General features: G+C 59.2%; 109 protein-coding genes and 2 tRNA genes (2 of these 111 cut by a window edge). 49 read left to right on the plus strand and 62 right to left on the minus strand.

Annotation, left to right across the window (positions count from 1 at the left end; genetic code table 11):
• The 3 genes from AB8B29_RS13590 to AB8B29_RS13600 all read left to right on the plus strand — a co-directional run.
• Positions 1-511: the 3' portion of an ABC transporter permease gene (locus AB8B29_RS13590; RefSeq protein WP_037196281.1), read on the plus strand. It extends 305 nt beyond the left edge of the window; the window shows 511 of its 816 coding nt (coding positions 306-816); its start codon lies off the left edge, out of view; it ends in the stop codon at positions 509-511.
• 13 nt (positions 512-524) lie between these two features.
• The gene (locus tag AB8B29_RS13595) at positions 525-1,952 is read left to right on the plus strand and encodes a gamma-aminobutyraldehyde dehydrogenase (protein WP_113118561.1); all 1,428 of its coding nucleotides are present in this window, start codon (positions 525-527) and stop codon (positions 1,950-1,952) included.
• Positions 1,953-2,303: 351 nt separating this feature from the next.
• Entirely contained in the window at positions 2,304-2,477 is a 174-nt protein-coding gene (locus AB8B29_RS13600; protein WP_037196276.1) for a DUF1328 domain-containing protein, read from the plus strand.
• A 31-nt stretch (positions 2,478-2,508) separates the two neighbouring features.
• Here the strand turns inward: AB8B29_RS13600 and AB8B29_RS13605 are convergent, their stop codons facing one another.
• The 11 genes from AB8B29_RS13605 to AB8B29_RS13655 all read right to left on the minus strand — a co-directional run bounded on the left by AB8B29_RS13605 (position 2,509) and on the right by AB8B29_RS13655 (position 12,799).
• Complete coding sequence (locus tag AB8B29_RS13605; RefSeq protein WP_047555276.1) at positions 2,509-3,183, minus strand: DUF1345 domain-containing protein; 675 nt, start codon at positions 3,181-3,183, stop codon at positions 2,509-2,511.
• A 109-nt stretch (positions 3,184-3,292) separates the two neighbouring features.
• The gene (locus AB8B29_RS13610) at positions 3,293-4,024 is read right to left on the minus strand and encodes an SDR family oxidoreductase (RefSeq protein WP_037196272.1); all 732 of its coding nucleotides are present in this window, start codon (positions 4,022-4,024) and stop codon (positions 3,293-3,295) included.
• Positions 4,025-4,138: 114 nt separating this feature from the next.
• Positions 4,139-5,269 carry an extracellular solute-binding protein gene (locus AB8B29_RS13615; protein ID WP_047639007.1) on the minus strand — a complete coding sequence of 377 codons (1,131 nt, stop codon included), beginning with the start codon at positions 5,267-5,269 and terminating at the stop codon, positions 4,139-4,141.
• A gap of 13 nt (positions 5,270-5,282) precedes the next feature.
• Positions 5,283-5,744 (minus strand): MaoC/PaaZ C-terminal domain-containing protein, encoded by a 462-nt coding sequence (locus AB8B29_RS13620; RefSeq protein ID WP_037196268.1) that lies wholly within the window; start codon positions 5,742-5,744, stop codon positions 5,283-5,285.
• A gap of 3 nt (positions 5,745-5,747) precedes the next feature.
• Entirely contained in the window at positions 5,748-6,821 is a 1,074-nt protein-coding gene (locus tag AB8B29_RS13625; protein ID WP_037196267.1) for a Gfo/Idh/MocA family protein, read from the minus strand.
• 174 nt (positions 6,822-6,995) lie between these two features.
• Complete coding sequence (locus AB8B29_RS13630) at positions 6,996-7,325, minus strand: L-rhamnose mutarotase (protein WP_037196264.1); 330 nt, start codon at positions 7,323-7,325, stop codon at positions 6,996-6,998.
• A 13-nt stretch (positions 7,326-7,338) separates the two neighbouring features.
• On the minus strand, positions 7,339-8,451 hold the full coding sequence (locus AB8B29_RS13635; protein WP_037196262.1) for a mandelate racemase/muconate lactonizing enzyme family protein: 1,113 nt from the start codon (positions 8,449-8,451) through the stop codon (positions 7,339-7,341).
• A gap of 11 nt (positions 8,452-8,462) precedes the next feature.
• Positions 8,463-9,560, minus strand: a complete 1,098-nt coding sequence (locus tag AB8B29_RS13640) for an ABC transporter ATP-binding protein (protein WP_037196577.1) — start codon at positions 9,558-9,560, stop codon at positions 8,463-8,465.
• 5 nt (positions 9,561-9,565) lie between these two features.
• Complete coding sequence (locus AB8B29_RS13645; RefSeq protein WP_037196260.1) at positions 9,566-10,432, minus strand: carbohydrate ABC transporter permease; 867 nt, start codon at positions 10,430-10,432, stop codon at positions 9,566-9,568.
• A 2-nt stretch (positions 10,433-10,434) separates the two neighbouring features.
• The gene (locus AB8B29_RS13650; RefSeq protein WP_037196258.1) at positions 10,435-11,328 is read right to left on the minus strand and encodes a carbohydrate ABC transporter permease; all 894 of its coding nucleotides are present in this window, start codon (positions 11,326-11,328) and stop codon (positions 10,435-10,437) included.
• A gap of 187 nt (positions 11,329-11,515) precedes the next feature.
• Entirely contained in the window at positions 11,516-12,799 is a 1,284-nt protein-coding gene (locus tag AB8B29_RS13655) for a sugar ABC transporter substrate-binding protein (RefSeq protein WP_439006686.1), read from the minus strand.
• A gap of 213 nt (positions 12,800-13,012) precedes the next feature.
• Between AB8B29_RS13655 and AB8B29_RS13660 the strand changes: the two genes are divergently transcribed.
• The 4 genes from AB8B29_RS13660 to AB8B29_RS13675 all read left to right on the plus strand — a co-directional run bounded on the left by AB8B29_RS13660 (position 13,013) and on the right by AB8B29_RS13675 (position 16,449).
• Positions 13,013-13,804 (plus strand): IclR family transcriptional regulator, encoded by a 792-nt coding sequence (locus AB8B29_RS13660; protein ID WP_037196575.1) that lies wholly within the window; start codon positions 13,013-13,015, stop codon positions 13,802-13,804.
• Between the two features lie 65 nt (positions 13,805-13,869).
• Positions 13,870-14,706, plus strand: coding sequence for an amidohydrolase family protein (locus tag AB8B29_RS13665; RefSeq protein WP_113118563.1), 837 nt, complete (start codon positions 13,870-13,872; stop codon positions 14,704-14,706).
• Positions 14,707-14,738: 32 nt separating this feature from the next.
• The gene (locus tag AB8B29_RS13670) at positions 14,739-15,284 is read left to right on the plus strand and encodes a MaoC family dehydratase (protein WP_047555267.1); all 546 of its coding nucleotides are present in this window, start codon (positions 14,739-14,741) and stop codon (positions 15,282-15,284) included.
• 1 nt (position 15,285) lies between these two features.
• Positions 15,286-16,449 (plus strand): CaiB/BaiF CoA transferase family protein, encoded by a 1,164-nt coding sequence (locus tag AB8B29_RS13675; protein WP_113118564.1) that lies wholly within the window; start codon positions 15,286-15,288, stop codon positions 16,447-16,449.
• Positions 16,450-16,557: 108 nt separating this feature from the next.
• Here the strand turns inward: AB8B29_RS13675 and tal are convergent, their stop codons facing one another.
• Entirely contained in the window at positions 16,558-17,523 is a 966-nt protein-coding gene (gene tal, locus AB8B29_RS13680; RefSeq protein ID WP_047555265.1) for a transaldolase, read from the minus strand.
• A 503-nt stretch (positions 17,524-18,026) separates the two neighbouring features.
• Between tal and AB8B29_RS13685 the strand changes: the two genes are divergently transcribed.
• The gene (locus AB8B29_RS13685) at positions 18,027-19,016 is read left to right on the plus strand and encodes a sugar-binding transcriptional regulator (protein ID WP_113118565.1); all 990 of its coding nucleotides are present in this window, start codon (positions 18,027-18,029) and stop codon (positions 19,014-19,016) included.
• A gap of 71 nt (positions 19,017-19,087) precedes the next feature.
• On the opposite strand, the gene AB8B29_RS13690 is transcribed toward AB8B29_RS13685, so the two are convergent.
• Positions 19,088-19,960, minus strand: a complete 873-nt coding sequence (locus AB8B29_RS13690) for a bifunctional helix-turn-helix domain-containing protein/methylated-DNA--[protein]-cysteine S-methyltransferase (RefSeq protein WP_113118566.1) — start codon at positions 19,958-19,960, stop codon at positions 19,088-19,090.
• A 112-nt stretch (positions 19,961-20,072) separates the two neighbouring features.
• On the minus strand, positions 20,073-20,576 hold the full coding sequence (locus AB8B29_RS13695; RefSeq protein ID WP_047639009.1) for a DUF2244 domain-containing protein: 504 nt from the start codon (positions 20,574-20,576) through the stop codon (positions 20,073-20,075).
• A 22-nt stretch (positions 20,577-20,598) separates the two neighbouring features.
• Here AB8B29_RS13695 and nth point away from each other — a divergent pair, with 22 nt between their 5' ends.
• Positions 20,599-21,378: an endonuclease III gene (gene nth / locus AB8B29_RS13700; protein WP_439006557.1), complete on the plus strand. Its 780-nt coding sequence runs from the start codon at positions 20,599-20,601 to the stop codon at positions 21,376-21,378.
• 6 nt (positions 21,379-21,384) lie between these two features.
• Here the strand turns inward: nth and AB8B29_RS13705 are convergent, their stop codons facing one another.
• The gene (locus AB8B29_RS13705) at positions 21,385-22,098 is read right to left on the minus strand and encodes a sulfate transporter family protein (protein ID WP_113118567.1); all 714 of its coding nucleotides are present in this window, start codon (positions 22,096-22,098) and stop codon (positions 21,385-21,387) included.
• Between the two features lie 254 nt (positions 22,099-22,352).
• Here AB8B29_RS13705 and AB8B29_RS13710 point away from each other — a divergent pair, with 254 nt between their 5' ends.
• Positions 22,353-23,204, plus strand: a complete 852-nt coding sequence (locus AB8B29_RS13710; protein ID WP_113118572.1) for a MurR/RpiR family transcriptional regulator — start codon at positions 22,353-22,355, stop codon at positions 23,202-23,204.
• 28 nt (positions 23,205-23,232) lie between these two features.
• Here AB8B29_RS13710 and AB8B29_RS13715 read toward each other — a convergent pair whose 3' ends face one another.
• The 9 genes from AB8B29_RS13715 to AB8B29_RS13755 form a co-directional block, all read right to left on the minus strand.
• Complete coding sequence (locus AB8B29_RS13715; protein ID WP_092573496.1) at positions 23,233-24,816, minus strand: FGGY-family carbohydrate kinase; 1,584 nt, start codon at positions 24,814-24,816, stop codon at positions 23,233-23,235.
• A gap of 20 nt (positions 24,817-24,836) precedes the next feature.
• A complete protein-coding gene (locus AB8B29_RS13720) occupies positions 24,837-25,511 on the minus strand; it encodes an HAD family hydrolase (RefSeq protein ID WP_037200077.1) in 675 nt (224 codons plus the stop codon).
• Between the two features lie 98 nt (positions 25,512-25,609).
• Complete coding sequence (locus AB8B29_RS13725; protein WP_047555260.1) at positions 25,610-27,091, minus strand: mannitol dehydrogenase family protein; 1,482 nt, start codon at positions 27,089-27,091, stop codon at positions 25,610-25,612.
• Positions 27,092-27,245: 154 nt separating this feature from the next.
• On the minus strand, positions 27,246-28,244 hold the full coding sequence (locus AB8B29_RS13730; protein WP_037200074.1) for an ABC transporter ATP-binding protein: 999 nt from the start codon (positions 28,242-28,244) through the stop codon (positions 27,246-27,248).
• Positions 28,245-28,255: 11 nt separating this feature from the next.
• Positions 28,256-29,098 carry a carbohydrate ABC transporter permease gene (locus AB8B29_RS13735; protein ID WP_037200073.1) on the minus strand — a complete coding sequence of 281 codons (843 nt, stop codon included), beginning with the start codon at positions 29,096-29,098 and terminating at the stop codon, positions 28,256-28,258.
• A 1-nt stretch (position 29,099) separates the two neighbouring features.
• Positions 29,100-29,972, minus strand: coding sequence for a carbohydrate ABC transporter permease (locus AB8B29_RS13740; protein WP_037200071.1), 873 nt, complete (start codon positions 29,970-29,972; stop codon positions 29,100-29,102).
• Positions 29,973-30,120: 148 nt separating this feature from the next.
• Positions 30,121-31,437 carry an ABC transporter substrate-binding protein gene (locus AB8B29_RS13745; protein ID WP_047555259.1) on the minus strand — a complete coding sequence of 439 codons (1,317 nt, stop codon included), beginning with the start codon at positions 31,435-31,437 and terminating at the stop codon, positions 30,121-30,123.
• A 146-nt stretch (positions 31,438-31,583) separates the two neighbouring features.
• The gene (locus tag AB8B29_RS13750; RefSeq protein ID WP_037200068.1) at positions 31,584-32,537 is read right to left on the minus strand and encodes a sugar-binding transcriptional regulator; all 954 of its coding nucleotides are present in this window, start codon (positions 32,535-32,537) and stop codon (positions 31,584-31,586) included.
• Between the two features lie 42 nt (positions 32,538-32,579).
• A complete protein-coding gene (locus AB8B29_RS13755; RefSeq protein ID WP_037200067.1) occupies positions 32,580-33,035 on the minus strand; it encodes an RbsD/FucU family protein in 456 nt (151 codons plus the stop codon).
• Between the two features lie 226 nt (positions 33,036-33,261).
• Here AB8B29_RS13755 and AB8B29_RS13760 point away from each other — a divergent pair, with 226 nt between their 5' ends.
• The 5 genes from AB8B29_RS13760 (at position 33,262) to AB8B29_RS13780 (ending at position 38,023) form a co-directional block, all read left to right on the plus strand.
• Complete coding sequence (locus AB8B29_RS13760; RefSeq protein ID WP_037200066.1) at positions 33,262-33,921, plus strand: response regulator; 660 nt, start codon at positions 33,262-33,264, stop codon at positions 33,919-33,921.
• Positions 33,918-35,270, plus strand: a complete 1,353-nt coding sequence (locus tag AB8B29_RS13765) for an ATP-binding protein (RefSeq protein WP_092573500.1) — start codon at positions 33,918-33,920, stop codon at positions 35,268-35,270. The genes AB8B29_RS13760 and AB8B29_RS13765 overlap by 4 nt, the downstream gene beginning before the upstream one ends.
• Positions 35,271-35,357: 87 nt before the next feature.
• Positions 35,358-36,284, plus strand: coding sequence for an ROK family protein (locus AB8B29_RS13770; protein ID WP_047639016.1), 927 nt, complete (start codon positions 35,358-35,360; stop codon positions 36,282-36,284).
• A complete protein-coding gene (locus AB8B29_RS13775; RefSeq protein ID WP_047639037.1) occupies positions 36,274-36,984 on the plus strand; it encodes a copper homeostasis protein CutC in 711 nt (236 codons plus the stop codon). The genes AB8B29_RS13770 and AB8B29_RS13775 overlap by 11 nt, the downstream gene beginning before the upstream one ends.
• A gap of 169 nt (positions 36,985-37,153) precedes the next feature.
• Positions 37,154-38,023, plus strand: coding sequence for a DUF6030 family protein (locus AB8B29_RS13780; protein ID WP_244655184.1), 870 nt, complete (start codon positions 37,154-37,156; stop codon positions 38,021-38,023).
• 84 nt (positions 38,024-38,107) lie between these two features.
• On the opposite strand, the gene AB8B29_RS13785 is transcribed toward AB8B29_RS13780, so the two are convergent.
• A protein-coding gene (locus tag AB8B29_RS13785) for an IS630 family transposase (protein WP_210250242.1) occupies positions 38,108-39,051 on the minus strand; the annotation gives its coding sequence in 2 pieces (ribosomal slippage) (positions 38,108-38,715 and positions 38,715-39,051; 945 coding nt in all).
• Between the two features lie 338 nt (positions 39,052-39,389).
• Here AB8B29_RS13785 and AB8B29_RS13790 point away from each other — a divergent pair.
• Complete coding sequence (locus AB8B29_RS13790) at positions 39,390-40,841, plus strand: DHA2 family efflux MFS transporter permease subunit (protein WP_113119063.1); 1,452 nt, start codon at positions 39,390-39,392, stop codon at positions 40,839-40,841.
• A 14-nt stretch (positions 40,842-40,855) separates the two neighbouring features.
• On the opposite strand, the gene AB8B29_RS13795 is transcribed toward AB8B29_RS13790, so the two are convergent.
• From AB8B29_RS13795 to AB8B29_RS13855, 13 genes are all read right to left on the minus strand, one after another.
• On the minus strand, positions 40,856-42,406 hold the full coding sequence (locus AB8B29_RS13795) for a SpoVR family protein (RefSeq protein WP_047555256.1): 1,551 nt from the start codon (positions 42,404-42,406) through the stop codon (positions 40,856-40,858).
• Positions 42,403-43,674, minus strand: a complete 1,272-nt coding sequence (locus AB8B29_RS13800) for a YeaH/YhbH family protein (RefSeq protein ID WP_037200055.1) — start codon at positions 43,672-43,674, stop codon at positions 42,403-42,405. The genes AB8B29_RS13795 and AB8B29_RS13800 overlap by 4 nt, the downstream gene beginning before the upstream one ends.
• Before the next feature lie 18 nt (positions 43,675-43,692).
• Positions 43,693-45,639 (minus strand): PrkA family serine protein kinase, encoded by a 1,947-nt coding sequence (locus tag AB8B29_RS13805; RefSeq protein WP_037200054.1) that lies wholly within the window; start codon positions 45,637-45,639, stop codon positions 43,693-43,695.
• Positions 45,640-45,976: 337 nt separating this feature from the next.
• A tRNA-Phe gene (locus AB8B29_RS13810) sits at positions 45,977-46,052 on the minus strand.
• Positions 46,053-46,248: 196 nt separating this feature from the next.
• The gene (gene yacG / locus AB8B29_RS13815) at positions 46,249-46,464 is read right to left on the minus strand and encodes a DNA gyrase inhibitor YacG (RefSeq protein ID WP_037200052.1); all 216 of its coding nucleotides are present in this window, start codon (positions 46,462-46,464) and stop codon (positions 46,249-46,251) included.
• A 5-nt stretch (positions 46,465-46,469) separates the two neighbouring features.
• Positions 46,470-47,090 (minus strand): Maf-like protein, encoded by a 621-nt coding sequence (locus AB8B29_RS13820; RefSeq protein ID WP_047555254.1) that lies wholly within the window; start codon positions 47,088-47,090, stop codon positions 46,470-46,472.
• Between the two features lie 114 nt (positions 47,091-47,204).
• Positions 47,205-47,423, minus strand: coding sequence for a translation initiation factor IF-1 (infA, locus tag AB8B29_RS13825; protein ID WP_004117876.1), 219 nt, complete (start codon positions 47,421-47,423; stop codon positions 47,205-47,207).
• Between the two features lie 142 nt (positions 47,424-47,565).
• Positions 47,566-48,045 carry an arsenate-mycothiol transferase ArsC gene (locus AB8B29_RS13830; protein WP_113119064.1) on the minus strand — a complete coding sequence of 160 codons (480 nt, stop codon included), beginning with the start codon at positions 48,043-48,045 and terminating at the stop codon, positions 47,566-47,568.
• Between the two features lie 5 nt (positions 48,046-48,050).
• Positions 48,051-48,524, minus strand: coding sequence for a UPF0262 family protein (locus AB8B29_RS13835; RefSeq protein WP_037200050.1), 474 nt, complete (start codon positions 48,522-48,524; stop codon positions 48,051-48,053).
• A gap of 3 nt (positions 48,525-48,527) precedes the next feature.
• A complete protein-coding gene (hisD, locus tag AB8B29_RS13840) occupies positions 48,528-49,826 on the minus strand; it encodes a histidinol dehydrogenase (RefSeq protein WP_439006688.1) in 1,299 nt (432 codons plus the stop codon).
• A 60-nt stretch (positions 49,827-49,886) separates the two neighbouring features.
• Positions 49,887-50,330 (minus strand): DUF2948 family protein, encoded by a 444-nt coding sequence (locus AB8B29_RS13845; protein WP_037200049.1) that lies wholly within the window; start codon positions 50,328-50,330, stop codon positions 49,887-49,889.
• A 133-nt stretch (positions 50,331-50,463) separates the two neighbouring features.
• Positions 50,464-51,756: a UDP-N-acetylglucosamine 1-carboxyvinyltransferase gene (gene murA, locus AB8B29_RS13850; RefSeq protein ID WP_047555253.1), complete on the minus strand. Its 1,293-nt coding sequence runs from the start codon at positions 51,754-51,756 to the stop codon at positions 50,464-50,466.
• 113 nt (positions 51,757-51,869) lie between these two features.
• On the minus strand, positions 51,870-52,142 hold the full coding sequence (locus tag AB8B29_RS13855; protein ID WP_234903754.1) for a hypothetical protein: 273 nt from the start codon (positions 52,140-52,142) through the stop codon (positions 51,870-51,872).
• A 155-nt stretch (positions 52,143-52,297) separates the two neighbouring features.
• Here AB8B29_RS13855 and AB8B29_RS13860 point away from each other — a divergent pair.
• From AB8B29_RS13860 to AB8B29_RS13880, 5 genes are all read left to right on the plus strand, one after another.
• Positions 52,298-52,372: transfer RNA gene (locus AB8B29_RS13860), tRNA-Thr, on the plus strand.
• A 239-nt stretch (positions 52,373-52,611) separates the two neighbouring features.
• Positions 52,612-53,082, plus strand: coding sequence for a hypothetical protein (locus AB8B29_RS13865; RefSeq protein ID WP_439006558.1), 471 nt, complete (start codon positions 52,612-52,614; stop codon positions 53,080-53,082).
• Positions 53,083-53,381: 299 nt separating this feature from the next.
• Positions 53,382-54,299 (plus strand): hypothetical protein, encoded by a 918-nt coding sequence (locus tag AB8B29_RS13870; RefSeq protein WP_439006559.1) that lies wholly within the window; start codon positions 53,382-53,384, stop codon positions 54,297-54,299.
• Positions 54,299-54,793 carry a hypothetical protein gene (locus AB8B29_RS13875; protein WP_439006560.1) on the plus strand — a complete coding sequence of 165 codons (495 nt, stop codon included), beginning with the start codon at positions 54,299-54,301 and terminating at the stop codon, positions 54,791-54,793. The genes AB8B29_RS13870 and AB8B29_RS13875 overlap by 1 nt, the downstream gene beginning before the upstream one ends.
• Positions 54,774-56,831, plus strand: a complete 2,058-nt coding sequence (locus AB8B29_RS13880; protein ID WP_439006561.1) for a hypothetical protein — start codon at positions 54,774-54,776, stop codon at positions 56,829-56,831. The genes AB8B29_RS13875 and AB8B29_RS13880 overlap by 20 nt, the downstream gene beginning before the upstream one ends.
• Positions 56,832-57,058: 227 nt before the next feature.
• Here AB8B29_RS13880 and AB8B29_RS13885 read toward each other — a convergent pair whose 3' ends face one another.
• Positions 57,059-57,283: a hypothetical protein gene (locus tag AB8B29_RS13885; protein ID WP_439006562.1), complete on the minus strand. Its 225-nt coding sequence runs from the start codon at positions 57,281-57,283 to the stop codon at positions 57,059-57,061.
• A 115-nt stretch (positions 57,284-57,398) separates the two neighbouring features.
• On the opposite strand from AB8B29_RS13885, the gene AB8B29_RS13890 reads away from it, so the two are divergent.
• Complete coding sequence (locus tag AB8B29_RS13890) at positions 57,399-57,923, plus strand: PIN domain-containing protein (protein ID WP_439006563.1); 525 nt, start codon at positions 57,399-57,401, stop codon at positions 57,921-57,923.
• A gap of 6 nt (positions 57,924-57,929) precedes the next feature.
• Here the strand turns inward: AB8B29_RS13890 and AB8B29_RS13895 are convergent, their stop codons facing one another.
• The 4 genes from AB8B29_RS13895 to AB8B29_RS13910 form a co-directional block, all read right to left on the minus strand.
• A complete protein-coding gene (locus AB8B29_RS13895; protein WP_439006564.1) occupies positions 57,930-58,796 on the minus strand; it encodes a hypothetical protein in 867 nt (288 codons plus the stop codon).
• Between the two features lie 40 nt (positions 58,797-58,836).
• Positions 58,837-59,643, minus strand: a complete 807-nt coding sequence (locus AB8B29_RS13900) for a metallophosphoesterase (protein WP_439006565.1) — start codon at positions 59,641-59,643, stop codon at positions 58,837-58,839.
• A gap of 80 nt (positions 59,644-59,723) precedes the next feature.
• Positions 59,724-61,520 (minus strand): AAA family ATPase, encoded by a 1,797-nt coding sequence (locus AB8B29_RS13905; protein ID WP_439006566.1) that lies wholly within the window; start codon positions 61,518-61,520, stop codon positions 59,724-59,726.
• Positions 61,521-61,687: 167 nt separating this feature from the next.
• Positions 61,688-62,284 carry a hypothetical protein gene (locus AB8B29_RS13910; RefSeq protein ID WP_439006567.1) on the minus strand — a complete coding sequence of 199 codons (597 nt, stop codon included), beginning with the start codon at positions 62,282-62,284 and terminating at the stop codon, positions 61,688-61,690.
• A gap of 317 nt (positions 62,285-62,601) precedes the next feature.
• Between AB8B29_RS13910 and AB8B29_RS13915 the strand changes: the two genes are divergently transcribed.
• From AB8B29_RS13915 to AB8B29_RS13935, 5 genes are read left to right on the plus strand one after another with little or no spacing between them, the layout of a single operon-like run.
• Entirely contained in the window at positions 62,602-62,790 is a 189-nt protein-coding gene (locus AB8B29_RS13915) for a helix-turn-helix domain-containing protein (RefSeq protein ID WP_439006568.1), read from the plus strand.
• The gene (locus tag AB8B29_RS13920) at positions 62,787-65,753 is read left to right on the plus strand and encodes a type I restriction endonuclease subunit R (protein WP_439006569.1); all 2,967 of its coding nucleotides are present in this window, start codon (positions 62,787-62,789) and stop codon (positions 65,751-65,753) included. The genes AB8B29_RS13915 and AB8B29_RS13920 overlap by 4 nt, the downstream gene beginning before the upstream one ends.
• On the plus strand, positions 65,743-66,957 hold the full coding sequence (locus tag AB8B29_RS13925; RefSeq protein WP_439006570.1) for a restriction endonuclease subunit S: 1,215 nt from the start codon (positions 65,743-65,745) through the stop codon (positions 66,955-66,957). The genes AB8B29_RS13920 and AB8B29_RS13925 overlap by 11 nt, the downstream gene beginning before the upstream one ends.
• Positions 66,950-68,038 carry an AAA family ATPase gene (locus AB8B29_RS13930; protein ID WP_439006571.1) on the plus strand — a complete coding sequence of 363 codons (1,089 nt, stop codon included), beginning with the start codon at positions 66,950-66,952 and terminating at the stop codon, positions 68,036-68,038. The genes AB8B29_RS13925 and AB8B29_RS13930 overlap by 8 nt, the downstream gene beginning before the upstream one ends.
• Positions 68,035-69,684, plus strand: a complete 1,650-nt coding sequence (locus tag AB8B29_RS13935) for a type I restriction-modification system subunit M (RefSeq protein WP_439006572.1) — start codon at positions 68,035-68,037, stop codon at positions 69,682-69,684. The genes AB8B29_RS13930 and AB8B29_RS13935 overlap by 4 nt, the downstream gene beginning before the upstream one ends.
• Positions 69,685-69,824: 140 nt before the next feature.
• Here the strand turns inward: AB8B29_RS13935 and AB8B29_RS13940 are convergent, their stop codons facing one another.
• Positions 69,825-70,304 (minus strand): DUF2442 domain-containing protein, encoded by a 480-nt coding sequence (locus tag AB8B29_RS13940; RefSeq protein WP_439006573.1) that lies wholly within the window; start codon positions 70,302-70,304, stop codon positions 69,825-69,827.
• A complete protein-coding gene (locus tag AB8B29_RS13945; RefSeq protein ID WP_439006574.1) occupies positions 70,294-70,530 on the minus strand; it encodes a DUF4160 domain-containing protein in 237 nt (78 codons plus the stop codon). The genes AB8B29_RS13940 and AB8B29_RS13945 overlap by 11 nt, the downstream gene beginning before the upstream one ends.
• 502 nt (positions 70,531-71,032) lie before the next feature.
• Here AB8B29_RS13945 and AB8B29_RS13950 point away from each other — a divergent pair.
• The 6 genes from AB8B29_RS13950 to AB8B29_RS13975 all read left to right on the plus strand — a co-directional run bounded on the left by AB8B29_RS13950 (position 71,033) and on the right by AB8B29_RS13975 (position 79,123).
• Positions 71,033-71,203 carry a hypothetical protein gene (locus AB8B29_RS13950; protein ID WP_157835782.1) on the plus strand — a complete coding sequence of 57 codons (171 nt, stop codon included), beginning with the start codon at positions 71,033-71,035 and terminating at the stop codon, positions 71,201-71,203.
• Complete coding sequence (locus AB8B29_RS13955; protein WP_439006575.1) at positions 71,197-71,883, plus strand: hypothetical protein; 687 nt, start codon at positions 71,197-71,199, stop codon at positions 71,881-71,883. The genes AB8B29_RS13950 and AB8B29_RS13955 overlap by 7 nt, the downstream gene beginning before the upstream one ends.
• Before the next feature lie 73 nt (positions 71,884-71,956).
• Positions 71,957-74,149, plus strand: a complete 2,193-nt coding sequence (locus AB8B29_RS13960; RefSeq protein ID WP_439006576.1) for an integrase — start codon at positions 71,957-71,959, stop codon at positions 74,147-74,149.
• Positions 74,146-75,147 (plus strand): ATP-binding protein, encoded by a 1,002-nt coding sequence (locus AB8B29_RS13965; RefSeq protein WP_439006577.1) that lies wholly within the window; start codon positions 74,146-74,148, stop codon positions 75,145-75,147. Before AB8B29_RS13960 ends, AB8B29_RS13965 begins: the two co-directional genes overlap by 4 nt.
• On the plus strand, positions 75,147-76,964 hold the full coding sequence (locus AB8B29_RS13970; RefSeq protein WP_439006578.1) for a TniQ family protein: 1,818 nt from the start codon (positions 75,147-75,149) through the stop codon (positions 76,962-76,964). The genes AB8B29_RS13965 and AB8B29_RS13970 overlap by 1 nt, the downstream gene beginning before the upstream one ends.
• Before the next feature lie 1,094 nt (positions 76,965-78,058).
• Positions 78,059-79,123, plus strand: a complete 1,065-nt coding sequence (locus AB8B29_RS13975; protein WP_113119066.1) for a D-alanine--D-alanine ligase family protein — start codon at positions 78,059-78,061, stop codon at positions 79,121-79,123.
• Positions 79,124-79,223: 100 nt separating this feature from the next.
• Here AB8B29_RS13975 and AB8B29_RS13980 read toward each other — a convergent pair whose 3' ends face one another.
• Positions 79,224-79,571, minus strand: coding sequence for a hypothetical protein (locus AB8B29_RS13980; protein ID WP_034483120.1), 348 nt, complete (start codon positions 79,569-79,571; stop codon positions 79,224-79,226).
• A 241-nt stretch (positions 79,572-79,812) separates the two neighbouring features.
• Here AB8B29_RS13980 and AB8B29_RS13985 point away from each other — a divergent pair, with 241 nt between their 5' ends.
• The 4 genes from AB8B29_RS13985 (at position 79,813) to AB8B29_RS14000 (ending at position 83,902) form a co-directional block, all read left to right on the plus strand.
• The gene (locus tag AB8B29_RS13985; RefSeq protein ID WP_113119067.1) at positions 79,813-80,973 is read left to right on the plus strand and encodes a four-carbon acid sugar kinase family protein; all 1,161 of its coding nucleotides are present in this window, start codon (positions 79,813-79,815) and stop codon (positions 80,971-80,973) included.
• Positions 80,970-81,986, plus strand: coding sequence for a 4-hydroxythreonine-4-phosphate dehydrogenase PdxA (pdxA, locus tag AB8B29_RS13990; RefSeq protein ID WP_113119068.1), 1,017 nt, complete (start codon positions 80,970-80,972; stop codon positions 81,984-81,986). Before AB8B29_RS13985 ends, pdxA begins: the two co-directional genes overlap by 4 nt.
• Positions 81,987-82,298: 312 nt before the next feature.
• Positions 82,299-82,772 (plus strand): VOC family protein, encoded by a 474-nt coding sequence (locus AB8B29_RS13995; protein ID WP_113119069.1) that lies wholly within the window; start codon positions 82,299-82,301, stop codon positions 82,770-82,772.
• 380 nt (positions 82,773-83,152) lie between these two features.
• Entirely contained in the window at positions 83,153-83,902 is a 750-nt protein-coding gene (locus tag AB8B29_RS14000; protein ID WP_439006579.1) for a metallophosphoesterase family protein, read from the plus strand.
• Between the two features lie 69 nt (positions 83,903-83,971).
• Here AB8B29_RS14000 and AB8B29_RS14005 read toward each other — a convergent pair whose 3' ends face one another.
• The 5 genes from AB8B29_RS14005 to AB8B29_RS14025 form a co-directional block, all read right to left on the minus strand.
• Positions 83,972-87,124 carry an efflux RND transporter permease subunit gene (locus tag AB8B29_RS14005; RefSeq protein WP_162740636.1) on the minus strand — a complete coding sequence of 1,051 codons (3,153 nt, stop codon included), beginning with the start codon at positions 87,122-87,124 and terminating at the stop codon, positions 83,972-83,974.
• 20 nt (positions 87,125-87,144) lie between these two features.
• Positions 87,145-88,299, minus strand: a complete 1,155-nt coding sequence (locus AB8B29_RS14010; protein WP_047555121.1) for an efflux RND transporter periplasmic adaptor subunit — start codon at positions 88,297-88,299, stop codon at positions 87,145-87,147.
• A gap of 61 nt (positions 88,300-88,360) precedes the next feature.
• The gene (locus AB8B29_RS14015) at positions 88,361-88,969 is read right to left on the minus strand and encodes a TetR family transcriptional regulator (protein ID WP_113119155.1); all 609 of its coding nucleotides are present in this window, start codon (positions 88,967-88,969) and stop codon (positions 88,361-88,363) included.
• A gap of 231 nt (positions 88,970-89,200) precedes the next feature.
• Positions 89,201-89,680, minus strand: a complete 480-nt coding sequence (locus AB8B29_RS14020) for a hypothetical protein (protein WP_113119071.1) — start codon at positions 89,678-89,680, stop codon at positions 89,201-89,203.
• A gap of 115 nt (positions 89,681-89,795) precedes the next feature.
• Entirely contained in the window at positions 89,796-90,227 is a 432-nt protein-coding gene (locus AB8B29_RS14025; protein WP_034483104.1) for an OsmC family protein, read from the minus strand.
• Positions 90,228-90,602: 375 nt separating this feature from the next.
• On the opposite strand from AB8B29_RS14025, the gene AB8B29_RS14030 reads away from it, so the two are divergent.
• Entirely contained in the window at positions 90,603-91,397 is a 795-nt protein-coding gene (locus AB8B29_RS14030; RefSeq protein WP_037200034.1) for a FadR/GntR family transcriptional regulator, read from the plus strand.
• Between the two features lie 31 nt (positions 91,398-91,428).
• Positions 91,429-92,577, plus strand: coding sequence for a galactonate dehydratase (gene dgoD / locus AB8B29_RS14035; RefSeq protein WP_037200032.1), 1,149 nt, complete (start codon positions 91,429-91,431; stop codon positions 92,575-92,577).
• A gap of 324 nt (positions 92,578-92,901) precedes the next feature.
• Here dgoD and AB8B29_RS14040 read toward each other — a convergent pair whose 3' ends face one another.
• The 6 genes from AB8B29_RS14040 to AB8B29_RS14065 all read right to left on the minus strand — a co-directional run bounded on the left by AB8B29_RS14040 (position 92,902) and on the right by AB8B29_RS14065 (position 97,141).
• Positions 92,902-93,618 (minus strand): Bax inhibitor-1/YccA family protein, encoded by a 717-nt coding sequence (locus tag AB8B29_RS14040; RefSeq protein ID WP_037200031.1) that lies wholly within the window; start codon positions 93,616-93,618, stop codon positions 92,902-92,904.
• A gap of 22 nt (positions 93,619-93,640) precedes the next feature.
• A complete protein-coding gene (locus tag AB8B29_RS14045) occupies positions 93,641-94,411 on the minus strand; it encodes an anti-sigma factor family protein (protein ID WP_037200028.1) in 771 nt (256 codons plus the stop codon).
• The gene (locus AB8B29_RS14050) at positions 94,398-94,937 is read right to left on the minus strand and encodes a sigma-70 family RNA polymerase sigma factor (RefSeq protein ID WP_037200026.1); all 540 of its coding nucleotides are present in this window, start codon (positions 94,935-94,937) and stop codon (positions 94,398-94,400) included. The genes AB8B29_RS14045 and AB8B29_RS14050 overlap by 14 nt, the downstream gene beginning before the upstream one ends.
• Before the next feature lie 64 nt (positions 94,938-95,001).
• A complete protein-coding gene (locus AB8B29_RS14055) occupies positions 95,002-95,925 on the minus strand; it encodes a bestrophin family protein (protein ID WP_113119072.1) in 924 nt (307 codons plus the stop codon).
• Positions 95,926-96,057: 132 nt separating this feature from the next.
• Positions 96,058-96,810, minus strand: coding sequence for a peptide-methionine (S)-S-oxide reductase MsrA (gene msrA, locus AB8B29_RS14060; protein ID WP_113119073.1), 753 nt, complete (start codon positions 96,808-96,810; stop codon positions 96,058-96,060).
• 121 nt (positions 96,811-96,931) lie between these two features.
• A complete protein-coding gene (locus AB8B29_RS14065; RefSeq protein ID WP_037200023.1) occupies positions 96,932-97,141 on the minus strand; it encodes a SlyX family protein in 210 nt (69 codons plus the stop codon).
• 235 nt (positions 97,142-97,376) lie between these two features.
• Here AB8B29_RS14065 and AB8B29_RS14070 point away from each other — a divergent pair, with 235 nt between their 5' ends.
• The 5 genes from AB8B29_RS14070 to AB8B29_RS14090 are packed head-to-tail and all read left to right on the plus strand — an operon-like array spanning position 97,377 to position 102,413.
• The gene (locus tag AB8B29_RS14070) at positions 97,377-98,213 is read left to right on the plus strand and encodes a metallophosphoesterase family protein (protein ID WP_113119074.1); all 837 of its coding nucleotides are present in this window, start codon (positions 97,377-97,379) and stop codon (positions 98,211-98,213) included.
• Positions 98,210-99,373, plus strand: coding sequence for an ABC transporter ATP-binding protein (locus AB8B29_RS14075; RefSeq protein ID WP_047640772.1), 1,164 nt, complete (start codon positions 98,210-98,212; stop codon positions 99,371-99,373). Before AB8B29_RS14070 ends, AB8B29_RS14075 begins: the two co-directional genes overlap by 4 nt.
• The gene (locus AB8B29_RS14080) at positions 99,366-100,289 is read left to right on the plus strand and encodes a carbohydrate ABC transporter permease (RefSeq protein ID WP_113119075.1); all 924 of its coding nucleotides are present in this window, start codon (positions 99,366-99,368) and stop codon (positions 100,287-100,289) included. Before AB8B29_RS14075 ends, AB8B29_RS14080 begins: the two co-directional genes overlap by 8 nt.
• Positions 100,286-101,122, plus strand: a complete 837-nt coding sequence (locus tag AB8B29_RS14085) for a carbohydrate ABC transporter permease (protein WP_439006580.1) — start codon at positions 100,286-100,288, stop codon at positions 101,120-101,122. Before AB8B29_RS14080 ends, AB8B29_RS14085 begins: the two co-directional genes overlap by 4 nt.
• A 25-nt stretch (positions 101,123-101,147) precedes the next feature.
• On the plus strand, positions 101,148-102,413 hold the full coding sequence (locus tag AB8B29_RS14090; RefSeq protein WP_113119077.1) for an ABC transporter substrate-binding protein: 1,266 nt from the start codon (positions 101,148-101,150) through the stop codon (positions 102,411-102,413).
• Positions 102,414-102,482: 69 nt separating this feature from the next.
• On the opposite strand, the gene AB8B29_RS14095 is transcribed toward AB8B29_RS14090, so the two are convergent.
• Complete coding sequence (locus AB8B29_RS14095) at positions 102,483-103,466, minus strand: LacI family DNA-binding transcriptional regulator (protein WP_047555413.1); 984 nt, start codon at positions 103,464-103,466, stop codon at positions 102,483-102,485.
• 250 nt (positions 103,467-103,716) lie between these two features.
• Here AB8B29_RS14095 and AB8B29_RS14100 point away from each other — a divergent pair, with 250 nt between their 5' ends.
• Positions 103,717-104,637, plus strand: a complete 921-nt coding sequence (locus tag AB8B29_RS14100) for a 3-hydroxyacyl-CoA dehydrogenase (protein ID WP_113119078.1) — start codon at positions 103,717-103,719, stop codon at positions 104,635-104,637.
• 184 nt (positions 104,638-104,821) lie between these two features.
• On the opposite strand, the gene AB8B29_RS14105 is transcribed toward AB8B29_RS14100, so the two are convergent.
• On the minus strand, positions 104,822-106,408 hold the full coding sequence (locus AB8B29_RS14105; RefSeq protein ID WP_037200010.1) for an aldehyde dehydrogenase (NADP(+)): 1,587 nt from the start codon (positions 106,406-106,408) through the stop codon (positions 104,822-104,824).
• 257 nt (positions 106,409-106,665) lie between these two features.
• Here AB8B29_RS14105 and AB8B29_RS14110 point away from each other — a divergent pair, with 257 nt between their 5' ends.
• Positions 106,666-108,180 (plus strand): mechanosensitive ion channel family protein, encoded by a 1,515-nt coding sequence (locus AB8B29_RS14110; protein ID WP_037200009.1) that lies wholly within the window; start codon positions 106,666-106,668, stop codon positions 108,178-108,180.
• A gap of 96 nt (positions 108,181-108,276) precedes the next feature.
• On the opposite strand, the gene AB8B29_RS14115 is transcribed toward AB8B29_RS14110, so the two are convergent.
• A complete protein-coding gene (locus AB8B29_RS14115) occupies positions 108,277-109,806 on the minus strand; it encodes a S10 family serine carboxypeptidase-like protein (protein WP_113119079.1) in 1,530 nt (509 codons plus the stop codon).
• A gap of 216 nt (positions 109,807-110,022) precedes the next feature.
• Here AB8B29_RS14115 and AB8B29_RS14120 point away from each other — a divergent pair, with 216 nt between their 5' ends.
• Entirely contained in the window at positions 110,023-110,760 is a 738-nt protein-coding gene (locus AB8B29_RS14120) for a dienelactone hydrolase family protein (protein WP_113119080.1), read from the plus strand.
• 62 nt (positions 110,761-110,822) lie between these two features.
• Here AB8B29_RS14120 and AB8B29_RS14125 read toward each other — a convergent pair whose 3' ends face one another.
• On the minus strand, positions 110,823-111,509 hold the full coding sequence (locus tag AB8B29_RS14125; RefSeq protein ID WP_037200002.1) for an isochorismatase family protein: 687 nt from the start codon (positions 111,507-111,509) through the stop codon (positions 110,823-110,825).
• A gap of 127 nt (positions 111,510-111,636) precedes the next feature.
• On the minus strand, positions 111,637-112,119 hold the full coding sequence (locus tag AB8B29_RS14130) for a MarR family winged helix-turn-helix transcriptional regulator (protein ID WP_037200001.1): 483 nt from the start codon (positions 112,117-112,119) through the stop codon (positions 111,637-111,639).
• Positions 112,120-112,196: 77 nt separating this feature from the next.
• Between AB8B29_RS14130 and AB8B29_RS14135 the strand changes: the two genes are divergently transcribed.
• Both AB8B29_RS14135 and AB8B29_RS14140 read left to right on the plus strand, forming a co-directional pair.
• The gene (locus AB8B29_RS14135; RefSeq protein ID WP_037200000.1) at positions 112,197-113,060 is read left to right on the plus strand and encodes a haloalkane dehalogenase; all 864 of its coding nucleotides are present in this window, start codon (positions 112,197-112,199) and stop codon (positions 113,058-113,060) included.
• 147 nt (positions 113,061-113,207) lie between these two features.
• Positions 113,208-114,010, plus strand: partial view of an amino acid ABC transporter substrate-binding protein gene (locus AB8B29_RS14140; RefSeq protein ID WP_037199998.1) — the 5' portion only. The gene runs 88 nt beyond the window's last position; 803 of the gene's 891 nt are visible here — the first part of the coding sequence; the start codon lies at positions 113,208-113,210; its stop codon lies off the right edge, out of view.

Below are 114,010 nucleotides of genomic sequence, written 5' to 3' on the forward strand. Positions count from 1 at the left end.
GGCGATCTCGCTGCTGGTCATCCTGCCGATCGCGCTTCCGGGCATCATCACCGGCATTGCGCTGCGTTCCGCCTTCAGCCTGTTCGACATCCCGTTTTCAGTCTGGACCATCGTTCTCGGCCATGCGACCTTCTGCGTCGTCGTTGTCTATAACAACGCAGTCGCCCGCTTCCGCCGCACCTCCGGTTCGCTGATCGAGGCGTCCATGGATCTCGGCGCCGATGGCTTCCAGACCTTCCGCCATATCATCCTGCCGAATATCGGCACGGCGCTGCTCGCCGGCGGCATGCTCGCCTTCGCGCTGTCCTTCGATGAAGTCATCGTCACCACCTTCACCGGCGGCCAGCAGATGACCCTGCCGATCTGGATGCTGGAGGAGCTTATCCGCCCGCGCCAGCGACCCGTGACCAACGTCGTCGCCATGGTCGTCGTGCTTGTCACTTTCCTGCCGATCCTGGCAGCCTACTATCTTACCCGCGACGGCGACCAGATCGCCGGCGGCGGCAAATGAAAGGGAGATAAATATGGATACCCAGATGCTGATCGGCTCCCGCTTCGAAGCCGGCACGGAAACGGAAGAGCATGTCCTCAACCCGAAGACGGGCGAGACCGTGCTCGACCTGCCGGAGGCCTCGCTCGGCCAGATCGATGCCGCCGTCGATGCTGCCGAAAAGGCCTTCACGAGCTGGTCACAGACGACGCCGAGCCAGCGTTCGGCCTATCTCCTCAAGATCGCCGACGCCATCGAGAGGGATGCCGAAGGCTTCGCTGCCCTCGAAGCTCTCAACTGCGGCAAGCCCATCAATGCCGTCCTTAATGACGAGATCCCCGCCATCGTCGATTGCTACCGCTTCTTTGCCGGCGCGGTGCGCAACCTGCATGGCCCGGTCGCCGGCGAGTATCTGCCCGGCCACACCTCGATGATCCGCCGCGACCCGATCGGCATCGTCGGCTCGATCGCGCCGTGGAACTATCCGCTGATGATGATGGCCTGGAAGCTGGCGCCGGCGATTGCCGGCGGCAACACCGTGGTCTTCAAGCCCTCCGAACAAACGCCGCTGACGGCGCTGAAGATGGCGAAGCTGCTCTCAGAGATCCTGCCCGAGGGCGTCGTCAACGTCATCCTCGGTCGCGGCGAGAGCGTCGGCAATGCGCTGATCAACCATCCGAAGATCGGCATGGTCTCGATAACGGGCGATGTCGCCACCGGCAAGAAGGTGCTTGCCGCTGCCGCCAAGACCGTCAAGCGCACCCACCTCGAACTCGGTGGCAAGGCGCCCGTCGTCATCTTCGACGACGCCGACATCGACGCCGTTGTCGCCGGCATCCGGACCTTCGGCTATTATAATGCTGGGCAGGACTGTACGGCCGCCTGCCGCATCTATGCCGACGCCAAGGTCTACGACAATTTCGTCGCCGACCTGACTTCCGCCGTCTCCAGCATCAAGTTCAACCAGGCCGACGACACGGAGAACGAGATCGGCCCGCTGATCTCCAAGCGCCAGCGGGATCGCGTCGAAAGCTTCGTCACCCGCGCCGCCGAACACAAGCACATGGAAATCACCACCGGCGGCAAGACCTCCGGCGAGCGCGGCTTCTTCTACGCCCCGACCGTGGTTGCCGGCGCAACGCAGGACGACGAGATCGTCCGCCGCGAAGTCTTCGGCCCTGTGGTCTCGGTCACGCGCTTCACCAATCCCGACGACGCCGTTGCCTGCGCCAATGACAGCGACTACGGCCTTGCCTCCTCCGTCTGGACCAGGGACATCAGCCGCGGAATGCGGACGGCCGCCCGACTGCAATATGGCTGCACCTGGATCAACACCCACTTCATGCTGGTCAACGAAATGCCGCATGGCGGCCTGAAACAATCCGGCTATGGCAAGGATATGTCAGTCTACGCTATCGAAGATTATACGGCCGTCCGACATGTGATGATCAATCATGGGTGAGGCATAGATCTCGATCAGGTCGGTTTTCCGAATTTGGGACAGCATTGTGCCCCCTCCCTCTCTGTCGGGACATCTCTCCCACAAGGAGGGAGATCGTTGGGCGTTTGACGCCCGCCTTCACCAAAATCGGGACATCCGTGCCAGCAGATGCAATGTCGGCGTGAGATGAGAGGATGCCACAAGTTACCAATCTCCCCCCTCGTGGGGGAGATGTCACGAAGTGACAGAGGGGGTGCCCCACTCGCCACAAATTCAGCAGCACCTGCGATAACACTCCTTAATCGAAACGGCTTCGGAACAATTTACCGTCCTTCCGCGTCTTTAAGGAGTGCAACGCAGAGGAGATTCACCATGCTGAAGTGGGCACTTATATTCTTTGTTATTTCGCTGATTAGCGGCTTTTTCGGCTTTTCCGGCGTGTCGGCGGCAACCGCAACCATCGCGCGCGTCCTCTTCGCCATCTTCCTGATCATCTTCCTGGTGTTCCTGGTTCTGGCTGTTATGGCCGGCAACGCCGTGGTCTGAGGATATAAGCCGCTATTTTTGAAGGGCGGGCCTAGATCAGGCTCGCCCCTACATTTATGGCGAGCGCCAGGATGGTCGTGTTGAACAGGAACGACAGGATGGCGTGCAGAAGCACCAGCTTACGCATCCCGACGGTGGAAACGCCGATGTCGGCGGTTTGCGCGGCGACGCCGATGGTGAAGGAGAAATAGAGAAAATCCCAATAGATCGGCTCTTCCACCGGCTCGGCGAATTTAAGCCCCTGCCCCTTGCCCAGGCTGCCATAGAAGCGATGCGCATAGTGGGTGGTAAACAACGTGTGCAGAAACGCCCATGAAATCAGGATCGTCACGATCGCCATCATCACGCGGAAGAATGCGACCTCCGGCGACGCATCCTTCACACCAATCAGATCCAACACGATACCGCCGATGCTGGCAATCGCGGCCGCGATCGACAGGAACAGCAGCAACCCGTCCGAAAAATCGAGATCGGCGGAGCGTTTGCGGATCCGTTGCACATTGGCCGTCAGCATCCGGTAGAGACTATAGAGGATATAGACGACGGCAGTCGTATCCCAGGCGATGAGCAGATTGCTCGTGTCGAGATCCCTGGAGGTCAGCAGCAGAAACACGGCGATACCGGCGAGTACGGCAATCAGGATCACTTGATGCTTGCGCAACAGCACGAGACCCCTGGAACGCTGCAACAGTCCGTTGGTGCTCATGCGCCGTTCTCCCGATCGAAAATCGCCTTGCAGAACCGATTCGCAAACGAGAGTGGCAAATAAAAGGAGGCCCCGCAATACGGAGCCTCTTATCGGTCAAGCGAGGGATTCAGCCGGTCCAGCCGCCGTCGACGACGTGGATCTGGCCCGTCGTGAAGCCTGCCTCGTCGCCAGCCAGGTAGGTCACCAGCGCAGCGATCTCTTCGGCGTTTGCAATCCGGCCCATCGGCTGGCGTGCAATGAAATCCTTCATCGCCTTGTCGTAGTCGCCCGTTGCCCGCAGCCGCTCGTGCAGTGAGGGGCTGTCGACCGTGCCCGGGCAGATAGCATTGGCGCGGATGCCCTTGGAGACGAAATCGGCGGCGATCGACTTGGTAAGCCCGATAACGGCGGCCTTCGAGGCGCAATAGGCGAAGCGGTTGGGCACGCCCTTCACGCTGGAGGCAACCGAAGCCATGTTGACGATCGAGCCCTTGCCCTTGTCAAGCATGCCCGGCAGGAAGGTGCGGCATGTCGTGTACATCGCCTTGGCGTTGAGGTTGAAGGAGAAATCCCAATCCTTCTCTTCGCAGTCTAGGATCGTGCCCGCATGCACGAAGCCGGCACAATTGAAGAGCACGTCGATGGGGCCGATTTCGCTGGCGTAAGCCTTGACCGCGGCACTGTTCAGCACATCAAGCACATGCTTGCTGGCGCCTTCCAGCGTCGAAAGCGTCTGCTCGTTGATATCGGTCGCGTATACATGCGCACCGAGCGAAATGAAGCGCTCCGCCGTCGCCCGGCCGATGCCCTGCCCCGCCGCCGTGATGACGACCTTCTTGCCTTCCAACCCGTGACCCATAATCCTGATCCTTTCCTCGGGAATATGATCTCATCCATTCCGGCCGCCGGAAAAGTCACCGGCGGTATGTCAGATAAGATCATGCAATAACAAACAGATGGCGCAGCCTTTGCCTTAACCTTCGAACGATCGCGCGAAGCGCCGGTTGAGCTTTTCGACGAGGACTGTATGCCGCTCGCCCGTTCGCAGTCCATCGCTAATCATCTCAGACGCCTCGCTCTGGAACGCCATGTAACCGTCGTGCCGCGGCCGCACATAGGCGCCTTCCAGCGTGGCGCGCGTGTTGCGGTAGAAATCGAGCGCCGCGCCGTTGACGGCATCGCTGACCCAGGCGTCGGAATGACCAGGCTGACCGTTGCTGGCGGCATAAATGCCTGCTTGCACCGGGCCGCCGGCGATCCAGCGCGCAAAGGCCTTCGCCTCTTCCAGCGCTTGCGTTCGGGCCGAGACGGCAATGCCTGTGCCGCCAAGCGCCGAACCGTTCGGCATTCGGCTATCGATGACGGGCATGTCGGCGAAGGCGATCCGCGCCGGCCTGAACCCGGCGAAGGAATAGTTGACGTAACCGTAGACGAACGGAGACACATCGTATGGGCTGTCGGGTTGGCTCATCAGATCGAGCACCGCTATCGGATCCATCTCATAGCAGCGGACATCCATCGCGGCGACGATCCTTGCCATCCAGTCGAGCACCGCCTCGCCAGCCGCCTTCCCGATGAAATCCGGTCCCTCGATGCTGCAGGGCGTGCCGAGATGAGCTGCAAGCGTGATGAAGGTCATTAGCGAATGCGGCGGCCGCATCGGCAGGATTGCCTTGCCCTTTGCAGCGAGCGTCACGAACTCGGCAAGGTCCGCCACCGGGGCGCTCAGGCGATCCGGACGGTAAGCCTGCACCTGCGTCGCCGCGTCGATCGGAAAGGCCCATTGCCGACCCTGCCAGTTGTAGCTCGGATAGGAGCGGCCGACCGTGCCGGCGGCAATCGCGGCGATCTCGTCCGTATAAGCGGCATCGTCGAGCGGCAGCAGGCAGTTCTCGCGCATGATCTGCCCGACATGCGGATGATCGATGACGATAAGATCGTAGGCGGCCGCAAGCTCCTCGACCGGGAAGGTCTCGAAATCCTGCAGCGAGCGCTTTTCCCAGGTGATCGCGACGCCGGTCTTGTCCTGCCAGATCTTCGAACATGCCAGCATCGGATCGTAGCCGCGCGGATGCGACCAGGTCATTCCCCTGAGCTTAATCATGTGAGCTTCACCATCATGCCTTCTCCGTAGCCGATTTGCGCTCGACGATCAGGATATGATCGGCGGCGAGCACGACTTCGTCCCGCTGGTTCAGCACCTCACAGCGCTCGACGACGCGGCCGGCCGCCGGCCGCTTCGGATCGTCCTCCTTCGCCGATATGGTGACGCGGGTGCGGATCGTATCGCCGATATGCACGGGACGGACGAAGCGGAGCCGGTCATAGCCATAGGAAAAGGCGACAGGATTGATGAGCGACGCCGTGAGCCCGACGCCAATCGAAAAGATCATCGTGCCATGAGCGATACGCTGCCCACCTGGCAAGGTCTTGGCGAATTCCGCATCCATATGATGCGGAAAGAAATCGCCGGTATGGCCGGCATGAACGACGAAATCGGTCTCTGTGATCGTCCGTCCGGTGGTCACCCTGACATGACCGAGTTCGTAGTCTTCGAAATGGATTGTTTGTTCAGACATTCCTCAAGCCTTCGGAAGTTCGGCAATCGGCGTCGCCGGAGCGGCGCTCGACTGATAGGCGGCTTCGACCAGCGCCATGGTCTGCCAGGCATCCTCGACGGAACCGACCAGCACCTTGTCCTCGCCCGAGGCGAAGCGCTGCAGATTGGCCATGCGATTGACGAAAGCATCCGGAAACCAGGCCCCTTCGAGCTTCACCTCCACCCATTCGCTGCCACCGTCGGGGCGGATCCACAGCTCGTCCGGCTCGCCGCGCGGATAGTCGAGATTGACGCCGAGCTTGATATAGGCAGCCCCCTTGGTGCCGGAGATGCGGAACTCGCACGCCTGGTACTTACGCCCGAAATCATGGTCGTGATTGACCGACAGCACGCAGCGCACCTTGTCGCCATAGTCGAGGATCGCCGCCGTCCGCGTCTGGGCGACATCGTGGTTGGGATGGCCGATGGTCTTGGCATGGACCCCCTGCGGATTGCCGAGCAACCCGCGAATGAAATCGAGGTAGTGGATTGAGTGCATGGCGATCTCGATCCGCGGCAGGCCCTTCAGGAAGGGCCAGAGCCCCCATGGCGTGGCAAGCGCCAGCCAGGCGTCGAAGTCGACGACCTCGCCGAGATAGCCCTTCTCCACCGCGTCATAGAGCGCCAGCATCATCGGCGCGAAACGCAGCTGGAAATTGACCGCCGCCTTGATGTCGCGCTCGCGGCAGACCCGCAGGATTTCCGTGGCGCCAGTGAGATCGCTGCCCATCGGCTTCTGGATCAAAGCAAAAGCGCCGCGCGGCAATTTCGCAAGGATCGCCGCATGGGCGGCCGGCGGCGTCGCGAGATCGAAGATCGCGCCTTCGACGGCTAGCGCCTCGGCCTCATTGGCGAATGCGCGGATGTTCCATTGAGCGGCCAACGCCGCCGCTTTTTCGGCGTTCGGGTCATAAAGGCCCGCCACCGGGAAACCGCCCTTCTTGTAGGCCGGAAGATGCGCGTCGCCGACAATGCTGCCGGCACCGAAGATCACGATCGGGCGGGGATTCGAAGGCTTAGGCCACCATTGGCGGAGGGATTTGGGATCGAAGGTCATTACACCCTCCCCTTGAGGGGGAGGGTCGGACCAAAGGTCCGGGGTGGGGTGATCCCTCCCCGTGTAAGAAAGACAGACATGTGCATCCCGAGCGTCACCCCCACCCGCGCGTACTGCGCGACCTCCCCCCTCAAGGGGGAGGTGACCGCTTCATGGCGCCTTCCATTCCTATCCCTAATCAAGGTGAAACACCTCCTCCATCATGGCCCACCACTCGCCCTCCTTGCGGGTTTCGAATGGCTTCTGGCAGGGAATACAAACCGACCACCATTCCTGGTTCTTCGGGCTCGCGGCCATCTTGCGCATATCGGCCTCGAAATCCGTGCCGACATATTCCCAATAGCCGAAGAGCAGGTTTTCCGGCTCCTTCAGGAAGATCGAATAGTTGGTGATGTTGCAGTCTGAGATCAGCGCCAGGATCTCGGGCCAGACGGCCGCATGCAGCGCCTTGTATTCCGCGATCTTGGCCGGCTCCAGGCCGATCACCATACCCATCCGTTGCATGGCCAGTTCCTCCTCAGCCGTGAATTTCCAGGGTGAATTCGCCGATCGATCGAGCCTTCACCGCCTCCCAATCCCAGGCAATGCCGATACCAGGCTCGGAGGGTGCAAGCGCCTTGCCGTCAACGATCTCCATGCCCTTGGTGGTGAGATCGTCGAGCTGCGGGATGTATTCGACATATTTACCGTTCGGCACCGCGCAGGCGAGGCTGACATGCAGCTCCATCAGGAAATGCGGGCAAACCGGGATGTCGAAGGCTTCGGCCGCATGTGCGACCTTCAGCCAGGGCGTGATACCGCCGATGCGGGCAACGTCGACCTGCACGATCGAGCAGGCGCCCTTCTGCATATATTCACGGAAATGCCGGATCGAATACATGGATTCGCCGACCGCGATCGGCGTCGGTGTCGATCGCGTCAGCCGGATATGGCCGTCAAGATCGTCGGCTGGCAGCGGTTCCTCGATCCAGGCGAGATCAAGCTCCTTGAGGCGCGCGGCCCGGCGGATCGCCTCATCGACGGTAAAGCCCTGATTGCAATCGGTCATGATCTCGAAACCGGAGCCGAGCGCCAGGCGCATCGCCGCAAGCCGATCATAATCCTCCGAGCCATGCGGCTTGCCGATCTTTACCTTGGAGCCGGAAAAGCCCTTGGCCTTCGCCTGCAGGGCATCTTCGACCAACGCTTCCTTCTCGATATGCAGCCATCCGCCCTCGGTCGTATAGAGCGGGCAACGATCCCTAGCGCCGCCGGCGAGCTTCCAGAGCGGCAAGCCCTGCTTCTTGGCCCGCAGGTCCCACAATGCCGTGTCGACGGCGGCAAGCGCCAGCGCGGTTATTGGACCGATGGTCGTCGCGTGGGTGGCGAATTCCAGTCTGTGCCAGATCGCCTCGATGCGATCGGCATCCTCGCCGATCAGCAGCGGCACCAGATGATCCGATAGCAGCCGCATGACGGACGAACCGCCCGTGCCGATCGTATAGCTGTAGCCGGTGCCGACGGCGCCGTCGGAATCCGTGATGGTGACGATCGGCGTCTCCTGGCTGACGAAACTCTGGATCGCATCCGTCCGCTTCACCTTCGGCGGCAGGTCAACCATGCGCAGTTCTATCTTCTCGATACGTGCCATGGGGCGGCTCCTCAGATTGCCAGGCTCTTGCCGGTTTCGACGGAAAAGAGATGCGCCTGGCTGAAATCGAAGCTCATCTTCAATTGCTCGCCGCTCTTCAGAGCATGCGGATTGAGCATGCGCGACACCCAGTCGCGTCCGGCGAACTCAACGAAAACAAGCGTTTCATTGCCGAGCGGCTCGGTGATGGCGACAGGCAGCGTCAGCTCGTGTACCGCCGATTCAGCACCGGAATGCAGGCCATGGCCGGTCGGGAAGATATCGTCGGGCCGCAGGCCGAAGGCGACCTTTTCGCCTTCCTTGACCTTGCCGAAAAATTGGCCCGGCAGTGGCAGCCGGTCGCCGTTCTTGAACACCAGCTCGCCAGCTTTCACCGTCGCCTCCTCGATATTCATCGGCGGCGAGCCGATAAAGCCGGCGACGAAGCGGGTGGCGGGCTTCTTGAACACCTCATCCGGCGTGCCGACCTGCTCGATATAGCCGTCGCGCATGATGACGATGCGGTCAGCCAGCGTCATGGCCTCGACCTGGTCGTGCGTGACGTAGACGACCGTCGACTGCACCTTGGCGTGCAGCTTCTTGATCTCGGTGCGCATCTGCGTGCGCAGTTTGGCATCGAGGTTCGACAGAGGCTCGTCAAAGAGGAAGACTTCCGGCTGGCGAACGATGGCACGGCCCATGGCGACGCGCTGGCGCTGGCCGCCGGAAAGCTGCGCCGGACGGCGGTCCATCAGCGCCTCGAGGCTTAGAATGGCCGCCGCCTCGTTGACGCGGCGATCGATCTCGGCCTGCGGTTGCTTGGCGATCTTCAGCGAGAAGCCCATGTTCTCGCGCACCGTCATATGCGGATAGAGCGCGTAGGACTGGAACACCATGGAGATGTTGCGATCGCGTGGCGGCAGCTCGTTGACGACCGTATTGCCGATCTCGATCGTGCCGCCGGAAACCTCTTCGAGGCCGGCGATCATGCGTAGCGTCGTCGACTTGCCGCAGCCGGAGGGACCGACGAGCGCGATGAACTCCTTGTCGGCGATATCGAGATCGATGCCGTGGACGATTTCCAACGCGCCGTAGCGCTTGACGAGTTTTTTGAGAGAAACCTGAGCCATGAGGATCAACCTTTGACCGCACCGAATGTCAGACCCGACACCAGATGCTTCTGAATGATGAAAGTGAGAGCGAGCGCCGGAATGATCATCACGACCGCGAGCGCGCACATGCCGCGCCAGTCGATGGTGAATTCGGACGTATAGTCGAGCAAGCCGACCGGCAGCGTCTTCGAATCGACCGACCGGGTGAGCTGCGAGGCCAGTGCATATTCGTTCCAGCAGGTGAGGAAGGCGAAGATGCCGGCCGAAGCGATACCGGGGCCGGCGAGCGGGAACTCCACCTGCCAGAAGGCCTGCCAGCGCGTGCAGCCGTCGATCTGCGCCGCCTCGGCGAGATCCTTCGGCACCTGCCGGAAGAAGCCGTCGATCAGCCAGATGGTGAAGGGCACGTTCAGCGCGACATAGGTGAGGATCAGGCCGAAATGCGTGTCGATGATGCCGAGCCGCGCATAGACCATGAACAGCGGCAACGACAGGGCGACGCCCGGCACCGAGCGCGTCAGCATAAGCCCCAGGAACACCGTCGACTTGCCGCGGAACCGGAAGCGGGCGAAGGCATAGCCGCCGGACATGCCGATAATGAGCGCGATGGCCGTTGACGTGATGGAGATGATCAACGAATTGCGGAAGTAATCCCAGACGGGAATGCCGCCCTGCCCGACGCCGCTGAACATCGAGCGGTAGGCTTCCAGCGAAAGCTCCCTCGGGATCCAGACCGGCGGCTTCGCCATGATCTCCACCGTCGGGCGCAGCGAACTGATGATAATCCAGAGCCCCGGCAGGCAGATGATGAGCATCGCGATGAAGAGGCCGATGAGATAGGCGACTTTGCGCAGACGGCGCTGCAGACGTTGTTGAGCGTTGCGATCCATGATTACCACTCCGCTCCTATCTGGGTGCGGGCAAGCGCCAGCTTACGGAAGAAATAGACTGTGAAGGCGATCGACAGGATAATCGAGACATAGGCCATGGCGTTGGCGAGACCCATCTGCGCGTCGGCATAGGCGGTGCGCCCGACCAGCGTCCAGATCAGCTCCGTGCGCCGCGCCGGGCCGCCATCGGTCATGATCTTGACGATGTCGTAGGCGCGGGCGACGTCGAGCGAACGGATCGTCATGGCAATGAAGGCAAAGGGCATCAGGAACGGCCAGGTCACGTAACGGAAGGTCTGCCAGCCGGTACAGCCATCGACCTTGGCGGCCTCGACCGGCTCCTGCGGCATGGCGAACAGGCCGGCTAGAATGAGGATGGCGAAGACTGACGTCGACGACCAGACTTCCGCGACGATGATTGAAAACAGCGCCAGATTGCCGTCGATCAGCCAGGGGATGGCATCGTTTGTGATGCCTAGCGACTGCAGGGCATTGTTGATGATGCCGACATTGTCGTTGAACATGAATTTGAACTGGAAGCCGACGAGCACGGGCGAAAACATCATCGGGAACATCATCAGCGTGCGCAGGATGCGCTTGCCGTGCGTCGCCTTGTTGACCAACAAGGCCAATCCCAGGCCGAGCAGCATTTCCAGATTGAGCGCGATCGTCAGCAGCACGACGGTGCGCACGAAAGCGGCCAGAAACACCGGATCGGTGAGGATGCGGATGTAATTGCGCAGGCCGATGAAGGTGAAGAGCGTTGCCGGCCGTGTCAGGCGAAACGGCGTGAAGCTCGAATAGAAGGACAGAAGCAGCGGAAACAGCACCACGGCGACAAGAACGATGATCGCCGGAAGAAGTAGCAGGACCGGTGGAGATATCTTTTTGAACATGGTTTGCACCTGTCGGCATTCCTCGGCAGCGTGGCCCGGACTGCTTGGAATGGATTGCGTGAGGACGAGAGGCCGGCACGAAACCGGCTGGATAGACCGGCTCCTTGCGGCGCTGGTCGAAAGCCATTCTCGAAGTCAGATTGCAGAAGTCCCGCGCACTTGCCGCGCGGGACTTCGATTGCATCGCTTACAGCGCGCCGGCGTCCTTCAGGACATCGGTTGCCTTCTGGGCCGCGATGTCGAGTGCCTGCTTGGAGGTTTTGTCACCGAGAATGGCCGCCTGCAGTTCCGGATAGACGACGTTGGAAATTTCGATCCATTGCGGCGTGCGCGGAACCGGGAAGGCGTACTTCATCGATTCCTGGAAGGTGCTCAGCACTTCCTTCTTGTAGGGGTCGGAAGCAGCCTGCTGGATGTCCCACTCCCAGACCGCCTTGCGGGTCGGCAGCGTGCCGTTGGCAGCTTCAAGCTTCTGCGAGTCGTCGTTGGTCAGGAACCAGACGAGCGAAGCAGCCGCATCCTTGTGGGCGCAAGCCTCGGTTACCGAGAAGCCGTGGTGACCGGACCAGCCTGTGTGCTTGCCGGAGGAGCCGACGGGCTGCACGACGACGCCGACATTGCCGGCGACCTTCGAGGACTTCGGATCGTTGAAGTAAGTCGCCCAGCCCGGCCAATCGAGATCGAGCGCGATGGACCCGGAAGCAAAGCCAGCGCCCAGATCGTCCCAGAGATAATTGGTCGTACCGGCAGGAACAGCCTTTGCCTTGTACATGTTCACGAACCAGTCGAGCGCACGCACGCCGGCTTCGGAGTTGAAGGCCGGCTTGCCGTCCTTATCGAGATATTCGCCACCCTCGGCGACCAGCATTTCAAAGAAGCGGCCGTTGATGGCCTCTTCCTTGCCGGGGAACTGCGTGCCGAAGAAGTTCGGTGGATTGGAGAAGAAGATTGCCTGATCGGAGACTTCCTTCCAGGTCTTCGGCGGCGCCAGATCGTAGCCGTACTTCGCCTTGAACGCCGTCTTCTTGGCTTCGTCTTTGTAGAGGCTCTTCTGGTAGTAGAGCGCCGAAACGTCGAACTGGGCGCGCGGCAGCATGATCAGGCGGCCATCGATGGTCGAGGCCTGAATGGTGGAATCGACGAACTGGCCGATTTCTTCCTTGGGCAGCAGCTTACCGAGGTCGGTATAGAGGTCGGGGTACTGAGGCGCGAAGGACGAGTGGTTCGAGCCGACACACCAGGAGATGCTGCCCGAGGCCATGTCGGACTTGATTTCCTTGTCGAGCTCGAAATGGTTCTTCTTGGACAGGATGTTGACCTTGGCGCCCGTTTCCTTCTCCCACTCGGAAATGCGTGCATAAAGCGGCTCATATTGCTGGCCGCCGATGAGCTTGGCGTCGATCGTCACACCCGGAAACTTGCCGGGCAGATCGGCGGCGAAGACCGAAGTACTCGCAAGCAATGCCATCATGCCGGCAGCAATACCGGCCCTCCAATTCCTCATCGAAATTCCTCCCAAAAAACCGGACCCCTTGTCCGATAGTCCTCTCGACCCAAATATGGATCAATGATTTATAAGTAAACATCTTATTCATATGCCGTCAAGCCGTGATCGCACGCTTGTAAAATGCAGTCATTCATATATGAATGATGATTCATGTTTCTTCGTTCAGGGGGCCTGTTGATGAATGTAGAAGACGACAGTGATCGCTATCGCGCGCCGGCATTGGACAAGGGGCTGGATATCCTTGAGCTGCTCGCGACGATCGATGGCGGCCTGACGCAGGCGGAAATCGCCAAGGCGCTCAACAAAAGCCCGAACGAATTCTACCGTATGCTCGACCGCCTGGTGCGGCGCGGCTACGTGCAGAGGCAGGATGGCGATCGCTTCTATCTGACGCTGAAGCTCTTCGGCCTGGCGCATTATCATGCGCCGGTGCGCCGGCTCGTGTCCTTCGCTACGCCGCTGATGCGTGAATTTTCTAACCGGGCCGAGCAGGCCTGTCACCTGGCGATCTACGACCGCGGCTCGGTCGTCGTCATCGCCCAGCAGGATTCGCCGACCTATTGGGGCATCTCGATCCGTGTCGGCGCCCAGATCAATCTCTACAATACCGGATCGGGTCACATCCTCCTCGCATTCCGGGATGACAAGCAGCGGCAGATGATGATCAACGAGCAGAGGCGTCAGGAGCAGGACGCCGAGGAGCCGCCTGCCGATCTCGAGGAGAAGCTGCGGGCCATCCGCGAAAAGGGCTATGAGACCATGGACAGCCTGCAGACCAGTGGCGTGCGCAACATTTCCGCGCCGGTTCTGGCCATGGACGGCAATGGGCTTGCCGCTCTTACCTGTCCTTATATCGAGCCCGTCAACCCCAAGGCGCCCACCTACGATCAAGTCATCGAATATGTGCGGGACGCCGCAAAACAGATCTCCGAAACCGTGGCCGGCACGGTCGACAAGGCTGAGCTATAATTTTTATTTGAATAAACTATTCTTCTATGAGTATATGTTGAGCAAGCAGGTATGGGAGGAACGCCATGCTTTTCGACAGCCACTTGCACATCGTCGACCGGAAACGTCTCGCCTATCCCTGGCTGGCCGACGCCGGCGCGCTCAATCGCGACAGCCTCTACGAGGACTATGCCCGCGAGGCGAAGCGGCTCGGAATCACCGACACGCTTCACATGGAAGTCGATGTCGCGGAGACCGATATCGAGCGGGAGACGGACTATGTCAAAAGCCTGAGCCGCGAGCCGGGTAGCCTCCTGCGCGGCGTCATCGCCGCCTGCCGTCCTGAGAGTACAGATTTTCCCGCCTACCTCGAACGCGTGCTTGCCGATCCCTTCGTCAAGGGCTTCCGTCGCGTGCTGCATGTGGTGCCGGATGATGTTTCCGAAGGAGCGTTGTTCCGCGAGAACCTGAAACGGCTCGCCGGCACTCGCCTCACCTTCGACCTCTGCGTTCTGCCGCACCAGATATCCAAGGCGATCGCGCTCGTCGACCTCAACCCCGACGTCAGCTTCATTCTCGATCACTGCGGCGTGCCGGCTGTCAAGGATGGGCTCAGTGAGAGCTGGTCGTCAGGGATCACAGAAATTGCCAGACGTCCGAATGTCGTCGTCAAGATTTCCGGTGTCGTGGCCTATGCCGATCCCGACAACTGGACGCCCGAAACGCTGCGTCCTTTTGTCGAACACTGCATCGCAAGCTTCGGCTGGGACCGCGTCATCTGGGGCAGTGACTGGCCGGTCTGCACCCTCGGAGGCAATCTCTCCACCTGGGTCGCCGCCACCCATGCGCTGATGCAAGGCGTCAGCGCCGACGAACGCAACAGGCTTTATCATCTCAACGCCAAGCGCCTCTGGTCTCTCTGAGGCCGGACGAATTTCCATCGAAAGACGATGCCATGACCGCAACTGTCGGCGTATCCAGCACATACCCGAAAACCATGCCGGCCGATCACGCGGAGATTCCCGTCTGGAATGCGGAAAACTGGTTCTATGAGGATTTCGAAGTCGGCCACAAGATCCGCTCGCTGCGCCGCACGATCTCCGAGGGCGAGTCCCAGCAGTTCAACGCGCTGGTGCTCGACATGCACCCCTATGTCAGCGACCAGATCTTTGCCGAAACCGAAGGCCTGTTCGGCAAGCGGCTCGTCGCCGGCGCCTTCGTCTTTTCCGCCGGCCTCGGGCTTGTGGCTACCAACTGCGTCAACGCCTTTTCCTATGGTTATGACAAGCTGCGCTTCATCAAACCCACCTTCATCGGCGACACCATCTACACCATCCGCACCAATCTGGATAAGCAGCCGAAATATGCCGAACTCGGCCTGATCCGCTCTTCTTACGAGGTCTTCAAGGGCGAAGGCGAATTGGTGCTTTATTGCGAGCATATCCAGACCGTGCGCTACAAGAACGGCCGTCCGGCGGACGCGCCGCCGCTGAAAGCCTGACATGACTACGAAAAACGAAGAGGGCCTGCTTTCCGGCATTATCGTGCTGGATATGAGCCAGTTTCTTGCGGGACCGATGGCCGCCCTGCGGCTCGGCGATCTCGGCGCGCGCGTCATCAAGATCGAGCGGCCCGACGGCGGCGATCTCTGCCGCCGGCTCTATCTCAGCGACACCGAGATCGGCGGCGATTCCACGCTGTTTCATGCCATTAACCGCGGCAAGGAGAGCTTTGCCGTCAACATGAAGGATGAAAGCGATCTACAGGAACTGCGCACGCTGATCGCCAAGGCCGATGTCGTGATCCAGAATTTCCGCCCCGGCGTCATCGAGAGGATCGGCCTCGATTATGCCTCCGTCGCCGCCATCAATCCACGCATCGTCTATGGCAGCATAACCGGCTATGGCCCCGATAACGAGTGGCGGCATTTTCCGGGACAGGACCTGCTCGCCCAGGCCCGCTCCGGCGCCATGTGGCTGAATGGCGAAGCCGATGACGGACCGGTGCCATTCGGGCTTGCCGTCGCCGACATGCTGGCCGGCAACCTCCTCGTCCACGCGATCCTTGCCGGCCTGGTGCGGCGTGGCGTGACCGGGCGCGGCGTTCATGTCGAAACGAGCCTGCTGGAAGCAATGGTCGATTTCCAGTTCGAGGTACTGACCACGCACCTGAACGATGGCGGGCGCCTTCCCAAGAAATCCGCCGTGCGAAATGCCCACGCCTATCTCGCAGCCCCGTATGGTGTCTATCGCTGTGCCGATGGCTGGCTGGCGCTGGCGATGATGGCGCTGGCGAAGCTTGCCCCGCTGCTGAACCTCCCTGCCCTTGCCGACTACACGCCGGACGATGCCTTTCAGCGCCGCGACGAGATCAAGAGCCTGATCGCTAGCCGCCTTGAGCAAAAGACGATCAGGGAATGGCTTGATATAATGGAACCCGCCGATATCTGGGCGGCGGAAGTACTCGACTGGCCGAAGCTGCTACAGACATCAGCCTTCCGCCAACTCGACATGCTGCAGACCGTCACGCGCGGCGATGGCGTCTCCGTGCAGACGACGGCAAGCCCGATCCGCGTGAACGGCGAACGAGCCAAGAACGGATTGGCTGCGCCGGCGATCGGTAGTCAGTCGGATAAGATCAGGGCGGAGTTTATTGAGGGTCGGTAGTCTTCTCAGACTTCTCATCCGCCGCACCCGCGAAAACATAAAGGGGTGCCGCATCGCTGCGGCACCCCCTCAAAATGACAGCTCCCCTTAAAGGAGAGCCAAACCGCCTCAGGCAGCAGCGAGCTGCAGTTCCTTGCTGACCATGGCCCGCAGCGTGCCGAGATCCTTGGCGAAGGCGCGGATGCCTTCGGAGAGCTTTTCGGTGGCCATTGCGTCTTCGTTCATCATCCAGCGGAAGGTCTTCTCGTCGACGGTGATCTTGGCGACGGCGGTCTTGTTTTCCGGCGAGAGCTTGCGCTCCAGCTTGCCTTCGTCCTTGGCGAGTTCGTCGAGCAGGTTCGGGCTGATCGTCAGGCGATCGCAACCGGCCAGAGCTTCGACTTCGGCAGCGCTGCGGAAAGAGGCGCCCATGACGATCGTCTTGATGTCGTTGGCCTTGTAGTAGTTGTAGATCTCGCGAACGGACAGAACGCCCGGATCTTCTTCCGGCGTGTAATCCTTGCCGGTCGACTTCTTGTACCAGTCGAGGATGCGGCCGACGAAGGGCGAGATCAGGAAGACCTTCGCATCGGCGCAGGCAACGGCCTGAGCCTTGCTGAACAGCAGCGTCAGGTTGCAGTCGATGCCTTCCTTCTGCAGCACTTCGGCGGCGCGGATGCCTTCCCAGGTGGAAGCAAGCTTGATCAGGATGCGGTCGCGCTCGATGCCGCGCTCCTTGTAGGAAGCGATGATGGAGCGAGCCTTGGCGAGCGAGGCTTCGGTATTGAAGGACAGGTCGGCGTCGACTTCGGTCGAAACACGGCCGGGGACGAGGCCGGACAGCGCAGCGCCGACGGAGATGGCCAGACGGTCTGCCACGGCGTGAATCACGGCTTCCGACGCACCGCCCTGCTTCTTGCCCCAGGCGACGGCTTCCTTGATCGCATCGGCGAACATCGGCGTGCCGAGCGCCTTGAGTACGATGGTCGGGTTGGTGGTGCAATCCACCGGCTTCAGGCGTGCGACAGCCTCGATATCGCCGGTGTCGGCCACGACCGTGGTCATGGCGCGGAGTTGGTCAAGCTTGGAAGTCATAACAGGTATCCTTGTTGAATGAGGCCCATTTGAATGGGGAGATGCCGGGCTGCAAATTCCGTCCGGTCGATGGACGGCTTGAAGGCGTCAGGCGGAGCGCGCCCTTCCTTCTCCTATGTGTTGATAACGGGATAAAAAGCGCGAAAGTTCCATTTCCGGTGAACGGCCGAGCGGTGAACAAACAACCTTCCGACGACAAGCTTTTCACCGGCACCGGGCGCCCTATATGGTCCCCTGTCCGGTCTGGCACTTGCTCGGAGCAACACTCGCACATTGTCCTCCTCGATTGGACAAGACCGAATTCCTCAGCACCGACTATCAGCAATCTGGCAACGAAAAGTCAAGGACATTTGTGCAATTCAATTGACATAAGTTTCATGTCATAGAATATCGGCAGCAGAAGAGCCGATCTCGCCTGCCCCTGTCATCCGCCATCGCCACAATTCCTGTTCGGGGCGATCATGACGCTAAAAGGCGCATGCGACAATCATGCCGGAGGACCTGTGGCCAAACTGAGACGCGGGACGCATACCGCCTATTCGGAGACCTCGTCCCTGAGGCTTCGCGCCGCATGGCTCTACTACAACCAGGGCCTGACGCAGAAGGATGTCGCCGAACAGCTGGGTATCAGCCGCACCACGGTCATCCGCCTGCTCGACGAGGCGATGCGCCGCGCCGAGGTGCAGATCTGGATCACCGAAGGCATCGACGATTGCGTCGAGCTGGCAATCAAGCTGGAGCGCACCTATGGGCTTGACGAGGCGATCGTGGTTCCCGAGCCAGCCGGTGGCGACGTCAACGCGCAGGCAAAAAGCGTTGGCCTGGCGCTCGGCCAGTTCCTGACGGAGGCGATCCCGGACAATTATACGATCGGGGTCGGCTGGGGCCGGACGATGACGGCCTCTCTTGCAAGCTTCCGCCCTCCCCGGCGTGACAATTGCAAGGTGGTCTCCCTGCTCGGCGGCATCGTCGCCGTCCATCAGACCAACCCGATCGATTACACGTGGCGTCTGGCGAGCCAGCTCGGCGCGGAATGCTACATGTTCCTGGCGCCATTGCTGGTCGATTCCATCGAGACCAAGCGCAACCTCATCGAAAAATGCGGCCTGGAAGCGATCTACCGGCTGGCGGAGAACCTCGACTTGGCCATCGTCAGCTGCGGCGACATCGGCCCGCAATCGACGTCGCTGTCGGAGGGTTTCATTTCAAAGAGCGAGTTGCAGCAGCTGATCGACGCCGGCTGCGTCTGCGATACCATGTTCAACTTCCTCGACGCCGAGGGCAATTCCGTCGATCACCCCATCAACAAACGCGTCATGTCCGTCGACCTCGACACATTGAAGAAAGCCAAGCATATCGTCCTTTCTTCCGGCGGCGCGCACCGCGCCCGGGCGATCAGCGCCACCATCAAGCGCATCGGCTGCAACACGCTGATCACGGACGAGAGTGCCGCCAAGGCGCTGTTGCAGATGGCCATGGCGAAGGCGGCTTGATCAATTAATTCCGTGTTTGCGAGGGTTACGCAGGTTCGGCAAACTCAAAACCTTCAAGAATACACCAACCCTCAAGCGTCGCCCGCTTCCCACCCCAGCATCGCGCGCTTGCGCGTCAGCCCCCAATGGTAGCCGGTAAGCTGGCCGTTCTTGCCGAGCGCGCGATGGCACGGCACGACGAAGGAGATCGGGTTGCGGCCGACGGCTGCCCCCACCGCCCGCATCGCCGTCGGCTGGCCGATATCACTGGCGATATCTGAATAGGTCACGGCGCGGCCCATCGGAATCTTCAACAGGCTTTCCCAGACGCGCAGCTGGAAATCCGAGCCGATCAGCACCACGCGCAGCGGCTGATCGCTCGACCAGTTCGACCGTTCGAAAATGCGCGCCGCGTAGGGTGCCGTCGCCTGCGAATCCTCGATGAATTGCGCATTCGGCCAACGGCAGGTCATGTCCTCCAGGCAAGCCCTTTCATTGCCGGAATCGCTGAAGGCAAGTCCGGCGAGGCCACGTTCCGTGACCATGATCAGGGCAAGACCGAAGGGCGAGATGTGGAAACTGTAGCGCATCACCAGACCGCTGCCCCTGGCCTTCCATTCGCCCGGCGACATCGCCTCATGCGTGACGAAGAGATCGTGCAGGCGGCTCGGGCCGGAAAGGCCGACTTCGAACGAGGTCTCGAGAAGCGGCAGATCTTCCTGGCGCAGCAGGCGCTTGGCATGGTCGAGGGTCACCGCCTGCAGAAAGGCCTTGGGCGACAGCCCGGCCCAGCGGGTGAACGTCTTCTGCAACTGGGTCGGCGACTGGCTGAGCCGATCGGCGAGCATCTCCAGCGATGGCTGGTCGCGATATTCCTCGGTGATGAGCTCGATGACCCGCCGAACGGTCTCGTAGTCCTGACCTTGCGGCGTGATGTCGTGCTTCAACTGTGCAATCGCATTCATGATCTTTCTCCTTGGAAAGGAGAAAACCACGGCAACGGAGGCAAAACCACCCGTTTCTTGCGCAGGCGGCCCGCCTGCGAAAATGTGATGCCGTCGGTTTTGACAGGCCCGCTCATATTCGCTGCGTCACCGTCGCCAAGGCACGCTTGAAAGCCTTGGCAAAACTCTCCCGATCTTCCGGATTGAGGAAGGAGCCGACATCGGTATCGTGGTGTCTGTCGCGAACATGCATGGATACGACGCCGATTTCATGGTGGCGGCGAACGAGGAAGCGCGTCCAGAACGGATTGAAGCGATGCTCCACCATTCGCCCGGTGGGCGAGAATTTGCGGATGGAGACATTGGTACGCGACACCGTGACCTCCTCCCACACGCGCCCGGAACGGTAATTCAGCCAGAAAGCCCCGTAGAGCAGGAAGAAATCAGCGCCGAAGAAGAGGCCGATCGGCCATGCGCCCTCCGCGACAAACAGAACGCTGTAGAAGAGGCAGAAGGCACCTGCCAGGGCCAGCATGATCCTGAACCCCTTTCGTCCCAGCGAGCGATGGGGGAACAATTCGGCGGCGAAAACCGGCCTGTTGCCGTCTGCCGCAGTATCGGCGTTGCGTTCCATCATAGGACTTGAGTATAGGTCGTTCATGGCAAATCCCAAGATCAAATCCAGCGCCCAAAACGCGAAAAAGTCAAATGCGACCGCAGGCCGCAAGCCGACGTCGAAGAGCCTTTATTCGAAGGCGGATTTGGAAGAGATCTTCCGCCGCTTCTCCATTCAGCGGCCCGAGCCGAAGGGCGAGCTGGAGCACGTCAATCCCTTCACCCTCGTCGTTGCCGTGGCGCTATCGGCACAGGCGACCGATGCCGGCGTCAACAAGGCGACCCGCGCCCTCTTCGCCATTGCCGATACGCCACAGAAGATGCTCGATCTCGGCGAGGAACGCATCCGCGACTACATCAAGACGATCGGCCTTTACCGCAACAAGGCCAAGAACGTCGTGGCGCTGTCGGAAAAGCTGATCACGGATTTCGGCGGCGAGGTGCCACGGACGCGTGAAGAGTTGATGACCTTGCCGGGCGTCGGCCGCAAGACCGCGAACGTCGTGCTGTCGATGGCCTTCGGTCAGGCGACGATGGCCGTCGACACGCACATCTTCCGCATTGCCAACCGGCTGCTGTTGGCGCCCGGCAAAACGCCCGACGAAGTCGAACAACGGCTGATGAAGGTGGTCCCTGACCAATATCTCTACCACGCCCACCATTGGCTGATCCTGCATGGGCGCTATTGCTGCAAGGCGCGCAAGCCGGAATGCGAGCGTTGCGTCATTGCGGATCTCTGTCGCTCGCCCGAAAAGACCTGGGACATCCCCGCCCCGCTGGTCGAACTGCCCGCTCAGATCATCCGTGCAGAAGCCGCCGGCTAGATCCCGCTACACGCGCAGACCCATCTCCCGGCGCGAGATCAGCTTGTGCAGATGCACCATCATGCCAGCTGCAAATAGCGGCGTCAGCAGATTGAGAAGGGGGATGGCGAGGAAAGCGGCGATCGCGAGGCCGGCGAGGAACACCGTGAAGGCGTGCTTGACACGGAACTGCCGCGCCTCTTCCGGCGAACGAAACCGCATTGCGGCGAATTCGAAGAATTCCCGGCCGAGCAGATAGCCGTTCACCAGAAAGAAGGCGATCAGATTGACGCCCGGAATGAACAGCAGGAACAGCGCCACGATATTGCCGACGATGACCACGCCCAGAAACCGCACCGAGCTCTTCATCGCTGCTGCGAACGGCATGGCCTTTCCCGGTGGATCGGAAGGATAGTCGCGCCTTTCCACGACCTCGGCCACATCGTCCAGAAACAAGCCGGCAATCAATGCCGTCACTGGCGAGATCAGCAACGCCATTGCGAGCGCCAGCGCGATGCCGGCCAGAATGGCGAGGAAGAATGTAAGCCAACTCGTCCAATCCGAAGTGGACGGCATGAAACCCTGCAGCCAGGGTAGAGCGAAAGAATTGAACACGCCGCGCAGCAGGAACCAGAACGCGGCTAGCGCCAGCAAGGTCAGGCCAAGAACCTTCCAGAAGACGTTGCGCGTTTCCGGTGCAAAGAGGTTTGCCAGGGAAAGGCGCACAGCAAGAACAATCATTCGGTCGACATCTCCTGGTTGGTGAACCGACACCTAGGTATCGGCGACGCCGATATCAATATCTCCGCCGATATACGAATACGCTCAATTAAAAATTTGCATTGTTGTAATAAAGTTTAAGCTAATATATTCTGCGAGCCATATTAAGAACAACAACCAAAACAAGATCGGCGGCTTTGTGAAATCTGCGCGCCCGATTGTTCCAGCAGTTGGTGCGACCAGACATCGGAAAGACCGTCAGCGAGGCGCAAAATTTGGAAGACCTTAGCCAGAAACTTAGGGAATATATAAAGGTTGGCACACCGGCCGAGCGACGTATTGCCAAGTATTTCTCTGAGCACCTGAATGAACTGCCCTTCGAGACGGCCTCCTCCGTGGCCGATAGACTGGAATTGAGCCCGATGACAGTTGGGCGTTTCCTGCGATCTCTCGGCTATCACGGACTGGATGGAATAAAGGTCCATCTGAAAGACAACCTGGCCCCGGTTACGTTACACTTGCCTAACATTCTGGAGCAGCTTCAGAAGGACGCCAGCGAGGGTCGCCCGCTCGCAACCCAGATCGCCGAACAGGTCGAGATGCTGCAGCATATCTACAATCTCGCCAACCAGCCGCAATGGCTGGAAGCGGTGACAACGATCCTTTCATCCGGGAATGTCTTCATCACCGCCCATCCCAGCCTCGCAGGTCTCGGGCGCCGTTTCTGCGACCGCCTGACATTTGCCCGCGATCATGTGCTCTTCCTCGACGGGGCCAACGGCAGCTATGTCGAGCTGCTGGGCGGGCAGTCCCAAGACGAGCTGCTCATCGTCATCGATTCGCCGCGCTTCGTCGCATCGCGGCTGTTGGCACGTTCCGCTCGTCGCGCCGGACACAAGGTGTTGCTGGCAACCGGCCAATTCACGGAATGGGCGCATGAATTCGCAAACATCACGCTTTCGCTGCCGCCTCAACGGGCCAATAGCCGCGAGAATCTCTCGGCCATGATGTCGCTGCTGGAATTCCTGGCCATAGCCGTCATCCAAGCCGCCGGCGAAACCGCGGAAACCAGAATTCGCCGGATCGAAGAGCTGCAAGGCATGTTTGCCTATGCACCGCTGCGGTAGCGGACGCCCTCGCGGCAAGCCGACCCGCCTATTCCATCGCGTCCAGTTCGGCCCGATGCCGATACATGGCAAGGAAGCGCCTGTATTCGCGATCGTAAAGCGCCTTCTTGCCGGTGTCAGGCAGACGTTCGTAACCGCCCGGATACATAGCGGCGCCAGCAACAGCCAGGCTTTCATGAAGACCACAGGAAACGGAAGCGGCGATTGCGGTCCCGAGCAGCACCGCCTCGTTCATTTTTGGAACGACGACCCTGCAGCCGGTGACGTCGGAATAGAGCTCCATGAGCACCGAGTTCTTCACATGGCCGCCTGCGACATGCAGCGTGTCATGCACGTAGCCATAGTCGCGCATCCTGTCGAGGATATGGCGGATACCGAGCGCTATGCCGATGCTGGTACGCCAATAGAGCCGGCAAAGGCCATCGAAGGAGGCGTCAAGCGTCATACCGCTGATAACGCCCATCGCGTGCGGATCGGCTAGCGGTGACCGATTGCCATGAAAATCGGGTAGCACATGGATGCGCCCGCCGAGGGATTCGCCCTCGGCAAGCCGAAGCTCCGCGATCCTCTTGACGATACGGTCATGCAATGCCGCCGTCGGCTGGCCGCCCGCCGCGTGCATGCTGACGATATGGTCGAGCAGCGCGCCCGTTGCCGATTGCCCGGCTTCGGCAAGCCACATGCCTGGAAAGACGGCCTCGTAATAAGGACCCCACATGCCGGTGCTACGCTTTCGTTCGCGCGCGAGGGAGACGATGCAGCTCGACGTTCCGGCGATGAGCGCCAGCTGGCGTTCCAGAGTGCCGGGATCCCCGGCATGCCCACTGAGCGCGCCGAGCGCACCCGCATAGGCGTCGATCATGCCGGCGCCAACATGGCAGGCGCGATCGAGCCCCAGCGCTTCGGCGGCCTCCGCCGTCAACGTTCCCATGCTCTTTCCGACGGGAACGCTCTCTTCGGGCAGGCCGCCGCGCTCGCGCAGGTCGCCGAGGCCGATCACGTTCAGGAAATCTGCCTGCCAGCCCGGTTGGCGATGGGCGAGATAGTTCCATTTCGCCACGAGCGTGCAGCGCGAGCGCGCTGGCGATCCCGTTGCCTTCCAGGTCATGAAATCCGCGAGATCGAAGAAATAGCCGGCCTGCACCCAGCTTTCCGGCAGGTTCTCTTTCAGCCACATCAGCTTCGGCATTTCCATTTCCGGCGACATGAACTCGCCGGAATAGTCGAGAACCTCGTGCCTCGTCGCCGTGCAGTAATCCGCTTCGGCAAGCGCCCGGTGATCGAGCCAGACGAGGGTATCGAAACGGGCCTCGCCTCCTGTGGAAACCGTCAACTGCCTGCCCTGCCTGTCGCGCACGACCAGCGAACAGGTAGCATCGAATCCGATCGCGCCGATAGCGGATGCATCGACACCGGAGACCTTCACCGCACTACGAACGGCCGCGCAGACGGCGGCCCAAATGTCCTCGGAATCATGCTCGGCGTGGTTTTCACGCGGGCGATTCATCAGGATCGGAAATTCGCTTTTTCCCAGCAGTGAGCCGTTCGCCGTGAAGACACCGGCGCGTGCGCTGCCTGTGCCGATATCGACCGCAACCACGTGATCACGCATGCAAAAGAGGTCCCGACCACTTATCTCTTGTTGCGGACAAGTTGTATCAAATCCGGCATCGCGTCAAACACGACTTCCGGAGAAAGCTGCTCCAGTTCCGCGCGATAACTTGGTGAATGAGCATGCGAACCACCGGTAAACGCGAAGACCGTCATGCCCGCCGCCCGCGCCGCCGTGATCCCCGCCGGACTGTCTTCGATGACGATGCAATCTCCTGGAGCGACCCCCATCCGTTTGGCGGCAAAGAGGAAAAGATCGGGTGCGGGCTTGCCCCGCTTGACCATGCTGGCGCTGAAGATGTTCGGCTCCAGCCGCTGCAAAAGGCCGGTCACCCCGAGCGAGAGCCGGATACGTTCCAGCTGGCTCGAAGACGCGACGCAACGGGGAAGCGTCAGTGCATCCAGCGTTGCCCCAATGCCGTCGATCGGCTTCAGCTCGTGCTTGAAGCGCTCGTAGAGATCGTTGCGGATGCGATCGAGGAAAATCTGGTCGATGAAAACGTCGAATTCCGTCTGCAGCGTGTCGACGAGCGTCGCGAGGCTCTTGCCGAGAAAGCGGCTGTAGACATCCTCCTCGCTCATATCCACACCGACATCGTGCATCGCCCGGATGAGCACGCTGACCGACAGCGGCTCGCTATCGACAAGCACGCCATCGCAATCGAAGATTACGAGTCCCTTCTTCGCATCGGTCATCGTAGATCCAACCCGAATTCTGTTGCTGTCCCGCCGACCCTAATATCGACATGACAATGAAAAACGGCCGGAGCAGGAGAACTCCGACCGTTCAAAAGTTATTCCGCGAGTTTGTTGTCCAGGTATAGCTGCAGGGTGACGCGGGTACCCTTTTCCCACAGCGTTTTTAGGGCATGCGCGAAGCGCTTGCGGAAGAGATCGGATTTGGCGACGGTTCCGAAGATATCGTCGAACACGAGGAAGGCATCCGGATCGTCCTTTGCCTTCAAAGCGGCTTCGTGCAGCCGGTCGGCGCTGGCATCGTTGAAGACGATGTCCTGGCCGCTGTCGGTCTTGCCGGCGAAATATCGGCACCACAGGGCGGAGACCAGCGCGAGACCGACGACATCCTCGCCGCGGGCGAGGCGGTCTGCCGTGGACGGCAGGATGAACTTCGGCTGGCGGTTGGAGCCGTCCTGCGCCAGACGCGGAATGGTGTCGGCGATCTTCGGATTGGAGAAGCGCCGCTCGATCAGCTTGAAGTAATCCGCGAGCACCGTGTTCGGCACCGGCGGAATGACGGGGATGATCTCGTCATTCTCGAGCTTGGCGAGATAGGCGCGGATCAACGGTTCCTCCATCGCCTCATGCACGAAATGCACGTCCATCAGTGCCGCCGGATAGGCGATGGCCGCATGACCGCCATTGAGGATGCGGATCTTCATGTGCTCATAGGGCGTGACATCCGGAACGAAGGTGACGCCGACCTTCTCAAGCGCCGGGCGGCCTGCCGGAAAATTGTCTTCCAGCACCCACTGCTTGAATTCCTCGCAATAGACGGGCCAATTGTCCTCAATATCGAAGACATCCTTGAGCAGATCGATCTCGCGCGTGCCGGTCGCCGGCGTGATGCGGTCGACCATGCCGTTCGGGAAGGCGACATTTTCGGCGATCCAGTCGGCAAAGGCCGGATCGGAAAGCCGCGCCGTACCGATGACGGCGGCTTTGGTGACGCCGCCATTATGGGGGATATTGTCGCAGGACATGACGGTGAACGGCTGCAGACCGGCAGCGCGGCGCGCCTTGAGGCCGGCGACAATAAGGCCGAACACTGTCTTAGGCGCATCCGGGTTCTGCCCGTCGGCGACGATCGCCGGATGGGCCGGATTGAACTTGCCCGAGGCATCGATGAAATAGCCGCCCTCGGTGATCGTCATCGAGACAATGCGGATGGGGGGATCGGCAAGCTTGGCGATGATCGTCTTGGCATCGCCGACCGGCAGGATGCCGATCATGGGCGCGGTGACGCGGGCAGCCGTGCGGTTGTTGTCCTGCTCGACGACGGTCGTCAGAAAGTCCTGGGCGGCGAGCTTCTCCCGCATGGCGGCATCGGACGGCAGCACGCCCGCGCCGACGATCGCCCAGTCATGGTCGTGGCCGGCGTTGAACAGGTCGTCGAGATAGATTGCCTGATGCGCGCGATGGAAATTACCGACACCGAAATGCACGATGCCCGCCGACAGCGACTTCGGATCATATGCGGGAATGGCGGCTGTTGCGGCCGCCTCCTGGAGAGTTGCGAGCGATAGTTTGCACGTCATGTCTCTAGTCCTTCTGGAAAGGTCTCTGGCTCCGGGCGGCTTGGGAGGACCGCTCCGGCTGGTATGCTTCCCGGCCCGCTGATATCGATGGATGCGGACCGGGACAGATTGCATTTGCCGAGCGCCTGCGGCGAGCACGGCGTTGGCGCGGGGCTCAGATCGACAATCCCTCGGCATTGAACCGGTGAATCTGCGACTTGTCCGGCGTCAGATAGACGGTATCTCCGGCGCGGGCCGGGAAATCGCCGGAACCGCGTGCCGTCATGACACCGATCCCGTCGACGTCGATATGCAGGAACGTGTCGGAACCAAGGTGCTCGGCGACGGTTACCTTGCCCTGCCAGTCGCCCGAGGTGGTCGACAGCAGGACATGCTCCGGCCGAACGCCGATCGTGTCGCCGCCAAGACTCTGCGCATAGGCGCCCTTGACGAAATTCATCTTCGGCGAGCCGATGAAGCCGGCGACGAAGAGATTGCGCGGTCTCTTATAGAGCTCCAGCGGCGAGCCCACCTGCTCGATGTTGCCGCGGTTGAGCACGACGATCTTGTCGGCCATGGTCATGGCTTCCACCTGATCGTGCGTCACATAGACCATCGTCGTCTTCAGCTGCTGATGCAGCTCGCTGATCTCGAGGCGCATGTTGACGCGCAGCGCCGCGTCCAGGTTCGACAAGGGTTCGTCGAACAGGAAGGCTGCCGGCTGGCGCACGATGGCCCGGCCGATGGCGACGCGCTGACGCTGGCCGCCAGAGAGCTGGCGAGGCTTTCGCTCCAGATAATCGGTCAGGTTGAGGACGCGTGCTGCGTCTGACACCTTCCTGTCGATCTCCGCCTGCGGCAGGTTCGCCATCTTCAGCGGAAAGGCGATGTTCTTGCGTACGCTCATATGGGGATAGAGCGCATAGGACTGGAACACCATGGCCAACCCTCGGTCGGACGGCTTCAGATTGGTGCCGTCCTTGCCGTCGATCAGGATCTGTCCGCCGGAGACGTCTTCGAGGCCGGCGATCAGACGCAGCAGCGTAGATTTGCCGCAACCCGACGGGCCGACGAACACCACGAACTCGCCATTGCTGATTTCGAGGTCGATGGAAGGGATGACCTTGGCTTCGCCAAAGACCTTAGAAACCTTCTTAAGGACAATGCTACCCATGTTTCTCTCCCTTACTTAACCGCGCCGAAGGTAAGGCCGCGAACGAGTTGTTTTTGACTAAACCAGCCGAGGATGAGGATCGGGGCGATCGCCATGGTCGATGCCGCCGAAAGCTTGGCATAGAACAGGCCCTCCGGGCTGGAATAGGAGGCGATGAAGGTGCTCAGCGGCGCCGCGTCGACGGCGGACAGGTTGAGCGTCCAGAAGGCTTCGTTCCAGGCGAGGATGATGTTGAGCAACATCGTCGAGGCAAGGCCGGGGATCGCCATCGGCGTCAGCACGTAGATGATCTCCTTTGCCAGCGTCGCGCCGTCCATGCGGGCGGCTTCGAGGATCTCGCCGGGGATCTCCTTGAAGTAGGTGTAGAGCATCCAGACGATGATCGGCAGATTGATCAGCATCAGCACGACCACCATACCCACCCGGCTGGCGAACTGATTGTTGAGCAGCCCGAAACCTTGGAACAGCAGATAGATCGGGATGAAGGCGCCGACCGGCGGCATCATCTTCGTCGACAGCATCCACATCAAAACGTCCTTGGTCCGCTTGGTCGGCGAAAATGCCATGGCCCAGGCGGCCGGAACGGCGACGATGAGGCCGAGGATCGTCGAGCCGAAGGCGATGATGACCGAGTTGCCGAAGTGGAGGAAGTAATCCGAGCGCGACTGCACCTCGAAATAATTCTCCAGCGTCCAGTGAAAGAAGAGGAACTGCGGCGGCGAGGCGATCGCGTCGCCTTCCGTCTTGAAGCTCGTCAGGATCGTCCACAGGATCGGGAAGAAGATGAGCAGGGCGACGATCCAGGCGACTACCGACATGAGCACCTTGCGTTGCGTAGTGACTTTGCGTGCCATCTTAAGCCTCCAGATTCTTGCCGACCGCGCGCATCAGGAAGATCGCGACGATATTGGCGAGGATGACTGCGATGATGCCGCCCGCCGATGCGCCGCCGACATCCTGGGACAGCACGATCTGCGAATAGACCAGATAGGTGAGATTGGTCGTCGCCGTGCCCGGGCCGCCATTGGTGGTGACGAGGATTTCGGCGAAGGCGGACAGAAGGAAGATCGTCTCGATCAGGATCACGACCGTAATGGCGCGGGCCAGATGCGGCAGGGTGATATAGATGAACTTCGAAACCGGGCCTGCGCCGTCCATTTCGGCGGCTTCCTTCTGCTCTTCGTCCAGCGACTGCAAAGCGGTGAGCAGGATGAGCGTGGCGAAGGGAAGCCACTGCCAGGCGACGATGATAATGACCGACAGCAGCGGAACCGTCTCCAGCCAGGTCAGCGGATCGAGCCCGAACAATCGGAAGAGATGCGCCAACAGCCCGTTCACCGGGTTCATGAACATATGCTTCCAGATGAGGGCGGCGACCGTCGGCATCACGAAGAAGGGCGCAAGCACCAGCATGCGCACGATGCCCTGGCCGAAGATCGGCTGATCAAGAAGGAGTGCCAGCGCTATGCCGCCGACCACGGTAATCAGCAACGCACCACCGACGAGCAACAGCGTCACGATCAACGAACTCAGGAAGGCCGGATCGCTTAAGAAGTATTCGAAGTTGAGCCAACCGACGAAGTCGTGCGCGCCGGGCGACAGGAGATTGTAATTCAGCGTCGAGAAATAGATCGTCATCACGAGCGGGACGATCATCCACGCAAAGAGGAGGAGAACCGATGGCGCCATCATGATGCGCGCGGTGGAACGGGTGTGCAACGTTGCCATGGCAAGTACCGACCTATCTTTTAAGCAGGGAGAGGTGGCCGTGGACCGGCTGAAATAAAAAGGGCCGCCAAGGGCAATGCGGGCGCTCGGCGGCCTGGTGGAAAGCAATACCCGAGAGGAGCACTGCTTTCCATACCTTCAACAGCTTCTATTTCGGATAACCAGCCTTCGTCATTTCGCGGCTGGTCAGCTGCTGTGCGGCCTTGAGAGCCTGATCCACGGAGATCTGGCCGGCAAGGGCTGCGGAGAACTGCTGGCCGACGGCCGTGCCGATGCCCTGGAATTCGGGGATCGCCACGAACTGGACGCCGACATAGGGAACCGGCTTGACGGTCGGATGCGTCGGATCAGCAGAGTTGATCGAGTCGAGCGTCATCTTCGCGAAAGGCGCAGCCTTCTGGTAATCCGCACTCGCATAGAGCGACGTACGGGTGCCAGGAGGTGCATTCAGCCAACCTTCCTTCTGGGCGACAAGGTTGGTGTAATCCTTGCTGGTTGCCCAGGCGATGAACTTCTCGGCGGCCTCGGTCTTCTTCGAAGAGGCCGGGATGGCGAGGTTCCATGCCCAGAGCCAGTTGCCACGCTTGCCGAGACCCTTGTCCGGAGCCAGCGCGAAGCCGACCTTGTCTGCCACCTTCGACTGCTTCGGGTCGGAAACGAACGAAGCGGCAACCGTCGCGTCGATCCACATGCCGCACTTTCCGGTCTGGAAGAGCGACAGGTTTTCGTTGAAGCCGTTCGACGATGCGCCCGGAGGGCCGGCGTCCTTCATCAGCTTGACGTAGAAGTCGAGCGTGTTCTTCCACTCCGGCTGATCGAACTGCGGCTTCCACTTCTCGTCGAACCAGCGCGCGCCGAACGAATTCGACATCGCCGTCAGGAACGCCATGTTCTCGCCCCAGCCGGCCTTGCCGCGGAGGCAGATGCCGTAGACTTCATGATCCTTGTCGGTGATCTTGCGGGCAGCATCGGCGATGAAATCCCAGGTCGGCGCATCCGGCATCTTCAGGCCGGCCTTGTCGAACAGGTCCTTGCGGTACATCACCATCGAGCTTTCGCCATAGAACGGCGCAGCGTAAAGCTTGCCGTCCGTGGTCAGGCCGCTGCGAATGGCCGGGAGCAGGTCATTCACATCATAGTTCTTGTCGCCGGAGAGCTTGTCGAGCGGGGCGAGCCAGCCGAGTTTGCTCCAGATCGGCACTTCATAGGTGCCGATCGTCAGAACGTCGTATTGGCCCGCCTTGGTGGCGATGTCGGTCGTAACCTTCTGGCGCAATACGTTTTCTTCAAGGGTGACCCATTGCAGGTCGATATCGGGGTTCTTGGCTTTGAAATCGTCCGTAAGCTTCTGCATACGGACCATGTCGCCATTGTTGACTGTCGCAATTGTAAGGGTTTCAGCAGACGCCAAGCCGGCAAACATCAGGACCGAGCAGGCGCTCAGCAATATGGTTTTCAATTTCATATCTTCCTCCCAGAAGATTAAAAATGAGCATTCGCTTTGCTCGTGGGCAATTACTCACCCCTTGCGACAAAATGTCAATGCGAATTCGTTGCTGCATTGCCGTGCAGACAACCTATCTATTTGTTTTCATGGAATATATTTTTTGCTCACGCCCTGAGCAAAAATTCGGCAACAGCCTCATCGGTAATCAAACCGTTGATTTGGCGGCCGACGACGGCCGCTTTGATCGCCTCGAACTTGCGTCTTCCCTTGGCGATTCCAATGACGGAAGAGGTGTCGCGCGACGGCAGGGGCGCGCTTGCGACGCGATCGTTGACGTCATCAGGCATCAGCTTCCCCTCGCCATCGAAGACCCAGCCGCAGATCTCGCCGGCAGCGCCGCGCTTCATCAGCGCCAGCATCTCATCCTTCTCGAGAAAGCCGTCGAGGCAAAGGGGCGCCTCGATGCCCATCTCGCCGATACCGACGAAGGTCACGTCGGCCTGCGCGCTGATATCGAGCGTCGAACGCACCAGCGCCTGCGCATGCAGCAGCTCGCGCTCCCCGGCGGAGGACACGAGCACCGGCAGCGGCATCGGAAAGTGCCGCGCCTTGATGACGTCGGCCATGCTGAAGATGACGTTGTAATAGGCAGCCGAGCCGTCCGGGCCGATATTGCCCGTCAGCGACACCACGCGATGCTGCAGACATTCGATGGCAGGCAATTGATCGACCGCGGCCTTCAGCGTGCGGCCGGTACCGATCGCCAGCACGATCGGATCGCTGCGCCGCAGCCAGCGCTCGATCTCGGCGGCGCCCGCCTGGGCGATGCCGATAGTGGAAGACGTGCCGTCGGGATCGCTCGGCACCACGTCGACATGCCGGAGATTGAATTTCTCGCGCAACGCGGCGGCATATTCCAGGCAGGCGGCGATCGGATGATCCAGCCGCACCTTGATCAGCCGTTCCGCGACAGCCAGCGACACCAGTCTCTGCGCCGATTGTCGGGAGATCCCCATGGCGACCGCAATCTCGTCCTGTGTCCGCCCGGCGACATAGTAGAGCCACCCGGCTCGCGCCGCGTCGTCAAGCCGCCCCTGGGAATCCAGCTTCTTCGCCATCGCATTCCTTTACCGAAACAGCGCTCTTGTCCGAGTATCGGATCACTCAGTTTCCGGCGGGATGACGCCCTTGGTCAAGGTGAAACAACCATAGAAGCGGCGTTCGCCGGTCTGAACAACGCAATAGGCATTCTTTGCACGCTCGTAGAAAGCGAAGCGCTCGACAGGCGACAACGGCCAATGCTTGCCTTCGGCCTTGTCGATCGCCGCCTGCACCTCGTGCTGGACCTGCGGCACCTCGTCGGGTGCGCCGACCACTTCCATGCGCGTCGCCGCATCATCGATGAACGTATCGAGCGGCATCAGGGACAGCAGCGCTGCAACCGCGTCGGCGGCCGAGACATTGTCGATGCGCAGGAGATGGCCCAACGTCGTTTGCTGAGCGATGGCTTCGGCGGGAAAATTGGTGTCGACAACGACCAGCATGTCCCCGTGCCCCATCGACTTCAACGCATACAGCACGTCCGCATTTAACAGCGGCGAAATTCCCTTCAGCATGATCGAGCATCCTTTGATTGCCAGTGGCGGCTCTCCCGCGGCCGCCTCGTTCTCCGGGGCAAAGAAGTAACTACGGCGTTCCTATCTGTCCATAGGCACCGGGAACGTTTTCGGAAGGAAATCAGGCTATGAATACGCTCATCTCAGCACGGCTTATTTCGGCCGTTATTGACCCGATACGTTCACCGGCATTAACTGAGGTCCGGTCAGTAGCTGAGAGGCACAGGTGCGAATTCTTCTGGTGGAAGACGATGATACGATCGGCAGCGCGGTTCGCGATCATATCGCGGCAGGTCCCCATGCCGTCGACTGGGTTAAAAACCTGGCCGATGCCGAAGAGGTCACCAACGCCGTGCAATACGGCCTCATCCTGCTCGACCTGCAACTTCCGGATGGCAGCGGCGTCGATTTTCTGAAAAGACTGCGCCGCAGACCGGATGAAACCCCGGTCATGATCCTCACCGCCCGCGACCAGATCTCCGATCGCATCGAAGGCCTGAACAGCGGCGCGGACGACTACCTCGTCAAGCCGTTCAATCTGGGCGAACTCACCGCCCGCATCCTGGCGGTCGCCCGCCGTTATACCGGCAGTCCACAACCGACCATTCGGTTCGCCGATCTCGAAATCGATCAGCCGCAGCGGCGCGTCCGGCTTGACGGCAGGGACATCGTTCTCACCGGACGCGAATGGGCCGTGCTCGATCTGCTTGTGGCACGACCGGGCGCCATCGTGTCGAAAGACAAGATAGAGGAAGCGCTTTACGCCTTCGGCTCCGAGATCGAGAGCAATACGGTCGAAGTCTATGTCAGCCGTCTGCGCAAGAAGATCGGCAGGGACCGCATTCGGACGGCCCGCGGCGTCGGCTATTGCCTGGGCGACCGATGACTGAGCGCACGGGGCCTAGCCGCGCCAGCATCACCAGGCGTCTCATCGCCGCGCTCACCGGCACGGTCGTGGTCTTCTGGCTGATTGCGGTCGGCATCGGCGTCTATGTGGTCAACAAGGAACTCTCGGAGACCTTTGACGGGGCGTTGCAGGAAACCGCCGAGCGGCTGATGCCGCTGGTACTCGACGATCTTGCCAATCGCGATCCCTCTAGCGATCCGCAAAGCCTCAAGGAACTCAACAAGGGGCTGAACCGCGAATATCTGACCTATCAGGTACTCGACGGAAACGGCAAGGTCATCCTCCATTCGCACGACGCGCCGGCCACGGTCTACGACGTGCCGTTGAAGATCGGTTTCCACAATACGCCGCGATATCGCATCTACACGGAATCATCCCAGGACGGCTCGGTCTTCCTGCATGTCGCCGATGCCTTCAAGAATCGCCGGGAAGCCTCGCGGGAAAGCGGCGTCGCGCTGCTCTGGCCTTTGCTGGCCCTCATCCCCGCCAGCATCATTGCCATCGGCTTCGTCGTCGGCCGCTCCCTGCGGCCGATCGACCGGTTGAGATCGCAGATCGCCACCAAGGACAGCGGCAATATGGCGCCGTTGGATAGCGACGTGCTGCCGCGCGAACTCCAGCCGATCGCCCGCTCCGTCAATCTGCTGCTCGATCGTCTGCGGCTCGCCCTCGAGGCCGAGCGCGAATTCACCGCCAACAGCGCCCATGAACTGCGCACGCCGATCGCGGGCGCTCTCGCGCAGACCCAACGCCTGCTCGCCGAACTGCCGCAAGGCCAGTTGACGGAACGCGCCAGCCGCATCGAGACCTCGCTGTCCAACCTCGCCCGGCTGGCGGAAAAGCTGCTCCAGCTCTCCCGCGCTCAGGCCGGTATCGGCGCGGGCGACAAGCCCGCCGATCTGATTGCGGTCATCGAAAGCGTTATCGGCGACTACGACCGCGACACCGGCACCGCCGGCCGCGTCCTATTGGAGACCGGAGCCAAGGAAAAACTGATCCGAAACGTCGATATCGATGCCTTCGCCATCGTCATGCGCAATCTGATCGAAAACGCGTTGATCCACGGCCCGGTCGACGACGAAGTAACCATCAGCGTCGACGGTGGCACGGTCCGCGTCGTCAACGCTGGCGATGTGCTTTCGCAGGAAGAGCTGGCCGGCCTGAAGAAACGCTTCTGGCGCGGCAAGACGAAGGCCACCGGTTCGGGCCTCGGGCTTTCCATTGTCGAACGCATCGTCGAGCAGATCGGCGGACGCATCGAACTGCTGTCGCCCGCCACGGGCAGAGCTGATGGTTTCGAGGCCAGGATCACGCTGCCTGCCGGCTGACCGCTTCGCAGCCCGGCACGGATTGATCTTGCAAACACCGGCAAAGGGTGCGAGCAAGTGCCGCATGTTTCCTGCAGGTCGGTATTCATGATCGTTTCCTTCGACATCGGCGGTAGCGCCATCAAAGGCGGCATTGCCCGCTCCATGACGGATATTATACCGCTGGCGCGGCGCCCCACTCCCAAGCACGACTTCGCCGAATTCGTGGGTGTTCTGCGCGCCGTCATCGCCGAAGCAGGCGAGAAGCCGGATTGCCTCTCCTTTTCCATTGCCGGCGTGGTGGACCCCGATACCCAGGCACTCACCTGCGCCAACATTCCCTGCATCCATGGTCGACGCCTGGCAGCAGACCTGGAGGCCGAACTAGGCCATCCCGTCCTGATCGCCAACGATGCCGATTGCTTCGCCATGGCGGAAGCCATGTCGGGCGCCGGCCGCGGTCATCGCATCGTGTTCGGCGCCATTCTCGGCACCGGCGTCGGCGGTGGTCTGGTGGCCGACGGCCGTCTCGTCAACGCTGCCGGCGGCTTTGCCGGCGAATGGGGCCACGGACCCATCATCGCGTCCCATGCCGGCGATCCGCAGGTCGCCATCCCGGCCTATCCCTGCGGCTGCGGCCAGAAGGGCTGTGTCGATACCGTCGGCGGCGCCCGCGGCATCGAACGCCTGCACAAGACGCTGCACGGGCTGGAATTGACCAGTGAAGAAATCATCGACCATTGGCTGAAGGACGACGTGCAGGCACGGCGCACGATCGACGTCATGATCGACCTGGTCGCCTCGCCGCTCGCGCTGACGGTCAACATAACAGGCGCGACCGTCGTTCCGGTCGGCGGCGGTCTCTCCAATGTCGAACCGCTGCTGGCGCGGCTGGACGAGGCGGTGCGCGCCCGAATCCTGCGCAAGTTCGGTCGCCCACTGGTGGTGCCCAGCCAATGCAAGCTCGAGCCCGGGCTCATCGGCGCTGCCCTGCTGGGGCTGCAATATGCCGGAGAGCGCGACCATGCTGCTTGAGGTCTGCGTCGAGGACATTGCCGGCCTCATGGCAGCCGTCGAGGGGGGCGGCGATCGCATCGAGCTTTGCAGCGCACTCGCCGTCGGCGGCTTGACGCCGAGCGCCGGCCTTATGGCAGCCGCGGCCAGCATGCCCGTTCCCGCCTATGCCATCATCCGCCCGCGCGCCGGCAGCTTCGTCTATTCGGCCGACGAACTCGCCATCATGAAGCGCGATATCGATGCGGCCCGGCATACGGGCCTCGCGGGCGTCGTGCTCGGCGCATCGCTGCCGGATGGACGGCTGGATTTCGATGCGCTGGCGGCGCTCGCCGCCCATGCCGAAGGTCTCGGCACGACGCTGCATCGCGCGTTCGATCTGGTCCCCGATATAGGGGAGGCCGTGGAAGTGGCCGTTTCCCTCGGCTTCGAACGCATCCTCACATCGGGAGGCGCAAAGACTGCCGCAGAAGGGGTCGCCGCTCTGGAGCAGGCGATCACTATTGCCGCCGGCCGCATCTCCATCATGCCCGGCTCGGGCGTCAACATCGCGACGATCGGTCAATTGTGGCCACGATTGCCGATCAGCGAAGTGCACTCCTCCTGCGCCGTCACCACGGCCGAGACGGACGAACACCTGCTTACCCTCGGATTCTCGGCGGTATCCGCACGCCACACCGATGCGGCGACCGTCAGGGCGCTCAAGGCCTACTTCGCCTGAGCAACGTCATGAATTGACAAAGAAACATTAGAATGATCAATCGTTCATAAACGCATATGCTGTAGCGATGGACGGGCTGCGCAACAGACAGTTATTGCAGCAAGGCAGATTTCCTCGGGAGTAGCTGTAGATCTGAATCATGTCGGTGGCGCCACCTAGCAAGAAAAGCATGGCTGTCTTCTGGATTGCGGCGATCATTATCGGCTCGATCATCTTGGCGACTGCGTTGCTTGCCAACGACATGCGTAACCTGCGGGCGCTGGACAGCCGCTATCACCTGAACCTGTTTTCCCGACCGGCACAACAGGCCGCAATGTCACCGGCAAAAGCCGCCAGGGTCAAGACTCCGCCGCCTGCCGGAGCTGCCCCGAACAATACGGTTGGAAATGCTGCGACTGTTGTAGCTGGCACAGCGGCACATGCCCCCGCGACACCGGCCAAGGCGGCGGCGGCCAAACCGCCACATACCAAAACATCCCACTTGTTTGACGCCCCCGTCGACGCTCTGCTGAGCGCCTTCGTACGAAACTGGCGGATATCGGGCCAGACGCTCTGCGCCGATCTGGCAAAATTCGGCCTGCCCGTGGGTGAATGGCGGCAAAGTGAATTGGGCACCGGCACATCCGAATGCAGCTATGCCGTCCAGAAGGGCGCCTATGGCAACGCGAACGCGGCATCTTTCTTCATCATCGCCCGCGGCAAGCCGACCGGCGAACTCGACACTATCCGCATCAAAGTGATCATGCCCGATAATCCCGATGGCAAGGCTATCGGCGGCATCTTCGTCGACGCCGTCGTGCTGCTGCTGAACGAGACACACTGGCTGGACTTTCAGACGGCGCTGGATGCGATCGGCAAACTGCAGGACGTGACGCTGCAAGCCTTCGGCGCCAAGCTCAGCTTCTTCAAGGAATTCCGGGGCAACAACAGTTTCAATCTTCAGCTGGAATTGCGCAGAACCGCGCCCGAGCAGATCCGGACGGCCATCGTCTTCGACAAGGCGCGCTGGACGCTGCCCTCCCCCTTATCGATCAACTAAAGCAATTCGAGGAAAAGTGCGTAGCGGTTTTCCGTCCGGAATTGCGCAAAAACAATAGCATAGAGCGGCTAGAGCAGATCTTGTTCATTCCGGGTCATATCCAGCGGCCCTGAAGTAGTTTGCGCATTCCGCCGGAGTGAAGCGGGGTAGCAGAGCGCCGACTGCGTCCCACAGGGCGTCGATCTTTCGCTCTGCCCGGCCTCGCAACATGGCTTTCAGTTTGGAGAATGCGTTCTCGATGGGGTTAAAGTCTGGGCTATACGGCGGCAGGAACATGAGTTTGGCGCCGGCGCGCTCGATGGCATCGCGCACGCCGGATGTCTTGTGGGCCGGCAAGTTGTCCATGACGACAACGTCCCCCACCCGCAGGGTCGGCAGCAACACCTGCTCGACATAAGCCAGGAAGACGTTACCGTTCATCGCTCCATCGTAGACAAACGGCGCAGTCATTCCGGTGAGGCGCAACGCGCCGGTAAATGTCGTTGTTTTCCAATGGCCGTGCGGAACACCGGCTCGGCAACGCTCGCCTCGAAGCGCACGCCCGCGTAGACGGGCCATCTTCGTCGAGAGGCCGGTTTCATCTATAAATATCAGTCGGTCAGGATCGAGATCGAGCTGGTTATCAAACCAGCTACGTCGGCGCTTCAGGACATCCGACCGGTCTTGCTCCAGTGCATGTGCGGTCTTTTTTTAAACGTCCATCCGTGGCCTCGCAGCCATGCGCCGAGTGCACTCCGGCTGATGCTCACCTGCCGCTCAACAGACAAGCGCTCGACCATTTCATCAAGCGTAACATCCTTGCGCTCTTCGATCAGCTCGACAACGAATGCCTCGTGTGCGTCGAGAGCCGAGGGGCGTTTCCAACCTTGTGGGCGGGAGGTCGCCTCGCCCTCTTTTGCTCTTGCAATCCACCGGATCGCCGTCGAAATTCCCACTCCGAACCGGGCTGCGGCTTGCCGTGCTGACATGCCCGCCGCAGACGCTTTCAATACGCGTAACCGAAGATCATCGCTCAGTGCTTGTGCCATCATCCACCTCTTTGCTGTGGATGTTGAATCAGCTTCGCCGCGCCGCGTCACCTCACAATCGATTCATCGATCGCAGGACCTGCTCTAGGCGATTCCGCGAAACGCGTTACCGCTCCAGGCGATCGGGCAAATACCGGATGACGATCGAGCCTTCGGTCTGTCCGGTTTTTGTTGCGCCGCGCCATGGATGGTGGTCATATGAGGACGATTCCGAAGGTCGGCGGATCACCGGCCGCAAGCAACATGATTCCCGAGAGCACGAAGCGGTTTCCGAAGGGATTCATGCCTATCATAAACACTCCGGATCCCCCTCCGGCGGTGGAAAGCTAATACATCCCATGGATTCGACGGACCCCAATCCGCAGGGCCAGACTTTCGCGGTCGAACGCAACCCTCGCCTCCGCTACATCATACCAGCCGTGGTCGCTGTCGCCTTCCTGATGGAACAGCTCGATTCGACCATTCTCATCACCGCCGTTCCGGATATCGCCAAAAGCCTCGGCACCACTCCGGTGCGCATGAACCTCGCGGTGACAACCTATATCCTGACGCTTGCCATGTTCATCCCGGTGAGCGGCTGGTTCGCGGATCGCTTCGGTGCCCGTCGCATCTTTGCCCTGTCCCTCTTCATCTTCACCGCCGGCTCGATCCTGTGCGGCGTGGCAACGAGCCTGCCCATGCTGATCGCCATGCGCGCGCTTCAAGGTTTTGGCGGCGCGATGATGACGCCGGTCGGACGGCTCATCCTCATCCGCAGCTTTCCGCGCAGCCAGCTTGTGACCGCGATGACATATATGACCCTGCCTGCCGTCATCGGCCCGGTGATCGGTCCGGTGCTCGGCGGCTTCCTGACGACCTATCTTTCCTGGCGCTGGATATTCTGGGTGAACCTGCCCTTCGGCCTGATCGGCATATTTATGGCGCTGCGCTATGTCGAGGACACCACACGCGACAAGTCGATCAAGTTCGACTTTCCCGGCTTCATCATGGTCGGTGTCGGCTGCGTGCTGCTGCAATACGGTATCGAAAATATCGGCCGTCCCACAATTCCGCTCTGGGCCATCCTCCTCGTTCTTGCCGCCGCCGGTCTCCTGCTCGTCGGCTTCATCCGCTATGCGAGGACGGCTGTATCGCCGGCTGTGGATCTCACGTTGTTCAAGCTGCGCACGTTCCGCGTCGGCACGCTTGCCGGCGGCATCTGTCGCGTCGGGCTGAACGGCGTTCCCTTCCTGTTGCCGCTGATGCTGCAGGTCGGCTTCGGCCTGAGCCCGATCGTGTCGGGCACGCTGACCTTCGTCAGTGCGCTGAGTGCGCTCGTCGTGCGGCCCGTTTCGGTGAAACTATTGAAGCTCTATGGCTTCGACCGCATCCTGACATGGAGCGCCGTTTTAGGCGCAGCCGTCGTTGCCGGTTTCGCCCTGATCACGCCCGAGACGCCGCACTGGTTCATCATTGTCTATGTCTTCGTCTTCGGGCTGGCGCGCGCGGCGCAATTCATGACCTCCAACACGCTGTCATATTCCGATACGCCGGCAGCCCAGCTTAGCCGCGCGACCAGCCTCGGCGGCGTCCTGCAGCAATTGAGCGTCAGTTTCGGCATTTCCGTTGCCGCCATGCTGCTCGGTCTGGTCACGCTGGATGGGTCTGCGCTGACGCCGGAGAAATTCCATCTGGTTTTCCTGCTGATGGCCGTGATCCCGCTGCTCGGCATACCCGGCTTCCTCAAGCTGCAGCCGGAAGATGGTGTGCAGGTGAGCGGCCATCACCGCCGACCTGAAAAGTCATCATAGAAGGTCTGCAGCTCTCACGCCGCGAGCACGGAAGAGCGCGGATGCACGAGGTGGTCGCGAAGCACCGTCCCGGCGCCATCGACTTCCTGCATCACCACATCATAACTCCACAGGTCGGCAAGATGCTGGAGCACCCGCTTGGCGTCCATATCGTCAAGCAGCGCGCCGTTCAGCACCGTGTGCCGGACGATCAACCGCCTGTCGCCGGCGAGATCGACATCGACGATCTCGATATGTGGATCGATCCAGCCGACGTCATATTGCCGCGCCAGTTCCCGGCGGATGCGCCGGTAGCCGCGCTCGTCATGGATCGCTGCCACCCTCAAACCCTCTTCCTCTTCGGGATCGTCGGTCAGGTGGAACATCCGCATCTTCCGCATCAGATGCGGGCTGAGGAATTGCGAGACGAAGCTCTCGTCACGATAATTGGCCCAGAGGTCGCGCAGCACTGCCATGGCATCGCCGGTGCCGGCGATTTCCGGGAACCACTGCCTGTCCTCCTCCTTCGGCTTCGTCACGATGCGCTCGAGGTCCTGCATCATGGCAAAACCGATCGCATAGGGGTTGAGGCCGGAATAGCGCTGATCGTTGAAGCTCGGCTGGAAAACCACGTTGGTATGGGATTTCAGGAATTCCAGGAAATCGCCGTCGCTGATACCGCCAAGCTCATGCAGCCGGGTCATGATGCGATAGTGCACATAGGTCGCGGTGCCCTCGTTCATCACCTTGGTCTGGCTCTGCGGGTAGAAATACTGGGCGACGTGGCGCACGATGCGGATGATCTCGCGCTGCCAAGGCTTCAGCCGCGGCGCCATTTTCTCCAGGAAGTAAAGAATGTTCTCCTGCGGCAGGCCCGCAAGCGAGCGCCGCCGCTCCAGATCGAGGTCGGGCATCTTCTTGCCTGGCCCGACCGGAATCGTGCGCCAGAGATCGTTGAAGATCCGCTCGTCATATTCGCGGCGTTCGCGCTCGCGCTTTTCCTCGTCGCGCAGGTCGGGCGTCTTCCTGCCGGCATAGCGATGGACGCCATGCGACATCAGCGCATGCGCGGCATCAAGCGTCCGCTCGACGGCGGCATGACCATAACGCTCCTCGCAACGCGCGACATAGCCCTTGGCGAAATTGAGATAGTCGAGAATGCCCTCGGCGTCGGTCCAAAGCTTGAACAGGTAGTTGTTCTTGAAGAAGTGGTTGTGGCCGAAGGCGGCATGCGCGATGACCAGCGCCTGCATCGTCGCCGTATTCTCCTCCATCAGGTAGGAGATGCATGGCGAGCTGTTGATGACGATCTCATAGGCGAGCCCGCGAAGACCCTTGCGATAGAAGGCCTCGTGATGGGCGAAATGCTTGCCGAAGGACCAGTGCTTGTAGAACAGCGGCATGCCGATCGAGGAATAGACGTCGAGCATCTGCTCGGCGGTGATGATCTCGATCTGGTTGGGGTAAACGTCGAGACCAAGTTCCTTGACGGCAATCTTCTCGCAGGCATCGTGGATTCGCTGAATGGTGGCGAAATCCCAGTCCGCACCTTCAAAAAGCCGTTCCATCGATGCTTTCGCCATCATCCACTCCTGGTTTCTGCCGTCCGACGCTGGAAGAGATCGTGGAAGACCGGATAGATCTGGCTACGATCATTCACGCGCCGCATCGAGAGCACCGGCCAGGCCGCCTGCAGCCGCTCGTAGAGCGACCAGATCGCCGAGCCCGACGAGATCGCGACGCTGCGTGATTCGCCCACTTCCAGATAGGCGAAATACTGGCAAACCGGCAGGATTTCGCCAGTCAGGAGCGCAGCGGTCGTCGCATTGTCTGAATAGGCGTTGTCGCCGTCCGATGCCTGCGCGGCATAGATATTCCAGTCCGATGGCGGGAAGCGATCGTGCACGATCCGCCGCATCGCTTCGAGCGCACTCGAAACCTGTGTGCCACCCGTCGCCGGACTGCGAAAGAACGTCTCCTCATCCACCTCCTCGGCCACGTCGGTATGCCGGATGAAGACGATCTCGACACGGCGATACTGCCGGGTGAGGAAGATGTAGAGCAGCATGTAGAAGCGCTTGGCGAGATCCTTCATGTGCTCGGACATCGAGCCGGATACGTCCATCAGGCAGAACATGACGGCCTGCGCCACCGGCTTCGGCTCGTTTTCGAAACGGCGATAGCGGATGTCGATCGGATCGATATAGGGAATGCGCCGAACCTTGGATTCCAGCAGCTTGATCTCAGCCTCGAGCTGGGCCCGACGCTTCTCGTCCTTGCACTCTTCTGCCTCTTCGATGAGCTTGGCGACCGTTTCCGGCTTCGGACGATGCAGGGCGACACGCCGCATCATCGCCAGCCGCATGGTGCGGTTGATCGCCAGATTGGCGGGCGATCCCGTCACCGAATAGCCTGATCGTACTGGATTGATCTGGTCTGTCGATATAAGCCGCCGCTTGGCGAGATCCGGCAGCTCGAGATCATCGAGGAAGAGATCGAGGAACTCATCGCGCGTCAGGATGAAGCGGAAGGCGTCCTCGCCGGTACCGTCGCCGCCGGCGCGCGGCTTGCCGCCGCCGCTTTCAGGACGCGGGATGATGTCGCCTTCCAGAAAGTCCTTGTTGCCGGGAAGAATATGCTCCCGCAGCCCTTCCGGGCCGCGATGGAACCGAGGTTCCTCGGTTCCATCCAGGGGAATGCTGATTTCGCCACCTTTCAGAATGTCCTGAATGTCGCGATTTTGAGAGGTTTCATAGACCGCTCTCTGCACCAGCGCTTTTGCTCTTCGCAAAAATCGTTGACGATTTTCTAAACTTTTGCCGCCTGGGTTCAGGCGTCGGTCAACAATGTGCATTCCTTCTTCCTTGGTGGCTCATCCCGCCTGTTTCACACGCATGTACCATTCCACAAGCCGTCGAACCTGACGCTCGGTATAACCCCGCGCCATCATGCGCTCGACGAATTCGCCATGTTTCTTTTCGGACTCGCCGTCCTTCTTGGACCCGAACGAGATAACAGGCAGAAGATCCTCGACCTGGGAGAACATCCGCTTTTCGATGACTTCGCGGATTTTCTCGTAGCTCGTCCAGGATGGATTCTTGCCGCCGTGACTCGCCCGCGCCCTCAGGCAGAACTTGACGATCTCGTTGCGGAAATCCTTCGGGTTGGCAATACCGGCCGGTTTCTCGATCTTGGTGAGTTCCTGATTGAGAAGCTCGCGGTCCAGAAGCTGACCTGTATCGGGATCCTTGAAGTCGACATCCTCGATCCAGGCGTCGGCGTAGTCGACGTAGCGATCAAAGAGGTTCTGTCCGTAATCCGAATAGGACTCCAGATAGGCCTTCTGGATCTCATGCCCGATGAATTCCGCGTACCGCGGCCCGAGTTCGCTCTTGATGAACTCGATGTAGAGCTTCTCGGTTTCGAGCGGCAGCTGCTCCCTGCGGATCGACTGCTCCAGCATGTACATCAGGTGCACCGGATCGGCGCCGATCTCGGTGGTGTCGTAGTTGAAGGTCGCCGCCAGCACCTTGAAGGCAAAGCGGGTCGAAGCCCCGTCCATGCCTTCGTCGACGCCGGCAGAGTCGCGATATTCCTGCACGCTGCGCGCTCTCGGATCGGTCTCCTTCAGGCTCTCGCCGTCATAGACCCGAAGCTTGGAGAAAGCAGTCGAGTTCTCATGCTTGGAGAGCCGCGTCAGAACCGTGAAGCGGGCGAGCGTCTCCAAAGTCGACGGCGCGCACGGCGCGTCGCTGAGCTCGGATTCCTCGATCAGCTTCTCGTAGATCTTCTGCTCTTCGGTGACCCGCAGGCAATAAGGCACCTTGACCACGCAGATGCGGTCGATGAACGCCTCATTGTTCTTGTTAGCCTTGAAGGTCTGCCACTCCGACTCGTTCGAATGGGCGAGAATGATGCCGGAGAAGGGAATGGCGCCGATATTCTCGGTGCCGATATAATTGCCTTCCTGGGTCGCCGTCAGCAGCGGATGCAGCATCTTGATCGGCGCCTTGAACATCTCGACGAACTCGAGAATGCCCTGGTTGGCGCGGTTCAGCGCACCCGAATAGCTGTAGGCGTCGGGATCGTTCTGCGCCAGGCTTTCGAGCTTGCGGATATCCACCTTGCCGACCAGCGAGGAGATATCCTGGTTGTTCTCGTCGCCCGGCTCCGTCTTGGCGACGGCAATTTGTCGCAGCCTGGAGGGCTGCATCCGGACGATGCGGAAACGGGAAATATCGCCTTCGAACTCTTCCAGCCGCTTCAGGCACCATGGACTCATGAGGCCGGTCAGGCGGCGACGCGGAATGCCGTAGCGCTCCTCGATCATCGGCCCCATGGTGACGGGGTCGAACAGGCTGAGCGGACTTTCGAAGACCGGGCTCAGCTCATTGCCGGCCTTGAGCACATAGATCGGATGCACTTCCATCAGCGACTTCAGCCGCTCGGCAAGTGAGGATTTGCCTCCGCCGACAGGCCCGAGCAGATAGAGGATCTGTTTACGCTCTTCCAGCCCTTGCGCTGCATGACGGAAGAAGGCGACGATGCGTTCGATCGTCTCCTCCATGCCGAAAAAGCCGGCAAAGGCGGGATAGGTCCGGATTGTCCGGTTCATAAAGATACGCCCAAGTCTGGTGTCCTTGGCCGTATCGATCAGCAGTGGTTCTCCCATCGCGGCCAGCAGGCGCTCCGACGCATTTGCGTACATGAGCGGATCATCCCGGCACGCATCCAGGTATTCGGAGAATGACATCTCGACTTCGCGCCGTGCTTCGAAAGAACGGGCGAACGTGTTGAATAGCACATCGTTATTTGACATGGCGCCTCGATAGCTTGCTATTGCAATAAACGCCGGACTTAACGAGATCACTTATCCCGCTAGTATCTAAGGTGCGGTAAGAGTCGCTTCGAATCAATAGGTGACCCGTACAATAATTCGTACGCTTGATTGCAAATGTCATCAACATGTTGAAGGGACCATGCACCGAATTAATGAAGAACGCCCTTAAGTTGTTGCAATCAACGACACCCCATCAAGGGATGTACACCCTCGAAAAGACAACTTGACCGGCTTTCCCATGCGGGAAGCCCGGCTTTGATGAACCGAGCGAGACCAGCGTCAATCCGACAATATCAGCATAATTTTGGAGAAAAGATGGTGCCCAGAGCCGGAATCGAACCAGCGACACGCGGATTTTCAATCCGCTGCTCTACCAACTGAGCTATCTGGGCATCCGAGCTTCGCGTACGGATAAGAGCCTTGAAAGGCTCTGGGCGGTTGGTTCGCCCCGGAAGCGAGCGGGGTTATAGCATCTTGTTCGTCCATGTCCAGCCGCAAATGACTCTTTTTTGACAGGAAATGGAGTTTTGGCAATTCACGAGCAAAATGAAGGGGTTCGCAACGCCGAACAACGCCGGGAAGCGGTGTTTACTCGCTCTCGGAGCCGTCGGCTTTCTCCTCTTCCTCGGTAACGGGAATGGCGTAGGAGCCATTGAGCCACCGCGAAAGATCGAGCGAACGGCAGCGATCCGAACAGAAGGGATAGTGTTCGCGTACCGAAGGACGGCCGCATTCCGCGCAAGCGCGCGTCTTGCGCAGCGGCTCGATCTTCGAGCCCACCTTGATCTCACCAACCTTCGTCATGATTCCTATCCTTCCTGCCATCCGGCGTGAACGTCGAATCCCTCGCCCGCCAGCAAAAGCATGGTCTCATAAAGCGGCAATCCGACGACATTGCTGTAGGAGCCGATCAGCTTCTGCACGAAGGAGCCTGCAAGCCCCTGGATGCCATAGGCTCCGGCCTTGCCCCGCCACTGGCCGGACGCCAGATACATTTCGATATCGCGGCTGGAAAGCCGCTTGAAGCGCACCTTGGTCTCCACAACTTTCTGACGCAGCTTGCGGTCCGGGGTGATCAGGCAGATCCCGGTATAGACGACATGGCCTCGTCCCGAGAGAAGATGCAGGGCCGAAGAGGCTTCGTCGACGAACTCCGCCTTCGGCAGGATACGCCGGCCGACGGCAACGACCGTATCGGCGGAGAGAATATAGCTGCTCTGCCAGGCGACATCGCTCTTCACGGCCGCGAACGCCGCCTCGCCCTTCTCAGCCGAAAGCCGCCGCGCCAGCGAGCGCGGATGCTCCGACTTCTTCGGCGTCTCGTCGATGTCCATGGGCATGAGACGTGAAGGCTCGATGCCTGACTGGTGCAGGAGCTCGACGCGACGCGGCGATCCGGAAGCCAGTATCAGCTTGTGTTTCAACGCCATCAGACCTCGACCTGTCATGCGGGGATGAGAACCGACTCCAGAGCATGATGCCGAAAAGTGTTAGGGGATTTCGGGCGACATCATGCTCTACTTCTTTGAACCCAGAGCGGCGGACTACTTGAAACGGTAGGTGATGCGGCCCTTGGTCAGGTCATAGGGGGTCATTTCCACCAGCACCTTGTCGCCGGCAAGAACGCGGATGCGGTTCTTGCGCATGCGGCCTGCCGTGTGGGCGATGATCTCGTGCTCGTTTTCCAGCTTCACGCGGAATGTCGCGTTCGGCAGGAGTTCGGTGACGACACCGGGAAATTCGAGGACTTCTTCTTTCGGCATTAAAGCTTCTTTTCCTGTCGGTTGAGGTCGGCGCCCATGGCAAAAAGCCGGGGGTCGCCGGAAATTGCGCGGAAACTACACAATCGCCGCGGTTTTGTGAACCTCGTTGATAAGGGTTTCTGCATTTGTTTCATCCGCAGCTCTAAAGCGAGCCGCGATGTTCCACAAGTCGGCTTTCGATCAGCCCGAGAAGATAGTCCCGAACCTCGCGATAGGCGGCGAGAACCTGCTCGCGGGTTCCGTCCGTCGCGGAGGGATCCATGGTCGGCCAATAAATGACATCCACGGCATTGGCCCTGGTCAATTCAAGGGCGGCGTGATGCGCCTCCGGCGAGAGCGTGATGATGACATCGAAGAAATCATCCTCCAGCTCCTCCATGGTCTGCGGCTGCCGGCGGCCGAGCGAAAGCCCCATCTCATCAAGCACGACATCGACGAAGGGATTGCGCTCGCCGGCGCGCACGCCCGCCGAGGCGATATAGGTGCCCTGCGGCAGCATATAGCGCGCGATCGCCTCGGCCATCGGCGAGCGGATGGTATTGAGCCCGCACATGAAGAGGATGGCGCCGGGCGCTTTGCCACCATGCTCGCCCCTCTGCCTCTGCTCTGGCACCCGCCCCATGACAGTCACCCGCGCCAATAGAGCACGCAGACAAGCGTAAAGAGCCGGCGGGCTGTGTCGAAATCCATGACGATCTTGCCGTTCAGCCGGTCCATCAGCGTCCGGGAGCCTTCGTTGTGGATGCCGCGCCGGCCCATGTCGATCGCCTCGATGCGACTGGGCGTGGAGGAGCGTATCGCCTCGTAGTAGCTCTCGCAGATCATGAAGTAATCCTTCACGATGCGGCGGAACGGTGTCAGCGACAGGATGTGCGTGGCGACGACGACGCCATCTTCCGTGCGGATATCGAAGACCAGCTTCTGGTCGACCAGCGACAGATTGAGCAGATAGGGGCCACCCTTGTGTCCCACGGGCTCGAAGCTGTTTTCCTCGATCAGGTCGAAGATGGCGACGGCGCGCTCATGTTCGACATCCGGCGTCGAGCGGCCGATCGTGTCGTCCAGGACAACGTCGCTCAGCCGGAAGACGCCTTCAGCCATGCCTCACCCCTCGAGATTGAGGCGGATCGCGACGGACCGCGCGTGTGCGTCCAGCCCCTCGGAATTGGCAAGCGCGATCGCCGCCGGCCCGAGCGTGCGTAGCTGTTCTGGCCCGAGCCGCAGGATCGACGTGCGCTTGACGAAATCGAGCACGGAAAGGCCGGACGAGAAGCGGGCGGAACGGGCCGTCGGCAGCACATGGTTTGAGCCGCCGACATAATCGCCGATCACTTCGGGCGTATGGCGGCCGACGAAGATGGCGCCGGCATTGCGGATACCGGCAAGCAACGCGTCGGGATCGTCGACGGCGAGTTCCACATGCTCGGCGGCGATACGGTTGGCAAGCGGAACGGCCTGCCTCAGATCGGCTACCTGGATGATGGCGCCGAAATCCCGCCAGCTTGCCGCCGCCGTCTGCGCCCGGCTCAACTGCTTGAGCTGGCGCTCGACGGCGCCTTCGACAGCCTTGCCGAATTCGGCATCGTCGGTGATCAGGATCGACTGCGCGCCCTCGTCATGCTCGGCCTGCGCCAAGAGATCGGCGGCGAGCCAATCCGGATCGTTGTTCTTGTCGGCGATGACGAGCACTTCCGAAGGGCCGGCGATCATATCGATGCCGACGGTGCCGAAAACATGCCGCTTGGCGGCGGCCACATAGGCATTGCCGGGGCCGGTAATCTTGTAGACCGGAGCAATCGTCTCCGTGCCATAGGCAAGAGCCGCGATCGCCTGCGCGCCGCCGATGCGGTAGATCTCCTCGACGCCGGCCATGCGGGCAGCGGCCAGCACCGCCGGGTTGATGGCGCCGCCCATGGTCGGCACCGTGATGACGACACGCTCGACGCCGGCGACCTTGGCCGGCACGGCATTCATCAGCACAGAGCTCGGATAGCTTGCCGTACCACCCGGCACATAGAGGCCGACGGCTTCGATCGCCGTCCAGCGCGAGCCGAGGCCGACGCCGTGATCGTCCTCATAGATATCGTCCTTCGGCAATTGCCGGCGATGATGCGATTCGATGCGGGTGGCGGCAACCTTGAGCGCCCCCAGCACCTCGGAGGGAACGGCTGCGATCGCCGCATCGATTTCGGCTTCGGCGACGCGCATGGGCGTCGTGGCGAAATCGATGCCTTCGAATTTCTGGGAATAGTGAGCAAGGGCGGCATCGCCGCGCGTCCGCACATCGTCGATGATGCCTCGCACCACGGCATTCACATCTTCGGACACTTCCCGTTTGGTCGTCAGAAAGGCGGCAAACTGCTGCTCGAAACCTTCCGATGCCTGATCCAGCCAGATAGCCAACGCTGATAATCCTCTTTCATCGAGGCCGCCCTGAGCGGCCGGCATTCATCGATCGCCTGCCTATTCGCCCGCATCCGGATGGCGGGGCTTATGCGCGGTTTCCCATGCGCCGCCGATATCGGCAAGCTGAACCTCGATGCATTCGACATCGAGCGCAATGGTGGCCTTGCCGGCAAGCGTCAGCTCGATCGTACCGTCAGGCCCCTCGCCCTTCTGCTCGAAGCGGATGGCGAGCAGCGACAGCACCTCGTCGCGGTTGCGCCGGTCGACGCCATTGGAGCGCACGGCCTGCACCCGCTTGAACACCAGCGCGGCGCGATGGCGCTGATAGGGCTTGCCGCGCTCACCCGATTGTTCCCAGGCAAAACGATTGGCCGCAAGCGAGAACTGCCCGAGCGTCGGCGCAAAGGACATGTCGCCGACCTTGAAGACGCTATCCTGCATATGCGCGGATATGACGCCCAGATCTTCGTTGTCGAGTGCCATTAGCTTCAGATCGCCCATTCGCCCTTTATCCCCGATCGCACAATCGAAACGCCGTAACAGACGTTTCCCTTCTGTGGACATAGGATGCGAGCGCAAAAGACGCAACCGAAGAAAGCGGGCTCGCCCGCTCTCTGCACGACAAGAAATAATTTTAGTCGCTGATGCGCTCGACCACCGCGCCGCAGCGCGTCAGCTTGTCTTCCAGCCGCTCGAAGCCACGATCGAGATGATAGATGCGCGACACCACAGTCTCACCCTCGGCGGCAAGTCCGGCGATGACGAGCGAGACGGAGGCGCGAAGATCGGTCGCCATGACCGGCGCGCCCTTCAGCCGCTCGACACCCTCGATGCGGGCCGTCTGGCCGGAAAGCGAGATCCTGGCGCCGAGACGGGCCAGTTCCTGCACATGCATGAAGCGGTTTTCGAAGATGGTTTCGGTGATATGCGCGGTACCGGACGAGCGCGTCATCAGCGCCATGAACTGCGCCTGCAGGTCGGTCGGGAAGCCGGGGAAGGGATCGGTGACGATATCGACCGGCTGGATGCCGCCGCCGTTGCGCTTGATGCGGATGCCGTTATTGGTCGCCGAAATATCGGCGCCGGCGCGGCGCAGGCTTTCGAGCGCGGTATCAAGCAGCGCCATGTCGGTATTTTCCAGGCGGACATCACCGCCGGCCATGGCGACGGCCATGGCATAGGTGCCGGTCTCGATACGGTCAGGCAGAACGCGGTGGCGGGCGCCGGAGAGCGAGGTGACGCCCTCGATGGTAATCGTGCTGGTGCCGGCGCCGGAAATCTTGGCGCCCATCGCGATCAGGCAATTGGCAAGATCGACGATTTCGGGCTCGCGTGCCGCATTGCCGATGACGGTCGTGCCGCGGGCAAGCGTCGCCGCCATCATCATTACATGCGTGGCACCAACCGAAACCTTCGGGAAGACATAGCGCGCGCCGATGAGGCCGCCCTTGGGCGCCGTGGCGTTGATATAGCCGGCGTCGATTTCCATGGTGGCGCCGAGCGCCTCAAGACCCTCGATGAACAGATCGACCGGACGCGTGCCGATGGCGCAGCCGCCCGGCAGCGACACGCGCGCCTGGCCCTCGCGGGCAAGCAGCGGCCCGATGACCCAGAAGCTCGCGCGCATCTTGGCGACCAGCTCATAAGGCGCTGTCGTATCGACGATGGTGCGGCAGGTGAAATGGATGGTGCGGGAATAGCCGTCTTCCTGGCGCTCGCGCCGGCCGTTGACGGCGACGTCGACGCCATGGTTGCCGAGGATGCGCATCAGAAGCTCGACATCGGCCAGATGCGGCACGTTCTCCAGCGTCAGCGTATCGCTGGTCAAAAGCGAGGCGATCATCAGCGGCAGGGCGGCATTCTTGGCGCCGGAGATCGGAATGATACCGTTTAGCTCGTTGCCGCCGACAATCCTGATACGATCCATATGTGCAATACGGGCGAGGCCCGCCTTTCCTGAAGTTCCGTCCGCCTGGGAAAAAGCGCTCTTTAGACGAAATAGATTAAGGCTTCAATTCGTTTGATGATGGGCGACATCAATCATTGCGATTCGTCCATTTTTGCGGCAGCGTCCGGCTCATCCCCAGCTTTTGCAGCCGGCAGCCCATCCGTCTCGTCCGCCTGCCCGGCGCGGCGGGCGCGCACCTGCTGCTTGCGACGCGACAGATTCTCGCGCAGCTTCAGCGCCGCGCGTTCGCGCCGCCTGTCCGCCTCGGTTATCTGCTTGCCGCCCGCGGGCTCACCCGCCTCGCCGGCGGTCAAACCGCCCTGCAAAACCTTGCCGTCATCGATTTTTGTCTTGTCCGCACCCATCTCTTCGTCATAGCGGAAAACCCCGCCCGTCAAAAGACCGACACATTTTTTCCCACGATCTTTCACCGAAGTTGAAAATTGCGGCTTGCACTCAGCCCCGACCTATGGCAATAGCCGCCTCGCCCAATACGGCGCACTTAACCGCGCCACGGTATGCTGCTATAGCTCAGGGGTAGAGCACTCCCTTGGTAAGGGAGAGGCCGAGAGTTCAAATCTCTCTAGCAGCACCAGTTTCTGTCAGGCTTTCCAGCTCTTTGAAAGAAACTTATTGGTGCGGGCCGTCAGGTTTGTCCCTACGACGCACATCTGTGGTCAAGAGTGCCGTTATCGCTGTCCGTGAGCGACTTGGCTGCGAATAATTGGCCAGCCCGGCGTCTTGATGCAGGTGGCCGACCTCTCGAAAACTCATCATTCTTGAAATTGATTTGTGGGCGTCGCATTGTGCGCATCGCTTGCCTAGGACCTTGCCATGCACGAAAAGTTCCGCGCCTACACGGAAGCTCTTCACCCAAAATTCGAAGCTTTGATAGGAATGAGCCCTGTCACCAAGGGTACCCTACCTCCTGAGATGAAGGGCGCGGGCGTCTACATGTTCTCAGAGAACGGACGTCACCTCTATGTCGGGCGGACCCGCAACGTCCGTAGTCGGTACGGCCAGCATACTCGGACAGGCACTGGCCACAACAACGCTCCGTTCGCCTTCAAACTGGCGCGAGAGGCGACCGGGATACTGAAGAGCACCTATAAGAGCGACGAAACGTCACGAGCCAACCTGATGCTCAACTCAGACTTTCTAGAAGCGTTCAACAACGCGCTCGCACGGATGCGGGCGATGGAATTTCGGTTCGTTGAGGAAACAGACCCAACGCGGCAATGCCTTCTGGAAATTTACGTGAGCGTTGTCTGCGGCAGCCCATACAACGACTTCGACACGCACTGATGGTATCTGTGCTACGCACAGCGTGACAGCGGTCTTGAATTGGAAAGTTGGCGCATGGGTGTGCGCCTGATTTGATGCCAGCACCACGGTCGAAACTAATTCGGGCACCCCGCTGCTTGTGAGGCTGGGAAGCGCGACCCCGAATTCGATCCTTGGTCAGGTCACACCATCGAAAGTACAACGGTCAGCCGTGTCGATGTCTAGCGTTACACGGATGACGCCATCTAATTAAACAAGTTCAATTTTTCCGATTGTGCAGTCCCGAGCGGAGTTCTAGGTTGCCCTCGGGGGCTCAATGAATGGAACATAACTTTCGCCGGACCTGGGACGGAATCGCGTGGCAGCGTCACGCGCACATCTTGGTGCAGATGCGCCATGGCGCGTCCAACGTGCAACGGGTCCCAGACAAGGTCAATGGTGATGCGGGCCTTGAGTTTTTTACGCTTGATGGATGTCTGTATCAGTGCTTCGCTCCCGAAGACCCCGGCAACACGCCGAAAACATCGAGCGCGATGAAGCAGAAGGCTACACGCGACCTTCCCAAGCTCAAAGAGTACGAAGATACCCTGGCAAAGCTACTTTGCGGGTTGAAATGCAGCCGATGGATTTTGTTTTGTCCCGTTCTGGATGACAAGGCTGTTATAGCTCACGTGAGAGCAAAAGGCGCTGAAGTTGCGGCTCTCGGGCTTTCGTTTTTGTCGGCGGATTTTGAGGCTCTAGTACAATCGCAAGATGATTTCACTGCTGAAGCAACCAAACTCAGGGAGTTGCCAATTGGCCCTGACCTCCTCATAGCTCAGCCCAGCGAAGAGGAGATCACCGCCCAAGAGTCTACCGATTTGGTCGTTACGCTTGATGGGAAGTTGAGCCGAGCGTATCCCTTGGTTACGGAATCCAAGCGAACAAAAATACGCAGAACTTACGTCAAAAATCATATCAAGGGTGGCAACACGTTAGCCTCACTCAAGTCGGAGCATCCCATGCTGTGGGAACGTGCCTGGCAGACGATAAGTGCTGAGGAATCACGACTTGAAATGCTAGGCGCTGCCGGAGAAGCTGCGCCCGCTGAACGACTGCAAGAAAGTCTCTCCAGGATTGAGGAAGGCCTGAGGAAGGACCTTCCGCATGTCGCTCACTCCACGCTCACTGCCATCTCGGCCGGTACGTTGTCTGACTGGCTGATGCGCTGCCCGTTAGATTTCGACGGAGACCCGTGATGTCGATGCTCCCTTCCCATTCTCCGTTCACTTTTCGAGAGCGCCCGACTCCAGTTCCAGGCGACCTGCGAATATCATGGCGGTTCGCTTTGAATTTGCTGATTGTTCAAAGGAGTCGGAGCAAACGCTCCTCATTGGCACGTCTTTATATTCTGAACGACGGAACGCGGTCATTCGAAGATGCTGACCTCTTAAGCGACATCCTGATGGGCGCAGCGCCGCTCGCAGATTTCCGTGTGAAAGTCGAACCTGCCCTTGGCCGAGCGCTGGACCTGATGGTGGGTGAAGGCTTGCTAGTATGGGAAACTGTGAGCGACCGGCTTGGGGTCGAACTTACGTCCTCTGGCCTGGCACTCGCTTCCGAAATTCAAAAAGACAAAAACATCATGGCTTTGGAAAAAGAGCGAATTGAGTTCATCTCTCCTCTCTTAACCGAAGGCCGGGTCACAGAGTTCCTGAAGGTGCGACCAAACAATGCTATTCTCGATCTCTAAAATCATTCTGGACGTGACTACAGCGTCGGCCGAGTTCGGAACGGCACTGGACCTGCGCCCAGGGTTAAATGTTGTGAAGGCCCCGAACAGCTTCGGGAAATCGACTTGCCTCCAAGCGGTCCTTTACGGTTTGGGCCTTGAGCGGATGCTTGGACCGCGTGTCGAAACGCCCTTTGGTCATGCATTGAAAGAATACATCCGAGAAACGCCAAATGGCACCCCGTTCCCCGTTCAGGCGTCCTTCGTAGAACTGGAGTTGCTAAACGCTAAACATGAGCGTTTAGCCATTCATCGAGACGTCAAAGGAGATTCTGACAGGCGATTGGTTCGCGCGCAGATCACCCATTCTAATGGTACGACTGAGCGGCGTGATTTCTTCCTCCACGATCCCGGCTCTGCTCAACGAGAAGACGGCTTCCACCATTTCCTTGCGTCATTCATCGGTTGGGAACTGCCTGAAGTTAGTACATTCGACGGCCGCGAAGTCCCACTGTATCTAGCAGCAATATTCCCAATGCTCTTTGTTGAGCAAAAACGTGGTTGGTCAGCGATCCAAGGCCCTTTTCCGACGTTTTTGAAAATTCAAGATATAGCACGCCGGTCGATGGAGTTTCTCCTTAAACTTGACGTCGGTGAACGACGAAGGCGTCGGCTAGAAATCCAAAAGAACGTTGCAGCGCTGGAGAGTGACTGGGCTGCGGCGCGGCAGCATCTGATAGGCAGACTTGGGAATCTTGCCAGATTAAGGAATATTCCAGCTTCACCGCCGAAGGAATTCTCTTCCGCTCCCGCTGTAGAGATCGAAGTTCACTTGGAAGGCGAATGGATTACAATTCAAGACGCCGTAAATTATACCAGCATCCTTGTTGACGAATTGGAAACGACTGAACTTCAGCAAACGGAAGAGGTCGCTCCTCTGCTGGAGGAGGAATTGGCTGCGGCTCAAGTCGAGGTTTCTCAACTCGAAGCGTCGATTGACGACCTTCGAACAGAGATGGCTGTGTCACGCGAGGAAATCAATGAGAATCGCAAGCGCATCAGCTCGCTCAAAAGCGATCTGGCTCGGAACCTTGATGCGCAAAAGCTGGAAAAATTCGGGTCTCGTCTCGGTCGCTCTGTATCCGACCATACGTGCCCCACCTGCCACCAGGAACTTGATGCGGAACTCCTACCGGTTGCGCAGGTAAAAGGCATGGCGATTGACGAGAATATTCGCTTTATCCGGTCCCAAATCGAACTATACGAAGCGAGCGCCGCCGCTACTGGAGAGCACGCCAAGAGCCTTCAGCTCGTATATGATTCCGTGTCTGGAGATTTGAGAGACAAGCTGGCTCGCATTCGTCAACTAGGTGATGCGTTACGCCGCCCTTCAAGCTCAATTGAACGTTCTTCCCTTGAAAAACTCGTCCGTCTCCAAGCCCGCCTTAAGCGGTTTGGTTCTATGCAGAGCGAGGCAGATGGACTGGCTGACCGCTTTGCCCACATCGCTCAGGTAGTCTCTGATCTTCGGGCACAGCTAGCGAAGTTGAAAGGCGATGACTTTACGGCTTCTGACAAGAACAAGATCGAATATTTTCAAGAGCGGCTGCAAGCTAGGTTGAGCGATTTCAGCTTCATCACGTTCCCAACCTCCCAGATTCGGGTGTCATTTGAAGATTTCAGGCCAGTTGCGGTGATTTCCGATGAAGATGGTGAAATTGCTGTCAGGGAACTAGGGTTCGAGATGTCCGGTAGTGATGCCATCCGAATGAAGTGGAGTTATTATCTCGCGTTGTTGGATGTAGCTGTGGCGTTCGATACTCATCATCCTTGCTTCATCGCATTTGACGAGCCGGATCAGCAGGCCATCGAAAGTAAAGATGTTCGAACATTTCTCCTCGAAACCGCCAAGTTTGGGGAACGTGCACAGGTTTTAGTCGCGGCAACAGCAGAAAAAATCGCTGGCTTCGATTCCGATTTGGTTACGGCGGGAGCCAACGTTATGAACTTTCGCGGCTACACGATAGGCCGCAGATACTCTGATTTACTCGGAAGATGAGATGAACAGAGCCGCGAAGAATTTCGCAAAGGAATTAGGCGATCAGCTCGTGGCGGCTGCACTCGTCATGTGACGGCCCAATACCCACAAAGGAGTGGGTCAAGGGCTTCGACCCCTGATCAGCAAACGCCCAGAAGGGACCAGGCATTCTTTTCGGTCTCGCTCGGTGAATAAGTGCTGCCGGGGCAATGATCGCTTGAGTCCCGGCCAGTCGCCATTTAGGGACTTTATTCCGATATCGGTCCCCCACGAGCCAAAAAATCCCTCGCTTCATTTGTCATCTGTGATCTTGAAATCTTAATCAAAAATTCGTGGCCGCCATCTTTTACCTTGAGCGTCCCAGTGGCTCGCAGCCGCTCAAAGAAACGCCGTAGCTCTCCCTCTTTCGGAATGGCGACCATGTCGGCTGACATTCCGTCTTGCTCTCTGGGATGTCTATCTTCTTTGCTCATAATTCGCTCCCATAAGCGGCGGCTCGAAACGCAATTCCGAGGGAATAAGGTCCGTTAATCGCCTGTTAACCATTATTTCGGACGTTGCTCGCATTCGAATTGAGCGGGCATTTCCATGACGACCGGATACTTACTCGATACGTGCGTTTTAAGCGAAACCAGCAGGGTTAAGCCGAACCCGCACGTCCTCCGGTTTATAAAAGGTGCGCCGAACCTCGTTATCCCAGCAGCTGCTATCGTCGAGTTTCAACAGGGGATCATGCAGCTTTGTTCTCGTGACCCCGTCAAAGCCGTCAGACTCACCACCTGGTACCAAGGGCTTATCGCCACCGGCATGCCGATCCTGGAGACAGGAAAGGAGGTTGCCGAGGTGTGGGGGAATTTGGCTGCCGATCCCCGACTCCGCAATCTCATCGTATCTCATCCAGGAGCGAAAAGAATTCGCTTCGGACAGGACCTCCATATCGCGGCAGCGGCGCTGGTGAGTCAATTGCCGATTGCAACCTTCAATATCAAAGACTTCCTACTGATCAATAGCTGCTACCCCCTTCCAGGCATTTACAATCCCCAAGACGACACGTGGCATGCTCGGTCTCTCATGTCTCTTCCTCTAGCAGAGCGAGCTAGCGCTTCTCCATAAGATAGCTCACTTTAGAACTTTCTCCACATGTACGTTAGTTGCGTCACCAGCATCGCTCGCGAGGTGTTTCGGTTTCTCCTGCTTAGCGACCAACATGCGACCTAAGCCGCCGAACGGGTAGCGACTCCACATATTGAACTTCCCGGTCGGCGGTGTACGGCAGTTTGATCCCCCACGCCCGCATTCGTGCGATGGCTTCTGTCGAGGAAATGCCCAGCCGGATGGTGACGATCCGCAGGCTGAGAGCGCCTGCTGACCACCCTTCCAGGATCGTCCGCCCATATCTGGATGTTCCGGTTTGAAGTGACTGTTATCCCCGTTTCGGAAAAGATCGATGGCCTTCAGAATACAACAAACGGCCTCCTCATCGGACATGTAACCGGCTTCGAAACCTGTCACCGAGGGCCAAGGTTCCTCGTGCCACCATCTCGGTGACCTTGTCCCTCGTTCGTTGCCACCCAATTCGAACCGCCAGTAACTCCCACGCGCACGAAAATAAAAATGATGTCCGTCTACCCTTCCCTCTGCCTGCACCGGCGTCCAGCCCGACAGGTGGTACAGTTCGAAATCCCTGAGCCATTCCAGCTCCCCTCGGGTATCAGCTGAGAGATGCAACCGGTGAAGGTCGAAGAGAGCGTCTTCTGGATCGTCAAACTCCAGGCCGAAACCAGCGTTGGCCATGGCGCGGAAAAAGTCTGACATCCTGCCTGCCACTCTGGGCGGGGCCCAAATGCCGTTATTGCGAATGTAGCCCGCCTCGTCGGCGAGTTGCTCGACCTCTCGCCTGTCTTCCGCCGACATCTTCTTTAAAGTGATCGCGTAGGTGCAGGAGCCGTTGCTCCAAAGTGGCTTTAGAACCAGCTTGCTGGACATTTTGATTTACTCCTTTGGGTACAGTCACATCCTTTCGGGTTCAAAGCTCGATCACGAAGCCATGGCGATACCCGTTTTTGCCACGTTCATGCCGATAGCCGAGTGGGTTGCAGATCACCCGGGTATGCCCCTCGACGTAGTCTTGGAACTGATGGATGTGGCCGTGAATCCAGATATCAAGTCGCCCGTTCTGGATGACGTCAGTGAGATCGCTGGCGAAAGCAGCGTTGGTGGCGTCACCCTGGTACTGTTTCAGCAATGGTCGTGGAGACGGCGCATGGTGCGTTAGAACGACGGTCTTGCCGGTCCAAGACTTTGCCATTTTCGCAGAGATGAAGGCCTTGCTCTCTGCATGCCTGGCGATAATCTCGCGACTAGTGATGAGCCGGGGCATTCCCTCACGAAACGGAGGCGAGCCGTAGATTTCGCGAAAATCGAGCATGCTTCTTCGGCAGAAGTACACGGCGGCCTCGGCACGATCAGGAAGCTGCAACTCATCGTCGATGCCCCACAGAACCTGATAGTCAGTCCATAGCGTCGCGCCAATGATCCTGACATGACCGATTTCGAGCGTTTCGTTTTCCAGAAGACGGATATTGCTTTCGCCGGTGGCCTTTCGCCCTTCCGACAGGGCACCGTCGATGGTGTTCCCATAATAGTCGTGGTTCCCAAGTACCATGACGACCGGCATTGTTGGAGCGATCCGACGTTTCAGGAATTCGAGGCCGAATGCGAGGAAACCAGAAATATCGCCTGCGCAGACGCAGATGTCGGCGCGAGGGATGTCAATTTCGGCAGTCATATCTGCGTGCGTGACGTGCATGTCCCTGATGATCCATGCTTTCATGGCTGTAACTTTCAAAGATGTGAGGGAAAAGGAGGCGCTGGATGCAGACGCATCGCGGGGCGCAAAAGAAGTGCGAGGCTTCAGGCCAAGGTCGCTATGCGAACGGAGGCGTCGAGCTTAGCCGCCATCTTTGCGACCTGATCGGCAGAAACTTTCCCCTTCGCCTCCAGCTCGTCGGCAATAGCCTCAACGAGTTTCAGCTGGCTGCGGATAATGTGCTTTGCCCGCTCGAATTCGATCCGGAGTACATCGTCCACCCAGACGGCGACACCAGGGTCGTGAAGTCGAAGTGTTTCAAGGTCGCGGTCGCTCTTCGCCAGGCTATGTCGAAGGCGATTACCCATGCCCATGCCGCTCTGTAGCATAGTAGCGATACGGGTGGCTTGGGCGAGATCAGAGTTCGGGCCCGCGCCACCTCCATCACTCACCGCCCCTAGGAGCACCTCCTCGGCAGCAATCCCCGCAAGCAACACTGCAATTCGATCTCTGTAGGTTTGGACGGTGCGGTATGCGACGTTGGGTACCTCGAAGTATGCCCCACCACCCGGCACCGTCTCACTGTCATTACGCGTATGATCGATGATCATGGCCCCGTAGAACTTGCCATGATCGAGCGCGATGACTGCAACGCTATGGCCTGCCTCATGAACCGCGAGCGCCCGCCGCAATTCGCCTGTGACCGCCACCATTTCTGGCAACGATTTCGCAATGTCAGCCATGGTGACATCCCGTTTGGCCCGTCGAGCAATACGCTTCGCATCTCGGGCCACCTTGGCGAGATCAGCTCCGGAAAACCCGTTGGTGGCTGCCATCAACTTTGGAAGCTGTTTCCTCGGCAGAGGTTGACCGAGTTGTTGCTGGAGGATGGCGATCCTGTCTGACGCAGTCGGGAGGGGAATAGCCACATGTCTGTTCAATCGCCCGGGTCGCAAAATGGCAGAATCGACACGACCGAGAGCATTGGTTGCGCCGATCACGACGACTCCTTCACGCCCGTCGAGCCCGTCCAAAAGCTCCAAAAAGCCATTCACCACCTGCGTGCTGTAGTCTTTGTTATCGGCCGAGAAGGAATTGCGGTCGCCGAAGCTGTCCAGCTCGTCACAGAATAGAATGCACGGTGCAGTTTCCTTCGCCTTCTCGAAGTCACCTCTCATAGCCTTCAACAGGTCACCAAGGTGACCTCTTGCTTGCCATCTCGCCAAAGATGTCGCGATGATCGGCACATTGCACTGCCGGGCCAGCGCGGCCGCAAATTGCGTCTTTCCAACTCCTGGCGGTCCTGACAGAACGATCCCAGTATCGACTTCTGACCAATCGATCTTACCTCGCTGCCAGTCGATCAAGTCCTGGGCAAGCTCCATTCCCCAATCCTTGGCTTGGCCATAGCCAAACATGCCCTGCAACGGCGGCAGGCTTTCGCTCTTGGCACTCGACGGTTTGGCATCAAGGGCAGATGCCTCGGCCAGACGCGCCAACGCGTTCCTGATTGGACGACCTCGCCGCAATGCCGCCCAAACATGCAGCAGTGGATAAGACATCGCCTCTTTCGCTTCAGTGGGACTGACGTCGATCTGATAAGCAATCCGGCATCCAATCCGAAAGTCCACAGTCGAGATCGGCGGGATGTCGACTTCGACGTCAACCTTCAATGAGACTTGAAAAGGAAGTTCGGCACCCTGTTCCCTGAAAATGAGAAGGCGGCGCTTTCGGCTGAAGTCCCCATCCATCCTCTTGAGAATGGTCCTTGGCTTATCGGTAGCCGCGATCATCATGTAGGCGATGTCATCCCGATCCGCAGAAAATCGAAGCAAGAGATTTTCGGCGCATGTATCGTAGTCCTCGCCAGATCGGTCTGACGGAACATTCAGCAGGACCACGCAGTCAGCGCCTCTGATAAAATCAGGGGCCTTCCTGAGTGCACGCCTAAGCGTGCAGTACAACGCGGCATCCTGTGGCGTCTTCAGTGAATACTTTGTTTTAGGCACAGTTACCCTCCTCGCGGCCTGAGCCACGACTTCGAACATGATATGTTGTGGTGATGGGTCTAGCCGCGATAGCGGCGAACAACGGTCTCTGGCCCGATGAGCGCAGTGTCGAGATCAATCTCGATCAAACGCGCAGCGACCATATTTGCGAGGCCACGTATAGGCTTGGTTTCCTGGAATACGGTGAGGCTTTCAGCCAGGGTCAGGGAAAATTGCTCATCCAGGACGGACAGCAATCTTACCCTATCCCCCAAGCTGACTTCACCGCCCGAGCATTGAAGCAGGTCTTTGCAATTCTTCAGACGGATTGGATCGATGTCTCCACGCGACATGGTCCGGTATGTGAACCCTTCGCGGATGATTGCCTCGGCCACCCACGGGGGCGGGCGACGCTGCCCAACGGCATCGATCACCAGGATATCAGACTGACGTTCGGCGACGAAATCGGGAGAATAGGCGTCAAACCCATGGCGCAGCTGTAGAGACCGGCAGTTCCAGCTCGAAATCTCGTCTTCGAATTCCAATAAGCACGCCACATCACGCGCCAGTTGGTCCCTGGCGACGAAACGGCCTACGCAACGGTTGAATTTGGGCTGGGAAAGAATGGTTTGCGACGTACGGGACGTCTTGCCAGAAGGCAACGACTGAATACTCATCTACACAACTCGAATATACACGCAATTGACGACAGCCTCTCGCGAGGCGGTGGGTCAGCGGGATATTCGTATGATGTGTAGGGTCGCGTTTTTCATGAATGGAACAAATAGAGAACAACATCGAGGGCGTCAATGCTTTTTTTTGCGGAGGGCGTGGTGCGACCCGGCGGCCTATCTCCCAAAACGTTCGCCAAAGCCTTCGTCAGTTCGGTAGGCAAATTTCGGCTGTTGGTGATAGCCGTTTCGTTTCCGGTTTTTTCCTGTTTTTTCTGGCGGCCCTTATGTTAGGTTCGCGACTCAAAGTTGAGGCTTAAGTAATGGACGACGACATAATCACCATCAGGGAAGTCGCGGAGTATCTAAGGCTCAAAGAGAAGACCGCGTATGCGCTTGTGGCCAAAGGGGAAATTCCCGGCTTCAAGGTCGGCGGTTCATGGCGCTTTCGCAGAAGCGAACTGGAAAAATGGATCGTTCGGCGGGAAGGAAATGAGGCAGATCGTTCATGAACGAGCAACAGATAGAACAGCTTCTGATCGGCAAGCTGACCGACCTTAAATATGCATACCGGGCAGATATTCGCGACCTCGATGCTCTGAAAAACAATTTCCGGGAAAAATTTGAGGCCCTGAACAAGGTCAAATTGTCCGAGAGCGAGTTTTCTCGACTTCTTGAAACGATTATCACACCCGACGTGTATAGCGCCGCTCGCACATTACGCGAGCGGAGCAGCTTTGAGCGGGACGACGGGACGCCGCTCAACTACACACTGGTGAACATTAAGGACTGGTGCAAAAACACCTATGAAGTCGTCAACCAGCTCCGTATCAATACCGAGAATAGCCATCATCGATATGATGTGATCTTGTTGATCAACGGCGTTCCTGTCGTTCAGGTCGAGCTGAAATCCCTGCAAATCACTCCTCGCAGGGCAATGCAGCAGATCGTCGATTACAAGAACGTTCCGGGGAACGGCTATGGTAAGACGTTGATGTGCTTCCTTCAGTTGTTCATCGTCAGCAACCGCTCTGAAACCTGGTATTTCGCAAACAATAACAACCGTCACTTCAGCTTCGACGCCGATGAGCGTTTTCTGCCTGTCTACCAATTCGCAGACGAGAAAAACAAAAAGATCGGACAACTCGACGATTTCGCCGAGAAGTTTCTAGCCAAGTGCACGCTTGGGCAAATGATCAGCCGCTATATGGTGCTGGTCGCCAGCGAGCAGAAGCTATTGATGATGCGTCCTTACCAGATTTATGCGGTGAAGGCGATTGTGGAGTGCATCCATCAGCAGACAGGAAACGGGTATGTCTGGCACACGACGGGCAGTGGAAAAACGCTAACTTCGTTCAAGGCTTCAACCTTGCTCAAGGACAATCCAGATATTGAAAAATGTCTTTTTGTGGTGGATCGCAAAGACCTCGACCGACAAACCCGCGAAGAATTCAACCGATTTCAGCAAGGTTGCGTCGAAGAAAACACAGACACATCGACGCTGGTGAAGCGCCTTCTTTCCAGCGACTATGCCGACAAGGTGATTGTCACCACCATCCAGAAGCTTGGCCTGGCTCTGGATGGAACCAACAGGCAGAATTACAAGGAACGGCTTGAGCCGCTCCGCGACAAGCGCATCGCCTTTATCTTCGACGAGTGCCACCGCTCGCAGTTTGGCGAGAACCACCGGGCTATCAAGGAATTTTTCCCGAATGCCCAGCTATTCGGCTTCACTGGAACACCAATCTTCGAGCAAAATGCTAGCTATCACCAAATAGAAGGCGGCCAGGCTTCCTATAAGACCACGGCTGATATCTTTCAGAGCGAGCTTCACGCCTACACGATCACAGACGCGATTGATGATCGCAACGTTTTGAAATTTCACATCGACTATTACAGGCCGGATGGGAAGGGCAAGCCAAAGCCGGGCGAAGCCTTGGCGAAAAAGGCAATCGTGGAAGCCATCTTGGAAAGGCACGATGCTGCCACCAATGGCCGCAAGTTCAACGCAATTCTGGCTACTGCTTCAATCAATGACGCAATAGAATACCATAAGCTGTTCAAAATCATCCAAGCAGACAGGTCTGCGGCAAACCCGAATTTTCAGCCACTCAATATCGCCTGCGTCTTCTCGCCGCCTGCGGAAGGCAGCCCGGACATAAAGCAGATTCAGGAAGATTTGCCGCAGGAAAAGGCTGACAACTCGGTTGCGCCCGATGAGAAGAAGGCCGCACTTGATGAAATCCTCGCCGACTACAACAAGCGCTACAAAACCAATCACCGCATCGGCGAATTTGATCTCTATTATCAGGATGTTCAGAAGCGCATCAAGGACCAGCAGTATCCGAACCAGGACCTGAAGCATGCCGAGAAAATCGACATCATCATTGTCGTGGACATGTTGCTGACAGGCTTCGATTCCAAGTTCCTGAATACGCTCTATGTCGATAAAAATCTCAAATATCACGGCTTGATTCAGGCGTTTTCGCGCACCAACCGCGTGCTTAACGACACGAAACCTTACGGCAACATTCTTGATTTCCGGCAACAGCAAGACGCGGTGAACGATGCCATCGCCCTCTTCTCGGGCGGTCAGTCTGACCGGGCCAAGGAAATATGGCTTGTGGATCAAGCGCCCGTAGTGATTGATAAACTGGATAGCGCCATTCAAGAACTTCGCAAATTCATGAAATCGCAAGGCCTGGAAGGCAAGCCCGAGGAGGTCGCAAACCTAAGGGGTGATGCTGCGCGTGGTCAGTTCATCAACCTGTTCAAGGAAGTGCAACGCCTCAAAACCCAGCTCGACCAATATACCGATTTGAACGAAGAGCAGAAGCAAGCAATAGAGCATGTGATCCCGAAGGAACAGCTGCAGGGATTCAAAGGCGTTTACATCACCACTGCGCAACAACTCAAAGCCTTACAGGACAAGGCTGGTAAGGATGCCTCGCCTGAAGTCCAACAGCTAGATTTTGAGTTTGTTCTTTTTGCGTCTGCCGTCATTGACTATGACTACATCATAGCCCTCATGGCGAAGTATTCGGCCCAGCAACCGAGCCGAACCAATATGAGCCGGGACCAGCTCATTGGCCTCATTGCGTCCGATGCCAAGTTCATGGATGAGCGTGAGGACATACGAGACTATATTTACACGCTTAAGGAAGGTGAAGGGCTAAGCGAGAAGGAAATCCGCCAGGGCTATGGCAGGTTCAAGGAGGAAAAGAACGCAAAGGAACTTGCTGCGATTGCTGAAAAACACGGCCTGGGAACCACCCCCTTGCAACTCTTTGTGGATGGCATCCTCCGGCGAATGATTTTTGACGGTGAGCGGTTGAGCGAACTACTTGAGCCATTGCAGCTGGGTTGGAAAGCGAAGAATAAGAAGGAACTAGAGCTGGTGGAAGACCTGTCGCCGTTACTTCACAAGTTGAGTGGTGGGCGCGAGATATCGGGGTTGAATGCTTATGACCAATAGAGCCAGCGACGACAATCAAAAGTTCCCCGATCTCCGTTTTCCTGAATTCCAAGGCACAATTGGCTGGAATTGCGACAGGCTATCAAATCTTATTAGGACAGTCGTCCCTCCCAAAAAAATCCCGACAACGCAATACAACACGACTGGTCGTTTTCCGATAATTGATCAATCTCAAAATCAGCTCGCTGGGTGGACCGACGACGCAGATGCCGTCATCGATTCCGAACTTCCGCTAATCGTATTTGGAGATCACACTTGTGTTTTGAAGCTCCTTAATAAGTCATTCGCCCAGGGAGCTGACGGAATAAAAATATTCAGCGGCTCGGAAGCTGTTGATACGCTGTATCTGTTTCAAGCCTTGCACGCCAATCCTCTGCAAATGCAAGCTTACAAGAGACATTTTTCAGTCCTGAAGGAAAGAAGAGTGTACTTCCCAGATAAGGAGACGGGAGAACAAAAAAAAATTGCCGACTGCCTGTTTTCCGTCGACGCATTGATCGAAGCTGAAGGGCAAAAGCTCGAAGCTCTCCAGCTTCAGATGAAAGGGCTGATGCAGGAACTTTTTCCCGCTGAAGGCGAAACCATCCCCAAGCGCCGCTTTCGGGAGTTTGAGAACGACTTGGAGTGGGAGGAGAAAGCAATCGGTGATTTTGGCGATGTTGTCACTGGAAGCACGCCGAGCACTAGCCAGACGAGATACTATGGAGATCGCTGGCAGTTCGTTTCTCCAGCAGATATTTCTGACGCTCGCTTCATCGAGAGCACCAAGATAAATCTGTCAGATGAAGGACTTTCCGTAGTAAGAAAAATTAAAGAAAACAGTGTTCTCTTTGTTTGTATAGGTTCGACGATTGGGAAGATGGCACAGAACAAGGAAGCATGTGCCACAAACCAACAGATAAACGCTATAGTTCCGAACGAATATCATTCAAGTGATTTCATATATTTTCTCCTCAGCAGCATATCGAAAAAAATCGCAGCACTTGCAGGAAGGCAAGCTGTTCCGATCATAAATAAATCAAATTTCAGTGCAGTTCGGGTTCGATGCCCGAAACTACCCGAACAAATGCGCATCGCAGATTGCCTCTCCTCAATAACTGAGACCATTACTGCGCAATCCCAAAAACTCGACGCGTTGCGCACTCACAAAGAGGGATTGATGCAACGCCTCTTCCCCGCTGTCAGCGAGGTGGAGCATGGCTAACAAACCAAAAATTCACGACTACAAATCTCTGAACAACGTGGTGACTCGAATTCGCAGCGATTTGAAGGATTTCGACTACGTCCTCCTCTTCGCCTACAATGGGACGGGAAAAACGCGGCTCTCGATGGAATTCAAAGAGTCAGCAAAGAAAAAGGGCTCGGGAAAGGACACGCTTTATTTCAATGCCTTTACCGAAGATTTGTTTTACTGGAACAACGACTTACAAGGCGATACGGATCGCCACCTCGTCGTCAATTCAGAATCGGCGTTCTTTTCAGGGTTCAAGGAGCTTGCCTTGGAAGAAAAGATTTTTGCCTATCTCGAACGCTATGCCGACTTCGATTTCAGGATTGATTATGAAAAATGGCAGGTTCGATTTTCGCGGGACAGGGAAGACAACATCAAAGTTTCTCGCGGCGAGCAGAATCTCTTTATCTGGTGCATGTTCCTTGCCATTTGCGAGCTGGTAGTCGATGCGCACGTTTCTTACGCGTGGGTAAAGAATATTTATATTGACGATCCCATTTCGTCGTTGGATGACAACAACGCCATTGCCGTAGCAAACGATTTGGCTCGGCTATTGAAGAGCGGCAAAGGAAAAATCAAGGCCATCGTCTCCACCCATCACGGGCTATTTTTCAACGTGATTGTGAACGAACTAAAGCATCATAATACGAAGGTTCACTTCTACCACCGTGCAACTGGCACCGACACCTACACGCTTCGGGGAACCGACGAAACGCCGTTTTTTCACCACGTAGCAACGCTGGGTGAGCTAAAGAAGGCCGTCGAGGGAGACGAGATATACACGTATCATTTCAATATGCTCCGTAGCATTATGGAAAAGACCGCGCTCTTCTTCGGTTCCAAGGATTTTTCAAGCTGCATCCACGGACTGGACGACGAAGTGCTTTATGCGCGTGCGCTGAACCTTTTAAGCCACGGAAAATATTCGGTTTACGAGCCGCGTGAAATGGTGGCTGACACGAAAGAATTGTTTAAAAAAATCTACTCTGAATTCATTGAGCGCTATCGGTTTGAACTGCCAGAGATTACAGGCCAGCAGGAGGCTGCGAAGTGACCGAAGAACAACAAAAAGAACTCGGTAAAATTCTCTGGTCTATTGCGGATAAGTTGCGCGGTGCGATGAATGCCGACGATTTCCGCGACTATATGCTGTCCTTCCTCTTTCTACGCTACCTGTCGGACAATTACGAAGCGGCAGCCAAGAAGGAATTGGGCAAGGAATATCCTGGGCCGAACGGTCACATAACCCCGCTGCAACGCTGGTATGAAGAGAATCCTGACGATGTCGATGAGTTTGAAAACCTCATGCGCCGCCGGGTCCATTATGTCATTGAACCGGATTACCTCTGGGAGAACATAGCTGACATGGCGCGGCGGCAGGATGTTGAGCTGCTCCATACGCTTCAAAAGGCGTTCACTCACATTGAGGAGGAGTCCTTCGGCCAGAATTTTCAGGGATTGTTTTCGGAAATTAACCTCGCGTCGGACAAGCTCGGCAAAGTTTATACCGACCGCAATAAGAAGCTCCACGAGATCATTTCCAAGATCGCAGATGGACTTTCAAAATTTTCATCGGAACAGGATGCGCTCGGCGATGCCTATGAATACCTGATCGGCCAGTTCGCAGCGGGATCGGGGAAGAAAGCCGGTGAGTTTTATACCCCGCAGCAGGTCTCGGACATCCTTTCGGCGATTGTGACATTGGACGGCCAAGACCCTGCCTTGGGCAAGAAGAAGCACCTGGACAGCGTTCTCGACTTTGCTTGCGGTTCTGGATCATTGTTGCTGAATGTGCGGAACCGGATAACCAAAGATGGTGGAACCATCGGAAGAGTTTTCGGTCAGGAGAAGAACATTACAACTTACAACCTCGCGCGCATGAACATGCTGCTTCACGGGGTAAAGGATTCCGAGTTCGAGATTTTCCACGGGGACACGCTGCTCAACGATTGGGACAAACTGCGCGAGGCAAATCCGGCCAAGAAACCCTACTTTGACGCAATCGTTGCCAATCCGCCATTCAGCTATCGCTGGGAGCCGTCTGACGCGGTAGCGGACGATGTACGGTTCAAGTCCCACGGGCTCGCGCCAAAATCGGCAGCTGATTTTGCCTTCCTGTTGCATGGTTTCCATTATCTAAGCGATCAGGGAACAATGGCCATTATCCTTCCGCACGGAGTTTTGTTCCGAGGCGGCGCGGAAGCCAATATTCGCAAAAAGCTCTTGGATGACGGTCATATCGACACAGTCATTGGTTTGCCCGCCAACCTGTTCTATTCCACCGGTATCCCAGTTTGCATTCTCGTTCTGAAGAAATGCAAAAAGCCAGATGACGTGCTATTTATTAACGCGAGCGGCGAAGGGAATTTCGAGAAAGGCAAACGGCAAAACCAGCTCTTACCCAAGCATATTGAAAAGATCGTAGAGACGTATCAGTTCCGGAAAGAAGAGGACCGTTATTCAAAGCGGGTTCCAATAGAGACGATCCGGGACGAGCACAGCTACAACCTCAACATCTCGCGATATGTGAGCCTGACAGAGGTCGAGGAGCGGATCGATCTTGAAGAAGTACACGAAACGCTGGAATCGATTGAACTGGAAATCATCGCGGCGCGCAGCAAGCACAACGAGTTTCTTAAAGAGCTAGGATTGCAATTGTTGCCTGGCCAAAGGCCAGAGGACGCGGCCATCATCAAGTAGGTTTTCGGCGGGGAAAATTACACGATTTAAGTTGATTGGATACTTCCCACCTTTGTCGCAGCAAAAAACAAACCCTTACTCAAGAGCGGGTTTGTTTTTTGCATTTGCCGATGACCTTCCTTAAGGATGACAGTTCGAGCCTACGCTGTCATCGCTTCGGGGTGTCTATCGTTTTTTTGGGCGGAATCAACAAGATAACGGGTCGCGTACGCAACATTTCGCGGAATCGGCTTTGCTTTTCTATAGTCGGCGACTTGCCTCCTGGAGATTTCCAAGGCAGCAGCCATTCCGTCCAACGTCATGCCCAAGTCGTCCATGGCGTCGCGAAAAGATGCGTTATCAAATTCTGCCGATGGAAGTTTGCTAAGCCACAGAGCCGAAAAGTCCAAACCGCCCGGCCACTCAATGCCCGTGCCGTACTCATCGACTTTAAGCTGCGCGAACAAAGCGTCATCTTCACGCAGAGGCATATACACTCTTCGGCTCAGTAGGGCGGGTGCTAAGTCCACAACCGAGGTCTTTCCATTTTTCCAGGTAATGCGAACAAGTCGCTTTTCGATCCACTCTGCCTTCGCGGCGCGAGGCAGAGGGGTGCCAACAGAGATGAGGTCATCGTTCATTGAGGCGACTCCATTCATTTTTTAGCGTCTCTCTATTCTCGTCTATTGATGCCCATTCAATAACCTTATCAAGGTTTTTCCTCGTAATTTCACCTTGAAGGACGGTTAGATCGGCGATCAAAATCAGTGCATCATGGTCTGGAGTGGATACGTGGAAATGCGGTGGGTTATGGTCGTTTGGATACACATGAATCTTCATCTTTCCGAACTGAATCACCACCGGCATTGATCACTCCACGCATATTAATAGTGCATATGGCGCACTATTTCAAGACCCAAATCGCTTTAGGATGTAACTCCTGTCTCAATCCAAGGTAGTTTTCCCAGGTTAACAGCACGTTGAATAACCGTCGATTGACCCTTGCGACATTGGGAACCTATTGGCTTATCTTATGCTTTCCCTCTCTGTCTGGAGCTTCCGGATCGTTGTGAAGGGCGAAAAATGAGAATGGCGGACGCAGTGCGCATACAGTTTGTTAAACTGTTGGAGACCCCGAGCTGGGACTGCCCGTATCGATTTCGTTAACCATATTCCCAACGCGCAAATTTCCCCCGCTAGACTTTCGGTACCGCCGCTGACTATCTTCTGCGCCAGTTTCAAACACGGAGCCCCACGATGATACGCATCGTCAATCTAGGAAAGACCTTCCTCAGCTCCATCTGAAGTAAGGACACTGTGTCCTCTACCTCCGGATGGGCTGCCACCCATGTGCGCCCAGGAGGTATCTATGCGCCCATCAAAAAATGTGCTGCACCACGTGTTGGTGCGTCGTGCCATTCTGACCGAATTGCGCTCCGGCAACGGAGAAGGGGTTCATTCTCGCTTCCAGGTTTTCCAGGATGGCGGGATTGATGCCGATAAGAACGCAATGGTCGGGATGCGTACGTCCAAATGGTAAGCGCGACCAACTTTTCCCCCAACCCCCACGATGAACCAGAACTTTGGGTGCCGCCACACCTTCACGGTGGCGCACGCAACGTTCCTGTGAAGCACATGCTGAAAACCAACGGCGCGTCGGTATTCGACAATCGCCAGGTCCAGCATGAAAGCGAGCTGGAACAGCAGGTTTCCGCTATCATCCAGGCTCGCCACGGCATCGTGGAGGTCCGTTCCCAGTTTCCGAAGGTGACGTATGTCGATCCGGAGGGACAAGTACGGGAACACATTTTCGATTACTGGGCCAGGTTCAAAAACGGTTTCCGTTTAGCCATCGCGGTAAAATACGAGTGCGAAAAAGCCGAACTCGAACCGGTCTTCGCCGGTGTCCAGAAAATACATCGTGCGCTGTTCGATGACATGAGGATCATGACTGAACGGCACGCGACCAAGGACGATTTTCGCAACGCAAAGACCATCCTCTGGTCTCGCGAATTTCATGATGAGGGTCATGTACGCTCGCTGTTGAGCGAGCTGCATGGGCAGAGCGGCAGCCAGATACAGTTCTTCCAGCTGTATGCGCCACATGTCGAGCGAACGGATCGCACCATTGCGATCTGGCGGCTGATCGATCTGCAGGTCCTAAAACCTGTTCAACGCGGCCGGGTCAATGAACTGACCTGGTTCAACATCAACCTCTAACCAACCTCAATCCTGCCCTAACTCAGACACGTCGTGCCTGAGGACGGCGAAGCTATGTCCAAAGGAAACGAACATGACCGACTACACTCCGATCACCGAAATGGGCCCTCTCGACCGGTTCACCTACCGTGGGACCAACTGGGTCCCTGTTGATTACGATAGCAAGGAATACCGTTTCCAAAGGGAAACGGACCACCGTTTCGAGACGCGTATCTCCCATGCTGAAATCCGTCAGGCGCTGAAAAACGAGACGGCTTCGGTCCACTACAATTTCCACACCAAGACGGAGACGAAACTGCGCCATCTCGTCGGCGACAAGCGCGTCGACGACTTCAAACCGCGTAACGTGGCCATCGCTCGTTTTCACGAGGCGTTGATCCTTCGCTATGAGCAGCATTGTGCGGAAACCGGTCGCAAGCTCCCACGTAGCGAGAAACTTGCGGGTTTGCTCAAGAAATGGAGCCTCGAAATCCAGATCGAGGCCCAGGAACTGACAGAACAGGAGGGCACCAAGCGCAAGACGCGCTGCGATGCCAGCACGAGCTTTTTCAACACGCCTTCGGTCCGCAGCTTTAACCGTCATTTTCGCGAGTACATGAGCTGCGGTCGTGATGTTCGCGCTCTCATTTACCGTCGCAATGGACCCGGGTTCCGCAATCAGAAGGTCGAATGCGCCGAGAGCTATGCGATCTGGCTGGAGGAAGCACGCAACTATGCCAGCCGTCGTAAGCCGTCGAAGGCGAAGCTGCTGCGTGATGTCCACGCCCGCATCGCGGAGGAGAACAAAAATCGAGTGGGGAAGGCACCGCTCATTGCTCCCGGGCGCAAGCGTTTCGAAGCTCTGATTGATGCCATGGACGAGTTCGAGGTCGTTGCGGGCCGCGAAGGGCTTCCCTTCGCTCGTGCCCAGTTCAAGCCGAAAATGGATTCCTACGATACCGAACGTCCTGGTGAACGCGTCGAGATGGACGATTGGAATGCCGATGCCATGACGGCCATGCAGACGTGCGGTTTCTTTCAATTGCTTCCCAAGGCAATCCAGGAATACCTGATCGAGAACCCGCAGCGCATTTGGTTCTGCGGTGCTGTGGACACGTCCGTCAACTATATGCTGGCCCTTAAAGGCGGCCGCAATCCGTCATCGGCCCTCGTCGTCGATACCCTTGAAATGGTAATGACCGACAAGACGCACATCGCCAAGCTGGTGGGTGCGAAAACGCCTTGGTTCGGGCTCCGTCCTGAGGTGGTCTACACGGACAATGGTGCGCCCTACATCGCAGATGCTACGCGTGACGCATTCCTCCTGTGCAAGATTGCACTGACGCGTCCGCCCGCCGGTCAAGCCTGGAAGCGCCCCTTCATCGAGAGTCTTTTCAAAACGCTTGCGCGCGACATCATGATGTTCTTCGACGGGCGCACCTTCTCCAACGTGGTGGAGAAGAACGACTATGACGCTGAGAAAAACGCGGCTCTGGCAGTCGACGAGTTCATCAATCTGGTGATCCGCGCAATCTGCGACATCCACCACAATCGCCCGTCTGCACGCCTCAACAATCTGACCCCGCACGAAGCCTGGGTTCAGAAAACCAAAACCTACCGTGTGCGTGCCATGCCCGGACGTCATGAGAAACGCCACATCTTCGGGGTCACCACGGAACGCGTGATCGACAGCGCGGGCGTGACGGTTCACGGAATTCCTTACAACTCCGACGCTCTGCAAACCCTCCGCCGCAAGGATGGCTCGAAGAAGTACAAGATTCGCACCCACCGTAACGATCTCTCAGCCGTGTCTGTCTATACCGGCGAAGGTTGGCTGACGGTCGAAAATCGCATCGGGATGCCGACGAACATCTCACTGGCCGAATGGTACCTTGCCAAGCAGGACCTCAATCGCCGCAACGGGGTGAAGTCCGAAGCCAACCTGCCGATCATGTACGAGGCGATCAACGTCATGCGTCGTGCCGGTGCCAGCGCTGCAATGCGCGCGGGAATCTCCCTTCATACACTGCGCCCGGAAGAGATTTCGCACGCTACCGACCAGTTGTTCGAAGGCCGCCCGTTCACTGAGGAGGACAAGGTCGACGAGGTGGAACTGCACGAAGACGAAATCGCCTACGACCCGCTCCACGATGGCTACGTCGGTCCGCTGGATGGTGAGTTTGCCGGTCCTCCGACCATCGAGGAGATGCTGGAAAGCACTGCGGAAGCTCACGCCTATGCCGACAACAACAATGACGAACCTTCGCATTTTGGAGAGATCGAATGACCGACGCCAGCATCGCCATGAACGCCCTCACTATGACCCCGTCGGACCGCAAGCTGCATCTCCACAAGCTGTACCTGCGCTACGCAAAATATCATGAGGTCAGCAAACACCTTGATGACCTCATTGCCAACGCGAAAGCCTGCCGTGAGGGTGGTGGCTTTAAGGAACGCGCCCTTTTCGTGATCGGTGAATCCAATACGGGGAAGTCGCGCATGCTAGAGGAGCTTTTCCGCGAAAAGGCGAGCTTCCAACCGTATCAGGATGAGGAGGGCGAGTGGATGCGCCCCTTGATCAGCATTGAAGCACCGTCGCCGTGCAGTTCCAGGGAACTCGCCCTGAAAATCCTGAAGGAGCTTGGCGCTGTCGTTCGTAACAAACGAATTAGCAATCCCGAGCTGTACGATTTTCTGAAAGATCAGTTGCGCGATCAGAGGGTGGAGTACCTGCATATCGACGAAATGCAGGACACGGTGCTCCACAACACGGAGTTCGCCATCAAATCCGTGCAGAGCGACGTGAAGAGCCTTCTCCAGATCAAGAATTGGCCCCTGCATGCAATCTTCTCTGGCGTTACCGATCTGGAAAAATTCATCGTGGGAGGCGATGACCAGATCGGCAACCGTTCAAACACCGTTCGCCTTGAACTGTTGAAAGACCCAAGGGACGTGAGGGCGGCTGAACAGATTTTGTCCAATATCGTCGTAAAGCACGCGGGCCTTGAACCCGGCTGGACTGAAAAGGACGAGCTTCCGGCGCGCCTCATACTGGCAGGGCAAGGACGCTTCGGCACGATCTGTGACGACGTCAAAAAAGCCTGCTTTGCCGCGATTGACGCTAATCGCCGGAAGGTCACGCTGTCTGATTTTGAAGGTGTGTACCAAGTCCGCAAGGCCTGTCTGCGCGAGGACAACCCTTTCCGTGGAAGCAAGTGGCGGGACATCGTACCCCAGAACGCGCTCGCCGACCTGCGTAAACCAGTTGCCAAACGAAAGAAGTGATGATGTTCGGTTCAAAGCTTGCCCGAGAAGTCGCTCTCCATGATGACGAGTGCCACGTAATGTTCGTTTCCAGGATGGCGAAAGCCAACAGCTACCGTAATCTGGATGAGTTTTGCTGGATGACCAACCTGCCCCTGTCCGGGCTGCAGACTATGAATGATGAGACTGCGGGCTTGTTGTCGGCTTGGTCTGGCGTTCCAAAACGACGCCTCCAAAGGTTTGCGCTGACCGGGCATAATGTGACGACCTTCGGGGCGACATCCGTCCGGCGGTCACAATTGGAAATGGCAACTCTCCGGGTTTGCCGCCATTGCCTTTGTCAGGACATGGCTGCAGGGCATGGTCGCGCGGTCACACGTCCTTATGTTCGTGCTGCATGGCGGTGGATGGTGATCGGAACATGCCCGATCCACGGGTGCGACCTGGAGGCAATCTCGGCTGGCGATATCACCGCATGGATCGCACGTCGTGGCGACGCACTGTGTTGGAACCTTCCTGAAATTCGCGAGCCGGACCTGGCTGATGTCTACTTCTCTAACCGCGTGAACGGCGCAGGAAAAGCGTCCGAGTTTCTGGACGAACTCCCGGCCTATGTGGCGGCAGAGTTTTGCACCGTCATGGGGCATTTTAAAAACCTTCCTGAGGACGGACGTGCGCGAAACCGCATTCCGGATGGATTCATGAATGGCTCATGCCGCCGGGAGGGCTTCCTGATTGCCAAGCAGGGCAAAGAAGCGGTCCTGTCTTTTCTCTCCCACCACGTTCATGCGGCTATCGAAACTGCCACCGAATTCATGGATATCTACGGCGTAGCACGTCGTTGGCTGCGGAAGTTCGTGAATGACCCTGACTATCGACCGGTCGTTGAGCTGTTTCAGCGCCACGCCGAGCAGCACATTCCCATGGAGGCAGGCGATGTCTTCCTCACCGAAGTCAAGGAACGTCAAGTCCACACCGTTCGCTCTGCGGCCGTCGAGTACCAGCTTACGCCTGACCGGGTGAAGAACGTAATCGAGAAATACGGATTCACTACGACCACCCCGGATGGTGGTGTAAAGGCCGCACGCGTGTTTCCTCGTGCAGCTCTGCATGAACAGCTGGTCCTGGAGACACAGTTCGTCACGACACCTGAGGCAGCCAGCCTCCTGGGCTGCACATGGCAATTCCTTGATATCCTTCTGCAGCAGGGACACCTGCCGTATCATGCGAACTCGGAGGACTATGCAAGGGTATTCCGGCGCATCTCCCGTGAAAGCGTGGTAAGCCTCCTGGCACGGCTCAAGGCGCAACGGAACTGTGTGTCGAACGATGGCCTCGTCTCGATCCACATCGCCACAGCTATCTGCCATTGCAAGGTTCCCGAGATCGTTGATCTCATTTTCGGCGGCAAGCTGACAAAGGTGTCGTGGTCAGGCGATGAGCTGCTCCTTAAGAACCTGCTCGTTGATCCGCAGGAGGTCCTTCCGCACGTGGCCCTTGATGAGGCCGAGAACTATCTTGATGTAGCTGCGCTAGAGAAAGCACTGCGCACGACGACCGTCACCATCGACGAACTCCTTAAGCGCGAGGTCCTCCCGGTAGAGATGCGGCGTCATCCTCGCACTCGCGTCCACCAACGTTTCGTCCATCCGGTAGCCGTCGAGCAATTTCTGGATAAGCACATTTCGTTGAGCACAATGGCCCGTGAGAATGGCAGACAGATTGCCGGTTTGAAGCAGACATTGGACAAGGAAGGGATCAAACCGATCTTTGAACCGACCGGCAAGATTGCCAGATTTTATCGAAGGTCTGACGTTCAACGACTTGGATTGGCGTGACGACGCTTTCCATTATGAACTTTAAAGCCCGCGAAAGCGGGTTTTTCTTTGCCCATGAGGCAATCCAGGCCACCGATAATCGCACTTTCTGCAACGGACAGATGAACGATTTTCTTTCGGAACCCTGGGAAACCTAGGCTTTCATGTTCATCAGGGACAAACCTTAGGGGCCGCACCACTTATGAAACAACAACGAGCGTTGTTCACGTCAAATCCATACCCCTACGATTGGCCGATCTAAGCTTTAGCGACTCTAGCGATCACCCGATTGATTTCCCGGGAATGTAGATAGACCATTTGGATTATTCTGGCCGCCTCAGCAGCGATTGTTCTACAGATGACGTAATCGGCGTCGATCACACTCATCTCGAATGAACTTAGCTAGAAATCTAACGGACAGGCAAAGCATTAGCGGAAATACGGCCAAACAAACACTCTGAATGCCACCAAGGGTAGAAAACATAAACCGGTGAAAATAAAATAATACCCAAGGAGATTAATATACACATTTCTAATATAATCGGGGCAGCGCGGATCTTTATAATCTATAAGAGTTAGAAGAGATCCACCGAGAATAATTGTAAAATCGCCGTATCGTCTCGAATAAGCAGCGAGCCTGTTTATTCTAATTATGTAATACGTGCTGATAACGACCCAAGCTGAGAGATTGATCACAAGATAAATCTTAACGACAGCTGTCCAAAAATCGTGACTCACGTTCGAAATTTGCTCCTTTTTCCAGGCCGTCACTCAGAAATGTCCCGATTGCCTACATCGCACCAGAAAATCGTATATACAACCAAAGATTTTATCCAAGCCGCAAGATCGCGCGCAAGGGTGAATGAAACGTTCACTTTGCAAACAAGGAATCCTGACCCAATGCCAGCAGGGCTCCGCTGAAAGAGCATGCTTCGTAAAGATCAATCTTGATAACCAGAAGGTCCTTGTCGCCGTAGTCGTTAAAGCGATATTCGGGATAGAAAGGTATTTCGTTTCCAAGGGCACACCTACCACCACCCCTCCCCAATTTAGCTGCAATCCCCCGTTTAAACCCTCCCATCCGTCACACCCTCTTGCCCGGGAGAGCAGCCCTCATGTCGAAACTCCGCGTCGCCGTTTTGTTTGGTGGCCAGTCCAGCGAGCATGATGTTTCCATCATGTCGGCCCGCAATGTCATCCGGGCGATCGATGCCGGGACATATGAGGTCGTGCCGATCCTGATCGATCGCGCCGGGCGCTGGCTGCTGGTCGAGGCGGAGGGCGGCGTGTTGGGCGAGCCGATTGCCTATGAAGGCACGGAGGTTTGCCTGTTGCCTGGGGCGAAGGGTCGGCTGCTGGCGCTGGAAGGCGACGGCGCACGGGAGATCGCGGCGGTCGATGTGCTGTTTCCGGTGCTGCATGGGCTTTATGGCGAGGATGGCTCCATTCAGGGCCTTGCCCAGATGGTCGGCATTCCCCTTGTCGGCTGCGGCATCTTGGGTTCGGCAAACGCGATCGACAAGGATATCGCCAAGCGGCTGTTGCGGGAGGCAGGCCTGCCGGTTGCGCGCTCCGTCACGCTCACGCGTGGCGAAAAGCCGGATTTCGAGGCAATCGTGAGCGCGCTCGGCTCGCCGGTCTTCGTCAAGCCCACCCGCCAGGGGTCGTCGGTCGGCGTCAGCAAGGCGCATGACGCCAGGGAATTCGAAAGCGCGCTGGCCGATGCCTTCCGGCATGACCGCAAGGTGCTCGTCGAGGAATTCGTCCGCGCCCGGGAAATCGAATGCGCCGTGCTGGAGCAGCCGGATGGCGCGCTGTTCGTCTCCGTGCCGGGCGAGATCGCCACTGCGGCGACGCACGGCTTCTATTCCTATGATGCGAAATATGTCGATCAGGACGGCGCCGTGATCACCATTCCGGCTGAGATCCCGGCTGAAACGGCCGAGACGCTGAGGCGCATGGCGGCAGATGGCTTCCGGGCGCTGGGATGCGAAGGGCTGGCGCGCGTCGATTTCTTCGTCCGGCCGGATGAGAGCGTTGTCATCAACGAAATCAACACCATGCCGGGCTTCACCAATATCAGCATGTACCCCAAGGCCATGGGCGCCTCGGGCATTTCCTATCAGGAGCTCGTCGGCCGGCTGATCGAGCATGGGCTTGCCAGAGCAAGGCAAGCCTAGCGCAATTCCAGGAAAAGTGCTGAGCGGTTTTCCGTCCGCAATTGCGTCAAGACAGCCGGCAAGGGCGGCAGGGGTTTCGCCGCCGCCCCTTCCCTGCCCGTCAGACCTTTTCCGTCTTCTTGACCTTCACCTTCGGCTCGACCGGCGCATCGGGCGTCGGGGCCAGCAGCTTTCTGAGCGAGGCGATCTTGTCCTTCACCAGCGGACGGAAGCGGGTGGCGCGATAGGGCATATCGTCGGCGCCATAGCCTTCGGGGCCGTCGTCATTGCCGCGATGGATCTCCTCGAGCTTCACGCCAATGAAGGTGCCGTCGACATAATGCGTATATTCGCCGACCCAGCGGATCGTGTAGATTGTGCCCTTGCGGATCAATTGGTCGATGCTGACATGCTTGAACTTGTCATCGATACAGACGACCTTCTGGCCCACATGGAAATCGTAGCTCACTATGCTCTCCTTGAAGCGACAAGGAACCTATAACCCTATCGCCAGGGCACGACCATAGCCGCATATCGGCTTCAGAGTAAACGTGGCGAATGGCGCGACCCGATCAATGCAACGGTGACAAAGCAACCCGTTGACAAGCCTCATGGAAGGCTGAAGATTGCGCTTCGCTCGAGCAGCCGTAAGGCCTTGCTTTCATGCCCACATCCGATACCCGCAAAGCCCGCTGAAGGCTCCCTCCATCATGCCCACCCTCCGCCTCCTTGCTGACGATCTCACCGGCGCGCTCGATACGGCGGTGGAATTCGTCGGCTTGTGCGGGCCGATCGAGGTGCGGCACGGGGATGCACTTCCGGCGAAACTCCCCGATGGTTTTGCGATCGATACCGGCACCCGCGAGAAATCGGCGGCCGAAGCAGCCGCGATCGTTGGCGGGCTTGCGCCGCTGCTGAAGGGCGCGGATATCGCCTTCAAGAAGGTGGATAGCCTGTTTCGCGGCCCCTGGGCTGCGGAACTGGCGGCCTGTTTCCGGCTCGGGCACTGGCGACATTGCATCCTCGCCCCAGCTTTTCCGCATCATGGGCGACATACCCGGGGCGGACGGCAGGTGCTCTTTGCCGGCAACGAGACATGGCGCGATGTCAGCGGCGATCTGGTTGCGCAGCTGAGGGCCGAGGGATTGCCGGCCTTCAACACTACACTGAGCCAAAACCGTGTCGATGCCGAAGAACATAAACCTGTTCCAGATGGCATCCATGTTTTCGACGCCCATTCGGATAGCGATCTGGACGCCGTCATCTCGTGGATATCAGCGCGAGTGCGAGGGCCGGTTCTGTGGTCCGGCACCGGTGGGCTGGCGCAGGCGCTGGCACGGAATGGCAATTTGGGAATGCACCCCGCACCGTCCGTGCCCGTTTCACGCAGACTGCAAAGACCGGTGATAGGCCTCTTCGGCTCCGATCAACCGATCACGCTGGCGCAGCTTCAGGCCTGCGGTCCCTATTGGCTGAAGCTTACGGAAGGCGCGGGCGCTGACGTGGTCGATGCGCGCCTCCACCAAGGCGGCATCGCAATGGTCAGCGTCGATCTGCCGGCGGGGCTCGAACGAGACGACGCGGCAAAGCGGATCGAGACCACTCTCGGCGGCATTGCCAAGGCTCTGCCCGCGCCGGCCACATTGATCGTCGCCGGCGGCGAAACCCTGCGGAACCTTTGCACTGCCCTCGGCGTCACCGCTCTCAAGCTCACCGGCCAGGCCGCGCCGGGCTTGCCCTGCTCCACGATCATCGGCGGCCCCTGGGAAGGGGTGTCCGTGATTTCAAAGTCCGGCGCCTTTGGCGGCCCGACCCTGTGGCGCGATCTATTGAATGAAAACGCATTGATCGTCGGAGGAGAAGAGCCATGACGCGGCATTTGGCAATCACAATGGGTGACCCCGCCGGCATCGGCCCGGAGATCATCCTCAAGGCCGCAGCCCGCCTGAAGGACCGGCTTGAATCAGGTAAGTTAAAACTTACAATCATCGGCAGCGGCCCTTCCCTTCACCTGGCAGAACAGCAGCTTGGCCTCGACATCAAAATTCCTGAGACACAGATGGATGGCGACTGGCCGAACCTCTGCTTCATCCAGGCCGATGTCGAGGGCGAGCCGATCCTGCCCGGCCAGCTTTCCGCCGATGGCGGCCGCATGGCCTTCAAGGCGATCGAGAAGGGCGTTCAGCTCGCCATGGCCGGAAAAGTCGGCGGCATCGTCACCGCGCCGCTCAACAAGGAGGCGCTGAACAAGGCCGGCTTCCACTATGCCGGCCATACCGAGCTTTTGGCCGAGCTCACCGGCGCGCGTGGCTCGGTGATGATGCTCGCCCACGGCAACATGCGCGTCAGCCACGTCACCACCCATGTCGCACTGGAGGATGTGCCGAAGCGCCTGACGCCTGAGCGGCTGCGCCTCGTCATCGACCTCACCGACAAGGCGCTCAAGCATCTCGGCATCGCCAGGCCGAAGATTGCGGTTGCGGCGCTCAATCCGCATGCCGGCGAAGGCGGCCTCTTCGGCCGTCAGGATATCGATATTTCCGCGCCCACCATCGCCACGGCCGTTGCCGATGGCCTCGATATCGTCGGTCCCGTCCCCGGCGACACCGTCTTCGTCAAGCTGCGCGCCGGCCAGTATGATGCCGTCATCGCCATGTATCACGACCAGGGGCATATCCCGGTCAAGCTACTGGGCTTCGAGATCGATCCGGCAACCGGCAAATGGTTGGATCTTTCCGGCGTCAACATCACCCTCGGCCTGCCGATCGTCCGCACCTCCGTCGACCACGGCACCGCCTTCGACATCGCCGGCAAGGGGATTGCCAACGAGCGCAGCCTGATCGAGGCGATCGAGTTTGCCGAGAGGTTGGCGACGGGCGGTTGAATTGGTTGTCGTATCGGCCAAATGCCTCTCTCGTGTGCCGCGCGTCTGTCGCTTTCGCGACATCTTCCCCATGTGGGCAGGGCAATTGCATATGGAGCATGCCGATGCCGTAAGCTCCTTCTTCCCTCGGGGAGAAGGGGGATAATGCGCCCTCCGCAAATTCCACGGTCGATATTGGCAACAACAACCCCACCTGCCCGCATCGCCTTGAAAAGCATTTTTTGAAACTCTCCTTGTCGGCATCCCGCTCTTTCAAACGTCCTTTGGCCGCCTGGCTAGAACCGAGACCCATCCAGGAGAGGAGATCACCCGATGTCAAAAATTGCACCGTGCCTGTGGTTCGCACACGAAGCCGAGGAGGCTGCGAAATTCTACGTCTCGCTGTTTCCGGATTCGCGGATCGACCATGTGCAGAAAAACCTCGTCGACACACCGGCGGGCAAGGCCGATCAGGTTCTGGTCGTCAGCTTTACGCTTGCCGGCCAGCGCTTCATGGCGTTGAACGGCGGCACCCGCTTCGAATTCACCCATGCGATCTCGCTGGAGGTGGATTGCACCGATCAGGCCGAAGTCGACCGGCTCTGGGACGGGCTCGCCCAAGGCGGCGCAATCGAGCAATGCGGCTGGCTCAGGGATCGCTATGGCGTCTCCTGGCAGATCGTGCCGACGGTGCTTAGCAAGCTCCTGGCCGATCCTGATCCGGCCAAGGCCGCGCGCGTCATGCAGGCGCTGATGCAGATGGTCAAGCTCGACGTTGCCAGGCTGCAAGCGGCATATCATGGGTAGTGCGAAAAAGTCTCGAACCTGAAGCTCCCGGTCACCATCTCTAGGAACCGCAGCGCACGCGGCGACCGGGAGAAACCCTTGTTCGTCACGCATCCCGTCGCAAAACGCTCCACCGCGCCAGCCGCCAACAGCCGCACCGGTCAGATTGACACGTAGCCGCGCCGATCGGCTTCCGTCTCTTAACCGTAGCAACCTCAGCGCAAGCATCATCCGCTGACGCAGCTTGCGCAGGGCCACCGGCTGGAATACGGTCGCGCCATCGCCTAAGCAGGCGGAATTATTGACATATCCTCAAAGAAATCATGCCGTCACGCCAGCGCTTGCGGATGTCGACCATGCGGCTATTTTATCGACTTTTCGGCGGGAGAACGGCGAAGGTCATGGAACAGCCCCAGCGTGCGCGCATCAGCCTTCCCGCACAGGACTATGCAGCCATCTATGCGTTGAGCGACATCCATGGATGCCATGACGCGTTGCTCGAAGCCGAGAAGCGCATCGTCGAGGATGCGAGCGCCATTCCCGGCCGGAAGCTCCTGATGTTCCTCGGCGACTATGTCGATCGCGGCCCGCGATCGAGCGACGTGCTGCAGCATCTTTGCGAACCGCCGCCATCGGGCTTCGATCGCTACGCTCTCCTCGGCAATCACGACGACGTCTTCCTGAAATTCCTGGATGATCCCGGCAACAACAATGATTGGCTGTCCTTTGGCGCCGGCCCGACGCTCGCCTCCTATGGCGTCGACGCGAAACATCTGCTGCGGGAAGAAGGCAAGAGCATCGAAGAGTTCGGCGAAATCGTCCGGCAGGCCGTTCCGCAAGCCCATATCGAGTTGCTGCGCTCGCTGCCGGTCGCCGTGACAGTGGGTTCCGTCATCTTCGTCCATGCCGGCATCCGGCCCGGCATACCGCTTGCCGAACAGACCGACGAAGAGCTGATCTGGATCCGCGAGCCTTTCCTCTTCGAAGGCCCGCGATTGCCGGTGCTGGTCGTCCATGGGCATACCCCGGCACCACGTCCGGTTTTCGGCATCGGCCGCATCGGTATCGACACCGCCGTTTCCATGGGCGGGGACCTCACCGTCCTCAAGATCGCCGACAACAGGCAGACGATCCTGACGCCGAGCTTTTGAGCGATCATATCGCCGAAATAAAAAAGGCCGCGGCATAGACCGAGGCCCCTTTGGTTTTATCCGCGCCTGCTATTCCGCAGCAATGGCCGGTGGCAGATGATCGACGGCGTCGTTGCTCTCCTCCTGCTTGGCCGCTGGCTCCGCCGACTTGTTCTTCGGCTCGCGGCCGAAGAACAGGGCATAGCCTGCAGGCAGCACGAAGATGGTCAGCACGGTCGCAACCAGGATGCCGCCCATCATGGCGTAGGCGAGCGGACCCCAGAAGACGCCGCGCGAGATCGGGATCAGCGCGAGCACCGCCGTCAGTGCCGTCAGCATGATCGGCCGGAAACGACGTACGGCAGAGCCGATGATCGCCTCCTTCCGGTCCATGCCCGCCGCGATATCCTGGTCGATCTGGTCGACGAGGATAATCGAGTTGCGGATGATGATGCCGAGCAGCGCGATGACGCCGAGGATCGCCACGAAGCCAAAGGGCGCGCCGCTGATCAGTAGGGCTGCTGCCGCACCGATGATGCCGAGCGGGCCGGTGGCCAGCACCAGCATCGCCTTGCCGAAGTGCTGCAGCTGAACCATCAGCAACACGACGATGATGACGAGCATGATCGGCGCCTTGGCAGCGATCGAGGCCTGGCTTTCGGCGCTGTCTTCGGCCCCGCCCTGGATCTCGATCTTGTAGCCGGCCGGCAGACTGTTTCTGAGATCCGCCATGCCGTTATAGAGCGCGGCGGTCACGTCGTTCGACTGCACATTGTCGGGCAATGTCGCCCGCACGGTGATGGTCGGCAGGCGGTCGCGACGCCATTCGATGCTCTGCTCCATCACGGGCACGACCTTGGCGACCTGCGATAGCGGCACGAACCCGCCGGTATCAGTCGGGATATAGACGGAGTTGACCGATGTCAGCAGATGACGGCTGGCGTCCGGCTCTCGGGCGACGATCCCGACAGTTTCCTCGCCTTCGCGGTAGTTGTCGAGCGTGAAGCCGGACATCGAGGCCTGCAGTATCTGGCGGATGCGCTGCGAGGTGACGCCGAGCGCGCGGGCGCGATCCTGATCGATGACCAGCTTCATGGCCGGCACCGGCTCAAGCCAATCGTCGTGGATGGCGCCGAGCAGCGGATTCTGGGAGAAGCGCTGCTTCACCTCGTCGGCAATGTGGCGAACCTCCTGCCGATCCGGACCCATGACGCGCAGCTGCACCGGCCAGCCTGTGGGCGGACCGAGGAACAGGCGGTCGACCTTGCTGCGGACGGACGGGAAGTCCGCCGCGAGGATGGAACGCAGCTTGGTGATCAGCCGCTCGCGTGCCGGTTCGTCCTTGGCCATGACAAGCATCTGGGCATAGTTCGGGTTGGTGAGCTGCTGATCGAGCGGCAGGAAGAAGCGCGGCGCGCCCTGGCCGACATAGGTGGCGATGAAACGCTTGTCCGGATCATCGGCCATGCGCGATTCGAGCGCCTGCGCCTGCCGTTCCACTTCCTTGATGCTGGTTCCCTCGGGCAGCCACAAATCCACCAGGATCTCTGGACGTGACGATTGCGGGAAGAAGTTCTGCGGAATGAACTGGAAGGACCAGAGGCTGCCGACGAAGGCGGCAAGCGTCACAAGCAGCACGATGATGCGATGGCGCACGGCCCAGGAGACTGACGACCGAAGGCGACGATAGAAGCGCGTGTCGAAGACATCGTGATGCTCGCCGGCATGATGGCGCTGCTTGAGGATCATGTAGCCAAGCCATGGCGTGAAATAGACGGCGACGAACCAGGACACCACGAGCGCGATGCCGACGACATAGAAGAGCGTGCGGACATATTCGCCCGCCGTCGATGCCGCAAAGCCCACCGGAATGAAGCCGGCCGTGGTGATCAGCGTACCGGTCAGCATCGGGAAGGCGGTAGAAGAATAGGCGAAGCTGGCCGCATCGAGCTTTACCAGCCCCTCCTCGAGCTTGCGCTCCATAAGCTCGACCACGATCATGGCGTCGTCGACCAACAGGCCGAGCGCGATGATGAGCGCGCCGAGCGAGATGCGCTGCAGGTCGATGCCGAGCTCGTACATGATGGCAAAGGTCGCGGCCAGCACCAGCGGAATGGCGATGGCGATCACGAGGCCGGAACGCCAGCCGATCGACACGAACGAGACGATCAGCACGATGACAAGCGCCTCGCCGAGCGCATGCATGAACTCGCTGATGGCGTCGGTAACGACCTCAGGCTGGTTGGCGATCTGGTCGACCTGAACGCCGACCGGCAGCGAAGCCTCGAAGCGCTTATAGGTTTCCTCCACGGACGCACCGACATCGGTCACCTTGTAGCCGTTGGCCATGACCACACCGAGCTGCACGCTCGCGTGGCCATTGTAGAGGAATTTGGCAGTGTAGGGATCCTGCAGCCCGGCTGTGACGGTAGCGATATCGCCGAGGCGGGTCACCTGGCCGCCAGCGGTCAGGCGCAGATTCTTGATGTCCTCGATCCTGTTGACATCGCCTTCGACCGAGATGCGCACGGAGCGCGTGCTGGTATCGACGTTGCCGGCCGGATCGACGTTGTTCTGGCCGACGACGGCGTTCTTCAGGTCGTTGAGCGTCAGTCCGCGCTCGGCCAACACCTTGGAGGAAACATCGATATAGATCTGCTCCGCCTGGTCGCCGATGATGGTGGCCTTCTCGACGCCGGGCGTGGAAAGCAGCATGTCGCGCGCCTGGATCGCGAATTTCTTCAGTTCCGGATAGGTGAAGCCATCGCCGCTGATCGAATGCAGCGTAATGAAGGTATCGCCGAATTCATCGTTGAAATAGGGACCCAGCAGGCCGGATGGCAGCTCGTTGCTGATATCGCCGACCTTCTTGCGGATCTGGTAGAAGGCGTCCTTCACCTGTGCGGTGTTGGTGTCACCCTTGATCTGGACGGTGGTGATGGCAAAGCCGGCGCGGGTATAGGATTTGACCCAATCGAGATGCGGCGTTTCCTGCAGCTTGCGCTCGATCTTGTTGACCACCTGGTCTTCCATGTCCTGCAGGGAGGCACCGGGCCAGACGGTCTGCACGACCATGACGCGGAAGGTGAAATCCGGATCTTCCTTCTGACCCATATGGGTCAGGCCCAGCGCACCGGCGATGATGATGAGACCGAACAGGAACCGCGCAATGCTCGGATGGCCGATCGCCCAGCGCGACAGGTTGAAAGGCTTCTTCTCGCCGGAAGTGTTGTTGATGGACATGGTTTCGCCCCTCGATCCCTTTAGCGCACGATATCCGCCGCCGAAGCGGCATGGGTATCGGCGGCGGCCTGCTGAGCTGAAGCGGCCGAAAGCTTGACCTTCATATTCTCGGTCATGAACTGCGTACCGGCCGCGACCACGACATCGCCGGCCCGGAGGCCATCGGCAACGCGGACGCCGTCATCGGCGAAATCCGCAACCTTGACAGCTCGGGAATGCACGATGCCGGCACTACGGTCGACGAGCCAGACGATCTGCTGCCCATTCCTTTGCGCAAGGGCGCTCAGAGGAATGGAAACATAGGGCTGAGTATTGTCGGCCTGCGCCTCGATCGTCGCCGTCATGCCGAGGAGCACACGCGGATCGTTCGGCAGACTCACGCGCACCGCAAACGTGCGCGATTGCGTATCGGCACTGCCAGCCACCTCGCGCACCTTGCCGTCAAGCACCAGCGCATCATCGGACCAGAAGCGCGCCTTGACATCCTTGCCGACCTTGAACTGCGCGATATCCATTTCCGGCACGGCGATCAGCACTTCCTTCTCGCCGTCGACGGCGACGGTGATAACCGGTGTGCCGGAGCTGACCACCTGACCGACATCGGCATTGATTGTGGTGACGATGCCGTTCATATCCGACGTCAGGTCGCTGTAGGCGACCTGGTTTTTCGCCTCGGCCAGCGCCGACACAGCGGAATCGCGCGTCGAGACGGCCTGATCATAGGAAAGCTCGGCCTGTTCGAGCTGCGATTTCGAGCCGACGCTCTTGTCGAAGAGCAGTTGGGCGCGGTTGCGGGCAAGCTCGGTCGTCTGCACCTGCTTTTCCGCCGAATCCAGATCCGCCTGCGAGCGGCGCACCGCCAGAACGTAATCGGTGGCGTCGATGCGGGCGAGCACGTCGCCAGGCTTGACCTTCTCGCCGATGTCAACCTTGCGCTCGACGATCTTGCCGTTGACGCGGAAGCCGAGGTTCATATCCGTCCGTGCCTTGACAGAGCCGGAATAGTCGAGCTTGCGCGTCGTATCCGCCTGGGCGATCTCGACCACTTTCACCGGCCGGATCACTTCAGCCGTCTCTTCCTTCTTCTCATTGCAGCCCGAAAGTGCGAGCCCCAAGGCGGCAAATAAAGCAGCGCCGGCAACGGTCCGTAGGGTGGTGGTTGTCAGCGAAACCATGTCGCTCTCCTAAAGTCGAACAAAGAGTGGGAGCGCGCCGGCCAATGCGGTGCGCGGAGTGTTATTTCTTCAAGGCTCTGATGGCGAATTCGATAAGATCCTCGGGCTTGGCCTGGTATGTCTTGCCGAGGCATTGTGCGACCATCTGCGGATGACAGAGATCGACGGTCGCCGAAGCGAAGCACCTGGCCGCGATAACCGGATCCTGCTCGACGAACTCGCCGGCGGCTATGCCTTCGGCGATGATCTCGGCAACCAGATCCTGAATACGAACGATGTGCTTCTCGATGACATGCCATGCGCTCTCGATGGCGATGACAACCATCTCATGAACCTTCTGCTCATCGAGCATGGTCTCCAGCGTCATCTTGTACTGGCCCATCGCGTAGGCCCGTAGTCGATCGGATGCGCTGATCGGCTGATTGCGGATATTGAGGGCCATCAGGTAACTTTGTTCGAGCATACGCCCGCAGAGAGCCTGATGAATCTCGCCCTTGGAGGCGAAGAACCGGTAGATATTCGCCGTCGACATGCCGAGATCGCGAGCAATGTCGGCAACGGTCGTCTTGCTGTAACCATAGTGGCGAAACAGCTTTTCGGCGGCAACGAGAATTCGCGCGATGTTTTCCTGACGCGCAGGATCGGCGCTGATATCGGGAAGATCGAGCATGAGCATAACCTGATGATTTACGAGTGACGATTTTCAATTTTCGTCACTCGTAAATCATCAGAGCGCCGATGTCAAGAAAGCCGCCCACAACTGCAGGCAGCTTTCAGATGCTATTGAATAAACCGAGAATGCGCCGGACAACTTGAAACAAGAGTTAAATCATCGACAACGCGCCTGGCGGAACGGAGTCGAAAGTGTCCGACATTTTGTCGCGGAACGATCGACGCGTGATCAGGCGCCCAAAAGCGCCGGGCGGAAGCGACGGATGCTCAAAAAGCCGACAAGCACGCACACGACCAAGAGCGCCGCCTGGGCCGCAAGTATCGGCGGCTCGTTGCCATTGGGCGCCAGTGCATTGAGCACAGGTATCTTCTGGAACGATTGGACGATCAGCACGAGACAGTTGAAAAAGAGAAGCACCATGGCCCCGATGATGAAGACGGGACGCCAGATGCCTGCAAGATGAAAGCTGTAGCGCGCCAGCGCGGTCGGTATGAAAATGAGAACGCAGAGACTGGCGACGATGATTGCCGGCGTGACAGTGTGAAACGGAAACAGAAAACCCGTCAAACTGGTAAGAATGGTCGTGACCATATAGACCAGCGTCGATCGCTCGTGACGATTGGCCGTGAGAAAACCAGAGGCAACGACAATGCCGCTGACGATGGCAATCAAACTTATGACGACGTGAATTAAGAGAATTCCAGACATTCGCCCCTCCGTTGAGTATTGCATTTCGTGAAAATGACAGCCCAATGCGCGAATGCGGAATATACATGAAACGCGCCGCGCGAACCAGCGCGGCGCTAAGCCGTGAAATGGCCGCTTAGGCGGCGTGGACTTCCAACGAAATCGGAACGGAGGCGAGTGCCTTCGAAACCGGGCAACCGGCCTTGGCCTTATTGGCAAGCTCGGTGAAAGTGGCTTCATCGGCGCCTGGAATCTTGCCCGTCAGCGTCAGATGGATCGCGGTAATGGCAAAACCGCCTTCGACGCTTTCAAGCGTCACCTTGGCCGTCGTTTCCATGCTCTCGGCGGTGAAACCGGCCTCGTTGAGGATCAGCGACAGGGCCATGGTGAAGCAACCGGCATGCGCAGCCCCGATCAGCTCTTCCGGATTGGTGCCGGCAACGCCTTCGAAACGGCTGGCGAAACCGTAAGGGTAGTGATTGAGCGCGCCGCTCTGCGTCGAGATCTGGCCTTTGCCATCCTTCAAACCGCCGGCCCATTGAGCCGAACCTGTACGATTGATCTGCATGTCGTCCTCCTTATCGTTGAAATGAGCTTTGGGAGCGGAATCGCCGCCTCCCCGCAATGACCGACGGCAAACGGCATTCACGCCATCCGCCCGGACACCATAGTCCTTCTATCCGTCGAAGACGACGCCGCCGTAACAAGAGCGGCGTCGTCTTCGACAAAGCGCGGCACAGCGGATTGTTCCCACCGACAATCGCGCAAGGTTTCCAAATCATCATACAATATTATTGCCAATGTATGATGATTGGCGTATCTTGGCTTCGACGCGAAGGGTGCACGAAACGCAGGCCGGATGTCGGCCGCATGAAAGCCCCGCGCATGTCCCTCGTCGCGAGAGGTTTACGGGGCAACATGCGACAGGTGTGGAGGAGATAGGGTGGATTCGCTTGAAGGACAGGAGCACGGCGCGTCAGCCCAGCCCGAGCGCCGTCCGCGCGTCCGCAGGAACGTAACAGCGTCGATCGCCGAAGACATTTGCTCCGAACGCTATCCCTCGGGCTCGACCCTGCCGCGCGAAAACGATCTGTGCGGTATGTTCGGTGTGAGCCGTACGGTCATCCGCGAATCCTTGAAAGTGCTGGAATCGAAGGGCCTCGTGCGCGGCAAGCCACGCGTCGGCACCACCGTCTGCGACAAGGACGATTGGAACATCCTCGATCAGGACGTGCTGGAGTGGATGGGGCCTCATATCGCCGAATTCGATATTCTCGGATCCATCTTGGAGGCGCGCCGCACCATCGAGCCCGCCGCCGCCGAATATGCGGCGGAACGAGCCACCGCCCAGGAGATTGCCGACCTCGACCATGCGTGGCGGCAGATGCGCGATAGCGCCAATGATCCGGAAAGTTTCACCGAGGCCGATGTAGCCTTTCACAAGGTGCTGCTGAGCGCCAGCCACAACCAGGTGTTCCGTCGCCTGTCGAGCGCCATGCATGCCGGCCTCAAATACGCGCTTCATGCCTCGAATGTCGCCGCCCACAGCCGCGACGAGGCGATCACGGTCCATGGCGAATTGGTGGAGGCGCTGCGACTGCGCAACGGCGCCGCCGCCCGGAATTGCGCCCATCGCATGCTCGATCTCGCCGCCCGCGATCTTGCCGTCGAACGACGGTTGGACGATGGCCGGAGAATGAAACCAGAAACCCCGAAATCCGCGGCTGCAGACCGCTGATATCATCCAAAGCCGAAATGGAATCATACCCATGAAGATCACGAAACTGACCACGTATATTGTACCGCCGCGCTGGATGTTCCTGAAGATCGAGACCGACGAGGGCATTGTCGGCTGGGGCGAGCCTGTCGTGGAAGGCCGGGCGCTGACCGTGCAGGCAGCCGTGCATGAACTGGAAGACTATCTGATCGGCAAGGATCCCTTCCTGATCGAGGACCACTGGAACGTCATGTACCGCGCCGGCTTCTATCGCGGTGGCGCTGTCCACATGTCGGCGATTGCCGGCATCGACCAGGCGCTCTGGGACATCAAGGGCAAGGCGCTCGGACAGCCGATCCATTCGCTGCTCGGCGGCCAGGTGCGCGACAAGATCAAGGTCTATTCCTGGATCGGCGGCGACCGCCCCTCCGACGTCGCCAACAATGCGAAGGAGGTCGTCGCCCGCGGCTTCAAGGCGATCAAGCTCAACGGCTGCGAGGAGATGCAGATCGTCGACACCTACGACAAGGTGGAAAAGGCAGTCGAGACCATCGCCACCATCCGCGAGGCGATCGGTCCCTATATCGGCATCGGCGTCGACTTCCACGGCCGCGTCCATCGGCCGATGGCCAAGGTACTGGCCAAGGAGCTGGAGCCCTACAAGCTGCTGTTCATCGAGGAGCCCGTTCTCTCTGAAAACCGCGAAGCGCTGAAGGAAATCGCCAATCATTGCTCGACGCCGATCGCGCTCGGCGAGCGGCTCTTTTCACGCTGGGACTTCAAATCAGTGCTGTCGGACGGCTATGTCGACATTCTCCAGCCCGACCTCTCTCATGCCGGCGGCATCACCGAATGCCGCAAGATCGCTGCCATGGCAGAAGCCTATGACGTGGCGCTGGCGCCGCATTGCCCGCTCGGTCCGATCGCGCTTGCCGCCTGCCTGCAGGTCGATGCCGTCAGCTACAATGCCTTCATCCAGGAACAGAGCCTCGGCATCCACTACAACAAGGGCAACGACATCCTCGACTATATCTCCAACAAGGAAGTGTTCCACTATGCCGACGGCTTCGTCTCGATCCCGCAGGGACCGGGTCTCGGCATCGAGGTGGACGAGGCCTATGTCATCGAGCGTGCCAAGGAAGGCCATCGCTGGCGCAACCCGGTCTGGCGTCACGAGGACGGCAGCGTCGCCGAGTGGTAGGATCACAGTCCTTTCCTGACGGACGAAGGACCTCATATCCGCAATAACTAAGGGCCTGATGGCAGCAGATTTGCGCCATCAGGCCCTTTCTTTAGACGGTGCTCTCTTAGCCCGGCACCTTTCCCCTTTGCCGCGCTGCGGCGAAAATGGCTGCGAACTCGGTTTGCCACTCTCAAAAAAGTTGCGCCTGCAGTATCGGCGCAGATACTGCAGGCGCGTCATGCGTCTCAACAAGCCCCCAGGGAGACGCATTACCGGAGCATGATCACCAAAAGGGTGGAGTGCCTTTCGGATCCGACCATGCCCAAGCGGGCAATTTCAAACCTATTCCCGTTCACCGGTGAGATTCAGCAGCAGCTGAAAGATGTTGACGAAGTTCAGGTAGAGCGACAGGGCACCGAAGACGGCGAGCTTCTGCTGCGATTCCTGATCATGGTTCTCGGCATACTGTTCCTTGATGTTCTGCGTGTCCCAGGCGGTCAGGCCGACGAAGACGACGATACCGATCACCGAGATGGCGAACTGCAGCGCGCTCGAACCCAGGAAGATATTGACGACGCTGGCGATGATCACGCCGAACAGACCCATCATCAGGAACGAGCCGATGTTGGCAAGATCACGCTTGGTCGTATAGCCGTAGAGGCTGGTCGCACCGAACATGGTTGCGGCGATGAAGAAGGTGCGCGCGATGCTCGTGCCGGTGAAGACCAGGAAGACCGAGGCCAGCGACAGGCCCATGACCGCACAGAATGCCCAGAACATCATCTGCGCCGTGCTTGCCGACATGGTCTGGATGCGGAAAGAGAAGAAGAACACGAAAGCGAGCGGCGCCAGCATGACGACCCACTTCAGCGGCGTCTGAAAGATCGGCACGTAGAGGGCCGGCGTCGTACCGACGACCATCGCGACGATACCCGTCAGCACGAGGCCGATACCCATGTAATTGTAGACGCGCAGCATATGCCGGCGCAAACCCTCGTCGAAGAGCGCCTGCGAGCCGGCGGCGGCTCCGTAGCCGTATCGCGGATTGGTCGGGTTCATGGTCGTTCTCCTTTAATTCAAACTAGTACAGGCTGCGGGCGAGCTTTTCGGCATCGCCGTCGAGCTGAGCCGCCTGGCCATCGCCGATCAGCGCATAGGCGACTTCACCGATCTGCCAATAGGCAGTCTGGACGTCGTCACGCTTGATGTGACTGACCTCCTTGACGGCGAAATTCCCCGGGCGAACGGCGAAAAGTGACAAATGTCCGTCCCTGCCGGCATCAACGGTCATTTCGACGCTCGGACCGAATTCGGACGGATAGATCTGGGCATCGGTGACGCGCCAGTCGCCCGGCAGCTCCGGCAGGACGATCGCCGTCGATGCGCGGATTTCTTCCGGATTGTAGTTCGCGGCCGCCGATTGCGGCTTGATTTGTTCCCGCACGGCAGTCGTCTTGTAGGCGCGCACCGCGTCATCGATGAAAGCCGGCGGCCGTGAGGATGCGTTGACCTCGCTCGCGGTAAATGCGCCGAAGGACGTATGCGCCACCCAGCCGGTCGCCACCAATACGGCAACGGCGGCCACGCGCTGGAAAGATGCCAGCATGCGCCCATAGACCAGTCCGCGCTCCAGCCGCCGGGCGGCCTCGCGGGTCTCTGCCCTGAGCACATGGCTCTCACCGGCCAGCGCCATGCGCAGCTCGCCACGGATGCTCATATCCGCCATGACCTTGGCGGCGATCTCGGGATGCTCCGACAGATAGGATTCGACCTCGACACGGCGCGCGACCGGCAGCTCGCCATCGACATAGGCGTCGAGATCGGTATCGATGATCGGATCAACCGTTTTCATTGCCGCCTCCCTCGATAAGCCTGAGATGTGAAACCTTGGAGGTAGCCTCCTCGAAATTGCGCAGGCTCGCCCGGGCCCTTGAGATGCGGGACATCAGCGTGCCGACAGGAATGCCAAGCGCGGACGCCGCTTCCTGATAGGAAAGGTCTTCGATCGCCACGAGATGCAGCGCTTCGCGCTGTTCCTCAGGCAGACTGAAAAAGGCCTCGCGCACCTGGCTCAGGCGGACCGTATGGTCCTGCGACGCCGGTAGCGCCACCTCAAGCTCGGCGGCCGCCTCTTCGTGGCGACGATTCAGCGATTTCTTCTGACGCAGGCGGTCGATATGCACATTGTGCAGGATCGACAGCAACCAGGTCCGCAGGTTGCCGCCACGACGGAAGGACGCCTTGCGCTCGTATGCCTTGACCAGCGCGTCATGCACCAGATCTTCGGCCTCGTCCGCATTGCGCACGAGCGAGCGGGCATAACGTCTCAGCGAACCGAGCTGCCCCAAAACATCGAATGTGCGTCCTTTGCGATCCATACACCTATATACGGAAGCGCTCCGGATTCTATTCCATCGCTTTGCGAAATTTTTTGCTGACGGCCTACATCAGCACGAAATCCTGGGGCTGCGGCAGCGGCGGCAGATCGGTTTCGCCAAGCGCCTCGCGCAGATTGATCTCGATCGTATCGGCAAGGGCGCCGATGGCGAGTGCATTGGGGCGATTGCCGAAAGGATCTTCCAGCTCATCACCCAGCGCATCGAGCCCGAAGAAAGTATAAGCGATGAGAGCCGTTACGAAGGGCGAACCCCAGCCGAGCGTATCGACGAAGCCGAAGGGCAGCAGGAAGCAGAAGAGATAGGCGGTGCGATGCAAAAGCAGCGTATAGCCGAACGGCAGCGGCGTATTGCGAAGGCGCTCGCAGGCGGCCTGCGCCGCACCCATCTGGCCGACGCTGATATCCAGCATCTGATATTGGATATCCGAAATCGCGCCCTTCGCCTTCAGACGTGCAAGATCGGCTGAGATCAGGCGCAGGATGAGATTCGGCCGGTTCTGCGCTGCGCGATAGAACTCGGCCTCGCTCGATGTCAGAAGGCGCAACACTTTGCTGTCGTCGCTACCCGATCGCAAAAGGCAGACCAGCGCCTGCGCAAAAGCCATGGTCAGACGCAGCAGGGTCTTCCGCGCCTCGATACCAGCCTCACCTTCCGCTTCAAGGATCAATGTCTGACGGGCAAAGCCGCGGGCGACATAGACAAGCTGACCCCAGTCGCGCCGACCCTCCCACCAGCGGTCGTAGGCGGCATTGTTGCGAAAGCCGAGGAAAATCGAAAGCGCGATGCCGAGCAGGGAAAGCGACGATCCGTTGAAGGACACGACCAGATTCGGCCGCTCCTCATGTCCCCAGACGATCAAAGCCGACAGCAGGAAGATGGCGACGATCTGCGGCAGGATTCGCAGGACGATCGAACCGCGAACAATGAAGAAAAGCTGGAAGAGATTCGGCCGGTCGCGGACGATCATGACGAAACGCACTCTCGATATATGTCTGGTGTCAGGCAGCAATACACCAGACGAGCCGCGAGTAACGAGCTTTTCTTGCAAGGCGGCCGTGACCGGCGATCATCGCTCGCCGGTCACACGATCAAGTGCTGGTCAGTTCGCGCTGGCACTTGCCGTCACCAGAACCGGGTCAGCGCGATAATCCTTGGGAAAGAGATGCTGCAGATTCTTGATCTTCGGCATGTCGTTGATGACGATATAGGGATAGTCGGGATGCGTCGTCAGGAAATCCTGATGATAGCTCTCGGCGGCATAGAATTGCCTAGATGGCTCGATGCGGGTGACGATCGCGGCGTCGAACACCTTGGCGTGATTGAGCTGATCGATATAGGCGCGCGCAATATCGGCCTGTTCCTGACTGCTCGGGAAGATCGCCGAACGATACTGCGTGCCGCTGTCCGGTCCCTGATAATTCAGCTCCGTCGGATCATGCGCGACCGAGAAATAGATCTGCAGCAGATGTCCGTAGCTGACCTTGTGCGGATCGAAAACGACGCGCACGGATTCGGCATGGCCGGTATCGCCGGTGCTCACCATTTCGTAATGCGCCCCATCCTTGCCGCCGCCGGCATAGCCTGACGTGGCGCTGATCACGCCGTTGACATGCTGGAACACGCCCTGCACGCCCCAGAAGCAGCCGCCGGCAAGCACGACCGTCTCCGTGCTGGCGGAACCAGCCTTCTCGTCCATGCTTGGCGCGGGAATGACGCGCGCGTCCTCTGCCGAAGCGCGGCCGACAAATTGCAGCGCCATACCGCCGACGAGCACCGCCGCGACCGTGAGGCCGGCGAAACGGGCGACACGCGCTGAGCGAATGCGGATCATGTCCGTCGATAAAGTCTTCATGACGATCTCCTCTCGACCGCGATTGTAAACGCTCCGGTCACAAGGAGATACGGGAAGACGGAGCCTTTTGTTACACACGCCCGCGTGAAACACCGAAACGTGAATGATCCAGCCGAACTGATCAGTAGTGCGGCGGCTTGGTGATCGCTGGCGCGTCGAGCGACTGCTCCTCCAGCATCAGAAACCGCTCCGCGAGCCGATCGAGCTTGTGCCTGGTCTGCTCGACCACCTTCCATTGCTCCGCAATCTGGTCGGACAGTTCCTCGATGATCTTCGCCTGGTAGGCAACCGTCTCCTCGAGTGTCGTGATTCGGCTCTGCTCGTCTGACATGTCCAATCCCCTTCGGCAGCGATCTATATCACCGAACCCATCACGTACAGGTCACAATTCGCCACAAGGCCAGTGATGACGTTGTTTGACGGTGATGTGACAAAACTGAAAAACATGTGAAAAGACCCGTTACTCAACTGACATGGGGGCCTTCTAAAGAGTGCGCAGAGACGCGCCTGTTTTGAAGGGAATCCCCTCGCTGGCGCATTGCTTCTGAAGACTCCGGAGACGCGCCTTGAAGATCATCCAGATCACCGACACCCATTTGAGCCCAACCAAGCCGCATTTCAACGGCAATTGGGAGCCGCTGGCAAAATGGATCGAGGCGAGCGGCGCCGATCTTATCGTCCACACCGGCGATCTCAGCGTCGACGGCGCCGACAAGGACGAAGACCTTACCTTTTCCATGGACCTGATGCGCCAGGTCTCCGTGCCGATGCTGATCGTGCCCGGCAATCATGATGTCGGCCACCTGCCGAGATCGTATCAGCCCGTCAACCCGGAACGGCTGGAGCGCTGGCGCCGCCTCGTCGGCCCGGATTACTGGGCGAAGGACGTCGACAATTGGCGGCTGATCGGGCTCAACAGCCTGCTGATGGGCTTCGAGGATGCCGAGGAGAACAAGCAGTTCGAATGGCTGCAGGAGAAGCTCGAAAGCCGTGATGGTCGCCGCGTCGCCCTCTTCGCCCACAAGCCGCTCTTCGTCGACGCACCCGACGAAGGCGATACCGGCTATTGGAGCGTACGTCCGGCGCAGCGCCGCCGACTGTATGATCTGATAGCAGCCCACGACGTCGCCCTGCTCGGCAGCGGTCACCTGCACTGGACCTGGGAAGGCCGCTTTAACGATACGGCCCTCGTCTGGGCACCACCCGCCGCCTTCATCCTCGACAAGATGGAACGCGAAATGCCCGGCGAACGACTGATCGGCGCAGCAATCCATGAACTCGGCGAGAGCGTATCGACCGAGATCGTCGCAGTATCGGGCATGACCGCCTACTTCCTCGATGATGTCGTCATGGAGGTCTATCCGCAGGCCGCCCCGAAGCTTCAGAAGGAGGCGACCGAATGAGCGCCCTTTCACTTCGCGGCATCGCCAAATCCTTCGGCGGCAACGCCATCCTTAAAGGTGTCGATCTCGACGTCGAACCAGGCGAATTCATCGCCCTCGTCGGTCCTTCCGGCTGCGGCAAGAGCACGCTGCTGCGCATCCTGGCAGGCCTTGAGCATGCCGACAGCGGCAAGATCGTTCTTGGCGGCACCGACGTCTCCGGCGTCGCAGCGGCCGACCGCAACATCGCCATGGTCTTCCAGTCCTACGCGCTCTACCCGCATCTGACCGCATCTGAAAACATCGCCGTGCCGCTTGCCATGCGCCGCCTGACCCGCGTCCAGCGCCTGCCCTTTATCGGCTCGCTGATCCCCGGCCAGCGTAGCACCCGCCGCGCTATCATCCGCGACGTCCGCGAAATGGCCGTTTCGCTGAAGATCGACCATCTGCTCGACCGCAAGCCCGGTCAGATGTCCGGCGGCCAGCGCCAGCGCGTGGCGCTTGCCCGCGCCATGGTGCGCCGCCCCAGCGTCTTCCTGATGGACGAGCCGCTTTCCAATCTCGATGCCAATCTGCGCGTCCATGCCCGCGGCGAGATCGTCGATCTGCATCGCCGTGCCGGCGTGCCGACTGTCTATGTCACGCACGACCAGGCCGAGGCACTTTCCATGGCCGACCGCGTCGCCGTGATGATCGGCGGGCAGTTGCTGCAGCTGGCCTCGCCGCAGGTGATCTATGACGATCCGAGCCATGTCGAAGTCGCCCGTTTCGTCGGCCAGCCGCGCATCAACCTGCTGCCGGCGCTCGCCGAAAACGGCTTCGTCGCCTTCGGCGGCCTCCGGCTCGCACTCGAAGACGGCAGCTTTGCCGGCAAGAATGTAACGCTCGGCATCCGGCCGGAATTCGTGAGCCTCACGCAGGGACGGCAGGATGCGCTTGCCGCCCATATCGAGCGCATGGAATTCCTCGGCTCCGAGGTCATTCTCTATGCCAAGCTCGATGCCATCGGCGAAACGATGATCGTCAAGCGTACACCCGCAGAGGCCGCGGGGCTCTCCGCCGGCATGCCCGTGGCGCTGACGCTTGCCCCGGAACAGGCCATGGTCTTCGCCGAGGACGGACGCCGCCTGCGCACCGTTCCCGCGACCGTCGACACCGCCAGGGAGAAGGCGCATGGCTAGCATTGCCGCCACTTCCCTGCCGATTCGGACGGCGGCGGCGCGCGAACGCAGCGAAGCCCGCACCGCCCTCCTCTTCGCGCTGCCAGCCATCATCCTGATCGTGCTGTTCATCCTGGTGCCGATCGTTGCCGTCGTCGTCCTCGGCTTCACGGATTTCCAGCTCGGCGACAAGAGCCTGCGCTTCGTCGCCTTCGAGAACTACGCGCATCTGCTGAAGGATCGCGCCTTTATGAAGTCGCTCTGGAACACGACGGTCTATACGGCCATCGTCGCTCCCATCTCGATCGTGCTCGGCCTCGGCGTCGCGCTGCTGATCGAAAGCGAAGGCATCGGCCGCAGCTTTTTCCGCACAGCCTACTTCCTGCCCGTGGCTTCGCTGATCGTCGCGATGGCGACCGTCTGGCAGTACCTCTTCCATCCCACAATCGGCCCGATCAACGCTCTTCTCGCCGAGATCGGGGTGCGCGGCCCGAACTGGCTCGGCTCTTCGGCAACCGCCCTCTACAGCCTGTCGATCATCGGCGTCTGGCAGTCGGTCGGCTTCAACATGGTGCTGTTTCTCGCCGGTCTCACAGCCATCCCGCGTGAACTTTATGCCGCAGCCGAAGTGGATGGCGCGAAATCGGCGTGGGACCGCTTCTGGCTCGTCACCTGGCCGATGCTCGGACCGACCACGCTTTTCGTCACGACCATCAGCATCATCAACGCGGTCAAGGTTTTCGACACCGTCAAGGCGCTGACCGAGGGCGGCCCGAACCATGCCTCGGAGGTGCTGCTCTTCACCATCTACCAGGAAGGCTTCGTCTACCTCAGGGTCGGCTATGCCTCGGCGATGACGACGGTCTTTCTCGCCATTCTCGTCGTACTGACCTTCCTGCAATATCGCGTCCAAGACCGGCAGGTGCATTACACATGAACTCGACAGGCTTCACTCCCGGCCGCATCCTGCGCCTCTCCTTGCTGATCCTCGGCTCGCTCGTCTTTCTTGCGCCCTACATTTTCATGATCTCGACCGCCGGCAAGGCGCAGGACGACATCTTCACCTCGGCGCTGCGGCTGATCCCGACGCATTTCTTCTATATCGAGAATGTCGCCAAGGCGCTGAGCAAGGTTGATATGGGCAGGCTGCTGTTCAACGGCGTCCTCGTCTGCGGCCTGATCTTCTTCTTCCAGGTGCTGATCGCCATTCCCTGCGCCTATGCGATGGCGAAACTGAAATTCCCGGCGGCACGCATGATGATGGTGCTGGTCATGCTCGGCCTGCTGATCCCGATCCACGCGACCGCGCTGCCGCTCTATGTCGGCTTCAACAGCCTGTCGCTGCTGAACAGCTATACCGCTTTGGTCGCGCCCTTCTCGATCTCGGTCTTCGCGATCTTCATGTTCCTGCAGTTCTTCCGCGCCATGCCTGATGATCTCATCCACGCCGCCCGCCTCGATGGCATGTCGGAACTCGGCATCGTCGCCCGCGTCATCGTGCCGAATGCCTGGCCGGCGGTAACAGCCTTCGCGATCTTCTCGGTCGTCGCGCACTGGAACGACCTCTACTGGCCGCTGATCGTCATCAGCAAGCAGGACTACGCCACGCCGCCGCTGGGCCTCATGTATTTCCGCGCCGCCGAAGCCGGCGACGACTACGGCGCACTCATGGCAGCAACCCTGATCATCACCCTTCCCCTCGTCGTCGCATTCCTGCTTGCACAGAAGCGTTTCGTCGAGGGCATCACCATGACCGGTCTCAAAGGCTGACCGGTTCGAAACAGGAGAACGTGCGATGAAGCATATCACCCAGATTCTCGCCGCCGCGGCCATTTCGATGGTCGTGTCGGTCCCGGCCTATGCCGAGACAACCTTGACGGTTCACTACCCCATGCCCGGCTTCTTCAAGAACGTGATGGACACGATCTCGAAGAAGTTCATGGAAGAAAATCCCGATATCAAGATCCAGTTCGCCGCTCCCTCGGCCACCTATGAGGAAGGCATCCAGACCATTCTTCGCCAGGCCGGCACGAGCGAGATGCCCGATGTCACCTTCATCGGCCTCAACCGCCTGCGCATGATGGACGAGCGCAATGTCCCGGTCGATCTCGGGCCGCTCGTCAAGAAAGACGGCAACATGGCCGAGCAGGGCTTCTCCGACACGATCCTGAAGCTCGCCCAGGTCAAGGGCAAGCAGGTCGGCCTCGCCTTCGCGACGTCGAACCCGATCATGTACTACAATGCCGACCTGGTGAAGGCCGCCGGCGGCGACCCGAACAACCCTCCGAAGACCTGGGACGAAGTCATCACGCTCGCCGGCAAGATCAAGGCGCTCGGCAACGGCGTCGACGGCATGGACTTCCGCTGGCAGGGCGACGACTGGATGTTCTCCGCCCTGCTCTTCGGCGCCGGCGGCAAGATGCTGAGCGACGACGAAAGCAAGGTCGCCTTCAACGGTCCTGAGGGACAGAAGGCCGTCGAACTGATCCAGCGCTTCGTCAAGGAAGGCGGCATGCCGGTCTTCACCAAGGCCGCCGGCGAACAGGCTTTCGCCGCCGGCAAGGTCGGCTTCGAATTCCAGACCACCGGCGCACTGGTCAACACGATCAAGAACGTCGGCACCAAGTTCGACCTGCGCACCGCCAAGATCCCGCTGATCGATCCGGTCAACGGCCGCCTCCCCACAGGCGGTAACGCCGTCGTCATCCTGACGCATGATCCGGTCAAGGAAGAGGCCGCCTGGAAGTTCGCCAAGTTCGCCGCCGGCCCCTATGGCGCGTCCGTCGTCGTTCCCGGCACCGGCTACGTTCCGAACAACGAACTTGCCGCCAAGTCGGCCAACTATCTCGGCGACTTCTACAAGAAGAACCCGCTGTTCCAGGCCGGCCTCAGCCAGATGTCGGTCATGATCCCCTGGTATGCCTTCCCCGGCGCCAATGGTGTCAAGGTCACGCAGACCATCGTCGACAACCTGTCGCGCATCGTCGATGGCTCGGCCGCGCCGAAGGAAGCGCTTGAAGATGCAGCTTCCGACGTCGAAGGCATGCTGCCGCGCAGCTGATTGCCGGATCGGGTTTGAAATCCGCGCCGCCTCTCTTTGGGAGGCGGCGTTTTCATGTGCAGAGATCCGTCAGGATTGAATGGCGAGATTGCGCACGGTTCCGCCCGGCCGCAACCGGTAGGGAACGGTCAGATGTCGCGCCGGTGCGGCATTCTCCGCCATGTCGAGCAGCAGCGAAGCCGCCGCCGCCCCCATTGTCCCATCCGGTATCTCCACTGTCGTCAGCGAAACCTCCGTCAGCAGGCCGAGGGAAATGCCATCGAAACCGGCGACGGAGATATCACGTGGGATCGACAGCCCCTGACGCCGCAGCGCACCCATAACCCCGAGCGCCAGAAGATCGTTGGAGGCGATGATCGCCGTCGGGCAAAACTGCGAAACAACGTCCGAGAGATCGAGCTGCCCCAGGCTGCTGATGAAGGAAATCTCCAGGGCGTCGAGAGGCTGTAGACCTGCGGACTCCATCGCCTTGAGATAGCCGAGATAGCGCAACTTTGCCCGATCCGATGCGGAAAAATGGCCTGAGATGAACAGGATGCGCCGATGCCCCTTCTGCAGGAGATGATCCGTCAGATCCCGGCCGGCGCCAAAATTGTCGGTCGCGACGGCGGCGGTGAAGCGGGCGGTCGGCAGATTGCCAAGCAGCACGGTCGGCGGCAGGGCGGAAGACAGAGCCGGGCTGCGTTCGGGATCACAGACCGTGAGGATGAGGCCGGTCGGCTGCTGCTGGAGCAATGACGCGACGGCATCCGCCTCCTGTGCCGGATCGTAATTCGATTGCGCGATCAGCACGCTGTGACCCGCATGAAGAGCCCGGTTCTGAATGCTGGACAACGACGCCGCGAACACCGGATTGGTGATGCTGGGAATGAGCACGCCGATCGCCGGCCGTCGATTGCCGGCGCGGCCGCCGGCGCGATAGCCGAGCTCCGCCGCCGCCCGACGCACCCGACGCACCATCTCATCACTGACGGGACCGTTGCGGTTCAGCACCCGGCTGGCGGTCGCAACCGAACAACCGGCACGAAAAGCGACCTGCTGGAGTGTCGACAAGATATCAAGCACCTTCGGCTTCGGATTTCAGCATCGAGGCTGACATCGCCCATAGGGAATGGCGGGGATTTATATCAAATCGATTACAGTTATTTGACGCTCGTCCGATACAGCCGTGACATCTGCGCTCTTGATCTTTGCTGCGGCGCAACAGATCTTCAACGGATCACGGCGCGAATGATGCTGTCATCAACCGATGCCATGATTGCCGCTGTGATCCGCAGATCCGACCCTTTGAAAGGATGCTCTCATGTCTGAAGCAGAAGCACGGACGCCTGCCACCCCCAGAGAAAAGACCGAACGGCTGTTTTTCCTCGATATCAACGACGGCCGAATTCTATCCTCCGCTATCGACGGAAGCGACCTCAAGCTGATCATCCAGCGCCCGGGCCGCAGCCCGGACGGCATTCTCGTCGACAGCGAGAACGGCTGGCTCTACTGGACGGAAATGGGCACCGACTACAACGCCCATGACGGCTCGATCGAGCGCATTAATCTCGACGGCAGCAACCATGTCACACTGATCCCGCCGGGCAGCACGCTGGTCACGCCGAAGCAGATCCAGATCGACCACGACAACGGCACGCTCTACTGGTGCGACCGCGAGGGCATGCGTGTCATGCGCGCCAACATCGACGGCTCCGACATCGAAACCCTGGTGCAGAACGGCGACAGTCCGCAGGACAGTGCCGATATCGAACGCTGGTGCGTGGGCATCGCCCTCGACCTGCCGCTCGGGCAGATCTACTGGACGCAGAAGGGGCCACCGGACGCCGGCCTCGGCCGCATCCTCCGCGCCAGCATCGACATTCCCGAAGACGAGACGGCAACGAGACGCAGCGATATTGAGACCCTGCTCGACAAGCTGCCGGAACCGATCGACCTCGAACTCGATCTCGCCACCCGCACCATCTACTGGACCGACCGCGGCAATCTCCCACGTGGGAATACCGTCAACCGCGCCAGCATGGACGACATCGCGGCAACATCCGAAGTCGTCCTGGAGGGCCTCGACGAAGGCATCGGCCTGTCGCTCGACCTGCCGAACAATCGCATGTTCTTCACCGATATCGGCGGCAATCTCTATTCGGCGAGCCTCGACGGCTCGGGCGAACGCGAGCTGCTTCACCACGCGGGTTCGTTCACCGGGATTGTCTACGCGGTGGTTTGAGATTTCCAATCGGCGTCAGGTCGTGGGATTGCCCCTCACCCCAGCCCTCTCTCCGTTTTGACAGGGAGAGGCAACGACCTCTGTACCCTCGTCCAGTGAATGGAAGGCTGGGTGAGCGACTATCCCCTTCTCCCCGCTAGCGGGGAGAAGGTGGCCGACAGGCCGGATGAGGGCTCTCCAGCCTTCAATGTGCCTTGCGCACGCCATCCAGCAGATGCGGCAGCGTCTTGATGCCTTCATCCCTCAGTTCGGCCGGCAACATCCCTTCCGGCAGATCCTGATAGGATACCGGACGCAGGAAGCGACGGATGGCGAGCGTGCCGACCGACGTCGTGCGGCTGTCCGATGTTGCCGGGAACGGTCCGCCATGTACCATGGCATGGGAGACTTCCACGCCGGTCGGCCAGCCGTTGGCGAGAATGCGTCCGGCCTTGCGCTCCAGCACCGGCAGCAGCTTTGCGGCGACGGCATGGTCGCCAGCCTCGATCTGCAACGTGGCGGTCAGCTGGCCCTCAAGCTTTTCGGCAACCGCAATCATCTGGTCGATGTCCTTGCAGCGCACCAGCAGGCCCGCCGCGCCGAAGACCTCATGCCCGAGCCGCTCGTCGGCAAGGAAAGGCTCGACATCGGTCTCGAAGAAGATGCCGGGGCTGCGGTTGACTCCCTCGGCCGGTGCGCCATGAGCGACGGTCTTGACCGCCTCATGCTCCGCGAGCGCAGCCACGCCCTTGTCGAAGGCGGCGTGAATGCCCGGCGTCAGCATCGGCGCCGGCGCGCGACCGGTCAGTACCGCGCTGGCAGCCTCGATAAAGCGATCGAGATCGGGGCCATCGATGGCGAAGAGCAAGCCGGGATTGGTGCAGAATTGGCCGGCGCCGAGGGTCAGGGATTCGATGAAGCCCGTGCCGATCGCTTCGGCGCGCGCCGCAAGCGCCGCCGGAAAGAGGAAGACGGGATTGACGCTGCTCATCTCGGCATAAACAGGAATCGGCTCCGGCCGGGCCGCGGCGATGGCGCCGAGCGCCAGGCCGCCGCCGCGCGAGCCGGTGAAGCCGACAGCCTTGATACGCGGATCGCGCACCAGCGCCGCGCCTGTTTCGTTGGCGCCGGTCAGCAGCGAAAAAGTCCCTTCAGGCAGGCCGCAGGCCGCAACGGCAGCGCGGATGGCGCGTCCCACAAGCTCGCCCGTGCCCGGATGGGCGAGATGCCCCTTGACGACGACCGGGCACCCGGCGGCAAGCGCGGACGCGGTATCACCCCCGGCGACCGAGAAGGCGAGCGGGAAATTGCTGGCGCCGAAGACGGCGACGGGGCCGAGCGGGATCTGACGCAGGCGCAGATCGGGCCGCGGCAACGGCTTGCGCTCCGGCAATGCCGGGTCGACGCGGAGATCGAGCCATTCGCCGGAACGAACCACCTGCGCAAACAGCCGAAGCTGGCCGACTGTGCGGGCGCGCTCACCCTGCAGACGTGCCACCGGCAGGCCGGTCTCTTCCGTTGCCCGCTCGATCAGCGCATCGCCGATATCGATGATATTGTCAGCGATCTTTTCGAGAAATGCCGCCCGTTCCTCCGGGCTGGTCGCGCGGTAGACGTCGAAAGCCTGGCCGGCCAATTCGCAGGCCCTTGCCACGTCGGCCTCGCTCGCAATCGCAAAAGCCGGCTCGAGATTTGCGCCGGTCGCCGGGTTGATGGCGTGCGCGGTTCTGTTGTCGCCGGTCGACTCTGCGCCGATCAGCAAATCGCCGCTAATCACAAAAGACTGTGTCATGGGTATTCCTTGATGATGTCGAAGCGCCGGGAGGTGCGCCGTCGAAGGCTGATAGCAGGACGGGATGACAGATGTAAGATGATAATCGTCATCCAATTATCAAGGCTTCGGTCGCGGGATCAAGTCCGTCGGGACACTTGCACCGAAGACTTGGCTTGGCTGCATCGAAGATGTCGCAGTTCGTCGCTATATGGCATTGTAAACTCTTTCATGCCAATTTAGCGCCCATCCGATAGATTGAGTGCGGCCAAACCCCCATGTCTCTTGCACTTCTCGATGATCCGATCGTCCAGTTCTGCATCCTGGTGGTCATCGGCACATTCGTCAGCCGTGTCATGCTGCGCCATCAGCGCGCCGGGCGGCTGATAGGCCAGGCTATCTTTTTCGTCTGCCTGACCGTGCTTCTGCTCTATCACGGCATCATACCCTACGAGCCGAGCCCGCCGCAGGTGTCGGTGTCGTTGCGCACCTTCACCGGCTTCGCCAAGATCATCTGGTGGATCAACGGTGCCTGGGTGCTGATCGCCTGCGTGCGCCTGTTCCTTATCTTCGAGCGCAAGCCGCGCGAGGGCCGGCTGCTGCAGGATCTGATCGTCGGCGTTATCTATCTCGGCGCCATTCTTTCCATTGTCGCCGACGTCTTCAGCGTTCCGGTGGGCACGCTGATCGCCACCTCCGGCGTGTTCGCCATCATTCTCGGCCTGGCATTGCAGAGCACGTTGAGCGATGTCTTCTCCGGCATCGCGCTCAATCTCGGGCGGCCCTATTCCGTCGGCGACTGGATCGTCCTCGAAAACGATATTCAAGGCCGTGTCGTGGAAACCAACTGGCGGGCCACGCAGCTGCTGAACGGCACCAACGATCTGGTCGTCATCCCGAACAGCGTCCTTGCCAAGACGCGGCTGACCAATCTCTCCTCGCCCGACGAGAGCCACGGCGCCACCGTCACCGTACGCGTTCAGCCGACCACCCTGCCAAGCGTCGTCGTCGATGTGATGCAAAGCGTGCTGATCAGTTGCAACTCGATCCAGAAGACCCCCGAACCCAGCGTCGCCATCAATTCCGTCGACGGACAGGCAATCGAACTACAGCTGACGTTCCGCGTGCGCGATATATCGCAGACGATGGCCGCAAAGAACGAGATCTACGACCTCCTTTACCGCCATTCGAAGGCGGCGGGCCTGAAACTCGCCGGCCCTTCCGATACGATCGTCATTCCGGCGGAACACAAGGCAGAAGCATCGGGCGAGCAGCAGCACGCTCCCGGAACGCCATGGCGGCTGGTCAGCAACATCCCGCTGTTCTCATCGTTGACCGAGGACGAAAAAGAGCATCTGGCATCGCACATGCAGCGCCGCACTTATCGCAAGGATGCGGTCATCGCCGAACAGGACGCACAGCTTCGCGCGCTGACGATCGTGCGATCGGGCGTCGTCAGCATCACCCGCCGCGAGGGGCATCGGCAGATCGAGCTGACGCGGCTCGCGCCTGGCGATTATTTCGGCGAAAACGGCCTGTTGATGGGAACAGGCGAAGTCGGGACGGTCCGCGCCCTGACCTTTGTCGTCACCTATGAAATCGGCGAGGACTGCCTGTCGCCGCTCTTGCATGACAGACCCGCCCTCGCCGAAGAGCTGGGCGCCATCATGGCGAAGCGCATCGAGGCCGAACGCCATCTGTTCGCCAACACCGATATCCTGGTCAACGGCGCTCCCGTCAGTTCGCTGAGCTCGCGCATCAAGCATCTCTTTCAGTTGCAGCAGCACGACTAGAGCGATGAAGCGTTCACGGAACCGCCTCACCGCTCTATGCTATTGTTGTTGCTCAATTTCGGACGGAAAACCGCTGCACACTTTTCCTGGAATTGCTTAGTTCGATTTCACGGCCGGCGCGGCCGGAGGCTGCGGGGCAAAGAACGCCTTGGCATCCGTCGTGAACTGCTCGCGTGATGTCGGCCGGGTGTAGAACATATGACCGCCGCGGTAGAGTTTCAGCGCCACGCGATCGGCAAAGGCCGATGGCATGTGGTCGAGCACATATTTACTGACGCCGAAGGGAATGACGAGGTCGCTGTAGCCCTGCCCCACCATGAGGCGGAAGGACGATGACAGCGACAGCAGTTCCTTGAGATCGTCGGTGACGCCGGCGCTGAGGCGCGAGCCGCCGTCGTTTCGCCCACCCCATTTCCACTGCCTGTTCACCGAGGTCGACAGCAGCGTGTAGGTCATATCGGTGTGGAAGCCCAACTCATCACGCGCATAGCTCGAAAACGCACCGCCATAGGCGCGGACGAAACCGTCAAGGATCGGGTCGCCGCCATGCTCGGCGTCGGACTGAGGATAGGGGTCGGGCGCCAGGAAGGAAGCATCGTAGGCACTCGCCACCTCCGCGCCATCGCCGTCGGAATGTTTCCGATAGACGCTACCGAGAAAACCCTGGTTCTTGGCAACGACATCCTCGGGGATGCCGGTCAGTTTTGCGACCCGACCATAAAAGGCCCGGCCGGCATCGCCGGAGGGCGGCGGCCCGGCAAGAACAGGCAGATATTCGTTCAGAGCGAAAGCCTGGGCATCTTGAACCGCCTTGTCGCTGAAAGCATTCTGCCGCTCGAGCTGGGCGGCTGCCAGCGAGGGCAGCTCCAAGGCAGCACTAAGCGCATCGTCGCCGCCGCCAAAGACCAGCCGGCCCTCGAGCAAGGGCGAAAGCATGACGATGCCGGAGATCAGGATACCTTGATCCTCGCGTAGGCTGTTGGCGACCTTGACCGAGCGAAACCCGCCATAGCTTTCGCCAAGAATATACTTCGGCGACGCGGCGCGACCGTTATGGGCGACGTAAAGGGCGATCGCCTTGGCGAGGCTTTCGGCATCGCTTTCGACCGTGTAGAATTCATTCTGGTCATCCGGCTTCACCGCCCGGCTCCAACCCGTGCCGATCGGATCGATCAGCACAAGATCGGTGAAATTGAGCCAGCTCTGCGGATTGTCGACCAGCTTGGCATTGGCGCCATCACGGCCATCAGGCCCGAAATCGAGGATACGCGGTCCGACAAGCCCGAGATTGAGAAAGGCGGATGCTGCCCCTGGCCCGCCGTTGAATACGAAGGTGATGGGCCGACCTGCATTCCGGTTTTTCGCGACATAGGCGGTATAGAAGATCGCCGCACTGCGCTGACCGTCCTGACCGAAGAGATCGAGCGTTCCAGCCGTCGCCGTATAGGCCATGCTCTTGCCGTCGGCATCCAACACGTGGTCGCTCACCGCGTCGGGCGGCAGGAGCGATAGGACGCCACCACCACCCGGCTCACCACGAGCCTGCTCCGGCGGCGCGGCAAAGGCAGGCGTCGATATCAACGAGAAGGCCAGTATCAAGCCGGGAACCATCTGGCGAAAAGACATCAAAACTTATCCTCCAAAGGTCCGGCACATAGCCGCGGTTGCCGGCGATACTATGTCATGGCGGACGGATACGGAAACTCAAGAGATGTTGATCGGCGATCCGCCGGTCGTATCACTTTCGGCAAGGAATGCTATTGAGCGCCTGTCGGCCATTTGCCAAAGTGCCCGCCGCGCAGGGAAGATAAACAGACAACAGGGATCGCAAGGGATACGAGGATGAAACAAGACGTCGACATCAAGATGGCCGACGGGGTCGTCAAAGCCGCCCTCTTCCGCCCCGACAATGGCGCTCCGGCCGAACATGGCGTGATCTTCTACATGGATGCCATGGGTCCGCGCTCCTCCCTTGACAGCATGGCGCAGCGCCTCGCCGATGCCGGCCACATCGTGCTGCTTCCCGATCTCTTCTACCGCTTCGGCGCTTATGGCCCCTTCGACGGCAGTGCCTTCGGCAACCCGGCATCTCGTGAAACGATCATGACGATGCTGCGCGGAACGACACAGGAAATGACCAAGCGCGACAGCGCCGCCTTTCTCGATGCCCTATCAGCCGCCGGGGCCAAAGGCCCGGTCGGCACGGTCGGATACTGCATGGGTGGAGGCCGCGCGCTGACCGCTGCTGCGACCTATCCCGACCGCATCGCAGCGGCGGCCAGCTTTCACGGCGGCAATCTCGCCAGCGACGCGGAAGACAGCCCGCACCGCCTTGCGGCCGATATCAAGGCGCGCGTCTATGTCGGCGTTGCCGGCGTCGACAACAGCTTTCCGCCGGAACAATCCGCCCGCCTTGCCGAGGCGCTCCGCACTGGTGGCGTCGACCACATCATCGAAAACTATATCGGCATGGCGCATGGATGGACCGTGCCCGACCACCATGGCGTTTACGACGAGACCGGCGCCGAAAGGCACTGGAAGCGCCTTCTGAACCTGTTCGACGAAGTCTGGCCTAGGTAAGCCGAACCGACATCCCGCTATCGCATTGGAACGCGGGATGTTTCCATCGAGTCGTTACCGGATCAGAACTTGATCATATCGATGCTGGTCAGCGTCGTCTTCTGCGCGACACCCGGTGCGTTGACCATATGCCAAGCCACATACTGCTCGCCATAGAGCTCGGTGGAGGACATGCCATCGACTGGCAGGATGATGTTCATGCCGTTCAAAGCGGCATCCGTCGCGGTATCGAGCACCGCGCCTTCCGAGGCCGTGCCGGTGACGATGACCGTCTTGATGCCCTTGTCGGCCAGGATACTGCGCAGATTGGTGCCGATGAACTTGTCGGCACCGGACTTGACGATCGGCTCGCTTGCCAGCGGTGCCAGAGCCGTGGCGATATCCTGCGGCTCGCCGGCGCCGGCCAGGCTGAAGACGACAAGCATTTCCTTGGCGCGCGCCTGGTCGAGCAGGGTTTTGACCTTCGGCACGGAAGCAAGGCACCGCGGCTTGGTGTTCTTGTTGCAGGGCCCCTTGGTCGGGTCCTGTGCGCCGTTGAAATCGAGGATCAGCAATGCGGTCGTCTTGAGGTCGACCGTGACCGGCTTCAATTGCGGCGGTGCCGGCGGCTTTACGTTGTGCCAATCGTCGATGATCGTCTCCGCCGCCGCCGGCGAGGTAATCACGGGACTTACGACCGCACAAAGGACTGCCAGACCGGCGCCGAAAACAAAGCACGCTTTCCGCATCGTAGCGCTTACCTGTCGCATCAAATTCCTCTCCTGCATCGCGTTCCCATGGGTTGACGATGATGCAAAATAGATAGGCCAGAAATCGCGCCGGGGTAACGAAACTCTTCGTGATATCGAGCCGACCACCAATGATGGCAGTGGCAGCTTAGGTGCCGGCCCCGTCTATCGGCTCGGCGGCATTTCCATCGCCGCTGCGCAGCTTTTCAAGCAAGGCCTGCAAAGCTTGCTTGATCCCCTCGATCTCTTTCGTCCCGGCCATATCGGACCAACGCTGGTCCACCAGGCGGCCGGTGGCCATCGCGACCGGCCGCACGCCTTCGCCGCGCTCCGTGAGGAAAACCAGCCGCGCACGCCGGTCGTTGGGATCCGGCCGGCGTTCGACGTAACCCAGGCGCTCGAGCTCTTCCACCGCCTGCGTCATCGTCTGCTTGCGGACATGGGCGAGCTTTGTGAGTTCGCTCACCTGAATTCCCTCCGGGCGGGCGAAAGTGAAGACATTGGCATGTGGCGGGCGGATATCGCCGAAGCCGGCTTCTTCAAGTGCGGCTTCGACATCCTGTGTCCAATGCTGGTGCACGAGCCGCAGCAGCAGACCCAAGGACAGACGGGTGGGAACGCAATTTTCCATGAATATAGACAGGCCCCTGACTATTATGATAGATGGACAGGTACCTTACCATTTCCTTTCGAGAGAGGATACCCCGCATGCCCGTGCTCAACGTGCTGGACTCGACGATCTTCTACGAGGATGCAGGAACGGGAACGCCTTTGGTATTTCTGCATGGCAATCCCACCTCGTCCTATCTCTGGCGGCATATCGTGCCTGCCATAGCTGCGCCGGCCCGCCGCCTTGCGCCCGATCTCATCGGCATGGGCCGCTCCGGCAAGCCCGATATTGCTTACAGTTTTGACGATCATGCCTGCCATCTCGACGCCTGGTTCGACGCGCTGGCGCTCGACGGCGTCGTGCTGGTCGGCCATGACTGGGGTGGCGCCCTCGCCTTCGACTGGGCTGCCCGCCATCCCGAGCGCGTGCGCGGCATCGCCTTCATGGAAACGATCATGAGGCCGATGACCTGGGACGATCTCCCGAACGCACGCCCTCGCTATGAAGCGCTGCGCTCGCCGGGCACAGGTGAAACGAAGGTTCTGGACGAGAATTTCTTCATCGAGCAGGCGCTGAAGGCCACGGTTCTCAACGGCCTCAGCCCTGAAGATCACGCCGTCTACCGCGCACCCCACCCGACGCGCGAAAGCCGACGGCCTTTGCTTGCCTGGCCGCGCGCGATGCCGATCGAAGGCGAGCCGGCCGATGTCGTCGCACGGATCGAAGCCTATGATGTCTGGCTGGCGGAAAGCACAGATGTCCCCAAGCTGTTGCTGACCTTCGACGGCCCGGCGGAAACCCTGCTGATCGGCGAGGCGATGACAGCCTGGTGTCGTGCCAACGTGGCCAATCTGGAGGTCGAGAATTGCGGTCCGGCCAGACATATCGCACCCGAAGACCAGCCGGAGGCGATCGCCGCTGCCATTTCCGGCTGGATCGACCGCCACGACCTGTCTCGATAGAGGCCGGGCTTTGCAAACAAGGGTGCGTCCACCACCCTTGTTCGACCGGAAAAGTGCCGGAGACAATCCGCCGTTGACAAACCTCCGTCAGATCATAATCTGCGGTAAGCCTTTGCGATCGCCACCATTCTTTCGGAGATCAGGACCATGCCGGCGAATTGCATGAGACGATGGATTCTCGCAGGCGTTGCCCTCGGTATTTCTGCCTATGCGGCGGCAGCCGCGCAGACACTCGATCTTGTCGCGCAAAAAGGCACGATCCGCATCGGCTACATCAACGACGAAGCCCCGTTCTCCTCCAAGAAGAAGGATGGCAGTCCCACGGGATACGCCGTTGACCTCTGCGGCAAAATCGCCGACGCGGTCGGGCGCAAGGTAACTAACCTGAAGCGCGATTACGTCGAAACCACCCTGGCCGATGGCTTCAACGCGGTGAAGGACGGCCGGGTCGACCTTCTCTGCGGCGCCTTGACTATCAATCTTGCCAGACGCCAGAGCGTCGATTTCTCGCAGCCGATCTTCCTGACGGGTGCGAGCGCCCTGTTGCGCAAGGATTCGCCCGACTATCTGATGATGCTCTTCCTCGACAAGCGTCCGACGCTCGCCTCCAGCAAGCAAGCGCCGGCGACAAGCACGATCGGCGTCCGTTCCGACACGACGACGGGCGCGACGCTGCGCGAAGCGCTGGGCTCCGATGTGCCGAAAACGCGGATTGCCGATTTTGCCACGCATCAGGATGGCCTCGCCGCTCTCGAAGGCCACAAGATTGATGCCTATTTCGCAGATCGCGCACTGCTCTTCGATCTTGCATCGCGTGCCCGCAATCCTTCGGCGCTCGCGATCGGCAATCGCCTGTTCACGCACGAGCCCTACGGAATTGCGCTCAAGCAGGATGACTCAGCCTTTCGCCTGCTCGTGGATCAGACCCTGACGGACGTCTACCAATCGGA

The organism is Rhizobium sp. 11_C7_N12_5, from assembly GCF_051811145.1.
Classification (GTDB): domain Bacteria; phylum Pseudomonadota; class Alphaproteobacteria; order Rhizobiales; family Rhizobiaceae; genus Rhizobium; species Rhizobium lusitanum.

Coding starts and splice junctions, on each gene's coding strand:
- AB8B29_RS14010 (WP_047555121.1), bottom strand. CDS start 88,299: ATGGTTTCGCTGACAACCACCACCCTACGGACCGTTGCCGGCGCTGCT.
- AB8B29_RS14005 (WP_162740636.1), bottom strand. CDS start 87,124: ATGTCCATCAACAACACTTCCGGCGAGAAGAAGCCTTTCAACCTGTCG.
- AB8B29_RS14065 (WP_037200023.1), bottom strand. CDS start 97,141: ATGTCAGACGAGCAGAGCCGAATCACGACACTCGAGGAGACGGTTGCC.
- pdxA (WP_113119068.1), top strand. CDS start 80,970: ATGACGCGGCATTTGGCAATCACAATGGGTGACCCCGCCGGCATCGGC.
- infA (WP_004117876.1), bottom strand. CDS start 47,423: ATGCCGAAAGAAGAAGTCCTCGAATTTCCCGGTGTCGTCACCGAACTC.
- AB8B29_RS13670 (WP_047555267.1), top strand. CDS start 14,739: ATGACCGCAACTGTCGGCGTATCCAGCACATACCCGAAAACCATGCCG.
- AB8B29_RS13770 (WP_047639016.1), top strand. CDS start 35,358: ATGATCGTTTCCTTCGACATCGGCGGTAGCGCCATCAAAGGCGGCATT.
- AB8B29_RS13995 (WP_113119069.1), top strand. CDS start 82,299: ATGTCAAAAATTGCACCGTGCCTGTGGTTCGCACACGAAGCCGAGGAG.
- AB8B29_RS13925 (WP_439006570.1), top strand. CDS start 65,743: ATGACCAATAGAGCCAGCGACGACAATCAAAAGTTCCCCGATCTCCGT.
- AB8B29_RS13790 (WP_113119063.1), top strand. CDS start 39,390: ATGGATTCGACGGACCCCAATCCGCAGGGCCAGACTTTCGCGGTCGAA.
- AB8B29_RS13915 (WP_439006568.1), top strand. CDS start 62,602: ATGGACGACGACATAATCACCATCAGGGAAGTCGCGGAGTATCTAAGG.
- AB8B29_RS14100 (WP_113119078.1), top strand. CDS start 103,717: ATGTCTGAAGCAGAAGCACGGACGCCTGCCACCCCCAGAGAAAAGACC.
- AB8B29_RS13910 (WP_439006567.1), bottom strand. CDS start 62,284: ATGAGTATTCAGTCGTTGCCTTCTGGCAAGACGTCCCGTACGTCGCAA.
- AB8B29_RS13735 (WP_037200073.1), bottom strand. CDS start 29,098: ATGGCACGCAAAGTCACTACGCAACGCAAGGTGCTCATGTCGGTAGTC.
- AB8B29_RS13960 (WP_439006576.1), top strand. CDS start 71,957: ATGACCGACTACACTCCGATCACCGAAATGGGCCCTCTCGACCGGTTC.
- AB8B29_RS13750 (WP_037200068.1), bottom strand. CDS start 32,537: ATGGCGAAGAAGCTGGATTCCCAGGGGCGGCTTGACGACGCGGCGCGA.
- AB8B29_RS14000 (WP_439006579.1), top strand. CDS start 83,153: ATGGAACAGCCCCAGCGTGCGCGCATCAGCCTTCCCGCACAGGACTAT.
- AB8B29_RS13705 (WP_113118567.1), bottom strand. CDS start 22,098: ATGATTGTTCTTGCTGTGCGCCTTTCCCTGGCAAACCTCTTTGCACCG.
- yacG (WP_037200052.1), bottom strand. CDS start 46,464: ATGACGAAGGTTGGTGAGATCAAGGTGGGCTCGAAGATCGAGCCGCTG.
- murA (WP_047555253.1), bottom strand. CDS start 51,756: ATGGATCGTATCAGGATTGTCGGCGGCAACGAGCTAAACGGTATCATT.
- AB8B29_RS13740 (WP_037200071.1), bottom strand. CDS start 29,972: ATGGCAACGTTGCACACCCGTTCCACCGCGCGCATCATGATGGCGCCA.
- AB8B29_RS14085 (WP_439006580.1), top strand. CDS start 100,286: ATGAACTCGACAGGCTTCACTCCCGGCCGCATCCTGCGCCTCTCCTTG.
- AB8B29_RS14110 (WP_037200009.1), top strand. CDS start 106,666: ATGTCTCTTGCACTTCTCGATGATCCGATCGTCCAGTTCTGCATCCTG.
- AB8B29_RS13715 (WP_092573496.1), bottom strand. CDS start 24,816: ATGCGTGATCACGTGGTTGCGGTCGATATCGGCACAGGCAGCGCACGC.
- AB8B29_RS14045 (WP_037200028.1), bottom strand. CDS start 94,411: ATGAAAACGGTTGATCCGATCATCGATACCGATCTCGACGCCTATGTC.
- AB8B29_RS13885 (WP_439006562.1), bottom strand. CDS start 57,283: ATGAGCAAAGAAGATAGACATCCCAGAGAGCAAGACGGAATGTCAGCC.
- AB8B29_RS13780 (WP_244655184.1), top strand. CDS start 37,154: ATGGCTGTCTTCTGGATTGCGGCGATCATTATCGGCTCGATCATCTTG.
- AB8B29_RS14105 (WP_037200010.1), bottom strand. CDS start 106,408: ATGACACAGTCTTTTGTGATTAGCGGCGATTTGCTGATCGGCGCAGAG.
- AB8B29_RS13745 (WP_047555259.1), bottom strand. CDS start 31,437: ATGAAATTGAAAACCATATTGCTGAGCGCCTGCTCGGTCCTGATGTTT.
- AB8B29_RS14040 (WP_037200031.1), bottom strand. CDS start 93,618: ATGAACCCGACCAATCCGCGATACGGCTACGGAGCCGCCGCCGGCTCG.
- AB8B29_RS13930 (WP_439006571.1), top strand. CDS start 66,950: ATGGCTAACAAACCAAAAATTCACGACTACAAATCTCTGAACAACGTG.
- AB8B29_RS14075 (WP_047640772.1), top strand. CDS start 98,210: ATGAGCGCCCTTTCACTTCGCGGCATCGCCAAATCCTTCGGCGGCAAC.
- AB8B29_RS13795 (WP_047555256.1), bottom strand. CDS start 42,406: ATGATGGCGAAAGCATCGATGGAACGGCTTTTTGAAGGTGCGGACTGG.
- AB8B29_RS13855 (WP_234903754.1), bottom strand. CDS start 52,142: ATGGGTGCGGACAAGACAAAAATCGATGACGGCAAGGTTTTGCAGGGC.
- AB8B29_RS13630 (WP_037196264.1), bottom strand. CDS start 7,325: ATGCAACGGATGGGTATGGTGATCGGCCTGGAGCCGGCCAAGATCGCG.
- AB8B29_RS14080 (WP_113119075.1), top strand. CDS start 99,366: ATGGCTAGCATTGCCGCCACTTCCCTGCCGATTCGGACGGCGGCGGCG.
- AB8B29_RS13820 (WP_047555254.1), bottom strand. CDS start 47,090: ATGGCGTTGAAACACAAGCTGATACTGGCTTCCGGATCGCCGCGTCGC.
- AB8B29_RS14025 (WP_034483104.1), bottom strand. CDS start 90,227: ATGCAGATCAATCGTACAGGTTCGGCTCAATGGGCCGGCGGTTTGAAG.
- AB8B29_RS13655 (WP_439006686.1), bottom strand. CDS start 12,799: ATGATGGCATTGCTTGCGAGTACTTCGGTCTTCGCCGCCGATCTGCCC.
- AB8B29_RS14050 (WP_037200026.1), bottom strand. CDS start 94,937: ATGGATCGCAAAGGACGCACATTCGATGTTTTGGGGCAGCTCGGTTCG.
- AB8B29_RS13835 (WP_037200050.1), bottom strand. CDS start 48,524: ATGGCTGAAGGCGTCTTCCGGCTGAGCGACGTTGTCCTGGACGACACG.
- AB8B29_RS13660 (WP_037196575.1), top strand. CDS start 13,013: ATGAATGTAGAAGACGACAGTGATCGCTATCGCGCGCCGGCATTGGAC.
- AB8B29_RS13775 (WP_047639037.1), top strand. CDS start 36,274: ATGCTGCTTGAGGTCTGCGTCGAGGACATTGCCGGCCTCATGGCAGCC.
- AB8B29_RS13975 (WP_113119066.1), top strand. CDS start 78,059: ATGTCGAAACTCCGCGTCGCCGTTTTGTTTGGTGGCCAGTCCAGCGAG.
- AB8B29_RS13645 (WP_037196260.1), bottom strand. CDS start 10,432: ATGGATCGCAACGCTCAACAACGTCTGCAGCGCCGTCTGCGCAAAGTC.
- AB8B29_RS13970 (WP_439006578.1), top strand. CDS start 75,147: ATGATGTTCGGTTCAAAGCTTGCCCGAGAAGTCGCTCTCCATGATGAC.
- AB8B29_RS13595 (WP_113118561.1), top strand. CDS start 525: ATGGATACCCAGATGCTGATCGGCTCCCGCTTCGAAGCCGGCACGGAA.
- AB8B29_RS14090 (WP_113119077.1), top strand. CDS start 101,148: ATGAAGCATATCACCCAGATTCTCGCCGCCGCGGCCATTTCGATGGTC.
- AB8B29_RS13940 (WP_439006573.1), bottom strand. CDS start 70,304: ATGAACGATGACCTCATCTCTGTTGGCACCCCTCTGCCTCGCGCCGCG.
- AB8B29_RS13955 (WP_439006575.1), top strand. CDS start 71,197: ATGGTAAGCGCGACCAACTTTTCCCCCAACCCCCACGATGAACCAGAA.
- AB8B29_RS13800 (WP_037200055.1), bottom strand. CDS start 43,674: ATGCACATTGTTGACCGACGCCTGAACCCAGGCGGCAAAAGTTTAGAA.
- tal (WP_047555265.1), bottom strand. CDS start 17,523: ATGACTTCCAAGCTTGACCAACTCCGCGCCATGACCACGGTCGTGGCC.
- AB8B29_RS13880 (WP_439006561.1), top strand. CDS start 54,774: ATGCTATTCTCGATCTCTAAAATCATTCTGGACGTGACTACAGCGTCG.
- msrA (WP_113119073.1), bottom strand. CDS start 96,810: ATGAAGACTTTATCGACGGACATGATCCGCATTCGCTCAGCGCGTGTC.
- AB8B29_RS13640 (WP_037196577.1), bottom strand. CDS start 9,560: ATGGCTCAGGTTTCTCTCAAAAAACTCGTCAAGCGCTACGGCGCGTTG.
- AB8B29_RS13625 (WP_037196267.1), bottom strand. CDS start 6,821: ATGACCTTCGATCCCAAATCCCTCCGCCAATGGTGGCCTAAGCCTTCG.
- AB8B29_RS13695 (WP_047639009.1), bottom strand. CDS start 20,576: ATGATGGAACGCAACGCCGATACTGCGGCAGACGGCAACAGGCCGGTT.
- AB8B29_RS14120 (WP_113119080.1), top strand. CDS start 110,023: ATGAAACAAGACGTCGACATCAAGATGGCCGACGGGGTCGTCAAAGCC.
- AB8B29_RS13610 (WP_037196272.1), bottom strand. CDS start 4,024: ATGGGTCACGGGTTGGAAGGCAAGAAGGTCGTCATCACGGCGGCGGGG.
- AB8B29_RS13845 (WP_037200049.1), bottom strand. CDS start 50,330: ATGGGCGATCTGAAGCTAATGGCACTCGACAACGAAGATCTGGGCGTC.
- AB8B29_RS13920 (WP_439006569.1), top strand. CDS start 62,787: ATGAACGAGCAACAGATAGAACAGCTTCTGATCGGCAAGCTGACCGAC.
- AB8B29_RS14055 (WP_113119072.1), bottom strand. CDS start 95,925: ATGATCGTCCGCGACCGGCCGAATCTCTTCCAGCTTTTCTTCATTGTT.
- dgoD (WP_037200032.1), top strand. CDS start 91,429: ATGAAGATCACGAAACTGACCACGTATATTGTACCGCCGCGCTGGATG.
- AB8B29_RS13725 (WP_047555260.1), bottom strand. CDS start 27,091: ATGACGTGCAAACTATCGCTCGCAACTCTCCAGGAGGCGGCCGCAACA.
- AB8B29_RS13965 (WP_439006577.1), top strand. CDS start 74,146: ATGACCGACGCCAGCATCGCCATGAACGCCCTCACTATGACCCCGTCG.
- AB8B29_RS13615 (WP_047639007.1), bottom strand. CDS start 5,269: ATGATTAAGCTCAGGGGAATGACCTGGTCGCATCCGCGCGGCTACGAT.
- AB8B29_RS13805 (WP_037200054.1), bottom strand. CDS start 45,639: ATGTCAAATAACGATGTGCTATTCAACACGTTCGCCCGTTCTTTCGAA.
- AB8B29_RS13730 (WP_037200074.1), bottom strand. CDS start 28,244: ATGGGTAGCATTGTCCTTAAGAAGGTTTCTAAGGTCTTTGGCGAAGCC.
- AB8B29_RS13985 (WP_113119067.1), top strand. CDS start 79,813: ATGCCCACCCTCCGCCTCCTTGCTGACGATCTCACCGGCGCGCTCGAT.
- AB8B29_RS13600 (WP_037196276.1), top strand. CDS start 2,304: ATGCTGAAGTGGGCACTTATATTCTTTGTTATTTCGCTGATTAGCGGC.
- AB8B29_RS13950 (WP_157835782.1), top strand. CDS start 71,033: ATGCGCCCATCAAAAAATGTGCTGCACCACGTGTTGGTGCGTCGTGCC.
- AB8B29_RS13900 (WP_439006565.1), bottom strand. CDS start 59,643: ATGAAAGCATGGATCATCAGGGACATGCACGTCACGCACGCAGATATG.
- AB8B29_RS14015 (WP_113119155.1), bottom strand. CDS start 88,969: ATGCTCGATCTTCCCGATATCAGCGCCGATCCTGCGCGTCAGGAAAAC.
- AB8B29_RS13830 (WP_113119064.1), bottom strand. CDS start 48,045: ATGGGGCGGGTGCCAGAGCAGAGGCAGAGGGGCGAGCATGGTGGCAAA.
- AB8B29_RS13875 (WP_439006560.1), top strand. CDS start 54,299: ATGTCGATGCTCCCTTCCCATTCTCCGTTCACTTTTCGAGAGCGCCCG.
- AB8B29_RS13945 (WP_439006574.1), bottom strand. CDS start 70,530: ATGCCGGTGGTGATTCAGTTCGGAAAGATGAAGATTCATGTGTATCCA.
- AB8B29_RS13650 (WP_037196258.1), bottom strand. CDS start 11,328: ATGTTCAAAAAGATATCTCCACCGGTCCTGCTACTTCTTCCGGCGATC.
- AB8B29_RS13890 (WP_439006563.1), top strand. CDS start 57,399: ATGACGACCGGATACTTACTCGATACGTGCGTTTTAAGCGAAACCAGC.
- AB8B29_RS13755 (WP_037200067.1), bottom strand. CDS start 33,035: ATGCTGAAGGGAATTTCGCCGCTGTTAAATGCGGACGTGCTGTATGCG.
- nth (WP_439006557.1), top strand. CDS start 20,599: ATGGCAAATCCCAAGATCAAATCCAGCGCCCAAAACGCGAAAAAGTCA.
- AB8B29_RS13605 (WP_047555276.1), bottom strand. CDS start 3,183: ATGAGCACCAACGGACTGTTGCAGCGTTCCAGGGGTCTCGTGCTGTTG.
- AB8B29_RS13720 (WP_037200077.1), bottom strand. CDS start 25,511: ATGACCGATGCGAAGAAGGGACTCGTAATCTTCGATTGCGATGGCGTG.
- AB8B29_RS13675 (WP_113118564.1), top strand. CDS start 15,286: ATGACTACGAAAAACGAAGAGGGCCTGCTTTCCGGCATTATCGTGCTG.
- AB8B29_RS14130 (WP_037200001.1), bottom strand. CDS start 112,119: ATGGAAAATTGCGTTCCCACCCGTCTGTCCTTGGGTCTGCTGCTGCGG.
- AB8B29_RS13765 (WP_092573500.1), top strand. CDS start 33,918: ATGACTGAGCGCACGGGGCCTAGCCGCGCCAGCATCACCAGGCGTCTC.
- AB8B29_RS14125 (WP_037200002.1), bottom strand. CDS start 111,509: ATGCGACAGGTAAGCGCTACGATGCGGAAAGCGTGCTTTGTTTTCGGC.
- AB8B29_RS13870 (WP_439006559.1), top strand. CDS start 53,382: ATGGAACATAACTTTCGCCGGACCTGGGACGGAATCGCGTGGCAGCGT.
- AB8B29_RS14115 (WP_113119079.1), bottom strand. CDS start 109,806: ATGTCTTTTCGCCAGATGGTTCCCGGCTTGATACTGGCCTTCTCGTTG.
- AB8B29_RS13865 (WP_439006558.1), top strand. CDS start 52,612: ATGCACGAAAAGTTCCGCGCCTACACGGAAGCTCTTCACCCAAAATTC.
- AB8B29_RS13895 (WP_439006564.1), bottom strand. CDS start 58,796: ATGTCCAGCAAGCTGGTTCTAAAGCCACTTTGGAGCAACGGCTCCTGC.
- AB8B29_RS13665 (WP_113118563.1), top strand. CDS start 13,870: ATGCTTTTCGACAGCCACTTGCACATCGTCGACCGGAAACGTCTCGCC.
- AB8B29_RS13690 (WP_113118566.1), bottom strand. CDS start 19,960: ATGAATGCGATTGCACAGTTGAAGCACGACATCACGCCGCAAGGTCAG.
- AB8B29_RS14135 (WP_037200000.1), top strand. CDS start 112,197: ATGCCCGTGCTCAACGTGCTGGACTCGACGATCTTCTACGAGGATGCA.
- AB8B29_RS13635 (WP_037196262.1), bottom strand. CDS start 8,451: ATGGCACGTATCGAGAAGATAGAACTGCGCATGGTTGACCTGCCGCCG.
- AB8B29_RS13620 (WP_037196268.1), bottom strand. CDS start 5,744: ATGTCTGAACAAACAATCCATTTCGAAGACTACGAACTCGGTCATGTC.
- AB8B29_RS14020 (WP_113119071.1), bottom strand. CDS start 89,680: ATGTCTGGAATTCTCTTAATTCACGTCGTCATAAGTTTGATTGCCATC.